Source organism: Pseudomonas sp. B414, assembly GCF_055408445.1.
This window is the reverse complement of the sequence record NZ_JBUZTQ010000001.1, coordinates 281387-392367: the sequence shown is the minus strand read 5'-3', so window position 1 is coordinate 392367 and position 110981 is coordinate 281387. Positions and strand designations below refer to the sequence as shown.

Sequence of the window (110981 nt, the reverse complement as noted above, 5' to 3'; positions counted from 1 at the left end):
AGATCGAATGCGCTTTCCGGCACGTTTCCAGCTGGTCGCGGCGATGAATCCCTGCCCCTGTGGTTATTTAGGCGAACCTACGGGGCGCTGCCGCTGCACACCGGAGCAAATTCAGCGCTACCGCAACAAACTGTCAGGCCCGTTGCTCGATCGCATTGACCTGCACCTGACCGTGGCCCGGGAAACCACTACCCTTAACCCGCCAATGGCCTCAGACGACACCACGGCCAAGGCCGCCATCCTGGTAGCTGCGGCGCGAGAACGGCAGTTGCAGCGTCAGGGTTGCGCCAACGCCTTTCTCGATCTGCCGGGGGTGCGTGCCCAGTGTCGCTTGAGCGATGTGGATAACAGCTGGCTGGAGGCCGCCTGCGAGCGCATGACCCTGTCACTGCGGGCAGCGCATCGGTTGTTGAAAGTGGCAAGAACCCTGGCGGATCTGGAGCAGGTGCACAACATAGAGCGCAAGCATCTGGCGGAGGCGTTGCAGTATCGGCCGCTCAGTGGCTGAGCAAACCGGTTAGCGCAACTGCTCGACATCTGGCAGCACCATCGCGGCGACTTCGTGCTGCAAAAAGTCGCTAAGGCGGCGCAAGCGTTCGCCGCCGGGACGGGTCTTGGGCCAAACCAGATAGTAATTGTCGCCGCTGGCCACCGCAGCCGGGAACGGCAGGCTCAGACGTCCTTGGGCAACGTCTTCGGCCACCATCAGCAAGTCGCCCATGGAAATGCCATAACCCCGGGCAGCGGCAATCATGCCCAGCTCCAGGGTGTCGAAAACTTGCCCGCCCTTGAGTGAAACTTGCCCGCTCAGGCCCATGCAGTCGAGCCAGCGGCGCCAGTCGCGGCGGTCGGGCGTGGGGTGCAGCAGCTCGGTGGCAGCCAGGCGTTTGGCGTCCCAAGGCTGATCGTCTTGCACATTGGGGGCTCCAACCGGGATCAGCATTTCCGGGAACAGCAACGTGGCCTCCCAATCGGGGGGGAAGTGACCATTGCTCAGTAACACAGCACAGTCGAACGGTTCCTGATTGAAGTCGACATTGTCGATGTCCATCCAGGCGCTGGTCAGTTGCACTTCGTTGCCCGCCTGCAAGTGGCGAAAACGGCTCAGGCGGGCCAATAACCAGCGCATGGTCAGGGTGGAGGGGGCTTTCATGCGCAAGATGTCATCTTCGGCGCGCAAAGTGGTGCAGGCGCGCTCCAAGGCGGCAAACCCTTCGCGAACACCCGGCAGCAACAGGCGGGCGGCTTCGGTGAGTTGCAGGCTGCGGCCACTGCGCTGGAATAACCGGCAGGCGAAATGCGCCTCCAGGGTTTTGATATGGCGGCTGACAGCGCTCTGGGTGATCGACAGCTCTTCGCCCGCCCGGGTGAATGAGCTGTGGCGAGCGGCTGCCTCAAAGGCGCGCAAGGCATAAAGCGGAGGAAGGCTACGAGCCATTACGAATATTCCTATAGCGCAACAGGGGGTGGCACAAAAGATACAGGCTAGCATGAGTATAAATCATGCCAATGATCGTTTTTATCCCTTTGCTTAAAACGCTCAAGGCGCCGAGAATCAGGGCTTTCAACGCACCTATAGAAATTTTACCGATGACCAAACAGCATCCTGTACGTATCGAGCTCGGGGCCATTATGCGGTTGGCCGGGCCGCTGATCGCCTCGCAGTTGGCGCATATGTTGATGGTGCTGACCGATACGCTGATGATGGCGCGCCTGAGCCCGGAGGCTCTGGCAGGCGGCAGTCTGGGTGCGGCCAGCTATTCGTTTGTGTCGATTTTCTGCATTGGCGTAATCGCTGCCGTGGGCACGCTAGTATCGATTCGCCAAGGTGCTGGCGACATTGAAGGCGCAACCCGCCTGACCCAGGCCGGGATATGGCTGGCGTGGGCGCTGGCGTTGGGCGGCGCGGTCATGCTGTGGAATATCAAGCCACTGTTGCTGCTATTTGGTCAGACGCCCACCAACGTTGAAGCCGCAGGCCAGTTTCTGATGCTGCTGCCGTTTGCCCTGCCCGGCTATATGACCTTTATGGCCCTGCGCGGCTTTACCAGTGCGATGGGCCGGGCAACGCCGGTGATGGTGATCAGTCTGATCGGTACCGTGGCCAACTTCTTGCTCAATTACGCACTGATTACCGGTATGTTCGGCCTGCCCAAACTGGGTTTGATGGGCATCGGCTTGGTCACGGCGATAGTCGCTACCTGCATGGCGCTGGGCCTGGCCTGGCATATTCATCGGCATCCGGCCTACGACGCGTATCCGATCAGTAAAGGCCTGTCGCGGATCAATCTGACGTATCTGCGGGAACTGTGGCGTCTTGGTCTGCCGATTGGTGGTACCTACGCGGTGGAAGTCGGGCTGTTTGCCTTCGCGGCGCTGTGCATGGGCACTATGGGCAGCACGCCACTGGCGGCGCACCAGATCGCTTTGCAGATCGTTTCGACGGCGTTCATGGTGCCCGCAGGCATGTCGTATGCGATCACCATGCGTATTGGCCAGCATTATGGTGGTGGTGACTTGCAGCGGGCGCGGCTGGCGGGCCGGGTCGGTATTGGCTTTGGTGCCTTTGTAATGCTCGGGTTTTCCGTGGTGTTCTGGTTCTGGCCCAAGGAACTGGTGGGTTTGTTCCTGGATTACAACGACCCGGCATTCCGCCCGGTGTTCGAACTGGCGGTCAGCCTGCTGGCGGTAGCGGCATGGTTTGAGTTGTTTGATGGCGCGCAAACCATCGCCATGGGCGCGATTCGCGGGCTCAAGGATGCCAAGACCACCTTCCTGGTGGGGCTGTTCTGCTACTGGGTGATCGGCGCGCCGATGGCCTGGATGCTGGCCTTTACCTTCGGTTGGGGGCCAGCCGGTGTCTGGTGGGGCCTGGCAATGGGCCTGGCCTGTGCGGCGATCAGCCTGACCCTGGCGTTCGAGTGGAAGGTACGGCGCATGCTCAAGCAGGAGCGCAAGGCGCAGAGAGTGGCGGGCTTGGGCGCGGTGTAACTGTCGGGACAGATGGCTGGTTCTGACTTGGCTTTAGTGGGAGCGGGCTTGCTCGCGATGCAGGCGCCGCGATCTGTCAGGCGAACCTCAGCGATTCCATCGCGAGCAAGCCCGCTCCCACAGATCCAATCGAGGCCTAAATAGCCTGTGGCACCTGCTGCTGCGCGCCAAACGTCAAATACTCAACCAGCTCTGCCAGCGGTAGCGGTTTGCTGATGAAGTAGCCCTGCACCTGATCACAGCCAAAACCCCGCAACAGGTCGAGCTGCTCCGGGGTTTCGACACCTTCGGCCACCACTTCCAGTTTCAGGTTGTGCGCCAGGTTGATCATGGCGTGCACCAGTTTGCGGTTCTCTTCGCGGCTTTCCATGCCGCCCACGAAACTTTTGTCGATCTTGAGCAGCGCAATCGGCAGGCTGTTGAGGTGCACAAAGGATGAGAATCCGGTGCCGAAATCATCCAGCGAAAAGCGCACGCCGAGACGCCCCAGGGCGTCCATGGTCTGTTTCACCAGGTCACTGCGGCGCATTACGGCGGTTTCGGTCAGTTCAAACTCCAGCCATTGCGCTTCAACCCCACGTTCGATGATCAAACGGCTGAGGGTCGAGAGCAGCTGGCTGTCCTGGAACTGGCGAAACGACAGGTTGACCGCCATATGCAACGGTTCCAGCCCGCGTTCTCGCAGCGCCTGCATATCGCGCAGGGCCCGGGAAATTACCCAGTAGCCCAACGGCACGATCAGCCCGCTTTGCTCGGCCAGTGGCACGAACTCACTGGGCGCCAGCAGGCCGCGCTCGGCGTGGCGCCAGCGCACCAGCGCCTCAAGGCCGACTATCTGCCCCGTGCCAAGGTCCAGGCGCGGCTGGTAATGCAGCTCCAGCTCGTCACGGCGCAAGGCACGGCGCAGCTCACTTTCGAGGTCGGCCAGGCTGCGGGCATTGCGGTTGATACGTTCGTTAAATACGTGAAAGGTGCAGCCCTGGGTGCTCTTGGCCTGTTGCATGGCGATATGCGCGTGCCACATCAATGGGTCGGCCCCGGCGTTGGCGCGGGCATGGGCGATGCCCAGGCTGCAGCCGATCAGCAGGCTTTCGCCGTCGACCCAGTAGGGCTCGGCCATCACTTCGGTAATGCGCTCGGCCATCCATTCGGCCCGCTCAGGCGCGCGATGGGTATTGATCAACAGGGCGAATTCATCGCTGCCAAGGCGTGCCAGCTGGTCGCCGGCTTCAAGCTGGCTTTTAAGGCGCGCCACCACTTGCAGGATCAGGCGGTCGCCAGCCTGATGGCCCAATGCATCGTTGGCGTGCCGAAAGTTGTCGAGGTCCAGATGGCCCAGGGCTATGCCGCGGCCGTCGCTTTCAGCCAGGCGCACGGCCAGCAGGGTCTGAAAGCCCTGGCGGTTGGCAATACCGGTCAACGGGTCTTCTTCGGCCAGGCGTTGCAGGGTGTGCTCCAGCAGTCCGCGCTCACGCACATGGCGCAGGCAGCGACGCAGGACATCGGGCGTCAGGCTGCTGCCAACCAGCCAGTCGCTGACACCCTGGGGCGTGGTCGCAGGTTCGCTGTCGAGCAACAAAACCGTGGGCAAGCGGCAGCGGCCCGCTGAAGGCTGCAGGGCCGGGGTGGTCAGGAGCAGCGCATTGCGATCGTTCTCGAACAGATGGCTGACCGATTCCCAACTCGGCGCGCTCATCATCACGGCCGCATTTCCCATTGGCGCCAGACACTCGCGCAACAGCGCTGCCCAAGATGGCTCTTCGGCCAGTAGCAGCAAACGCAAGGGTTCGACAGGCGTAGACAAGCTAGCTCCCTAGACTCTGCATAAATTCGGGCGGTGGGCATTATGACGTGCCAGCAACCAATGGCAATGACACTGGTTATCAAATACGCGTTTGCTGCATTAACCCTACAGTAGCTGCAAATGCACCCGATATCCTGCGTGAAAGTAACAAAAGCGGCAAATTTAGATGCTGTGGCATGTCACACCGTCGCACAGAGGCAGCAATATTCGCCCAGCCTGTTAAAATGCCCGCCCTTTTTACACACGACCCCTGATCTCGTTATGTCCCGACTCAATCCCCGGCAGCAAGAAGCCGTGAGCTACGTCGGCGGCCCTCTATTGGTGCTCGCCGGTGCGGGCTCGGGCAAAACCAGCGTGATTACCCGTAAAATCGCGCACCTGATCCAGAACTGTGGCATCCGTGCCCAGTACATTGTCGCCATGACCTTTACCAACAAAGCCGCCCGCGAGATGAAAGAGCGTGTCGGTACCCTGCTCAAAAAGGGTGAAGGCCGCGGCTTGACGGTGTGCACGTTCCACAACCTGGGGCTGAACATCATCCGCAAGGAACATGCGCGGTTGGGTTATAAGCCGGGGTTCTCGATCTTTGACGAGGCAGACGTCAAGGCGCTGATGACCGACATCATGCAAAAGGAATACTCGGGCGATGACGGGGTCGACGAGATCAAGAATATGATCGGCTCGTGGAAAAACGACCTGATCCTGCCGCCCCAGGCGCTGGAAAACGCGCGCAACCCCAAGGAACAGACGGCAGCCATCGTCTACACCCACTATCAGCGCACGCTCAAAGCCTACAACGCGGTAGATTTTGACGACCTGATCCTGCTCCCGGTGAAGCTGTTCGAAGAACACGCCGACATTCTGGAAAAGTGGCAGAACAAGGTGCGTTACCTACTGGTGGATGAGTATCAGGACACCAACGCCAGCCAGTACTTGCTGGTCAAATACCTGATCGGCAAGCGCAATCAGTTCACCGTGGTCGGCGACGACGACCAGTCGATCTATGCCTGGCGCGGTGCCCGCCCGGAAAACCTGATGCTGCTCAAGGACGATTACCCGTCCCTGAAAGTGGTGATGCTGGAGCAAAACTATCGCTCCACCAGCCGCATCCTGCGCTGCGCCAACGTGCTGATTGCCAACAACCCCCACGAGTTCGAGAAGCAACTGTGGAGCGAGATGGGCCACGGTGATGAAGTCCGGGTGATCCGCTGTCGCAACGAAGACGCCGAAGCCGAGCGCGTTGCTGTCGAAATCCTCACCCTGCACTTGCGCACTGATCGACCGTACAGCGACTTTGCGATTCTGTATCGCGGGAACTATCAGGCCAAACTGATCGAATTGAAGCTGCAACATCATCAGATTCCATACCGCTTGTCGGGCGGTAACAGCTTCTTCGGACGTCAGGAAGTGAAAGACCTGATGGCCTACTTCCGCCTGATCGTGAATCCGGATGACGACAACGCCTTCTTGCGGGTGATCAACGTCCCACGGCGCGAGATCGGTTCGACCACCCTGGAAAAACTTGGTAACTACGCCACCGAGCGCAAGATATCGATGTACGCCGCCACCGATGAAATCGGCCTGGGCGAGCATCTGGATGCCCGCTTTACCGATCGTCTGGTGCGCTTCAAGCGCTTTATGGATCGCGTGCGCGAGCATTGCTCGGGTGAAGACCCGATCGCCGCGCTGCGCAGCATGATCATGGACATCGATTACGAGAACTGGCTGCGCACCAACAGCTCCAGTGACAAGGCCGCGGACTACCGCATGTCCAACGTCTGGTTTCTGGTCGAGGCGTTGAAAAACACCCTTGAGAAAGACGAAGACGGCGCCATGACCATCGAGGAAGCCATCGGCAAGCTGGTGCTTCGCGACATGCTTGAGCGTCAGCAGGAAGAGGAAGACGGCGCCGAAGGCGTGCAGATGATGACTTTGCACGCCTCCAAAGGCCTGGAATTTCCCTACGTGTTCATCATGGGCATGGAAGAAGAAATCCTGCCGCACCGCTCCAGTATTGAAGCGGACACCATTGAAGAAGAACGGCGTCTGGCCTACGTGGGCATTACCCGTGCCCGTGAGACCCTGGCGTTTACCTTCGCGGCCAAGCGCAAGCAGTACGGCGAAATCATCGATTGTGCGCCTAGCCGCTTCCTTGATGAGTTGCCGCCGGACGATCTGGCCTGGGAAGGCAACGACGACACCCCTACTGAAGTCAAAGCGGTTCGCGGCAATACAGCATTGGCCGATATACGCGCGATGCTAAAACGCTAGAATTGACTATTTTTTACTCTACCTTCAGCGCATAAGCGCTATTTGAGGACGTTACGTTGGAAGCACTGCACAAGAAAATTCGCGAAGAAGGCATCGTGCTTTCCGATCAGGTTTTGAAGGTTGATGCCTTTTTGAACCATCAGATCGACCCTGCGCTGATGAAAGAAATCGGCGACGAGTTTGCGCGTCTGTTCAAGGATTCGGGCATCACCAAGATCGTCACTATCGAAGCGTCGGGCATTGCCCCTGCGGTGATGACGGGCTTGAACCTGGGCGTGCCGGTGATTTTTGCGCGTAAGCACCAGTCCCTGACCCTGACTGAAAACCTGCTGTCGGCCACGGTGTATTCGTTCACCAAGCAGACTGAAAGCACCGTTGCCATCTCTCCGCGCCACCTGCAAAGCAGTGACCGTGTACTGGTGATCGACGACTTCCTGGCCAACGGCAAGGCTTCGCAGGCGTTGATTTCGATCATCAAGCAAGCGGGCGCTACCGTTGCCGGTCTGGGCATCGTGATCGAGAAGTCGTTCCAGGGCGGCCGTGCCGAGCTGGACGCACAGGGCTACCGCGTAGAATCCCTGGCCCGGGTCAAATCCCTGGCGGGCGGTAAAGTGACCTTTATCGAGTAACACCTGCCGCCGGGTGATGCGTCACCCGCGTAGCAGCTGCTACGAAAGCTTCGTGGCCTGCAACCCCGCCAGCAGCAGGCGCTGGTACAGTTCTTCGCGCAAGCCGTCAGGTTGTGCGAGCTGCATGCGCGCCAGGTGCTCGGGGAATGCCTGCGGCGAAGGTGCGTCCAGCGTGGCCTTGCCCAGCTGGTAAATCTGCGTGAGCTTGAATTTGCTCTTGAGCCAGTTCAACGCTCGCAGCAGGTCTTGTTCTTGCGCGCTGAAATCGCTGCCCAGCGGGTATTCCGGGAACAGACGCGGGTGCCTGGCGGCAATCTCCTGCAAGCGTTCCGGGCTGTTGTCGGCAAACCGTGGGTCGAGGCTAAAGTCTTTGGGCAGTTTGCCGATTTGTTGCGCCTGGGCGATCAATTCCGTCTGAAAACGCGAGTCGGTGATATTAAGCAACGCTTCGATCACCTTGCGGTCAGTTTTGCCGCGTAAATCGGCGATGCCATATTCGGTGACCACTATGTCGCGCAAATGCCGCGGGATGGTGCAGTGGCCGTACTCCCAGACAATGTTGGAACTCACATCGCCGCCCGACTCGCGCCAGCTGCGCAACATGATTACCGAGCGCGCATCATGCAGGGCGTGGCCCTGAGCAACGAAGTTATATTGCCCTCCCACTCCGCTAAGCACCCGACCATCTTCGAGTTGATCAGCTACGGCAGCGCCGAGCAAAGTGGCAGTGAAGGCGCTATTCACAAAGCGTGCATCGCGCCTTTGCAGGCGCTTCAAGTCCTCCTGGCCATACAGCTCGTTGATAAAGCTGATGGCGGTCATATTGAATTCGCGGCGTTTGCTGTGGGGCAATTCCCTTAGTCGCTGGTAAAAGTCGCGAGGGCCGAGAATAAAACCGCCATGGATGCTCACGCCGTCACTTTCCAGGCTTTCATCCAGGGTGCCAGCATTAGCCTGGGCTTGGCGCTCAACATCCGGATAGACCTTGCGCCGCACAATCCCGGCATCGGCCAGCACCATCAGGCCGTGGACAAACATCTCGCTGCAACCATACAAGCCGCGGGTAAATGGCTCGACGCCGCCCTGCTGCTCGATCAGCGTGCTCCACGGGGTGATATCAATATCGTCGAGCAGGGCGCGATAGCCATCGTTATCACCCTGGCGTGCGAGCAAGGCTGCGCTCAGCGCATCGCCCATCGAGCCAATGCCAATCTGCAGGGTGCCGCCGTCGCGTATCAGGGTACTGGCGTGCAAGCCGATCATATGGTCCTGCAAGTTGACCGGCATATTGGGGGTAGAAAACAGCGTAGTGCGCTCATCTTCGTCGATTAACAGGTCAAAATCATCGATGCTCAGTTCCGAATCGCCGAGCATATAGGGCATGTCACTGTGCACCTGACCCAGCATCAAAATGGTCTCGCCCGCCGCTCGCCGTTTGGCAATCATGGGCAATAAATCGAGGGTAATGTCGGGGTTGCAGCTCAGGCTCAGGCGCCCTGCATCTTCAGGGTGGCGGGCCACCAGCTGAGCCACCAGGTTAAGGCCGCTGGCATTGATATCCCGGGCCGCGTGGCTGTAATTGCTGCTCACGTAGTCCTGCTGGGCAGCAGGGCTGTTGAGCAGGCTGCCCGGCTGCATAAAGAACTGCTCGACGATGATATTGGCGGGCAGGCTGTTGCGGTGCAGATCCGCGAGGTAATCGAGCTCGATGTAATCACCAAAAACCCGCTCGATAAAAGGCTCCAGAAACCGCCGCTGCAAACCATCGCCAAGTGGCGGGCGGCCGAGGCTCAGGGCGGTGTAGATCGTCAACTGGCGCTCGGGCAATAGCTTGATCCGCTGATACAGCGCGTTGACGAACCGGTTGGCCTTGCCCAGCCCCAGCGGCAGGCCCAAGTGAATATGCACGGGTAGACGCGCCAGCACATCATCGACTGCGCGCTCGATCGAACAGGACTGCACCATCTGACTCTCCTTATCTATCTTTGAATATAGACGCGATAGCGAGCGGATGGTGCGGTATGGCTCAAATCCCGGGCACAAAAAAGCCGCCCATCAGCGGCTTTTTCAGGGACGTTCGGCTTATTTCAGCCCGGACATCTTCTCGATGGCGCCTTTGAGCTCGTCATCGGTACAGGTCATGCACGTGCCTTTTGGCGGCATGGCGTTGATACCGGTGATGGCCTTGGCCAGGATGCCATCAAGGCCGCCCTGGTGATCGGCACGTTCTTTCCAGGCTGCGGTGTCACCGATTTTCGGTGCGCCCAGCAGGCCGGTGCCGTGGCAGGCGCTGCAGTGCTTGGCAATGATGTCATCGGCTGTCATGCCACCGCCGCCCACAGAGGCAGTCACTTCCATCCCTTTGCATTCTTGCCCTTGAACACAGACTTTACCGACTGGCTCAAGACGTTTTGCGATGTCATCGTTCGTTGCGGCCTGAGCGTTGACTGCCCATAGGGCCACTACTGCTGCTGGTACGGCCAGCATTTTCATAATTAGGTTCACGCGTTCACCCTCAATGGTGGCTATTCACGCCCACAACCACGGTTTCGCGGGCGGCGAAAGTATAACGGTTAGCCCGCCTCTCTGAAACAACCCTAAAGACAAAGGGGGAATAGAGCTGGCGAAATGCATCATCGGGTGCCTCTGCAAACAGGCAGGGCGCCTCTGTTTTAGAAATTCGCCGGGGTGGCTGCGCTGATTAGTCGCGCCGCAACGTCGAACGGATTACGAAAGCGGTGGGGCTTTGAGCTTTCAAAATAGTAGCTGTCACCCGCTTCAAGCACGAAGGTTTCCAGGCCCACGGTTAACTCTAGGCGACCTTCCAGCAAAATCCCGGTTTCTTCGCCTTCATGGGTCAGCATTTCGTCCCCGGTATCAGCACCCGGCGGGTAAATTTCGTTGAGAAAGGCGATGGCCCGGCTCGGATGCGCCCTACCGACCAGTTTCATGGTCACGGCGCCATCGGAAATGTCGATCAGCTCATTGGCTTTGTAGACAATCTGAGTCGGATTCTCTTGAAGGATCTCTTCGGAAAAAAATTCGACCATGGACATGGGGATGCCACTCAGCACTTTTCTCAGGGAGCTTATTGAAGGGCTCACGCTGTTCTTTTCGATCATCGAAATGGTGCTGTTGGTGACGCCCGCACGTTTGGCGAGTTCACGCTGTGACAGGCCTTTGAGTTTGCGGATGGATTGCAGTCGTTCACCGACGTCCAATGCGGGAGCCTCCTGGGGCAGATTCAAGTCGAGAAGTCGCCATGATGGCGATAGCGTTCAGTATTTACAACACTTCGACTTCAAACCCGGGTGCCCATTTGCCCCCGCACATTGGATACAACCCATCAGCTCCCGGAATAGAGGCGTGGCGCTCGTTTGAGGTTGCAGAAGATCTGGTAAGGAATGGTGTCTGCCTTGGCGGCCACTTCACTGGCGAGGATGTTTTTACCCCACAGTTCAACCGTGGAACCTAGCCCGGCTTGCGGTACATCGGTGAGGTCGATGCACAGCATGTCCATCGATACCCGGCCCAGCAACTGGCTGCGTACACCGGCCACCAGCACCGGCGTGCCGGTGGGTGCCTGGCGTGGGTAGCCGTCGGCATAACCCATGGCCACTACGCCAATACGCATTGGCTTTGGGGTAATGAATTTGGCGCCGTAGCCCACCGGTTCGCCAGCAGGCAGTTCGCGTACGCAAATCACCTTGGACTCCAGCGTCATCACCGGCTGCAGGCGTGATGCAGTGGCCTGGGGCTCTTCAAATGGCGAGGTGCCATATAGCATCAACCCCGGGCGTACCCAGTCACTTGGCACGCGTGGCCAGCCAAGTACCGCCGGCGAGTTGCGCAAGCTGATTTCTGCCGTCAAGTCGGCGCGAGCCCCCAGGAACACAGCGACTTGCTCTACGCTGCGGGTGCAATCGAGCTCATCGGCGCGGGCAAAGTGACTCATCAGCACAATTTTGGCCACGTTGGCGCTGGCCTGCAGGCGCTGGTAAGCGGCCTTGTAGTCGTTGGGGTGCAAACCGACGCGGTGCATGCCGCTGTCGAGTTTCAGCCACACGTGGATCGGTTTGGCGAGGCTGGCCTGCTCGATTGCATCCAGTTGCCACAGCGAATGCACCACACACCAGAAGTCATGTTCGACGATCAGTGGCAGTTCATCGGCTTCAAAAAAACCTTCAAGCAGCAGGATGGGCGCGCGGATACCGGCGGCGCGCAGTTCCAGTGCTTCTTCAATACAGGCCACGGCAAAGCCATCGGCTTGTGCTTCCAGGGCCTGGGCGCAGCGCACGGCACCGTGGCCGTAGGCATCGGCCTTGATCACAGCGAGGGCTTTGGCCCCCGTGACTTCACGGGCCAGTTGGTAATTGTGGCGCAGGGCTTGGAGGTCGATCAGGGCACGGGCTGGGCGCATGGCGGCGGGCTTCTAACGGGCAAAAGAATAAAAAAGCGGTGCAAACCCGCAGCGTGAACCGCGTGCTGCACCGCAAGAGGGACTGTTACTGGAGCAAAAAGCTTATGGCAGAGCCGCCACAACAGACAGCTCGACCAGAATTTCCGGTTCGCACAGCTTGGCTTCAACAGTGGCACGGGCCGGGGCGACGCCTTTAGGCAGCCACTCATCCCAGACGCTGTTCATGCCGGCAAAGTCGGCATCGATGTCCTTGAGGTAGATGGTGACCGACAGGATGCGGCTTTTGTCGGTGCCCGCCAGGTCCAGCAAGTGCTCAATATTGGCCAGCGTTTCACGGGTTTGCTGTGCAACCCCGGCGTTCATGTCGTCGCCGACCTGGCCCGACAGGTAAACCGTGCCGTTATGGGAAACGATCTGGCTCATGCGTTCATTGGTGAGCTGGCGCTGGATTGCCATGTTTTGCAGCCTCCTGGTGGTTACCGTAGCGGGAAATATCAAGGCCTTCGGCGCTGATTTGCGGGGTCTTTTTGGCCATTACATCAGCCAGGAAACGACCGGAGCCGCAGGCCATGGTCCAACCGAGTGTGCCATGACCGGTGTTCAGGAACAGGTTCTTGAACGGGGTGGCGCCCACAATCGGCGTACCGTCCGGCGTGGTCGGGCGCAGGCCGGTCCAGAAGCTGGCCTGGCTCAGATCGCCGCCCTGAGGATAAAGGTCGTTAACGATCATCTCCAGGGTTTCGCGTCGACGCGGGTTCAGCGACAGGTCAAAACCGGCGATTTCAGCCATACCGCCAACGCGAATGCGGTTGTCGAAACGGGTGATCGCGACTTTGTAGGTCTCGTCGAGAATGGTCGAGGTCGGGGCCATGTCCGGGTTGGTGATCGGAATGGTCAGCGAGTAGCCCTTGAGCGGGTACACCGGGGCCTTGATGCCCAGTGGTTTGAGCATCTGCGGCGAGTAGCTGCCCAATGCCAGAACGTAGCGGTCGGCGGTTTCGAGCTTGCCGTCGATCATCACGCCATTGATACGGTCGCCTGCGTAGTCCAGGTGCTGGATATCCTGGCCGAAGCGGAATTCCACACCCAGGTTCTTGGCCATTTCAGCCAGGCGGGTGGTAAACATCTGACAGTCGCCAGTCTGGTCGTTTGGCAGGCGCAGGGCGCCGGCCAGAATGTCGGTGACGCTGGCCAGTGCGGGCTCAACCCGGGCAATGCCGGCGCGGTCAAGCAGCTCGAACGGCACGCCGGATTCCTTGAGAACCGCGATGTCCTTGGCTGCGCCATCCAGTTGCGCCTGGGTGCGGAACAGCTGGGTAGTACCCAGGTTACGAGCCTCGTAGGCAATGCCGGTTTCAGCGCGCAGTTCGTCGAGGCAGTCACGGCTGTACTCGGACAGGCGGACCATGCGCTCTTTGTTCACGGCATAGCGGCTGGCAGTGCAGTTGCGCAGCATCTGCGCCATCCACAGGTACTGGTCGATATTGGCAGTGGCCTTGATTGCCAGGGGCGCGTGGCGCTCCAGCAGCCATTTGATTGCCTTGAGCGGCACGCCCGGTGCGGCCCACGGCGAAGCATAGCCCGGGGACACCTGGCCGGCGTTGGCAAAGCTGGTTTCCATTGCAACGGCGGGTTGACGGTCCACGACGACCACATCGAAACCGGCTCGGGCCAGATAATAGGCGCTGGCAGTACCAATAACGCCGCCACCCAATACCATAACTCGCATATTTATATCCCTCATCGCGGCCAGCCGCAGACGTTTATTGTTCAGAGCGAAGATGAGCGCAGTATATGAAGCATTGGCTAGTGGAATTCACTGTATAAGCAGCTATATTTGGCGACAATTCTCGGGCTAATCGCTTTTCACGGAGGAGAATCTCCTATGCGCACAAATCATCAAACAAAGCGTGAACTGGACAAGATAGATCGCAACATTTTGCGCATCCTCCAGGTCGACGGTCGCATCTCGTTTACCGAGCTGGGAGAGAAGGTCGGGCTGTCGACCACGCCCTGTACAGAACGGGTGCGCAGGCTGGAGCGCGAAGGGATCATCATGGGCTACAACGCCCGGCTCAACCCGCAGCACTTGCAGGGCAGCCTGCTGGTATTTGTGGAAATCAGCCTGGACTACAAATCAGGCGATACCTTTGATGAGTTTCGACGCGCCGTGTTGAAGTTGCCGCACGTGCTGGAGTGCCATTTGGTGTCGGGGGATTTCGACTACCTGGTGAAAGCGCGCATCAGCGAGATGGCCTCGTACCGCAAGCTGCTGGGCGATATCTTGCTTAAGCTGCCCCATGTGCGGGAGTCCAAGAGCTATATCGTGATGGAAGAAGTGAAAGAGAGCCTGAATCTGCCGATTGCGGATTAACAGCGGCCCTCACCCCAGCCCCGAAGGGTGAGGGGCTTTTGATCTGCAACCTAGACCAGCACCTGCCGCGTACTGGCGATGTATTCATGCACCAGCTTCTCTGCGCTGGGGTGAATCATCTCCACCGGGCGTCGGCCATTGGGGCATGGCAGGGTCGGCGTAGTACCGAACAGACGACAGATCAACGGCCGCTCTTCATACACCGTGCAGCCATTGGGCCCCAGATGCACACAGTTCAGCTCGTCCATGGCCGCTTCCTGCTCGGCGGCCGTCTTGCGCGGCAGGCGGGCCATTTCTTCGGATGAAGTGGTCACAGGCCCGCAGCAGTCATGGCAACCCGGCACGCATTCAAACGAGGGGATTTGCTGCCGAAGAAAGCGGATCTTGTGACTGTTGCAGCTCATCCAGGACTTACCGATTTTGAAAAGGCCACAGAGTCTGCCTGAAAACCCCCTGCCTAGACAGCGCCGTCCAGCTGTTCTTGCCCCACGGGAAGGGCGCGGCTTATGCTCCGTCAAATTTTCCAGACATCAATAATCAGGATTACGCACATGAGCGCCCAGGATCAGCGCAGCCAGCACACTGCCTCTTATTACGCCGCCAGCAGCCTGCCCCAACCCGATCATCCGGTGCTGCAGGGCGAACTGATGGCCGATGTGTGCGTGGTGGGCGGTGGTTTCTCCGGGCTGAACACGGCGCTGGAGCTGGCCGAACGCGGCATGAGCGTGGTCTTGCTTGAGGCTCACAAGATCGGCTGGGGCGCCAGCGGGCGCAATGGTGGGCAACTGATTCGCGGGGTCGGCCATGGCCTTGAGCAATTTGAAGGCATTATCGGCAAGGACGGTGTACGGCAAATGAAGCTGATGGGGCTGGAGGCGGTGGAAATCGTTCGCCAGCGCGTCGAACGCTTCGATATTGCCTGCGACCTGACCTGGGGTTATTGCGACCTGGCCAACAAGCCCCGCGACCTTCAAGGCTTTGCCGAAGAAGCCCAGGAGTTGCGCGATCTGGGCTATCGCCACGAAACCCGCCTACTGCAAGCCAACGAAGTACATAGCGTAGTGGGTTCGGATCGCTATGTCGGCGGCTTTGTCGATATGGGATCGGGGCATTTGCATCCGCTCAACCTGGCACTGGGTGAAGCCGCAGCGGCGGCGCAACTGGGTGTTAAGCTTTTTGAACACTGCGCCGTGACCCGTATCGATTACGGCCCCGAAGTGCGGGTACACACGGCCCAGGGTTCGGTGCGGGCCAAAAGCCTGGTGCTGGGCTGCAATGCGTATCTCAAGGATCTCAACCCACAGCTCAGTGGCAAAGTGCTGCCTGCGGGCAGCTATATCATCGCCACCGAGCCGTTGAGCGAAGCCCAGGCTCACGCCTTGCTGCCGCAAAATATGGCGGTATGCGATCAGCGTGTGGCGCTGGACTACTACCGGTTGTCAGCGGATCGGCGTTTGCTGTTTGGCGGTGCCTGTCATTATTCGGGGCGCGATCCGCAGGATATTGCCGCGTATATGCGTCCGAAAATGCTCGACGTGTTCCCACATCTGAAAGACGTGAAAATCGATTACCAATGGGGCGGCATGATTGGCATTGGTGCCAACCGCTTGCCACAAATTGGCCGCCTGCCAGCCCAGCCCAATGTGTATTACGCCCAGGCGTATTCAGGGCACGGCCTGAATGCTACTCACCTGGCGGGCAGGTTGCTGGCCGAAGCTATCAGTGGTCAGCACAGTGACGGTTTTGACCTGTTCGCCAAAGTCCCGCATATCACCTTCCCCGGCGGCAAGTACCTGCGCTCGCCGCTGTTGGCACTGGGGATGCTGTGGCATCGGTTGAAAGAACTGCGTTAGCAGCACTGGTGCAAAACCTGTGGGAGCGGGCTTGCTCGCGATAGGGGCGCCGCCGTGTGCCTGATACACCGCGGCGCCTGAATCGCGAGCAAGCCCGCTCCCACAAATAAATAGCCGAACCCGCAATCTCCTATAATCAAGGCCGCCAAAACGGCTTGCAGCCTTCGCGCTGGGCCATTTCCCGGCTCAGGCCCACATCGCGCAGTTGTTGCTCATCCAGGTTCAGCAACACGCGACGGCTACGGGCGCGGTGCCAGAACAGGCCCCAGCGACCCAGGCCGGCCGGGGCACTGGCGGTGATTTGACTGGCCTCATGCTCGGCCAGTAACTGTGGGCTGTGCAGCGTCAGGCGCACATCGCTCAAACCATTCATCAGACAGCTCCTTTTGACTCGATTGCCATGAGTCAGCATGATGGCCCTGCGCGTAAAACCATGACAGATTCAGCAAAGTCCTTTTAAATGCATACAGATTAGGCATTTCGAACGCTGAATCCTCGGTTTTAACCCCATCTGTACCGGTCAACCCTGCGGGAGCCCTGCCCATGACCCTTTACGTCAACCTTGCCGACCTGCTTGGCACGCGCATCGAACAGGGCTTTTATCGCCCTGGCGACCGCTTGCCTTCTGTACGGGCGTTAAGTGCCGAGCATGGCGTGAGCCTGAGCACGGTGCAGCAGGCGTACCGGTTGCTGGAGGACAATGGCCTGGCCTCACCGCGACCCAAGTCCGGGTACTTTGTGCCGATGGAGCGTGAGCTGCCCGCCTTGCCGGGCATGGGCAAACCGGCGCAGCGCCCGGTGGAAATTTCGCAGTGGGAGCAGGTACTGGAACTGGTGCGCTCGGTGCCGCAAAAGGACGTGATCCAGCTGGGACGAGGCATGCCCGATGTCACCACACCGACCATCAAGCCGCTGCTGCGCAGTTTGGCGCAGATCAGCCGGCGTCTGGACTTGCCCGGTCTGTATTACGACAATGTCTACGGGGTACTGGGCCTGCGCGAGCAGTTGGCGCGGCTGTTACTCGATTCGGGCTGCCAACTGAGCGCTGAAGATCTGGTAATCACCACCGGCTGCCACGAGGCGCTGTCGTGCAGCATACGTGCGGTGTGCGAGCCGGGGGATATCGTGGCGGTCGACTCGCCGAGCTTTCATGGCGCCATGCAAACCCTCAAGGGGCTGGGTATGAAGGCGCTGGAGATCCCCACCGATCCGCTGACCGGCATCAGCCTCGACGCACTGGAGCTGGCCCTGGAGCAGTGGCCGATCAAGGCAATCCAGATCACGCCCAGCTGCAACAATCCCCTGGGCTATATCATGCCCGAGGCCCGCAAGCGGGCACTGGTGACCTTGGCCCAGCGTTTTGATGTGGCAATTATCGAAGACGATGTCTACGGCGAACTGGCCTACACCTACCCTCGCCCGCGCACGATCAAATCCTTCGACGACGATGGCCGGGTCCTGCTGTGCAGTTCGTTCTCGAAAACCCTGGCCCCCGGTTTGCGCGTTGGCTGGGTCGCGCCGGGGCGCTACCTGGAGCGCGTGCTGCACATGAAGTACATCAGCACCGGCTCGACAGCGCCGCAGCCGCAACTGGCGATTGCCGATTTTCTGAAAAACGGCCATTTCGAACCGCACTTGCGCAAAATGCGCAGCCAATATCAGCGCAATCGCGACCTGATGCTGGGCTGGATCAGCCGTTACTTTCCGCCCGGCACCCGCGCCAGTCGGCCCCAGGGCAGCTTTATGCTGTGGCTTGAGCTGCCTGACGGCTTCGACAGCCTGCGCCTCAACCGCCTGTTGCTGGATCAGGGGGTGCAGATCGCCGTGGGCAGTATATTTTCCGCGTCGGGCAAGTACCGTAATTGCTTGCGCATGAACTACGCTGCAAAGCCAACGCCGCAGATTGAAGAAGCGGTGCGCAAAGTGGGTATGGCAGCCAGTAAACTGCTGGCAGATACCGTTTAACTCCAGTGACGTCTGGCCCGAGGCTTTACCCGTTGAAATCACTTTGCGCATTGTTTTTGGTTGTCTTGCTGGGAGGCTGTGCCACGTTGGACGTACCCCGTGAACCCACCCAGGCCTTGCCCGCCGCAGACTCAGCCTTTGGCCGCTCGATCCAGGCCCAGGCCGCGCCGTATCAGGGCCGTTCGGGGTTCAGGCTGCTACCCAACAGCGGCGAAGCGTTCAGGGCCAGGGCCGAGCTGATTCGTAACGCGCAAACCAGCCTTGACCTGCAGTACTACATCGTCCACGACGGCTTGAGTACACGCATGCTGATTGACGAACTGCTCAAGGCGGCAGATCGCGGTGTGCGTGTGCGCATCCTGCTCGATGACACCGCCAGTGATGGCCTGGACGATATTCTGGCCACCCTCGCGGCCCATCCCAATATCCAGATTCGCCTGTTCAACCCGCTGCAACTGGGGCGTGGCACCGGCGTGACCCGGGCAATGGGGCGGCTGTTCAACCTTTCGCGCCAGCACCGGCGCATGCATAACAAACTCTGGCTGGCCGATAACAGCGCGGCGATCGTGGGCGGGCGCAATCTGGGCGATGAGTATTTCGATGCCAAGCCTGAGCTGAATTTTACCGATATCGACCTGCTTGGCGTCGGCCCGGTGGCCGAGCAACTGGGCCACAGCTTCGATCAATACTGGAACAGTGCCCTGAGCCAGCCGATTGGTGATTTTGCCTCCTCAAGCCTGACTGAACATGAGCTGGGCAAAGCGCGCAAACACCTGGAGGCCTCACTCAGGCGCGCCCAGCAACGCAACCCGGCGCTGTATCAGGAGCTGGCCGCGTACGAAACCAGACCGCAGCTCGATGTGTGGCGCAAAGAGCTGGTCTGGGCCTGGAATCAGGCGCTGTGGGATGCGCCGAGCAAGGTACTGGCCCGGGACGAGCCGGACCCGCATTTACTGCTGACCACACAACTGGCGCCGGAGCTGGCGGGGGTTAATCAGGAGCTGATTTTGGTTTCAGCCTACTTTGTGCCGGGTGAAACCGGGTTGGTGTACCTGACGGGTCGTGCCGATTCGGGGGTTGATGTACGTTTATTGACCAACTCCCTGGAGGCCACAGACGTACCCGTAGTGCATGGCGGCTATGCACCTTATCGCAAGGCGTTGCTGGAGCATGGGGTCAAGCTCTTCGAATTGCGCCGCCAGCCGGGCAGCAGCGGTGGCAGTGGCCCCCATTGGTTCAAGCCCGGGATGAGTTCGGATTCGAGCCTGCACAGCAAGGCAATGATTTTCGACCAACAAAAGTCTTTTATTGGCTCGTTCAATTTCGACCCGCGCTCAGGCTTGTGGAATACCGAGGTCGGCGTGCTGGTGGACAGCCCGGAGCTGGCCGCCGAGGCCCGCAAACTGGCCCTGCAGGGCATGGCCCCGGCTTTGAGTTATGAGCCGAAGCTGGAGCAGGGCAAGATTGTCTGGGTGACCGAAGACAATGGCCAGTTGCACACCTTGCGCCATGAGCCGGGCAACTGGTGGCGCCGGTTCAATGCCTGGTTCAGCAAGAGTGTGGGGCTGGAAAAGATGCTGTGACAGACGGCTGCCCGCTTTTCAGGCACATACAGACCTTTCGCGCACTTGTGTGGGATCGGGCTTTAGCGCGTTTGACCCCATTGTCGTGCCTTGAGCGGTCTGCCTATAGTCCGCCCTGTCGCTGAATAATCAGCGATCAGGCGTGCAAGCCTGATTATTGGATTTCAACTTATCATAGCGCTTGGTAGGCTCTGCGCCTGCAACTGGCGTTATGGCGGTTGTGCGCGGGAGATCTTCGGGTCTGCCGGGTCCCAATAACCGGTCTTGCACGCCCGCGCACAGCTGCCACCTTCTTTCTGCGTGCAAGCTGATCGGAGTGGCTCCACAAATTATTGGAGTTAAACCATGACGCATTACATCCCTCAAACCGACAACCCTGTCGGCTCAAACGTCTTGTTAATCGATACCCGCGCCTCTGTTGCTGACCTGCTGGCCTGTGCCGAGCAGCGTTTTCAGGCGGCCAAGAACCTGCTGCGCTGCCTGTCGTTGATGAGCGGCCACAGCCATGACCCCCATGATATGAACGCGGTATGCGAAGCGTCGTCGCTACTGTTGCAGCAAGGCTGCGATGTGTTGGGGGTGCTGGCGCTGCGTGAGGGGTAAGTCAGGGATATTGCTGCCTGGCGTGAAGCACGGTCAGTATTTCGATCCGATCTGTGACTCGATAAACCACCAGGTAGTTGGGATGTACAACAATTTCCCGAGTACCTGGGACTCGGCCAAATCGGTACAGGTAAGGGGCCGCCACTCAACCAGCATCGCGCTCTTTGCGTTTTGATTCGATCAGGGCCTGCATATCCGCCATCACCTGATCGTGTGGGATGCCGGGCCTCGGGTCATCGAGTGATGCCTGTACCTTGGCCCGGAACCAGCGGTCATAGCTCGCAGCCTGCTCTTCGGTTTCGAACTCAGAAACGATTGGGGAAAGGTGGGCGCTCATGGAGACCTCCGGTGTAGATGCCTATGAGTTTAATCCGCCCATCGCTTGCTGTCCTTGCAACCTCGACGAAGGGCATTTCAAGTAACAATTTTCACCCACAAAAAAACCGAAGGGCTTACACCGCTTAGGGTGAGGGCGCTACTTGCTCCACCCCGAATGCCCCCTGACGCAACACCAGAATCACCAGCACCAGAGCGCCCGCCGCCATAAACAGCGGCAAGGCGTGCCCGCTGATCCATTGGCTGCCCGCGCCTGCGGCCAATGGCCCGATCAGGCAGCCGATGCCCCACAATTGCGCAACGTGGGCATTGGCACGCACCAAGGCATCGTCACGGTAGCGTTCGCCGATCAGGATCAGCGACAAGGTGAACAAGCCCCCGGCACTGGCGCCGAAAATTACCCACAGCGGCCAGATCAGCAGGGTATCGAGCAGGAACGGCACCGCCAGACTCGACAGCATCAGCAGTACTGCGCAGCCGGTAAACAGCGAGCGGCGGGACAGGCGGTCCGCCAGCGCACCAATCGGCAGTTGCAGCAAGGCATCGCCCACCACCACGGTGCTGACCATCGCCAGCGCAATATCAGCGGTAAACCCCTGGCGCAGGCAGTAGATGGGCAGCAGCGTCAGAATCATCGCCTCAAAGGCGGCAAACAACGCCACGGCCCACGCAATGGCGGGCAAGCTCCGACAGAAGCCCAGCAAATCACTGAAAGTCACACTGCAAGATTCGGTGCTGGGTGCGCCGTCCCGGCCCATCAGGAGCAAGGGGGCGAGGGTTAGCAGGACAACACCGATCCAGAACCCGTAATCCCCTTCAGAGCCCACCAGCCCCAGCAGCAGCGGCCCGGACAGCTGGCTCAAGGCATACGCGGAACCATACAGCGCCACCAGACGGCCACGCCATTGCTCGACCACCAGTTGGTTGATCCAGCTTTCACCGAGAATAAAAATGATCGTCAGTACGACGCCGATCAGCAGACGCAGCACCAGCCACACAGGGTAACTGGGCAGCAGCGCCAGCAAACCGATGGAAAGCGCGCCACACCACAAACACAGGCGCATCAGGCCGGGCGTGCCGAAGCGCGCGGCCAGCTTGCTGGCCAGGCTGGCGCCGACCAGCACGCCAATCGCCGGCATGGCCGCCATGACGCCAATCGCAAACGCGCCATAGCCCCAGCTTTCGAGGCGGAACGACACCAGCGGCATGCTCACGCCCAGTGCCAGGCCGACACTGAGGACCGAGGCCAGCACGGCGAAATAAGTCGCCCAACGCATGTCTGTGCTCCTGTGGATAACTGAATTCTGTTGTGTAAAACCAATTGTGGGAGCGAGCCTGCTCGCGAAGAAAGCACTGCGGTCTGTCAGTCAGACCCCGGTGCAGCCATCGCGAGCAAGCCCGCTCCCACAGGGTGTTGCGTTTACGCTGTTACAGCTTGATCCAGGTGGACTTCAGCTCGGTGTACTTGTCGAACGCGTGCAGCGACTTGTCACGGCCGTTGCCCGACTGTTTGAAACCACCAAACGGTGCAGTCATATCGCCGCCATCGTACTGGTTGACCCACACGCTACCAGCGCGCAGGGCTTTGGCAGTCAGGTGAGCCTTGGAAATATCCGCAGTCCACACCGCTGCCGCCAGGCCGTATGGCGTGTCGTTGGCGATCTTGATCGCTTCTTCTGCACTGTCGAAGGTGATCACCGACAGTACCGGCCCGAAGATTTCTTCCTGAGCGATTTTCATCGCGTTGCTAACGCCGTCGAAAATGGTCGGCTCAACGTAGGTGCCGCCAGTTTCTTGCAGGATTTGATTACCACCCGCTACCAGTTTTGCGCCTTCGCTGTGGCCGGATTTGATGTACGACAGCACGGTGTTCATTTGCTGGGTATCGACCAGAGCACCCACGGTGGTCGCCGGGTCCAGCGGGTTGCCGGGCTTCCAGCCTTTGAGGGCTTCGATCACCAGCGGCAGGAACTTGTCCTTGATGGAGCGCTCCACCAGCAGGCGCGAACCGGCGGTGCACACTTCGCCCTGGTTGAAGGCAATGGCGCTGGCCGCAGATTCGGCGGCTGCTTGCAGGTCCGGAGCATCGGCAAAGACGATGTTCGGGCTCTTGCCACCGGCTTCGAGCCAGATGCGCTTCATGTTGGATTCGCCCGCATAGATCATCAGTTGCTTGGCGATTTTGGTCGAGCCGGTGAACACCAGGGTATCGACGTCCATATGCAGGGCCAGCGCCTTGCCGACGGTGTGGCCGTAGCCTGGCAGCACGTTGAACACGCCCGCAGGAATACCGGCTTCAACCGCCAGGGCTGCGATACGAATGGCCGTCAGCGGGGATTTTTCGGACGGTTTGAGGATGACCGAGTTACCGGTCGACAGGGCCGGGCCCAGTTTCCAGCAAGCCATCATCAGCGGGAAGTTCCACGGCACGATTGCGGCGACAACGCCCACCGGCTCGCGGGTTACCAGGCCCAGTTGATCGTGCGGGGTGGCTGCAACTTCGTCGTAAATCTTGTCGATGGCTTCGCCGCTCCAGCTCAGCGCACCGGCTGCACCGGGTACGTCGATATGCAGGGAGTCGTTGATCGGCTTGCCCATGTCCAGGGTTTCAAGCAGGGCCAGTTCTTCGGCGTTTTGCTTGAGCAGGCCGGCAAAGCGGATCATCGCGGCCTTGCGCTTGGCCGGGGCCAGGCGCGACCACACGCCAGACTCGAAGGTCTTGCGGGCAACCTCTACGGCCCGCTGGGCGTCAGCGCTATCGCAGCTGGCAACCTTGCCCAGCAAACGGCCATCGACCGGGCTCAGACACTCGAACGTTTCATTGGAGACCGCGGCGGTGTACTCACCGTTGATATAGGCGCGACCTTCGATTTTCAGCTGTTGGGCCCGTTGTTCCCAGTCAGCACGCGTCAGGGTGGTCATTCGAGTGTCCTCCTCTTATTGAAATGGAAGCGCCACCCTAAACCAGTGGCCATTGAACTTTCAATATATTTGACACAAGTGACGCATATGGCATGGCTTGTTCGTTTTAATAAACATAGACTTTGGTTTTTCTGACCACATACGCCGCAATTTCGGGGGGATAACAAAGATGAGCATCGCAAGCGTAGTCGACTTCAACACTGCCAATACCCAGGCTGAGCGTTTTAGCCCGGCACCGGAAAAGGTGCTCAAAGGCAGCCCCGAACAAGTTATCCACAACCACTACAACAGCCCTTGTGGGCAGATGAGTGCAGGTGTGTGGGAAGGCGCTGTGGGCCAGTGGACAGTTAATTATACCGAGCACGAATACTGTGAAATCGTGCAGGGCGTTTCCGTTTTACGTGACCATGAAGGTAACGCCAAGACCCTGCGTGCCGGAGATCGCTTTGTCATCCCGGCGGGCTTCAAAGGGACGTGGGAAGTGCTTGAGCCATGTCGGAAAATTTACGTGGTGTTTGAGCAAAAGGTCTGAGACTGCTGATTCAGAGCCTTCAAGACGCCCTGCCATTGTTTGATGGCGGGGCTTTTTTATTGCTGTTTTTAACGGTAGCGGGTACAAATTCAGAAACACGTCGCCAGAGCTTTTAGCGCCAATCTGGGCCAGTCTTTGGAGAGCGCCGGGCACTCAAGGAGTGAGCAGACCCGCAGCGTTACTTCACTTATCTGAAAGCAAGGAAGATCCATGTCCAGTCTGAATGTTTTGAAAAGTCTGTTACTGGCGACCAGCGTCGTGCTGGGTGTTTGCTCCATGCCTGCGATGGCTGAGGAGGGCGGCAAGTGCAAAACGGTTACGATCAATTTTCTGGTTGCGCCTGAGGCGACGCCTGCCCTGCTGGAAATGCTGCGCCGGGAATCCGGTGCAACCGAGTTGCGCGTCGAGAGGCCGGGGGTAGGCTACACCAAAGAGTACAACGCAGATCGTCTGCGCGTGATGGTCGACGAAAACAACCTTATGCAGCGCTATATGTGCGGCTAAGGCCGAAAATCGCCCACAAAAAAGGCCCGTATCGCGAGATATGGGCCTTTTTCGTAAGAAGAAAAACCAATTACTTGATTTTGGCTTCTTTGTAGATCACGTGCTTGCGAACCCGCGGATCGAATTTTTTGATTTCGATTTTGTCCGGAGTGGTGCGCTTGTTCTTATCAGTGGTGTAGAAATGGCCTGTACCAGCGCTCGACACCAAACGGATCAATTCACGCATGATTAGCTCCCTTAGATCTTGCCAGCACGGCGGATTTCGGCCAGCACGACAGTGATGCCACGCTTGTCGATGATACGCATGCCTTTAGCAGATACGCGCAGACGTACGAAACGTTTCTCTTCTTCAACCCAGAAGCGGTGATGCTGCAGGTTCGGCAGGAAACGACGACGGGTTTTGTTATTTGCGTGGGAAATGTTATTCCCAGTCACCGGACCCTTACCGGTAACTTGACAGACTCTCGACATGCCTCAGCCCTCTAAAACCACATGCCCAACCCGGCATGGGTTGGCCGCTTAATCTCTCAGTCATGGCGCCAGGCGCCGCGTTTCTTTAAGGGTCTTACCGGCTACACCTACAAACGCAGGAACCGGGCCCCTAGAAAAGAGCGCTGCTTTATACCAGAAAGACTAAAGAGCAACAACAAGCAGTGTGATTTGATGCAATTAATGAAGCTGCCATTTTAACGCCAATCCACGCCACGTCTATGCCTTGTGGTGTTTTACCGCTCGTCGCGGGGTGAAAGATTTCAGGTGAAGTTTACATTTGTAGTTGCTGCCGAAGGCTGCGAAAGGGCCCGTATTGACTCGGGAAAACGGGTTGCTACGCACCCCTTCGCAGCCTGCGGCAGCGACTACAGGATGTCGAATGCCATTAAAAAGTAGTCATTTGGTTATCGGAACACTAGGGTAGGACTTTTCCAGACTGCACTTGCAGATGGGTCTCATCGACTTGTAAAGGAAACAGATCATGCGCCTCGCTGCCGTCCCCTTTTTGCTCACCTTTTGCCTGAGTCCGCTGGCCCAGGCGGCCACCTTGAGCGTTTGTACCGAGGCCAGCCCTGAAGGGTTCGACGTTGTGCAGTACAACTCGCTCAGCACCACCAATGCCTCGGCAGACGTGCTGATGAACCGCCTGGTGGACTTTGACGCCAAGGCAGCCCGGTTGGTGCCGAGCCTGGCGCAAAGCTGGTCAGTGTCCCCTGACGGGCTTGTGTATGACTTCAAGCTACGCCCCGGGGTCAAATTCCACACCACACCGTATTTCACCCCGAGCCGCGAGCTGAATGCCGATGACGTTCGCTTCAGCTTTGAGCGCATGCTCGACCCGGCCAACCCGTGGCACAAGGTGGCGCAAAGCGGTTTCCCCCATGCACAGTCCTTGCAGTTGCCTGAGCTGATCAAAAAAATCGAAACGCCGGACCCGCTCACCGTACGCTTCACCCTTAGCCGCCCTGATTCGACCTTCCTGCCAGCACTGAGCATGGGCTTTGCGTCGATCTACCCGGCCGAGTACGCCGACCAACTGATGAAGGCCGGTACGCCGGAGCTGATGAACAGCCAGCCGATCGGCACCGGGCCTTTTGTGTTCAGCCGTTTCCAGAAAGACGCCGTGGTGCGTTACAAGGCCAACCCGGACTACTTTGCCGGCAAGCCTGCAGTGGATGGGCTGATTTTTGCCATCACCCCGGACGCCAACGTGCGGCTGCAAAAACTGCGTCGCAATGAGTGTCAGATTGCCCTCTCGCCCAAGCCACTGGATGTGGCTGCCGCCGCCAAAGACCCGGCGCTGGCCGTCACGCAAACCCCGGCCTTTATGACCGCGTTTGTGGCGATAAACAGCCAGCACCCACCACTGGACAAGCCTGAAGTGCGTCAGGCCATCAACCTGGCCTTTGACAAGGATACTTACCTCAAGGCCGTGTTCGAAAATGGTGCCCAGGCGGCCAACGGAATTTTCCCGGCCACAACCTGGAGTTTCGCCAAAGACTTGCCGGGTTATGCCCATGACCCGCAAAAAGCCCGGGACTTGCTGGCCAAGGCAGGCTTCAAGGAGGGTTTTAGTACGACCATCTGGACGCGCCCCACAGGCAGCGTGCTCAACCCTAACCCGAGCCTGGGCGCGCAGTTGCTACAGGCAGACCTGGCCAAAGTCGGGATCAAGGCCGATATTCGGGTGATCGAGTGGGGTGAACTGATTCGCCGCGCCAAAGCGGGTGAGCATGACCTGCTATTTATGGGTTGGGCCGGTGACAACGGTGACCCGGACAACTTCCTGACCCCGCAGTTTTCCTGCGCGGCGGTGAAATCCGGGACCAACTTTGCGCGCTATTGCGACAAGACCCTGGACGGTTTGATCAGCCAGGGCAAAACCCTCAGCGATCAGGACAAGCGCAGCGCCTTATATCAAAAGGCCCAGGCACAGATCCAGCAGCAGGCACTGTGGCTGCCGCTGGCCCATCCAACGGCCTACGCACTCACCCGTAAAGACGTACAGGGTTATCAGGTGAGTCCATTTGGGCGTCAGGACTTTTCGACGGTCAGCATCAAGCCTTGAGCCTTACATCCAGCCGTGCTCGACCATTGAAAGCGGTTGGCCGTCGCCGACAATAAAGTGATCGAGCACCCGCACTTCGATCAAACCCAGCGCCTCGATGAGGCGTTTGGTGAGGGTGCGGTCGGCTTGGCTGGGCTCGGTGATGCCGGAGGGGTGGTTGTGGCAAAAAATCACCGCTGCCGCATTGTGCGCCAGGGCGCGTTTGACCACCTGGCGCGGGTAAACGCTGGCGCTGTCGATGGAACCCCTGAACAGCACTTCAAAGGCCAGCATGCGGTGTTTGGAGTCCAGAAACAGGCAGCCAAAGACTTCATGTGGTTCATGGCGCAGTAATGACTTGAGATAGTCGCGAACCGCTTGCGGGCTCTCTAGCGCACTGTCTCGGCGCAAGCGTTCGGCCAGGTGGCGACGGCTCATTTCCAGTACTGCCTGCAACTGGCTGAACTTGGCCGGGCCCAGCCCGAGCTGGCCGCAGAAGGCGCGCAAGTCGGCTTCCAGCAAGGCCCGCAGGCTGCCGAATTCGCTGAGCAAATGACGCGCCAGATCGACTGCGCTTTTGCCCGAAACCCCGGTGCGCAGGAAAATTGCCAGCAGTTCGGCATCGGAAAGACTGCCGGATCCGTGTTGCAAAAGCTTCTCCCGCGGACGCTCCGCCGCAGGCCAATCTCGAATGCTCATAACACCTCCTTGTGAGTGGGCGCCGCTGTTCCCTGGCAGGCGCTGTGTTATCTTAGCCCATCATTTTTGCGCAGCATTTGGCCATTTTCTGCGCAGTCATCATCGAACTAAAAGGCAGGCCTATGCAGCGGCTGTATCGAAAACGCATTGTTTTGGGCGTCGGCGGCGGCATCGCGGCTTACAAGAGTGCAGAGCTGGTTCGTCGCCTGCTGGATCAAGGCGCGGAAGTACGGGTTGTCATGACCCGCGGCGGCAGTGAATTCATCACGCCCCTGACCATGCAGGCCCTGTCCGGGCACCCCGTTCATCTGGATTTGCTCGACCCTGCGGCTGAAGCGGCCATGGGCCATATCGAGCTGGCCAAGTGGGCCGATCTGGTGCTGATCGCCCCTGCGACTGCTGACCTGATCGCCCGTCTGGCCCAGGGCCTGGCCAATGACCTGCTGACCACATTGGTGCTGGCCACCGATGCAACGGTCGCCATCGCGCCTGCGATGAACCAGGCCATGTGGCGTGACCCGGCCACCCAGGCCAATACCCGACTGCTCGAAAGCCGCGGCCTGCGTGTGTTTGGCCCGGCCTCCGGGAGCCAGGCCTGCGGCGACGTGGGCTTTGGCCGCATGCTCGAAGCCGATGATCTGGTGCATTGCGCTGCCGAGTGCTTCCAGCGTCAGTTGCTGACTGGCAAGCATGTGCTGATCACCGCTGGCCCGACCCAGGAAAACATCGACCCGGTGCGCTACATCACCAACCATAGCTCCGGAAAAATGGGCTTTGCCCTGGCTGAAGCTGCAGTTGAAGCCGGTGCCCGGGTGACCCTGATTACCGGTCCGGTACACTTGCCGACCCCGGACCGGGTCAGCCGCATCGACGTGGTCAGTGCCCGTGACATGCTCGCGGCCTGTGAGGCGGCTATTCCCTGCGATGTGTTTATTGCGTCCGCTGCGGTTGCAGACTACCGCCCGGAAGTCGTTGCCCCGCAAAAACTCAAGAAAGACCCTACCAAGGGTGACGGCCTGTTGCTGCAGATGGTGCGCAACCCAGACATTCTGGCCACGATTGCGTCGCGCCCTGACCGCCCTTTTAGTGTCGGTTTTGCCGCAGAAACCGAGCACTTGCTCGATTACGCTGCGCGCAAGCTCAAAGACAAAAACCTCGACCTGATTGTTGCCAACGATGTAGCCAACCCCAGCATCGGCTTCAACAGTGAGGAGAACGCCTGCAGCGTGATTGATCGCGAACTGCACGCCACCGTATTTGCCCAGACCAGCAAGGGCAAGATTGCCCGCCAGCTGGTCACTTTTATCGCCGAACGTCTGAACCAGGTTTAACTCGTATGCACGCTTTGCAAGCCAAAATCCTTGATCCACGCATTGGTAACGAATTCCCGCTGCCGCAGTACGCTACACCGGGCTCCGCCGGCCTTGACCTGCGTGCCATGCTTAAAGAAGACACCCTTCTGCAGCCGGGCCAGACCCTGCTGATCCCTACCGGCCTGTCGGTGTACATCGGTGATCCGGGCCTTGCTGCGCTGATCCTGCCGCGCTCCGGCCTGGGCCACAAACACGGTATCGTGCTGGGGAACCTTGTTGGCCTGATCGACTCCGATTACCAGGGCGAACTGATGGTGTCGTGCTGGAACCGTGGCCAGAGCGCATTCAACATCACCATCGGCGAGCGTATCGCTCAGTTGGTACTGGTGCCGGTAGTGCAGGCGCACTTTGAGCTGGTCGAAGAGTTCGACGAAAGCCAGCGTGGCGCTGGCGGTTTTGGCCACTCCGGCAAGCTCTGATTTTGTAGTACAGGCCAGGCGTTCTGCCTGGCCTTCGTGCATCCCCGAACCCCTCTGAACATGGAGTCCCCCCTACAATGAGTAGCCCAGCTGCGGTCGCACCGAAATTCCCTGACAGCATTTTTCGCGCCTACGATATTCGTGGTGTAGTGCCGCAAACCCTGACGGCTGAAACCGCGTACTGGATAGGCCGTGCCATCGGTGCCGAGAGTCTGGCCAAAGGTGAGCCTCATGTGTCGGTAGGTCGGGACGGGCGTTTGTCGGGCCCTGAACTGGTCGAGCGCCTGATCCAGGGAGTGGCGGACAGTGGCTGCCAGGTCAGTGATGTAGGGCTGGTGCCGACACCGGCGCTGTATTACGCCGCTAACGTGTTGGCGGGCAAATCGGGGGTGATGCTCACCGGCAGCCATAACCCGTCGAACTACAACGGTTTTAAAATCGTGATCGCGGGCGATACGCTGGCCAACGAGCAAATTCAGGCATTGCATACGCGCCTGAAAACCAACGATCTGACCTGGGGCGAAGGCAGCATTGAGCGTGTGGACATCCTGTCTCGCTACGCCGATGTGATTACACAGGACATCAAGCTGGCCAAGCCGTTAAAGGTCGTGGTGGACTGTGGCAACGGCGCTGCAGGCGTGATTGCACCGCAACTGATTGAAGCACTGGGTTGTGAAGTAATCCCGTTGTTCTGCGAGGTGGATGGCAACTTCCCCAACCATCACCCGGACCCGGGCAAGCCGGAAAACCTTGTGGACTTGATTGCCAAGGTCAAGGAAACCAATGCCGATGTAGGGCTGGCCTTCGATGGTGATGGCGATCGCGTGGGCGTGGTGACCAACACCGGTACCATGGTGTTCCCGGACCGCTTGCTGATGCTGTTTGCCCAGGACGTACTGGAGCGCAACCCGGCAGCCGAGGTGATTTTCGATGTGAAGTGCACACGTCGCCTGGCGCCCTGGATCGAAGAGTGTGGCGGCCGCCCACTGATGTGGAAAACCGGTCATTCCCTGATCAAAAAGAAAATGAAAGAAACTGGTGCCCTGCTGGCCGGGGAAATGAGCGGGCATATCTTTTTCAAAGAGCGCTGGTTCGGTTTTGACGACGGCATCTACAGCGCTGCGCGCCTGCTGGAGATCCTCAGCAAGCGTCAGGCAACCGCTGAAGAGCTGTTTGAGACCTTCCCGAATGATATTTCTACGCCTGAAATCAATATCGATGTGACGGATGAGAGCAAATTCAGCATCATTGAGGCTCTGCACGATGCCCAATGGGGTGAGACTGCCGAGCTGACGTCCATTGATGGTGTGCGGGTGGACTACCCGCATGGCTGGGGTCTGGTTCGCGCATCTAACACCACACCGGTGCTGGTGCTGCGTTTTGAAGCCGAAACCGAAGCCGAACTGCAACGCATCAAGGATGTCTTTCACGCTCAATTGAAGCGTGTGGCGCCTGATCTCCAACTACCGTTTTGATCGACTTGTTCTACCGGAGCCCTGAATGACCCTCGAACGTGATGCCGCCTCCAACGTCGCCAAGGTTTTGTCCGAAGCGCTGCCCTACATTCGCCGCTATGTCGGCAAGACGCTGGTGATCAAGTACGGCGGCAACGCTATGGAGAACGATGAGCTGAAAACCGGCTTTGCCCGTGACATCGTGTTGATGAAAGCCGTGGGGATCAACCCGGTCGTAGTGCACGGTGGCGGGCCGCAAATCGGTGATCTGCTCAAGCGCTTGTCCATCGAGAGCCATTTTATCGACGGGATGCGCGTGACCGACTCGCAAACCATGGATGTGGTGGAAATGGTGCTGGGCGGCCACGTGAACAAGGAAATCGTCAACCTGATCAACCGCCATGGCGGCAGCGCCATCGGCCTGACAGGTAAGGATGCCACGCTGATCCGCGCGAAAAAAATGGTCGTGACCCGCCAGACGCCGGAAATGACCAAGCCGGAAATCATCGACTTCGGTCATGTAGGTGAGGTCATCGACATCAATACCGATTTGCTGCACATGCTGACCAAGGGTGATTTTATCCCGGTCATCGCGCCAATCGGTGTGGGCGCCAATGGTGAGTCCTACAACATCAACGCGGATTTGGTAGCTGGCAAGGTTGCCGAAGCGCTGAAAGCCGAGAAGCTGATGTTGCTGACCAACATTGCCGGCCTGATGGACAAGGAAGGCAAGGTGCTAACCGGCCTGACCACCGCTCAGGTGGATGATCTGATTGCCGACGGCACCATTTATGGCGGCATGCTGCCAAAAATCCGCTGCGCACTGGAAGCCGTGCAAGGTGGCGTGACCACCGCGCATATCGTTGACGGTCGTGTACCGAACGCCGTGCTGCTGGAAATCTTCACCGATACCGGTGTGGGTACGCTGATTACCAACAGCAAACCGGCTTAAGCAGAACCAAAAAAGCCCCGCCCGGAGTGATCCGGGCGGGGCTTTTGTTCACTTGATCAATTGTGGGAGCGAGCCTGCTCGCGAATATCATTAAGAGTCACGGTGCTCTGGAAACCTTCGCGAGCAGGCTCGCTCCCACATTTCAAGGTTAAATCCCGTACTGCGCCCGGTACGCTTCAACGGCGGGCAGGTATTGCTTGAGCGTTTCGTCTTCAGCCAGGAACTGCAAAACCTGGTTCAACGACACGATGCTGATGACCGGGATACCGAAGTCGCGTTCGACTTCCTGGATCGCCGACAGCTCACCATTGCCGCGTTCCTGGCGGTTCAGGGCAATCATCACGCCAGCCGCCTTGGCGCCCTGGGCCTGGATGATCTGCATGACTTCACGGATGGCGGTGCCAGCCGTGATCACGTCGTCGATGATCAGGATATCGCCTTCGAGCGGCGAGCCCACCAGGCTGCCGCCTTCGCCGTGGGCCTTGGCTTCCTTGCGGTTGAAGCACCAGGGCAGGTCGCGGTCGTGGTGCTCCGCCAGGGCGACGGCAGTGGTTGCAGCCAGGGGGATACCCTTGTAGGCCGGGCCAAAGAGCACGTCGAAGGAAATGCCGCTGTCAACGATGGCGGCAGCATAGAAGCGGCCCAGCTGAGCCAGCGCAGAACCTGTGTTGAACAGGCCGGCATTGAAGAAGTAAGGACTGGTGCGCCCCGACTTCAGGATGAACTCACCGAAGCGCAGTACGCCGCGATCGATGGCAAAACGGATGAAGTCGCGCTGATACGCCTGCATGAAAAAAGCCTCAGATACCACGGATTTAGCTAATTAGTAAGACCGCGTGTATCATACACGCACGTGATTTTTGGGGCCATTTATGCGGATCATCAGTGTGAACGTCAATGGTATTCAGACGGCAGTCGAGCGCGGTTTGCTCAGTTGGCTGCAAGCTCAGAATGCCGACGTTATCTGCCTGCAGGACACCCGTGCCTCCGCCTTTGAACTGGACGATCCAGCCTACCAGCTCGATGGCTACTTTCTTTATGCCTGTGACGCCGAAGTCCCCGCCCAAGGTGGTGTGGCTTTGTACTCGCGGTTGCAGCCGAAAGCAGTCATCACCGGGCTTGGCTTCGAGACGGCCGATCGCTACGGGCGCTACCTGCAAGCCGATTTCGATAAGGTCAGCATCGCGACCTTGCTGCTCCCTTCGGGGCAGAACGGCGATGAAGACTTGAATCAAAAATTCAAGCTAATGGATGACTTTGCCCGCTACCTTGATAAGCAGCGTCGCAAGCGTCGTGAGTACATCTACTGCGGCTCGCTGTATGTGGCGCAGCAGAAACTCGACATTAAAAACTGGCGTGACAGCCAGCAATCGCCTGGTTTCCTGGCGCCTGAACGGGCCTGGATGGATGAGATTGTCGGCAACATGGGCTATGTCGATGCCCTGCGTGAAGTCAGTCGTGAAGGCGACCAGTACAGCTGGTGGCCGGACAACGAACAGGCCGAGATGCTGAATCTGGGCTGGCGTTTCGACTACCAGTTGCTGACCCCGGGTCTGCGTCGCTTTGTACGAAGCGCTCGCTTGCCGCGTCAGCCACGCTTCTCGCAACATGCGCCACTGATCGTGGACTACGACTGGACACTGACAATCTAAGTGTCTTTTCGCGGTTAAAAAAAGGCCCGTATCGGAAGATACGGGCCTTTTTTGTGCACAAACCATTGTGGTTGCAGGCTATGTGGGAGCCAGCATCAAGAGGGAGTGAGGTGTGTTACTTGAGAGGGCGCCAGGTGAAGGGGTAGCGGTACACCACCCCGTCATTGGCCTTGACCCCTGCAATCACCACCAGTACCAGGGCACCAATCAGCACCAGGCCCAGCAAGGCGAAGCCAATCAGGACAAACATCAGCACGTAGCAAACCGCCGAAGCAATGGCCACGGTGATCTGAAAGTTCAGGGCTTCCTTGCCCTGGTCATCGATAAAGGGGTCGCTTTCGCGCTTTAGCTGCCACAGGATCAACGGGCCGATCAGGCTGCCAAACGGAAACCACATCCCGAGGAACGCCGAGAAATGACAGAACATGGCCCATTTACGAGCGTCGCGGCTCGGTTCAGGTTTTGAAAGATCCAGCTCGCTCATGACGTTCTCCGGGTAATCGTTAAAGACTTGGACAATCAGTCAGCCAAAGCAGCTTGCTGCAGGGCGAAAATTTCGTTCATGCCTTTTTGTGCCAGTGCGAGCATGGCGTTCAGCTCTTCAGGCTGGAACGGTGCGCCTTCGGCAGTGCCCTGTACTTCAATAAAGCCGCCGCTGCTGGTCATGACCACGTTGAGGTCGGTTTCTGCTGCCGAGTCTTCAGGGTAGTCCAGGTCCAGCACCGGTACACCCTGGTACATGCCTACGGAGACGGCTGCAATCATCTGCTTGATCGGGTCGCCGCCCTTGAGGCCGCCACGCTTCTTGATGATTTTCAGGGCGTCGACCAGCGCAACCATGGCGCCGGTGATGGACGCGGTGCGGGTGCCGCCGTCAGCCTGGATCACGTCGCAGTCGACGTACAGGGTGATATCACCGAGCTTGGACATGTCCAGCGCAGCGCGCAGGGAGCGGCCGATCAAGCGCTGGATTTCCAGGGTGCGCCCGCCTTGCTTGCCGCGGCTGGCTTCACGCTGGTTACGGTCGCCGGTGGCGCGCGGCAGCATGCCGTATTCGGCAGTCAGCCAGCCCTGGCCCTGGCCTTTAAGGAAGCGCGGTACGCCGTTCTCGACGCTGACGGTACAGATGACTTTGGTGTCACCGAACTCGACCAGTACAGAACCCTCTGCGTGTTTGGTGTAGTTGCGGGTGATGCGGATCGGGCGGAGCTGATCGGCAACGCGACCACTTGGACGTTTCATGCGGGATACCTGTACGGGACGGAAAACTGCCGAACATTATAAAGGAAAGGTCACAGCCGCGCAGGGCGCGATCGGGCAACGCCCGGCTTGCCTTGATACTGAATGTATTTACGACCGACGTCATTTGGGGCAGTTGGCTGCACTGCGTTACAATCCTGAGTCTAACTTGCCGTCAGGCTTAATCCATCAAATCGCGAGGTACCGTCCATGGTGCATAGCATGACCGCCTTTGCCCGCGTCGAAAGCGCCGGCACTCAGGGCACCCTGAGTTGGGAGCTGCGCTCGGTCAACAGCCGCTACCTGGAGCCGCACCTGCGTCTGCCTGAGTCTTTCCGAGACCTTGAAGCTGCGGTGCGTGAAGCGCTGCGCCAGGGGATTTCGCGGGGCAAGCTGGAATGCACCCTGCGTTTCACCGAAGAAACTACCGGCAAGCCGCTGCAGGTTGACCGTGAGCGCGCTGCGCAACTGGTCGCTGCCGCCGAAACCATCGCCAGCCTGATCAAGCAGCCGGCCCCGCTCAACCCACTGGAAGTGCTGGCCTGGCCCGGTGTTCTGGTGGCCGATGCCAGCGACCCGCAAGCCTTGAACAGCCAGGCCCTGGTGTTGTTCAAGCAAGGCCTGCAAGAACTGAAAAACGGCCGCGAGCGCGAAGGCGCGGAGCTGGCACGCTTGATCAGCGATCGTTTGACCGCCATAGAAGGCGATGTCGACACCCTGCGCGAACTGGTACCGCAGATGCTCGCCACCCAGCGCCAAAAGGTGCTCGATCGCTTTGCCGACATGAAGGCCGAGCTTGATCCGCAGCGTCTTGAGCAGGAAATGGTCATGCTCGCGCAAAAAAGCGACGTGGCCGAAGAGCTGGACCGCCTGAGCACGCATATTCTTGAAGTGCGCCGCGTGCTCAAGTCCGGTGGTGCTGCCGGTCGTCGCCTCGACTTCCTGATGCAAGAACTTAACCGCGAGGCCAATACCCTGGGCTCCAAGGCATTCGATCCACGCAGCACGCAAGCGGCGGTCAACCTCAAGGTGTTGATCGAGCAGATGCGTGAACAAGTACAGAATATTGAGTAAGGCACCCCCTGAGATGAACCACAGCACTGGCACCCTTTATATCGTTTCTGCCCCGTCGGGCGCAGGCAAGACCAGCCTGGTAAAAGCGTTGATCGACGTTGAGCCGCAGATCCGAGTATCGGTTTCGCACACCACCCGCGCCATGCGCCCGGGCGAAGTGAACGGCGTGAACTATCATTTTGTCGAGCGCGAAGAGTTCGTCAAAATGATCGAGCACGGTGATTTCCTCGAGCGCGCCGAGGTGTTCGGCAACCTGTATGGCACGTCCCAGAGCCATTTGCAGCAGACTCTGGATGAAGGTCATGACCTGATTCTGGAAATCGACTGGCAAGGCGCCGAGCAGGTTCGCAAGCTGATGCCCCAAGCGCGTTCGATCTTTATCCTGCCGCCAAGCCAGGAAGCACTGCGTCAGCGTCTGGACAACCGTGGCCAGGACAGCGACGAAATCATTGACGGTCGCATGCGCGAAGCCGTGAGTGAAATGAGCCACTATGTGGACTACGACTACCTGATCATCAATGACGATTTTGCCCTCGCACTTGAGGACTTGAAGGCCATTTTCCGCGCCAATCGCCTCCAGCAAAAACGCCAACAGCAGCGTTTTGGCAAATTGCTGGCCGAACTGCTCGGATAATGAGCACTTCCCAAAACCCCTGTAAGGGCTTTACATTGGCGCTTACAGGGGTTTTAGAGCAGTGCCGGAAAAATCAGCGCTTCCCTAATGGCTGGTGATTTTTTAAACTGTTGAGTCCGCTCGCCCATCCGGGCAGCGCGCATATTGCATTTGCTACGAGGAAGACCATGGCCCGCGTAACCGTTGAAGACTGTCTAGAACACGTGGATAACCGCTTTGAGCTGGTCATGCTCTCTACCAAGCGTGCCCGTCAACTGGCCACCGGCGGTAAAGAGCCTCTGGTGCAGTGGGAAAACGACAAGCCTACCGTTGTTGCCCTGCGTGAAATCGCAGAAGGCCTGATGAGCTACGAGTTTATCGCCAACGCTGAAATCGTCGAAGACGAACCGCTGTTCGCAGCGTTCGAGGACGAGTCCAACGAGGCGAACTAAGCCTATGCCCGGTCGACGTAGCACGGCGAAGGGTAAAAAGTTTTGGCAGGAGGTTTCCTCATGCCGAGCATAGACGCCCTCGCCGATCGCTTGTCGGCGTACCTCGGCCCGGACCAGGTCAATCTGGTCCGCCGGGCGTACTTCTACGCAGAACAAGCCCACGACGGCCAACGCCGACGTAGCGGCGAGCCTTATGTCACGCACCCGCTGGCAGTGGCTAATATCCTTGCCGACATGCATATGGACCATCAAAGCCTGATGGCAGCCATGCTGCATGACGTGATTGAAGACACCGGTATTGCCAAGGAAGCGCTGGTAGCGCAGTTCGGTGAAACCGTGGCCGATCTGGTCGATGGCGTCAGCAAGCTGACGCAGATGAACTTCGAAACCAAGGCCGAAGCCCAGGCGGAAAACTTCCAGAAGATGGCCATGGCCATGGCACGCGATATTCGCGTGATCCTGGTGAAGCTGGCCGACCGTCTGCACAACATGCGCACCCTCGAAGTGCTGTCCGGCGAAAAACGCCGGCGGATTGCCAAGGAAACCCTGGAAATCTACGCACCCATCGCCAATCGGCTGGGCATGCACAGCATTCGTATCGAATTCGAAGACCTCGGTTTCAAGGCGATGTACCCGATGCGCTCCGCGCGCATTTACCAGGCGGTCAAACGCGCCCGGGGCAATCGCAAGGAAATCGTCAACAAAATTGAAGAATCGCTCAGCCACTGCCTGGCCATAGACGGCATTCAGGGCGAAGTCAGCGGTCGTCAAAAGCATATCTACGGCATCTACAAAAAGATGCGCGGCAAGCGCCGGGCCTTCAACGAGATCATGGACGTTTACGCGTTCCGCATCATCGTCGACAAGGTAGACACCTGCTATCGCGTACTGGGGGCTGTACATAATTTGTACAAACCCCTGCCGGGTCGTTTCAAGGACTACATCGCCATTCCCAAGGCCAACGGCTATCAGTCGTTGCACACCACGCTGTTTGGCATGCATGGCGTACCGATCGAAATTCAGATCCGTACCCGTGAAATGGAAGAAATGGCCAACAACGGCATCGCTGCCCACTGGCTGTACAAATCCAGTGGCGACGAGCAGCACACCGGCACCCACGCCCGGGCGCGGCAATGGGTCAAGGGCGTGCTGGAGATGCAGCAGCGCGCAGGCAACTCCCTGGAATTTATCGAAAGCGTGAAGATCGACCTGTTCCCGGACGAGGTCTACGTGTTCACGCCCAAAGGCCGGATCATGGAGCTGCCCAAAGGCTCCACGGCGGTCGACTTTGCTTATGCGGTACACACCGATGTGGGCAACAGCTGTATTGCGTGCCGGATCAATCGTCGTCTCGCGCCGCTGTCCGAGCCGCTGCAAAGTGGCTCCACGGTCGAGATCGTCAGCGCCCCCGGCGCCCGCCCCAACCCGGCCTGGCTCAATTTTGTGGTCACCGGCAAGGCGCGTACCCATATTCGCCATGCCCTCAAGCTGCAACGTCGCTCCGAGTCGGTCAATCTGGGCGAACGCCTGCTGAACAAGGTACTCAACGGCTTCAACAGCGCGCTGGACAAGATCCCCGCCGAGCGGGTGCAGGCCATGCTTCAGGAATACCGCCTGGAGCAGATCGAAGACCTGCTCGAAGATATCGGCCTGGGCAATCGCATGGCCTATGTAGTAGCCCGACGCCTGCTGGGCGAAGGCGAGGCATTGCCTAGCCCTGAGGGCCCGCTGGCGATTCGTGGTACGGAAGGCTTGGTACTCAGCTACGCCAAATGCTGTACGCCGATCCCGGGTGACCCGATTGTTGGTCATCTGTCTGCGGGCAAAGGCATGGTCGTGCACCTGGACAACTGCCGCAATATCAGTGAAATCCGCCATAACCCCGAAAAATGCATTCAGCTTTCGTGGGCCAAGGATGTTACCGGCGAATTCAACGTCGAATTGCGCGTCGAACTGGAACACCAGCGCGGCCTGATTGCGCTGCTGGCCAGCAGCGTCAACGCTGCCGACGGCAATATCGAAAAGATCAGCATGGACGAACGCGATGGTCGCATCAGCGTGGTCCAACTGGTGGTCAGCGTGCACGACCGCGTGCACCTGGCTCGCGTGATCAAAAAACTGCGCGCCCTTACCGGGGTCATCCGCATCACTCGTATGCGTGCGTAGCCATCTAAATACAAGGAGTCACCCATGTCCAAGACTGTTATCACCAGCGACAAGGCACCTGCGGCAATCGGTACTTATTCCCAGGCGATCAAGGCTGGCAATACTGTCTACATGTCCGGTCAAATCCCGCTGGACCCAAAAACCATGGAGCTGGTTGAAGGCTTTGAAGCCCAGACCATCCAGGTTTTCGAAAACCTGAAGTCGGTCGCTGAAGCAGCGGGTGGTTCGTTCAAGGACATCGTCAAACTGAACATCTTCCTGACTGACCTGAGCCACTTCGCCAAGGTCAACGAGATCATGGGCAAGTACTTCGAACAGCCGTACCCGGCCCGCGCCGCCATCGGCGTTGCAGCCCTGCCTAAGGGTTCGCAGGTAGAGATGGACGCTATTCTGGTACTTGAGTAACACCCTCGGCGCAGCGTCTTCATGCTGCGCCAACCCCGCTCTTCCCGGCTTCAAAAGGATTCCAGCATGCGCAAAGCGCTTGTGTTGTCACTGCTCACCATCGTGTTGGGTGGTTGTGCCAGCGAACCCGCCCGCCGCGACATCAGTGGTGTCTGGATCAATCAGGCCGCAATCGACGCCGCTGCCAATGGCGGTAACTTGCGCGAAGCCCTGTTGGCCTATGGGCCGAACCTGGAATGGGACATCGACAGCAAAAACGCCACCGCCCACTACACCAACGGTTTTGAGTCGGTTGAAGGCAAGCTGCTGCCTGCAAATGACGGTGGCTGGCAGGTCAGCTTTTATGGTGACAGCGCCACAGGTTTGAGCCTGAACGGTGAAGAGTTGATACAGGCCGAGACCGAAGCGGAACCGCGCCAGTCTTTCGTGCGTTCGCCGGTTAATGTGGCAGACGATGCACCGCTGGGTACGAGCTTTGAAACGTCACTCAATAGCGCTTATCTGGGCGGTCAGTGGCGTGTACTCAGTGGCGCCGGGCAAGGCGGGCTGGTGACATTTTTGCCGGACGGCCGGGTAAAAGGTCTGGCCAATACCCAGAACTACGTTCTGTGCCTGGCTGGCGATTGCGCTTCGATGAGTGGCGAGTACGACAGCTTCTGGCTGCAGCAGGGCGAAGCGGGCGCTGCGCACATTTTTGTTCGTGAGGGCCGCAAGCTGGAAATCTTCCAGGCGCTGGACGCTTCAGCCCCGGACGACATGCCCCAGTTTTACCCAGGTCAGCGTGAGTGGGTGTTGGAGAAGCAGTTGCCGTAATAGGGATACCCTGTGGGAGCGGGTTGCTCGCGATGGAATCGCCGCGTACTGACTGATACAACGAGTTGCCTGCATCACGAGCAAGCCCGCTCCCACAAGGCATGTATTAAGCCTTGCCTCCCAGAATCTGCTCATACCCCTCGCGATAACTGGTATAGCGCGGCTCCCAGCCCAGCGCCTTGGCCCGTGCGTTGCTGCAGCGTTTGCTGCCAGCCCGGCGGGTGCTGGTTTCAGCGGCCCATTCAGTAATACCCAGACGCTCACGTAGCCAGCCAACGACCTCGGCCAGAGGCACCGGCGCGTTATCCACACCTATATAGCAATCATCCAGCGCTTTGCCCTGGCGATCTGCCTCAAGCAAAAAGGCCAAAAGCCCGGCAGCGTCATCGGCATGGATCCGGTTGCCATACAGCGGTGGTTCGACGGCCACGCGATAGCCCTTGCGCACCTGCCCCAGCATCCATTCACGGCCCGGCCCGTAGATCCCGGTCAGGCGTACCACGCTGGCCGCAATGCCACTGTTCAGTGCCACCTGCTCGGCATCCAGCATGATCCGGCCCGAGTAGCTTGTTGCCTCGGCCGGGGATGTCTCATCGACCCATTCCCCGCCCTTCTGGGCGAACACACCGCTGCTGGACACAAACAGCAGGCGCCTGGGTCGCTGGCCATTTTGCTCAAGCCAGCTCAGGGTGTTTTTCAACCCGTCTACATAAGCCGCCTGATAGCCGGCTTCGTCATGCTCGGTGGCCGCCGCGCTGTACACCAGATAATCGATCTGGCCACTTGGCCATTGCACCGGGCATTGCTCACTGAACAAATCCCCCGCCACCCCGGTCACGCCCGCAGGCAGCCGGTCGATGGAGCGTCGCAAGCCATACACCTGCCAGTCATTGCCAAGCAGTTGAGTAGCCAGGCGGCTGCCAATATCACCGCACCCGGCGATCAAAACAGAGGCTTTGGGCATCGCAAAATTCCTAATCAAAAGTTACAAAACGACGTGTTTAGACACGACCTAAGTCGTGACTTTCGAAAAAAACAGATGCTATTGCTTTTGTTAACAAGAATTACTTGCAATAATAACGCATCATTTTGCCCTTGGTCTTACACCGCGTTGTAGGGCATTACCACATTACTTTCCTCAGGTCCGGCTAGCATGACACGCAATCATCCCACCGCTTCGCCAACCCAGCCTTTGAGCCCAACACGCGTCTGGCGTGGGGTTGCGGCGCTGATGTTCAGCTTGATGTTGGCACCTGTCGCGGCATTTGCCGACGAACCTGCTACCCCGGCAACGCAGGCTGCCACTGAGGCCGCTGCTCCGGCACCTGTTGCTGCACCAGGTGCGACTGATCCTACACTGGTTGAGGGTGCTGCTGCCCCGGCCGATGACGCACCGCAAATCATTGCCGAAGAAGACAACAGCCTGGGCATGGCCCACGACCTGTCGCCCTGGGGCATGTACAAAAACGCGGACATCATCGTCAAGATCGTGATGATCGGCCTGGCAATCGCCTCGATCATCACCTGGACCATCTGGATCGCCAAAGGCTTCGAAGTCCTGGGTGCCAAGCGTCGTCTGCGGGTTGAAATAGCCCAGCTGAAAAAAGCCCGTACCTTGAAAGAAGCCAGCGAAACCGCCGGTAAAGAAGGCACCCTGGCCCAACTGCTGGTGCAGGACGCCCTTGAAGAGATGCGCCTGTCGGCCAATAGCCGCGAAAAGGAAGGCATCAAGGAGCGTGTGAGCTTCCGTCTTGAGCGTCTGGTTGCCGCTTGCGGCCGCAACATGAGCAGCGGCACGGGCGTGCTGGCCACCATCGGTTCCACTGCACCGTTCGTCGGTCTGTTCGGTACCGTATGGGGCATCATGAACAGCTTTATCGGTATCGCCAAAACCCAGACCACCAACCTGGCCGTTGTTGCGCCGGGTATTGCCGAAGCCCTGCTGGCCACGGCGCTGGGTCTGGTTGCAGCGATCCCGGCGGTAGTGATTTACAACGTCTTCGCCCGCTCCATCACCGGCTACAAGGCCCAGGTGGCGGATGCCTCTGCTGAAGTGTTGCTGTTGGTTAGCCGTGACCTCGATCACCTGCCGCCTGAGCGTAGCTCGCAACCGCACATGGTGAAAGTGGGGTAATCGGCCATGGGCCTGCATTTAAAAGAAGGCGATGACGATCTCGCCGAGAACCATGAAATCAACGTCACCCCCTTTATTGACGTGATGCTGGTACTGCTGATCATCTTTATGGTGGCAGCACCGCTGGCCACTGTGGATATCAAGGTTGACCTGCCCGCTTCCAGTGCCAAACCGGCGCCGCGGCCTGAGAAACCGGTGTTCCTCAGCGTCAAGGCGGACCAGCGTCTGTATCTGGGCGAAGAACCGGTTACGGTTGAAGCCCTGGGCCCGACCCTGGATGCCAGGACCCACAACAACAAAGACACGACGATCTTCTTCCAGGCCGACAAAGGCGTGGATTACGGTGACCTGATGAGCGTGATGGATGCTTTGCGCGCAGCCGGTTACTTGAAGGTGGGTCTGGTCGGACTTGAGACGGCAGCCAAGAAATGACCATAGCGCGCCAAAAGATGACGCGTTACGCAACCAGCCTGGCCGTGGTATTGGGTGTCCATGCAGTGGCAGTGATTCTTGCCCTGCAATGGTCCAACCCGCGTGCGATCGAACTTCCGCCGCAAGCGATGATGGTCGATCTGGCGCCACTGCCGGCACCGCCTCCTCCTGCGCCGCCTAAAGTGGTGACACCGCCACAACCACCGGCGCCGGTGGAAGAGTTGCCGATACCCAAGCTGGCTGAAGCGCCCAAGCCGAAGATTTCTGTACCCAAGCCGGTCAAACCCAAGCAAAAGCCTCAACCGCCCAAGCCTGTGGAAAAACCCGACCCGGTTAAAGAGAAGCCTTCAGAAGAGAAACCAAGCGACGCGACGCCGACCAAGAACACCAGCGAGAAATCCGCTGCACCGGCCCTGGGGCCGTCAGCGCAACAACTGGCCGCCAAGGCCAGTTGGGAAGGTACTTTGCTGAGCCACTTGGGCAAGTACAAAAAGTACCCGCCTGCTGCGCAATCCCGTGGCAAGGAAGGCCTGAACCGTCTGCGCTTCGTGGTAGACGCTGAAGGCAAGGTACTGTCCTACGAGCTGGTAGGGCGTTCCGGCAATGCTGATCTGGACCGGGCCACCCTGGAAATGATCCGCCGGGCACAACCGTTGCCCAAGCCGCCGCCTGAGATGCTGACCAATGGCAGCATCGAGATCGTGGCACCCTTCGTTTATTCCATCGATAAACGTCGGCGTTAACACCATAAAGGGCACCTCAGGGTGCCCTTTGTGCATCTGCGGTATGGATAAAAAACCAGTAATACCTTGATTGGCTACTGTAGCTCTGAGGGTAATGTCTGATAACGTGCGTCTATCGATTGCAGCCGCTATGCTTGGCCCGCAACCACAGGGACGCCCGCTATGACGCTTACAGAATTACGCTACATCGTTACCCTCGCCCAAGAGCAGCACTTCGGCCATGCCGCTGAGCGTTGCCACGTCAGCCAGCCGACCCTGTCGGTGGGTGTGAAAAAACTGGAAGACGAACTCGGTGTGCTGATTTTCGAGCGCAGCAAAAGTGCCGTGCGTGTGACCCCTGTAGGTGAAGCCATCGTGGCTCAGGCGCAAAAAGTGCTGGAGCAGGCCCAGGGCATTCGCGAATTGGCCCAGGCCGGTAAAAACCAGCTGACCGCCCCTCTCAAAGTAGGCGCGATCTACACCGTGGGTCCTTACCTGTTCCCGCACCTGATTCCACAACTGCACCGGGTTGCCCCGCAGATGCCGTTGTATATCGAAGAAAACTTCACCCACGTGCTGCGCGACAAACTGCGCAACGGCGAGCTGGACGCGATCATCATCGCCCTGCCGTTCCAGGAAGCCGACGTGCTGACCCTGCCGCTGTACGACGAGCCGTTTTACGTGCTGATGCCCAGCGAGCACCCGTGGACCAAAAAAGAAACCATCGACGCCAGCTTGCTCAACGACAAGAGCCTGCTCTTGCTGGGCGAAGGCCACTGCTTCCGCGATCAGGTGCTTGAAGCCTGCCCGACCGTGGCCAAAGGCAATGATGGCGCCATGCACACCACGGTGGAATCCAGCTCGCTGGAAACCATCCGTCATATGGTGGCTTCAGGCCTGGGTATCTCGATTCTGCCGTTGTCGGCTGTCGACAGTCACCACTATGCCCCCGGCATCCTGGCCGTACGCCCGCTGACCCCGCCCGTGCCGTTTCGCACGGTGGCCATCGCCTGGCGCGCCAGCTTCCCGCGGCCCAAGGCGATTGAAATCCTCGCCGACTCTATCCGCCTGTGTTCGGTGGCCAAGCCGCCCGTTGCGAAGTAAGCCTGCCGATGACCGAGTTGTCGAAAGTGTCGGTCACCGCGCTCAAGGGCGTGGGCGAGGCCATGGCCGAGAAATTGGCCAAGGTCGGGCTGGAAAACGTCCAGGACGTGCTGTTTCATTTGCCATTGCGCTATCAGGACCGGACCCGGGTGGTGCCGATTGGCGCCTTGCGCCCCGGTCAGGATGCAGTGGTTGAAGGTCGGGTTATCGGCGCTGATGTGGTCATGGGCAAGCGTCGCAGCTTGCTGGTGCGTATCAACGATGGCACCGGCGGCCTGAGCCTGCGCTTCTATCACTTCAGCAATGCGCAAAAGGAAAGCCTCAAGCGCGGCACTGAAGTGCGCTGCTATGGCGAGGCTCGGCCTGGTGCCTCGGGGCTGGAGATCTATCACCCCGAATACCGTGCCATCACTGGCGATGAGCCGCCGCCGGTCGACACCACTCTGACCCCGATCTACCCCACGACCGAAGGCCTGACTCAGCAGCGCTTGCGCCAGCTCAGCCAGCAAAGTCTGGCCATGCTTGGCCCGCGCAGCCTGCCCGACTGGTTGCCGCCGGAACTGGCCAAGGACTACCAACTGGCCCCGCTGGATGAAGCCATTCGCTATTTGCACCAGCCCCCCGCTGATGCCGATGTCGAGGAGCTCGCCCTGGGCCATCACTGGGCACAACACCGTCTGGCCTTTGAGGAACTGCTGACCCACCAACTGTCTCAGCAGCGCTTGCGCGAGAGCCTTCGTTCCCAGCAGGCCCCGGCCTTGCCCAAGGCCACGAAGCTGCCGGGGCAATACCTCGCCAATCTGGGCTTCCCCCCGACTGGCGCGCAGACCCGGGTCGGCAACGAAATAGCCTACGATCTGAGCCAGCCTGAGCCCATGCTGCGTCTGATTCAGGGTGATGTGGGTTCTGGCAAGACAGTGGTTGCGGCAATGGCTGCGCTGCAGGCGCTTGAGGCGGGTTATCAGGTGGCCTTGATGGCACCCACGGAAATCCTCGCCGAACAGCATTTCATCAACTTCAAGCGCTGGCTGGAGCCTTTGGGGCTTGAAGTGGCATGGCTGGCGGGCAAGCTCAAGGGCAAGGCGCGCGTGACAGCGCTGGAACAAATCGCCAGTGGCGTGCCCATGGTGGTCGGCACTCATGCCCTGTTTCAGGAGCATGTGCAGTTCAAGAACCTGGCGCTGGTGATCATCGACGAACAGCACCGCTTCGGCGTGCAGCAGCGTCTGGCCTTGCGTAACAAGGGCGTGGGCGGGGTGATGTGCCCGCACCAGTTGATCATGACGGCCACCCCGATCCCGCGCACCCTGGCCATGAGTGCCTACGCCGACCTTGATACCTCGATCCTCGACGAATTGCCGCCCGGCCGGACCCCGGTCAACACCGTGCTGGTGGTCGATACGCGGCGTGTTGAAGTGATCGAGCGGGTACGCGCCGCTTGTGCCGAAGGGCGGCAGGCCTATTGGGTGTGTACCCTGATCGAAGAATCGGAAGAGATGACCTGCCAGGCCGCCGAAACCACGTTCGAAGATCTCTCCAGCGCCTTGGGTGAGCTGCGCGTGGGCCTGATCCACGGGCGCATGAAAGCCGCCGAGAAAGCCGAAGTCATGGCTCGCTTCAAGGCTGGTGAGCTGCAACTGCTGGTGGCCACCACGGTGATTGAAGTGGGTGTGGACGTGCCCAACTCAAGCCTGATGATCATTGAAAACCCCGAACGTCTGGGCCTGTCCCAGCTTCACCAGCTACGCGGGCGAGTGGGCCGGGGCAGCGCGGTGAGCCATTGCGTACTGCTGTATCACCCGCCGCTGTCACAAATCGGCCGTCAGCGCCTGGGCATCATGCGCGAGACCAACGACGGCTTTGTGATTGCCGAAAAAGACCTCGAACTGCGCGGTCCCGGCGAAATGCTCGGGACCCGTCAGACGGGTCTTCTGCAATTTAAAGTTGCCGACCTGATGCGCGATGCCGACCTGCTGCCCGCCGTACGCGAGGCGGCCCAGGCCCTGATCGAGCGTTGGCCAAGCCATGTCAGTCCGTTGCTCGATCGCTGGCTGCGTCACGGCCAACAATACGGGCAGGTGTAAAAGAACATTCAGTAAATGGCCGATCGGCCGATCAAGTGACGGCTTATCAAATTTGAGTTGTACAGAACGGATGCAGACCATGACTGAAGTTGCCAGCGCCCCTGCCGTTGCGAGCACGCCGTCTGTTGTCGGGCGCATGCTCGGTGACTTGGCCATCGCCTATCGCGAAGTCCCGGAGCACTCGGGGCTCGACCCTGCGCACAAGGTGCAGGCCGTGCTGCTCGATGATTCGATCGGCACCCTGATGGTGCTGTTTGCGCAGAGCCATCTGCTGGATCTGAACCGGCTGGCTGATTTGACCGGGCGGCGTATGACGGCGGTTGCGCCGGATCGCCTGCAACTGCTGTTCGACAAGCATGGCCTGAGCCTGCTGCCAGGCTTGCCAGCGCTGATCAATACACCGTGCCTGTATGAAGAGCAATTACTGCTGCAACCCTCGTTGCTGATCAGTGCCGGGCAGCCGGGCCAGTGGCTGGAGATTGCCCGGGAAGACTTCAAGCGCCTGCTGAAAAGCGCCAGCGCCGGTTGTTTTGGCGAGCCTTTGAGTGAGATCAGGCTTGATCTCGGCGGGGACGATGGTGATGCCATCACCCGGGCCGTCCAGGCCTTTACGGCGCGGCGAATCCAGCAGCGTCTGGAAGCCACCATCGAGCTGCCGCCGCTGTCAGAGAGTGTTCGGCGCATCATGCGCTTACGTTCCGACCCTGACGTCACTATTGATGAAATTACCAGCGTAGTGGAAACCGATCCGGCGCTGGCGGCGCAGGTCATGAGCTGGGCGTCATCCTCGTACTACGCATCACAGAGCAAGATTCGTTCGGTTGAAGACGCGATTGTGCGGGTACTGGGGGTCGATCTGGTGATCAACCTGGCGCTAAGCCTCTCGCTGGGCAAAAGCCTGAGTTTGCCCAAGGATCATCCGCAATCGAGTACGCCTTACTGGCAACAGTCGATCTACACCGCGGCGGTCATTGAAGGACTGACCCGCGCCATGCCCCGGGAACAACGCCCGGAAGTGGGCATGACCTACCTGGGCGGGTTGCTGCACAACTTTGGCTACTTGCTGCTGGCTCATGTATTCCCGCCGCACTTTTCGCTTATTTGCCGTCATCTGGAGGTCAACCCCCATGTCAGCCATAGCCTGATCGAACAGCATTTGCTGGGCATCAGCCGTGAGCAGATGGGCGCCTGGCTGATGCGCTTTTGGGAAATGCCGGACGAGTTGGCGATAGCTGTGCGTTTTCAGCACGACCCGGACTATGTCGGGGCGGATGCCCATTATCCGAACCTGGTGTGTGTCGCGCTGGGGTTGCTGCGTAGTCGCGGAATCGGGCATGGGGCTTGCGAGCCGTTGCCGGATACGTTGTTCGAGCGTTTGGGCGTGCCTCGCGAGAAAGCTGAGGCTGTGGTGGGTAAAGTGCTGGAAGCTGAGGTGCTGCTGCGGGAGATGGCGGCGCAGTTTGGTCAGGCTTGAATCGTGAAAAGCCAAAGCCCCTCACAGTGAGGGGCTTTTGACCTTAAGCCTTGGCTTTTTTACGCGGCTTGAGGTACTTGGTCAGGCCCTGGAACCAGATCACCAGCGCCGGGTTGCCCTTGATCTGAATCGACTTGTCCTGAATCCCGGTCATAAACGCCAGCTGCTTGTTCTTCGCTTGCAGCGTGGCGAAGCCGTAGGCGGCATCTTTAAAGGCGATGGCAAACGCAGGCTCGGGGTACAGGCCGCCGTGGCTGGTAATGCGCTGGTTTTTTACCTTGAAGTGACGGGCCACTTTGCCGTCGAGGGTTTGCAGTTGGAACACCAGATCCTTGTCACCCAGTTGTTGCTGGAAAGCAGGATTCTTGCGGCTGGCTTTGCCCATCAAAAAGCCCAGCATCCAGAGCAGAAAACGAAATTTCATGTACGCGGCCTCGGGGGAATAAAAAAATGGCCGGCGCAGTGTAACGATTTGAGCGAAGAACGCCATATATCTGCATAGATAGGCGTAGATGGGATGGGTTTTGCCACTTATGGCCGCACAATCGGCCCTTGTTTTATCAAGAATGGGCCGCCGGCAGCGCCAGCTTGCCCATTCTTCAGGACGCCAGTGCCTTAAGGATTGACGCTGTCCTTGAGGAACTTGCCCGGCTTGAACGCGACCGTGTTGCTGGCCTTGATGGTGACCGGCTGGCCGGTTTGCGGGTTCTGGCCTGTACGGGCACCACGGTGACGCTGAATAAAGGTGCCAAAGCCGACCAGCGTGACGCTGTCTTTGCGATGCAGGGCCTGGGTGATTTCTTCAAGCACTGCATTGAGAACGCGGTTGGCTTGCTCTTTGGTTAGGTCAGCCTTTTCAGCGATAGCTGCGGCGAGATCGGGTTTACGCATGATGAAGCCTCATTGACGGTTTTTTGTTGTTATGTCCGTGCTGCTCTCTACGGAGCAGCGCCTAAGGCGCCGCAGGCTCTAAACTGCGGCAGACCGGTGTGAGAATGGCACGCGGCCAAGGTCGACGCCAGTCTCGGCACAGGCTTTGTTGAGCCAAGGCAATGCTATATGTGACAGAGTGCGCCGTGTTTACGCCAAAAGTGCAGGCAGCTCTTTGTTTAGCGCAAGTTTTTCGCGAACGGCTTCGCCAGTCAGGGCGTAACCGAGCAGTTTGCCGTCTGCGTCGCGGCACAGCGCTTTGATATCGGCGCCCTGGCCTTCCACAGTCCAGGTGCCCTCGCAACCACGGGGTACGGGAGACACCACCAACGGGCAAACCGGGGTTTTTACGGTAATGGGCATGGCCCCGTAGCTCACCGCAGTCGGGTTGCCTGCCAGGGTTTGCGCCAGGGCGCGGGCGCAGCTCATCAGCGGCATCACGTACAACAGGTTCAAGCCATCGACTTCGGCACAGTCGCCCAGCGCGTAGATATTGGCGTGGGAGGTTTTAAGCAAGCGATCGACCTCGATCCCGCGATTGACCTTGATCCCGGCAGCCGCCGCCATATCAATACGCGGGCGCAGGCCAATGGCCGATACCACCACATCGCACGGCACCAGGCTGCCATCCGACAAGTGCGCCTCCAGCCCGGCATCCGTACGTTGTAAACGAGTCAGCAGCGGGCCCAGATGAAAACGTGCGCCCAGGCTTTCAAGGCCGGACTGGACCGCCGCTGCGGCGGCAGGATGCAGCAAGGTGGGCATCACCTGCTCGCAGGGGGCCACCAGGTCAACCTCGTAGCCGCCCGCGATCAGGTCATTGGCAAATTCGCAGCCGATCAAGCCGGCACCCAGGATCAACACGCGGCGCTTGCCTGCTGCTGCGGTGCGAAAGCGGGCGTAATCTTCAAGATCATTGATCGGGAAGATCGCGCCCTGCGCATCGCCTTCCACCGGTACCTGCACGGTTTGCGCGCCCCAGGCCAGAATCAGGTCGCGATAGGGTACGGCCTCTTCGCCGATCCACAATTGCTTGTGGCCAGGGTCGATCCCGCTGATACGGGTGTGGGTGCGTACCTGGGCATTGAGCTGTGTGGCCATGGCCTCGGGTGTTGCCATGCTCAGGCCGTCGGCTTCCTTGTTTTTGCCAAAGCCGGTGGAGAGCATCGGTTTGGAGTAGGAGCGCCCGTCATCGGCGGTGATCAGCAGCAGCGGGGTTTCGCTGTCCAGCTTGCGAAACTCCCGGGCCAGGTTATAGCCAGCCAGGCCGGTGCCTACGATCACTACAGGTGCGTTCATTCCAATCTCCAAGGGGTGAATCTGGTTTTAAAAGGTCGATCAGTTGATTTCAATCATCTCGAAATCCATTTTGCCGACGCCGCAGTCCGGGCACAGCCAGTCTTCCGGCACGTCCTGCCACAGGGTGCCAGGGGCGATACCATCATCAGGCCAACCGTCGGCTTCGTTATAAATCAGACCACATACAATGCATTGCCACTTTTTCATCGGGGTACTTCCTAGGGATTCAGGCCGGGACGAAACCACGGACTTGTTGATATGCGCCGTGTTGCTCGTCAAATTCAGGGCGTTTTGTACTGATGACCACCGGCAGATGCAAGTACCAATGGTGCCAACAGGCTCTGAGCCGCTCATTCAAGGACCGGCATGATAAGCTCGCCGACCTCACTGGTTGCCAATTATGACCCACCGTGCCGCACATAACGTATCCGCTGATCTCCCCCGTCTGGCTTGAGCAAGGCCTGCTTTCTGACCTGCCCGACGCACAGACGCTCGACTGGCTGTTTGACGAAGGTTCCCTGACTCGGCGTCTCACTGCAATTTCAGATAATTCCTTCAGCGTGCTTCCGCTTTTTGAGGGCTGGCAAGTATTGCGCCCGGACGAGTGTGCGGCGCTTGAGTTGCCCCTGGGGGTTCAGGGCTGGGTACGTGAAGTGTATTTGCGCGGGCACGGCCAGCCCTGGGTGTTTGCCCGCAGCGTGGCGGCTCAAGGTTCGCTGGAAGCGGGCGGCCTGAATATGGACGAGTTGGGCACCCGCTCATTGGGCGAACTGCTGTTTAGCGATCAGGCGTTTGAGCGCGGTGCGCTGCAGGTGTGTCGCTACCCGCGCAACTGGTTACCGCTGGTCGACCAGGCCGATGACCTGTGGGCCCGCCGCTCGCGCTTTGTGCGCGGAGGATTGAGCGTGCTGGTGGCCGAAGTGTTTTTACCCAAACTGTGGACCGCCCTCAGTACCCGGTCGGAGAACAACTGATGTACACGCGACTGCTCAAATCACTTAACCGCCTCAACCCGCGTGCCTGGGACTTTATCCAGCTGACCCGCATGGACAAGCCCATCGGCATCTATCTGCTGCTGTGGCCGACCCTGTGGGCGCTGTGGATCGCCGCCAAGGGCGTGCCTTCGCTGAGCAACCTGCTGATCTTTGTATTCGGCGTGATCCTGACCCGGGCTGGCGGTTGCGTGATCAACGACTTTGCCGATCGCAAGGTGGATGGCCACGTCAAACGCACTGAACAACGGCCGATGGCCAGCGGAAAAATCAGCAGCAAAGAGGCTCTGGTGTTTTTTGCGCTGCTGATGGGCGTCAGTTTCCTGCTGGTGTTGTGCACCAATGCGCCGACCATCTGGCTGTCATTCGGCGGGCTGGCGCTGGCTGCGACTTATCCGTTTATGAAGCGCTACACCTACTACCCACAAGTGGTACTGGGGGCCGCGTTCTCCTGGGGCATACCGATGGCGTTTACCGCCGAAACCGGCAGCCTGCCAGCTGCGGCCTGGTTGCTGTATATCGGCAATCTGCTGTGGACCGTGGGTTACGACACCTACTACGCGATGACTGACCGCGAGGACGACCTCAAGATCGGCGTCAAATCCACCGCCATCCTGTTTGGCGATGCTGATCGCGTGATTATCCTCAGTTTGCAGGGCCTGGCCTTGGGTTGCCTGCTGCTGGCGGGTTCACATTTTGAGCTGGGTGGCTGGTTCCACCTTGGTCTGCTGGGGGCTGCGGGGTGTTTTGTGTGGGAATACTGGTACACCCGCAACCGCGAACCTCAGCGCTGCTTCAAGGCCTTCTTGCATAACCACTGGGCGGGGTTGGCGATTTTTGTGGGGATCGTGCTGGATTATGCGCTGCGCTAGCACAGAGGTATTTGTAGAGACTTTGTAGATACCGAGGAACGAAGGCTGCGTTCGGCTGCGCAGCAGTCGTAAACAGGGGTATGCGCGATGTATCTGAAGCACAGAGGCCGAATGGTTTTACGACTGCTACGCAGCCGGACGTAGCCTCGTTCTACTCGTCAACGGCTACAGAGGGTTCGCCATATTTGTAGCCCTGAGGAGCGCAGCAGCCGCAAAACCATGCAGCCAGGTTGCTCAGATACACCGCCATTGCAGGGTTTACTGGTCTGGCTCCCACATTAAGTTTGCAGTAGTTCACCTCACCGGCACCAACCGCAACGTACTGCGGGTATTGAGCTGGATCTCGTTTTCTTCCATATGCGGTTTGTCGTAGTCGCCCTCGATGTAGGACTCGGCCTGGTCGCGGTAGTGTTTGTCGAAAGGCACGCCGCTTTGCCCCACAGGATTTATGGTCAGGCTGTGGGTCGGGTTGGCGAAGTCGATCAGGCGCCGGGTCGACGGGCCATAGGTCACCGGCCACGGGGCGTTGCCGAGTTTAGCGCTGAGGTTGTTGGGCACTTCGTGGCTGCCGGGGGCGGCGAAGGGGCCTACGTTGAACAGCCAGTCCAGCGGTTTTTGCCGCCCCAGCGGATGGTCGTGGGTCAGGGTATGGGCACGGCCCCAGCGCCATTGCCCGGGGTCGTTACCCAGGGTCGCCTTCAAATGCGCAATGCTGGCCCGCCAGGCCACTTTGACCGTGTCGGCGCGGCTATCTTTTTGCGCGGTAGTGCGGTTGTCCCACCACGGCGAATCCGGGCTTGCGGCCAGGCGCGGCAAAGCTGCATCGATCACGCGGGTGGTCAGCATAGTGTCAAAAAAGGCATCGCCCAATTTATCGCGCATGGTCGCTTCGGTGAGGTTGAACAGGAACTGGTTGAACAGCGTGGCCGCGGTTGAGTCCAGCGGGTAATCGCCTTTCCATTGCCCCAGTTGCTCCACCAGTTTGCGTTCGGCCGGGTCGCTGACCACTTCGCGCAGCACCGGTAACAAGGGCTTGAGCACACGCTGGCCGTAGTCAGTCGCGGTACCCAGTTGCAGCGCCTGGCTGTTTTTCAGGTTCCACTTCACGCTGGCATCGCTGAGTTGGCGATTGAGCTGTTGGCCGCGATCCGCGAGGTTGTAATAACCGGGTATCTGGATGCCAGCAGGGGACACGGGCTGGAAGTTGGCCGACACGATATAGCCCCGCGCCGGATTTTCTTCCTGAGGGTTGGCGCTGAACGGGTAAAAACCGTCTTTATCGGCCTGGTTTGTGCTGCCGTCGAGGATAAACGCCGGGTTGACCCCCGCCGGGCGCTTGGGCAATTGCGCCGCCGCCCACCAGCCGATATCACCCTTGGCGTTGGCCCACAGCAGATTGAGCCCCGGCGCCTGAATAAAGGTAGCCGCCTTACGGGCCTTACTCAGGCTGTCAGCACGGTTGAGCTGGTAGAAGCCTTCGAGGATCGGGTTTTTCGTCTCCAGAAACCCCCACCACATGGCAATCGGTGTGTTGCCCGCCGTGGCACCCAGTACGTCGTTGATGATCGGGCCGTGGGGCGACTGACGCAGCGTAAGCGTGACCGGCGGCTCGCCCTTGACCGCAATCTGCTGTTCGCTGCTGGTCATGTCGACCCACTGGCCGTGGTACCACACCTGATTGGGGTTGTCGGGGTTGGTCTTCTCGGCAATCAGGTCCAGATCATCGTTCTGGAACATGGTCAGGCTCCAGCCAAAGTCGCGGTTGTTACCCAGGAAGGCGAACGGCACCAGCGCCTGATGGTAGCCGTACAGGTCAAAATCCGGGGCGGAGAGCTGCGCTTCATACCAGACTGATGGCGCCGAAAAGCGAATATGCGGGTCGCCCGCCAGCAATGGTTTGCCACTTTGCGTGCGCTTGCCCGACACCACCCATGCATTGCTGCCTTCGAACTGCGGCAAGCCCGCCTGGCTCAAGGCCTGATCGCTTAGTTGGGCCAGGGCGCCGAGGGCTTTCCAGTCGCTGGCCGCCAGTGCCGGGGCCAACACACCTTGAGGCTGCCAATCGAGGTCAAAGATTTGCAGGTAATCGCTGCCCAGTTGATCGCGCACATAGGTCAGCAGCGGCTCTGTACGAAAGGCAGCGGCAAAGCTATAGGCCATGTACCCGGCGACGCTGATGGTGTCTTCGGCGGTGAAGGGCCGAGGCTTGATACCCAGCAGGTCGAACTCCACCGGTTTGGCGTGGCTGGCCTGGTACTGGTTGATCCCGTCCAGATACGCCTGCAAGGCCAGAAAGGCCGGGGACTGCGGGTCCAGTTCCGTCAGGTAGCTGGCGGCCCGCTCACGGATGCGCAGGCTGCGAAACAGCTTGTCGGTATCCACGAGCTTGGGGCCCAGCACCTCGGCCAACTCGCCCCTGGCCAGGCGACGCATGATTTCCATCTGAAACAAGCGGTCCTGCGCCTGTACATAGCCCAAGGCACGGTACAGATCAGCTTGATTGCCCGCGCGAATATGCGGCACCCCGCGCTCGTCATAACGCACCGTGACCTGTCCTTGCAGTGCCGCAAGCTCGACTTGCCCCTGACGGGAAGGCAACTTGCTTTGCACGTACCAAAACCCGCCACCGGCAAGGGCGGCGACGACAACGGCGATAATGGTCAGGCTGCGTTTCATGAAGCGTCCTTGGGAAAAATCTACCGCGAGTGTAGGGGCTTGGACTTGATTGAGAAAGTCAGCGAGTAAGCAACGTCAGAGAGTTTTGGCTTATATGTAGGCTGTTTCGTACGTAATTCAGGCCAACGTCTTACATGGTAATACGTTGTGCAGATTAGGATGCCTGACTATAAATAGATAACGTGTTTTATAAATACTATATTGCCTGCCCGTTCTGTTAATTGAATATTTCATCAAATGCATGACCACGCTGCCTTCAGTCAGTATGTTGACGAGGAGTCTGTATGTCGTTTGATTTGAATAATAATTTGCCGCAGCCTGCGGCCTGTGTCATCGGCGCTCGATCATTTAGATATAAAGCCAAGATAGCCTCGGTATCCCCCCTCGAAAAACGTAACGGATTTGAATTGTCAGAAAGTTGCTTTCTGGGAATAAGCCTTGAAAACAGTCACTTTTATCCACAAAAGCTGGCGGGAATCCTGGAATGGATTGCCCGGCGATTTACCCGCTGTACCGTGCTGGTTGGCGACAGCATTCATCGGTTGACCCTGCAATCAGTGCATCAGGTGCAGCCTTCAGTGGCGCTGGCGGCAGCGCTGGAGTTGGGTGAGCGTTTCCTGCAGGAAAACCGGCCGGTGTTTGAATGTTTCAGCTCGGCAACGCGCTTTAACTTTCTCACCTGTCACCGGGTTCAGGAGCAGGTGGGCTATGGTTATTTTCACCGCGAGCTTGTGCAGCTGTATCGCACCGATGCCCGCTTTAATCAGTCGATCAAAGGCTTCGCGGAGCATTATTTACGCAAAAAAATCGATGTGCTGGAGCCGGCAGAGCGGGCTCGGCAAGTCGGTTTTTCGGCAGATTATTTTCTCGAAGAGTTTGCAATTTTTGCCTGCCTGCAACAACAGGGGCACTCGGTCATGGTTTACCCGGGCTCGTTCAGCACCCTGTCGGAAATCGCCCAGGGCTTGCATCCCCGTGCGCCGGACGAGCTCAAGGCGCTGACCATCGTTTCACTGTGTGTGAAGGGGCGCTGATGATGCCCGTTCCTCGTGTGCCAGCCCCTTCAAACGCTCTCTACAGCGCTGTTTACCACAAGCGTGTGGATGCCCGGCCCGTGAACCAGGCTGCCGATCTGGTGAGCGCCGGCATTGAGGGCGGCCAATTGAGTTTTGCCACTGATCAGGCGCGGCGCCAGGCGTTTGCCGACGGTGTGTTTCTGCTCACCATTCCTGCGACTATTGATGTAGGTGCAGCCGACCGGTTTGCCAATCAGTTCTACCGCGGCGATGCCAGTGAATATGGGCATTTCCGTGCCATTACCGCCTGTCAGCTTGGCGATGGCTTGCTGGGTTTTCATCAGCGGGTCGACCAGATTGAGCAGTTTTTGCTCGAACGCAGGTTTTGGGCCAGCCATTACCCGGCCGAGATTGCAGACACAGGCGAGAAAATGACCGCCCTGGCCCGGCAAATCCTGTGTGCGGCACTCGATTACGCAGGCATACCGGCACCGGCCTGGACCCGGGCCACGGGCAATTGTGCCCATGGTGGTGGCGCTTACCACCTGACATTCAATCATTACCGGGCGCAAATGGCTGAAGTGGGGTTGAGCTCCCACAAAGATGATGGCTTTTTGACAATTTTGCGCACCACCCAACCCGGGCTTGAGGTTAACCGCTTTGACCGTTGGGAAAAGGTCGTCAGCGGGCCGGATACATTTGTCATCAATTTTGGCCTGTCGATGGAGTGGTTAACGGCCCGCTGCAAGTCTCCGGTGGCCGCCATCCTGCACCGTGTGACGCGGCAAACTGAAGACCGCACCAGCTTTGGTCATTTCAGCTCCAGTAACTTTATATCCCGTGACAGGGGTATTTTTAGTTATTGCCCGATACGAGGTTTGCAGCGCGTGTGCGATGCGCGGGCATTAATTGAACACAACGATAGGGAAATCTACCAAGGCACTTTTTGTTCGGGAGATTTGTCTGATGAACTGCCCTGATGCCCATCTGTATTGCGCCAGCCTTGTTAAGGGAAAACTTGTATTTGAAAAAGAGGGGAGTTTGCGCAGCGCCATTCAACAGGGAGTGTTCTTATTAAAAGTTCCTGAAGGTTTTGACTTTGAACCGGGGATAAAACTGTGTCGCGAATTTTACCTGCCCGAGACTGATCAAACGGACTATCGGGGCTACCGAGCGCAACCGGATATCTACTTCGATCGCGAACACTTCCAGACCGAACATATTCTGGTCGACAGGCTGCGCTGGGCTGCCCGCTTGCCCGCTGCCGTGGTCCATATGGCGCTGATAATGGATGCACTGGGCCAGGTCATTTTTCAGGCAGCATTACGCGAAATGGGTGTCGCGGAGCATCTGTGGCAGCAGCTCAGTGGTGGTGCCGTGACAGGTCAGGGGGCTCATTGGTTTGCCGCCAGTCATTACCGCCCCGAGTTGCGTTTGCCAGGTTGCGCCGAGCATCGGGACACTGGGTTTGTGACGCTGCTCTACACTCGCCAGCCTGGCCTGGAAGCATTTGTCGAGGGGCGCTGGCAGTCCATTGCGCCCCGGTCCGGTTGTTTTATCGTTAACTTCGGGGCATGCCTGGAAACGCTCAGCGGCCGCTTGCCGCTGCCTGCCCGGGCCATTGAGCATAGGGTGCGCAAGGGCCCGGCGCTGCCCAAGGGTGAAGACCGTTTTTCCTTTGCAACCTTTATCAACCCGCCAGCCAGTGGTGAACTGTATGAGTTGCAACCCCACGGCGAGCTGCTGCGGATAATGAGTGTTGAAGCCTTTCTGCGCCATTTCAATGAGTTTACCTGGCAAGACCGGCACACCACCTTCGGCATCGAGCCGGCCCATGAGTAATCTTGAGTCCCCCTTTGGCGGCATGATTGCCCATCACCCGGGACCCTGCCCGCTGCAGGGGCATGGCGCGGCATTTCATCAGGCGACGGTGGAGCAAGGCTTGCCTGCCACCGAGTACTTTCGCCTTAGCGGCATTCGTAACTGCGCCCAGCAGGCGGGCGGGCTGTGCAGTTTCTGGATGGGTGAGCGCCTGGCGCTGTACCAGAGCAACAACCGGCCGCTGCTGGATGACGCGTTTCTTGCGGCTTCAACCGAGGCCAATCATGAACTGTTTGGCGGCTTTTTAGGGTCGCTGCATATCAGCGATCCGCTACGCGCCCACAAGCGTCGGGTGGTGGAGCAGGCGTTGGGTAGCCAGCGTTTTTTTGACGGGCTCAAACCCCATATCAGCCATTTGGCCAGGGCCTATTTGCGCCCGCTGCAACATCTGCCGCTGTGCATGGAGCAGTTGGCTTTGCAGTGGGTCAGCCATGTGGACAGCCATTTGCCAGGGGTGCTGGATTGCAGGGTGAAAACCCTGGCCCAATATCTTGAGGATAATCGCTTCAAGGCTGTCGTCAGCGGGTTTTTCGAGCAGGCGTCCAAGGTGATCAGCCATGATGCTGCGCCAGTGCCGGGGCAGCATGAGGCGCTGATGCCTTTCGTCAAAGACCTGTTGCTCAGCAACTTTGAATCCATCGCCGCAGCGCCTTCGTGCAATCTGATCCTGGGCCATTTCGTCCTCTGGGGGCTGCCCTTTAGCCGTCAAACCATTGAGGCCTTGAGCCTGGATCAGGCCCTGGAAATCGGCACCATCATTATCGCCACCTACGACACTACCGCGCTGAGCTTGCTGTGGTCGATGGCCTATATCGAGACCTCGCCGCAGATAAAACGCGAGATTATTCTCGCGGCCTCCAATGACAGCGATCAAGCCCCCCATGTGATTGATCTGGCGGTGCTGGAGGCGCTGCGTTTGGGCGGCTCCAACCCCACGGCGCTATGGCGGCGCACGATCAAGGCGTGTGAGATCGAACATGCCGGGCAGCGCCTGGTGATCCCGGCGGACACCTTGATATGGCTTGATCGCTGGCAGGCCAATCGCGACCCGCAGGTGTTCCCGCGCCCTGAGGTTTTCGACCCAGGCAATATTCTGGTTCTGCAAAAAAATGGCGATCAGCCCCACGCCTTCTGCACATCGCTGCTGGCGCGCAATCGCTATGACATCAACTCGTTCAGCATGCTCAATACCCGGCGTAACCCGCGCAAATGCCCGGGCCGCCTGTTTTCTACGCAGATGCAGGGCCTGTTGTTGCGGGAGCTGTATGGGCAATACGCAGTGAGCAGCACGGATATTGACCTGAGCCTGAGGCGTTATTGCGCCATGCCCAAACCTGCCCGTCCCGGGGTGATGACCCTGCGCCCAAAAGAAGGAGGCCGCGCCGATGACCAGCATCCGTAGCGCCACTTACCGTGACAGCCTGACTCTGCCTTCGCCACTGCATCAGGCCCACGCCCAGGCCATGTATCCGCCACTGACGCTGGAGCGTGCGCGGTTCTCGGGCAGCCGGCTGGTATTCGATTCAGCCGATGGTTTCGCCCGCGGTATCGAACAGGGGTTTTTCCTGCTGAAAATGCCCCAGGGTACCGTCTGTGAGGCGGCAGACCAGTTTGCCCGGCAGTTTTACCTGCCCGATGAAGGCTATCGCGAGTTGGAGGTGCCAGGGCTTTATCAGGGCTACTTCGATCGACCCCACGATCAATGGGAAAACTTCTATATCGAGCGCGACAACTGGCGCCTGCTACCGCGTGCGGTGGCCATGCTGGGGACGCAAATGGCGTCGCTCGGCTTGAGTGTGCTGCGCAATACCTTCGCTTATCTGCAGCTGCCCGCGCTCGATTGGCCCCGTATATCGGCAGGTCTGACTGATAACCGTGGCCATCAGATGCTGGCGTTCAACCATTTCCGCTCCGCGAAAAATGCCCGGGGCTGCAAGTTCCACCGTGACTCGGGCTGGGTCACGGTGCTGCGTTCCACTGAGCCGGGCCTGTATGCCTGGATCGATGGGCAAGTACGTGCCATCAACCCCTTGCCAGGCTATTTCATTATCAATTTCGGCAGTTCGTTCGAGGTGCTGACCGAACGCCTGGCAACCCCGGTCAGGGCCAATATCCACGGGGTGGCGCAACTGCAGCCTCGGCCACCTGAGAGTGAGCGAACGTCCTACACGCTGTTTCTGGATTCGGCCCTCGACGCCAACCTCTACCAGTACCGCAACGGCCGCGCTGTAGTTGTGCAGAGCGTTGCGCAGTTCGCCGAACAGGAAGTGGCGCGTACTTACGATCAAACGCCCAGGTTGTAGCAACGGGCGAAGTTATCCACAGGAAGATTGAGGTGCAGGCAGCATGAGCAGCCAATCGATTTCGTTGTCGTTACCCCGTGCAAGGCTTACCGGGCACGGTCTTGAGTTCAGTGACAGCACCCTTGAGCAGGCGCTGGTGCTGGGAGCGTTCTTGCTGCAAATCCCGCCTTCGCTGGATCTGAGCCCGGGGTTTGAGATATGCCGTAATTTCTACCGGCCCAGACGTGATGCGCAGGATATTTTGCGCGGTCATCGCGAAAATCCCCACGAGCGTTCAAAGCTGGGCTATGAAGACCGGCCCAATCAGGTCGAGCAATTGCAGATCGAGAGCCACCTGTGGCGCGAATACTTCCCGCTGCCGACTTCCCGGTTGCTGGGAGCGATCAAGGTCATAACCCTGCAGGCCCTGCGCGATTTGTTTGCAGCCAGCGGGGTGCGCCAGGAGCATTGGGCAACCATCACCGGAAGTACGCGGGACCAAACCAGCTTGTGTTACACCACCCTCAATCACTACCGCTCCGGCGTCAGAGGCACCCTGGGGATTGTCGAGCACACTGACAGTGGCTTTATTACCGTGATTGCCGCCGACCAGCCGGGGTTTGAAATCTGTCACCAAGGGCTGTGGCGGGCAGTTCCCCTTGAACCGGACTGTTTTATCGTCAATCTGGGTGACGCCTATCAGATCCTGACGGCCCACCTGCCTTTGCCGGGGCGTGCCGTGCTGCATCGGGTGATTGAAACCGAGCCTGCTCCGGGTTCAGCGGATCGCTCGTCGTTCACGGTGTATATGGGCCCCAATTTTGACATGGACCTTTTTCAGTACAGCGAAACAGGTGCACTAGAGGTGTATCAGTCGTTCCGGGCATTTTCGCAGCGCAAGGCAAAAGGAATGGGTTATGACTTCCACACCAGGGTCTGAATACCCATGGCAGCGGGCGGTGCTGGCTGGCCACAGGCTGCATTTTGATCAGGTCGACGGGTTGCAGCGGGCATTGCGCGACGGGTTTTTCTTTGTGCAGCCACTGCAGGCCTTTGACCTGGCGCCGGGTGATCGTTTTGCCCGCCAGTTCTATTTGCCGGGGCACGGCGCTTATCAAGGTTTTTGCAGGCAAACCGAAACGGAACTGGGCAGGCATCAGGGTTATTTTTGCCGGGACGCCGACCAGACCGAGCAATTCTTTTTGCGCAGTACCCACTGGCACAGGTTATTCCCCGAAGCATTGCGGATTCAGGCGCAATGCATGAAAGCCATGGCCATCGAGGTGCTGCTGGCGGTGCTGGCCTCTGTGGATATTCCCGCAGTGCTTTGGCGTAAGGCTACCGGCCATTGCATGGCTAGCAAGGGCACGCACACCCTGACCTTCAATCACTTTCGCCCGCAGGTGAATGCCCGGGGTTTGAATATTCATAAAGACTCGGGCTGGGTCACCGTGCTGCGCTCGTTGGAGCCGGGGCTTGAGGTGTTGCGCGAGGGGCTTTGGTGTCCAATTGAGCCACGCCCTGGCTGTTTTATCGTCAATTTTGGCTGTGCGATGGAGATTCTGACCCGGCATATGGCCACGCCGGTGGCGGCCGTTGCCCACCGGGTGGTGCAACAGCCACGGGCACCGGGCAAGGAGGATCGTTTTTCATACGCGCTGTTTCTCGACAGCAGTCTCGACAAAGGCTTGTGTGAGGGCCTTTACACCTACCGGCCGCAGCAGGGGCTTGAGCTTGAAGCTGACTTTGAGCAGTTCTTGAAAAGCATTCTTGAACACACCTACGAGCCCCATTCGGTTGGGTTGTATCAGGTGGGGAAACCATGACTATGGGGTCTGAGCAATCACGGTTTTTAGCGATGCTGGCGTTTTCAGCCGGGATCTTTTGCATTCAACTCGATGCCTTTGCCTTGAATCTGGCGCTGCTGGCGATCGCACAGGATTTTGCCATCCCGATTGAACGGCTCAAGTGGGTGGTCAGTGGTTATTTGCTGTCGGTGGGTATCTTTATGCTGGCCGCCGGGCGCCTGAGTGACGGTTTTGGCCATGGGCGTTTGTTGCGTCTGGGGCTGGCGCTGTTTGGCGGCGCGTCGTTGCTCTGCGCTGTAGCCCCGTCACTGCTCTGGCTGGTGGCTGCGCGGGTGCTTCAAGGCCTCGGTGCGGCGTGCTTGATGCCCGCCGGGCTGGCGTTGTTGGGCCTGCTGTACCCCAGTGAGCAACGGGGACGGGCGATTGGCCTTGCTTTGGGGCTAGGGGCCATTGCCACGGTGATTGGCCCCTTGCTTGGCGGGGTGCTGACCCAGTGGTTGGGCTGGCGGTTTATTTTCTGGGTCAATCTGCCCGTGGTGCTGATTGCACTCGCGTGTTGCTGGAGAATCGCCGAGCCCCGTACTTTTGGGGAGCGTGCAGCGATCAACGGGCCAGGCTTGCTGCTGGTGAGTCTGGGCCTGGCAGCCTTGGGCCTGCTGCTGGATGAGTTGGGCAGCCCGGAACGGGCAATGCCCCGGGCAGGGCTGACGCTGGGGCTATTGGTGCTGTGTGCCAGCCTGTTTGTCTGGGGTGAAAAGCGCGCCGCCACGCCTTTGATCGACACCAGCCTGCTGCGCAATGCCCCGTACTGGCTGCTGACCCTGGCCGGTGCCGTGGTGAATACCGCTACGGTAGTGCATCTGTTTGTGGTGCCGCTGTCCTTGCAGGGCGTATGGGGCCTGAGCCCCTTGCAGGCGGGTGTGGCCTTTCTGGCGCCAGCGGCGTTGCTGGCGTGTGGCGGGCCGATTGCCGGGCGTATCCCCGCTACTGAGGCAGTGTGGGCAATGGCGATATGCCTGGGGGTCAGCGCCATGTTGCTGGCGAGTGCTGCCCTGGCTCACGGCTGGCTACTTTATCTGCTGCTGGTGACCTTGTGCGGCGCCTCGTTGGGGATTGCCAATGCCCTGACCCTGATTGCGACGCAGGCGGTTGTCGCTGAGCAAGTCGCGGGGCTGGCCAGCGGCCTGACCAAAACCATTACCACCCTGGCTGCCGGCTTTGGCGTGATCCTCGCCGGGCGTAGCAGCGGGCCGCTGTTGGATGTGCAAAGCGTGTTTGGCAGTCTGGCCGCCTGTTGCCTTTTGACCTGCTTCGCGCTGTTGCTGGGGCAACGCTACTGGGCAGACAAGCAGACGGTAGACAAGTTGACTGGCCGGTAGCTCAGTGGCTAGAGCACGCCCTTGATAAGGGTGAGGTGGGAGGTTCGAGCCCTTCCCGGCCAACCATTCAGGGCTGACTTTGCGCCGCAGGCTGCCACGGGCAGTAGCAGCCCACTGCCATGGTATGCGTGGCCTTGACCGGGCGCCCTTCGCTCAGGGCTTGCAGGATCGGCTCGATAAAGCTGTTGCTGGCGTTACAGGTGGCGCCTTCACTGTAGGGGCCGAAGTAGGCCAGTTGGCCGCTGCGATCCCAGATGGCGACTGCCGGGCTGGCACTCAGGTGCTCGGCACCGGGCAGGCTGGCCAGGGGTTTGATTGCACCCAGGGTGGCAGGCAACTGGCCCTGGGTGCCAGGCTTTTGCAGCGAATAGAATTCGACGCCTTGCGGCACATAATGGGCCAGCAGCTCGCTCAGATGCTGCTGGTTGCCGACGTTACACGGGCAGGCCGGGTCCCAGAAGTGCACCACACGAATGGCGCCGGGGCCGGACAGTTCGGCGGGCAGGCTCAGCACATCCCCGGCAAACAGCGCGGTCTGGTCGCTGAAAGCGCGTATATAGCGGCCCTGAAACCAGTCATACGCGGCCCACAGCCCCACCGCGCAGATCAGCGTCAGCAGGCAGGCCAGCAGCGTTTTGAAGGTGGGCACCGGCATGCAAAAGCTCCTTTAAAGGTCGCGTAGCTTGCCATGCCTGACCTGACAGATGAATATCGATGGTCTATAAAGCCTGTTTTGCGCGCCCGCGCCCTGTCTGGAAGCCCTTATGCCTGCCCCGTTTTCTCCCGATTCCTTGCGTGCCAGCCTGCAACCGTTGGCCGCAGGGCAGCCGTTATCGAGCGAGGGGCTGGCGTATCAGCGTTTTTACGGGCTGGATTTCCCTCACCGCCCGGCGCCGGTCAAGCGTCAGCTGGGGCGTTTCAGTGCAGGGGGCTATGATCTGGTCAGCCAGGTCTGGTGGCCCGATGCTGCGCCTGTGGCCACGCTGTTTTTAATTCACGGCTTTTACGACCATATGGGGCTGTATCGGCATGTGGTGGAGTGGGGCTTGAACCACGGTTTTGTGGTGATTGCCTGCGACTTGCCGGGGCATGGGCTATCGAGTGGCGAGCGGGCCAGCATCGACGATTTTGCGCAGTATCAGGCGACGTTGCAGGGGCTGTTTATCGAGGCGCAATCACTGCAATTACCGCAGCCCTGGCATCTGTGCGGGCAAAGCACGGGGGGCGCTATTGTGCTCGATCACCTGTTGCACTACGGCGAGCAAAGCCCGGCCCAGGGCCAGGCGATCTTGCTCTCGCCACTGGTTCGGCCGCGAGACTGGGGCTGGTCAAAATTCAGCTATTACCTGCTGAGGCCTTTCGTCAAAGGCATTGCCCGGCGTTTTAGCGAGAACTCCAACGACCCGGATTTTTTACCGTTTCTGCAAGCTGACCCGCTGCAGCCGGTACGCCTGCCGACTGCTTGGGTAGGGGCACTGGCACGCTGGATACCGCGTATTGAAGGGGCATCACCAAGTACCCGTCTGCCGTTGGTGATTCAGGGCCAGGACGATAAAACGGTGGATTGGCAGCATAACCTTGAGGTGCTCAAGGCCAAGTTCAATCAGCCGCAGGTGCTGTTATTGCCTGGGGCGCGACATCATCTGGCCAATGAAACCGCCGAGATCCGCGAGCAGTACCTGGCGTTTCTGGACAGGCACTTTTGACGCTAATACTGAACCTGTGGGAGCGGGCTTGCTCGCGACAGGATCAGTGCGGTCTAACTGACAGACCGAGTTGCCTGAATCGCGAGCAAGCCCGCTCCCACACGTAATCAGTCACCTTACGGAGTGCTCTGACCTACCGCCAAACCGGCGCGAACCGCAGCCAGAGCAGCCTGGTAATAGGTTTTGCCATCGGAGGATTCGGCAAAGGTTACGAACTCTTCCAGTTCCGGATCAGACAGGTCGCGATACACGTAGAGCAAAGTGTTATCCAGCTCACCGGCAATCTGCTCCATCAAGCGCTGGCGTTGGCCGTTCAACATGCTCTGTGCCTGCCCGCCGCCCAGCAGGCCCGGGATCATCGAACTCAAGCTGTCTGCGGCAACCCCGGCAATCGCCAGGCTGACTTCGGCCCCGGCTTCACGGGCAGGCAGTGCGCGGGACAAATGATTGATCAGTAGCTGGCGAGTGGCGTCGGCTTCCATGCGCGGCAGGCCCTGGGCATGTTTGGCCAGTTGATCGCGGCGCGTGGCCAGCAGTTCGGCGGCGACAATCTTGCTGCCCAGTGGCGAGCGGAAAAACACCAACGCCGGTTTCGGGTCAGGCAAGGTGTTGCGCATCTGGTCCCTGGCGCGCTTGTCCATCGCAGCCGCAGCAAAACGCTGGTTGCTGTTGTTGACCAGCGCCTGATAGACCGCAGGCGGCAAATTGTTGCGATAGCGTTCCTGGGCCGCGCTCAGTGCGTCATTGAAGTGCGCACGTTGTTGCGGCCAGCCGGCCACCGTAAACAGATCATCGAGGTTATCTGCCCATGCGGGTAACGCACAAAACATCATTAACAGTAAAAACAAGCGGCGCATGAGGGGCTCCTGTCTGCAGGGCGCTATTGTCCGGGTGTGGCGTAGGACTTGTCGAGAATTCCTCTCGCTCTTGTAGGCTTAAAATGCCCAAGTGATTTTTTTCGACGTTGCCAGCCAGACGGAGCTGTCAGATTTTCAGGCGGCTCGATACTATGCGCGCCATGCAAATACCCTCTGATCACCCGCTGTTGCTACGCATCGTCGACGACCTGTACACGCAGGGATGGTCACAGCAAAATATTTTCCTGCCCGAGGCTTTGACCCTCGAGCTGGCGGCTGAGTGCCATAAACGTTCTGCCGAAGGCGAACTGACCCCGGCAGCGGTCGGGCGCGGGGTGACGCAGGAAGTCCGCGAGGGTATCCGCGGGGACCATATCCAATGGTTGGAGCCGGGTGAGGCGCTGGCCTGTGACAGTTATCTGGGGTTAATGGAAAGCCTGCGAATCGCCATGAATCGCAGGCTTTTTTTGGGTCTGGAGGACTTTGAAAGCCACTTTGCCCTGTACCCGCCCGGTGCGTTCTACCTCAAGCATCTGGACCGTTTTCGCGACGATGACCGGCGCATGGTTTCGGCCGTGGTGTACCTCAATCAGGGCTGGCTGCCCGAGCACGGCGGGCATTTGCGCATGTACCTGGACGGTAATGTCGATTATGACGTGCTGCCGACCGGCGGTTGCCTGGTGGTATTCCTCTCGGGCGAAATCCCTCACGAAGTCATGCCTGCGACGCGTGACCGTCTGTCGTTGACCGGCTGGTTTCGTCGTCGTGCCACCGAGGTGTTTGTATGAGTGACAAAATTTTGGTCAGTCGCTGCCTGTTGGGCCATCGCGTGCGCTACGACGGCGGCGCCAGCGGGCCCTATGACCAACTGGCGCAATGGCAGGCCGAAGGCCGGGTGATAGCCCTGTGCCCGGAAGTGGCTGGCGGCTTGCCCACCCCCCGTGCGGCAGCGGAGATTCCCGGTGGCCAAGGGGTCGAAGTGCTTGCAGGCCGGGCGCCGGTCATGACCACCGAAGGCGAGGACGTGACCGCAGCGTTTGTATCCGGGGCTCATCAGGCGCTGGAACTGGTCGAGCGCCACGGCATCCGCATTGCTATTCTCAAGGCCAACAGCCCGTCCTGCGGTAATCGGCAGACCTATGACGGCAGCTTTAGCGGGGTAAAGGTCGAGGGGCAGGGCGTGACAGCGGCCTTGCTGAGCCGTGCCGGGGTGCAGGTATTCAATGAGTTGGAGCTGGAAGAAGCGGCCAAAGCGCTGGGTGTTTTGACGCAGAAATGAGTTCAGGTAATATCCGCCAACATTTTGCCCAGGGATAAATCGATGACTGACAAGCCTAAATCGCAGCCCTCGGCCGCAGCGGAAAGTGCTGATTCAGCACTGCACCATATCGTTGATGGTTTTTTGCACTTTCATCACGAAATCTTCCCTGAACAAGAAGCTTTTTTCAAAAAGCTCGCCACAGCGCAAAACCCCCGGGCGATGTTTATTGCCTGCGCCGATTCGCGCATCGTGCCGGAGCTGATCACCCAAAGTGCGCCGGGTGATCTGTTTGTGACCCGTAACGTAGGCAACGTTGTACCGCCTTACGGTCAGATGAACGGTGGCGTTTCGACAGCGATCGAGTACGCGGTACTGGCACTGGGCGTGCAGCACATCATCATTTGCGGGCATTCCGATTGTGGCGCGATGCGTGCGGTGCTAAACCCCGCCAGCCTGAAAAAAATGCCGACGGTAAAAGCCTGGTTGCACCACGTGGAAGTGGCCAAGACTATGGTGCAGGACAACTGCAACTGCGCCAATGAGTCTGAAAGCATGCATGTGCTGACGGAAGAGAACGTGATTGCCCAGTTGCAGCACTTGCGCACGCATCCATCGGTGGCGTCACGCATGGCCAACGGGCATCTGTTTATTCATGGTTGGGTGTACGACATCGAAACCAGTGCAATCAAGGCCTACGATGCCGACAAGGGCGAATTCCTGCCGCTGGACGGCACCACCCCGATCCCGAGCGCGACGCCCAAAGCGCGGTTTTAAACCCACTGTAGTCGCTGCCGAGGAACGAAAGCTGCGATCGGCGGCGTAGCCGTCGTAGTGCCTGAATGCATGGACTGCCTGACACACCATGCAATCTGACTTTGCGACGGCTACGCCGCCGATCGCCGCCGATCGCTGCCTTCGTTCCTCGTCAGCGACTACAGTCGCGTTGTTACAACGCCAGGCCAACGCCCAATTGCTTGGACAGGCACGGCCAGCGCTTCCAGGCAGCGCCTGTCTCAGGGCTGGTCAGGCGCTCGCGATAAGCTTCGACCGACTCAAGCGCAAAACTCTCTTCGTTGAGCATCAGGTCAACTGCGTGATGCACGGCGGCGTCGAGCTGGTTGGCAAAATCTTCGCCAATCAACTGGTGGGCAATCAGGTTGGCCACGGTCATGTCCAGCGGGATCAGCGGCTGCTGGAAGTGCTTGATATAGAGATCGTTGACCTCTTCTACCAGGCGGTGCGCCAGGTAAGCCTCGTCCAGCAAACTCTCCAGGCCTTCATGGCCATCAAGCAGCGGCAGCGGCTGAGCAAAAAACTGCTCGGCGATTTTCAGGATCGGCTTGATCTGCGATTCGATACCGGCCTCGCGAGCGACTTCATTGGCCGCGTCGAGCAAGTCTGGCACCTGGTCGATATAGGCGCTGACGAAACGTGTCATCACCACATTACGGTCGACTTCAGGCAGCTGGATGGCGGTGTGAAGGTGTGGCAATTGAGCGGCCAGGTGCTTGGCGAGCAGGCCCGTTTCAGCCTCATGGACTTGGGCACGCGTGATCTGCACGCGGATGGCGGCGGTGTTCATGGGAACTCCAGGGGGGGTGCTAGGCAGGGAAGTACTTTTAAAAATAGCCCTCTCAGTTAAGCAGAGGGTTTTTTCAGGGGGAGTATTGTTATTCATTTTGTGACCGGGCAGTGAGTGCCATTTGTCGATGGCCCCTTATTTCATTGTTTTGCCCCCTCGCGTTGCGGGGTTCGGCCCGGTGTCTATACTCGTTTTTGTAACCGTTATTCGATGACGCCCGACTGCTTGAGCAGACGAGGCTCGGCGGTAAGAGATAGCTGGTTTGAACACCGCCCCCTTGTAGCGCTGCCCGTGTACAGATGCAGACCGGCGCAATAACAAGAAAAATAAAGGGGAACACCGCGATGCGACATCCACACCTATGGATGGGCCTGCTGTTGTGGTCAGTGTTCGGCCAGGCACAAGCGGCCTGGACCGTGAATATGGCGCCGGGGGCAACCGAAGTCAGTCATGCGGTCTTCGACCTGCACATGACCATCTTCTGGATCTGTGTAGTGATCGGCATCATCGTCTTCGGCGCCATGTTCTGGTCGATGATCGTTCACCGTCGCTCCACCGGCCAGCAACCGGCCAAGTTCCATGAAAGCACCACGGTCGAAATTCTCTGGACGGTTATCCCCCTGGTCATCCTGATTGCGATGGCCGTGCCTGCGACCAAAACCCTGATCAATATCTACGACAGCAGTGAATCGGATGTGGATATCCAGGTCACCGGCTATCAATGGAAATGGCATTACAAATACCTGGGCCAGGATGTCGAGTTCTTCAGCAATCTGGCCACCCCTGCCGACCAGATCCATAACCAGGCCCCCAAGGGCGAGCATTACCTGCTCGAAGTCGATGAACCGCTGGTTTTACCCATTGGCGCCAAGGTACGGTTTTTGGTGACCTCGGCAGACGTGATCCACTCCTGGTGGGTGCCCGCCTTTGCGGTCAAGCGTGACGCCATCCCGGGCTTTATCAATGAAGCCTGGACCCGCGTCGAGAAGCCCGGCCTCTATCGCGGCCAATGCGCCGAGCTGTGCGGCAAGGACCACGGCTTTATGCCAATTGTGGTCGATGTCAAAACCCGGGCCGATTACGACACCTGGCTGAGCGAACGCAAGGCCCAGGCCGCGCAACTCAAGGAGTTGACCAGCAAGGAGTGGACGCTTGAGGAACTGGTGGCCCGTGGTGACAAGGTCTACCAAACCGCCTGCGTGGCCTGCCACCAGGCCCAGGGCCAGGGCTTGCCGCCGATGTTCCCGGCGCTCAAGGGCTCGCCGATTGCTACGGGCCCTGCTGCCGATCACCTGCACCGCGTGTTCTTCGGCAAACCGGGCACCGCCATGGCCGCTTTCGGCAAACAACTGTCGGAAGTCGATATCGCTGCGGTCGTGACCTACGAACGCAACGCCTGGGGCAACAACAAGGGCGATATGGTGACGCCAAAAGACGTGCTGGCGCTGAAACAGGCGCAAGGCAAATGAACCGCGCCGGGATGTGCGCACGCAATGGTCGGGGGCAATCTGCCACTGGCTTCTTGGTCCAGCTTTTTGCAGGAGTCAGGACATGAGTGCTGTTATCGATGACCACGGGCATGCAGACGGTCAGGCCCATGGCCCGGCCAAAGGCCTGATGCGCTGGGTGCTGACTACCAACCACAAGGACATCGGCACCTTGTACCTGTGGTTCAGCTTCTGCATGTTCCTGCTCGGCGGCTCGTTCGCCATGGTGATTCGCGCCGAGCTGTTCCAGCCCGGCCTGCAGATTGTGGCTCCGGCCTTTTTCAACCAGATGACCACCATGCACGGGCTGATCATGGTGTTTGGCGCGGTAATGCCGGCGTTTGTCGGCCTGGCCAACTGGATGATCCCGCTGATGATCGGCGCGCCGGACATGGCCCTGCCACGGATGAACAACTTCAGTTTCTGGCTGTTGCCCGCCGCATTTTTGCTGCTGGTTTCAACGCTGTTCACCGCTGGCGGCGGGCCCAATTTCGGTTGGACGTTCTACGCGCCGCTGTCCACGACCTATGCACCCGAAAGCGTGACTTACTTCATTTTTGCCATTCATTTGATGGGCATCAGTTCGATCATGGGTGCGATCAACGTGATCGCCACCATCCTCAACCTGCGCGCTCCCGGCATGACCCTGATGAAAATGCCGCTGTTTGTCTGGACCTGGCTGATCACCGCCTTTCTGTTGATTGCGGTGATGCCGGTACTGGCCGGGGTGGTGACGATGATGCTGATGGACATTCACTTTGGCACCAGTTTTTTCAGCGCCGCAGGTGGCGGTGACCCAGTGCTGTTCCAGCATGTGTTCTGGTTTTTCGGCCACCCCGAGGTGTACATCATGATCCTGCCGGCCTTCGGCGCCGTCAGCGCGATCATTCCGACCTTTGCGCGCAAGCCGCTGTTTGGCTACACCTCGATGGTCTACGCCACGGCCAGCATCGCCTTCCTGTCGTTTATCGTCTGGGCACACCACATGTTTGTGGTCGGCATTCCCCTGGTAGGCGAGCTGTTCTTTATGTACGCCACGCTGCTGATCGCGGTACCGACCGGGGTCAAGGTGTTCAACTGGGCCAGCACCATGTGGCAAGGCTCGCTGACCTTCGAAACACCGATGCTGTTCGCCGTGGCCTTTGTAATCCTGTTCACCATTGGCGGGTTTTCCGGGTTGATGCTGGCCATTGCCCCGGCGGACTTCCAGTATCACGACACCTATTTTGTGGTGGCGCATTTCCACTATGTGCTGGTGCCTGGGGCGATTTTCGGGATCTTCGCTTCGACCTATTACTGGCTGCCGAAATGGACCGGCCACATGTACGACGAAACCCTCGGCAAGTTGCATTTCTGGCTGTCATTCGTGGGCATGAACCTGACCTTTTTCCCGATGCACTTTGTCGGGCTGGCGGGCATGCCACGGCGGATTCCTGACTACAACCTGCAATTTGCCGATTTCAACATGGTGTCGTCGATTGGCGGATTCATGTTTGGTGCTACGCAGTTTTTGTTCCTGTTTATTGTCATCAAATGCATTCGCGGTGGGCCGAAAGCGCCGGCCAAACCGTGGGAAGGTGCCGAAGGTCTGGAATGGAGTGTGCCTTCGCCCGCGCCGTATCACACCTTTACAACACCGCCTGAAATCAAATGAAAGGTCAATCGTGAACAACTCAACACCCATTAAACACCTGGTGCTGCGCCTGTCGCTGCTGGTGGTGGTGATGTTTGCCTTTGGCTTTGCTCTGGTGCCGATCTACGACGTGATGTGCAAAGCCTTTGGCATCAACGGCAAAACCGCCGGGCAGTACGAAGGGGAGCAAGTGGTGGACCCCAATCGTCAGGTGCGGGTGCAGTTCCTATCCACCAATGCCATCGACATGGTCTGGGAGTTTTACCCCAGGGGCGATCAACTGGTGGTCAACCCCGGCGCGGTCAACGAGATGGTCTTTGTGGCCTACAACCCCACTGACAAACCGATGTCGGCGCAGGCAGTACCGAGCATTTCTCCCGCAGAAGCGGCCCAGTACTTCCACAAGACCGAATGCTTTTGCTTTACCCAACAGGTGCTGCAACCGGGTGAACGGATCGAAATGCCAATGCGCTTTATCGTCGATCGGGCCATGCCCAAGGATGTGAAACACCTGACGCTGGCTTACACGCTGTTCGATATCACCGCTCGCCATCCGCCTGTCGCCGCCATTGCCGGCAAGGCCGCTGACCAGCCTTCCCGGTAAGGAGAAAGCCCCATGGCAACTCACGATCAGTACTACGTCCCGGCGCAAAGCAAGTGGCCGATCATTGCCACGGTGGGCTTGCTGGTCACGGTGTATGGCCTGGCGACCTGGTTCAATGACCTGAAGGCGGCCCGGCCTGAGTCCAATGGTCCGCTGATCTTTTTTGTCGGTGGTCTGATCGTGGCGTACATGATGTTTGGCTGGTTCGGCGCGGTCATCAAAGAGAGCCGTGCCGGGCTCTACAGCTCGCAACTGGACCGCTCATTTCGCTGGGGCATGACCTGGTTTATTTTTTCCGAGGTGATGTTCTTTCTCGCGTTTTTTGGCGCGCTGTTTTATGTGCGCCACTTTGCCGGCCCGTGGCTGGGAGGTGAAGGCAGCAAGGCAGTAGCGCATATGCTATGGCCCGACTTTCAGTTCACCTGGCCACTGCTGCACACCCCCGACCCTGCTCTGTACCCGCCGCCCAAAGGCACCATCAGCCCATGGGGCTTGCCGCTGCTCAACACCGTATTGCTGGTCAGTTCCAGCGTCACCCTGACCATTGCCCACCATGCGCTGAACAAGGGCCATCGTGGTGCGCTGAAGTTCTGGCTGGGGCTGACGGTGTTGCTGGGCGCAGGCTTTCTGGGGTTCCAGGCCGAGGAATATGTCCACGCTTACAAAGAACTGGGGCTGACTCTGGGCTCAGGTATCTACGGTGCGACGTTCTTTATGCTCACCGGTTTTCACGGTGCTCACGTCACCATCGGCGCGCTGATTCTGCTGATCATGCTGATCCGTATCGTGCGCGGCCACTTCAATGCCGAGCATCAGTTCGGGTTCCAGGCCGCTACCTGGTACTGGCACTTTGTGGATGTGGTGTGGCTCGGCCTGTTCTTGTTTGTTTACGTGCTATGACACGCTTTCGCCCCGGTATCGCACCCACACTGGTGGTGTTGGCATTGCTGCCACTGCTGGTGTTTCTGGGGTTCTGGCAGCTTGGCCGGGGCGAGCAAAAACGTGTGTTGCTCAACAGCTACGCCGAACGTCAGGTGGCCGCGCCGGTGACAGCGGGGCAATTGCTTGGCGTCGACGATCCGGCCTTTCGCCGCGTGCAGTTGCGTGGGCACTTGGACGGGCAATACAGCCTGCTGCTGGACAACCGCGTGCGCGACGGCAAGGTCGGCGTCGAGTTGCTGCAACCCTTTCAGGACCAGGCCAGCGGCCAGTGGCTGTTGCTTAATCGCGGCTGGTTACCGTGGCCGAGCCGACTCACGCCCCCCGAGTTCAGCACCCCGGAGCAGATACTGGATATTCAGGCCTGGGTCTATGAGTCGCCGGGCACGCCGTTCCAGCTGCACGCCGACCCGCTGAACGCACCCTGGCCGCGGCTGGTGACGGCAGTCATGCCCGCCAGATTGTGGGCCGAACTGGGTCGTGAAGGCTTTGCTGATGAGCTGCGTATCGCCCCCGGCCCAGCTGCGTATGTGGCCGACTGGCCACTGATCTCCCCGGGCATGGGCCCGGAAAAACACACCGCCTATGCCGTGCAATGGTTCGCCATGGCGCTGGCTCTGCTCGGTCTTTATATGTACCTCGGTTGGCACACGGCTCAGGAGAAACGCCATGGGAACGGCCATCAATCCGCTTGAAAGCGCACGCCCCCCGGCTTCACGAGGGCGCGGGCGGTTGCAACTGATCCTTATCCTGCTGCTTACCATCGGCCCGATGGTGCTGGCCACGGGCATGTACAAACTCAAGTTCTGGGTGCCCGACAGTCGCAGCTATCACGGCGAACTGATCGGTAACGGGCAAAGCCGCGCCGCTCTTGGGGTGGTGGCCGATGAACAGCGCTGGCAACTGCTGGTGACCGCACCACAGGGCTGTGCGGCCGATTGCCAACAACTGGTGTATCTGGCCCGTCAGCTGCAAATCGGCCTGGGCCGCGACGCTTCCCGCGCCACCCACGGCCTGGCGGTTGCACAACCGGTAGACGCGGCCTACGCCGCCAGATTGCAGCTCGAATACCCGCAGTTGCAGCGCTACGGCCTGGACCTGGCAACTTATACACAGGGCGCCGAAGGCAACGGTGCAGCGCAACTGTGGATCGTCGACCCCCACGGCAACCTGGTGCTGCGCTACGGCCCCGGGGTGATCGGCAAGGACGTGCTCAACGACCTTCGCCTGCTGCTGAAGCTGTCCAATATCGGATAGAGGGCTCTGTCATGGCCAAAGCCGGATTTCGCCTCGCGTTGCTTGCCACCTTGCTGGCGCTGGTGGTGGTGCTGCTCGGTGCCTACACGCGCCTGACCCACGCCGGTTTGGGCTGCCCGGACTGGCCCGGCTGCTATGGCTTTATCAGTGTGCCCAAGACCGAGGCGCAACTGGCCCATGCCGAGCTGCACTTTCCCGATACCCCGGTGGAGGCCGACAAGGGCTGGAGCGAGATGACCCATCGTTACTTTGCCGGCAGCCTGGGGTTGTTGATTGTGCTGCTGGCGGCACGGGCCTGGCGCCAGCGGCACTTGCCGGATCAGCCGCTCAAGCTGCCGCTGTTTATCTTGCTGGTGGTGATCGCCCAGGCGGCCTTTGGCATGTGGACAGTGACGCTCAAGCTGTGGCCGCAGGTGGTCACCGGGCATTTGCTCGGTGGTTTCGCGACCTTGAGCCTGCTGTTTTTGCTGACCCTGCGCCTGTCCGGCGTATTGCCCGCGCTGGCCGTGCCACGTCGCCTGCAGCGCTGGGCCACGGCCGGGCTGGTGCTGGCAATCATGCAAATTGCGCTGGGTGGCTGGGTCAGTTCCAACTATGCCGCCGTGGCCTGTATCGATGTGCCGACCTGCCACGGGCAATGGTGGCCCGAGGCCGATTTCGCCAATGGCTTTCACCTGACCCAGCATATCGGCCCCAACTACCTGGGCGGGCAACTGGACAGTGAAGCCCGCACGGCGATCCACCTTACCCACCGCCTCGGCGCGTTGCTGCTCACTGCGGTATTGCTGGGCCTGGCCTGGCAGTTGCGCAAAGTCGGTATGACCCGGCTCGCAGGGTTGCTGCTGGTGGCGCTGGCAGTACAAATCAGCCTGGGCCTGAGCAATGTACTGTTTGGTTTGCCGCTGGCGGTAGCGGTGGCCCACAACGCCGGGGGCGCGGCTTTACTGCTGACCCTGGTGCTGGTCAATTACCACGCCCGTACCGCGCTCGTTCGGATACGCGGGCCGCGCTTTGCCCGCTGGACTTACAGCCTTAAAGGAGAACAGCCGTGGCGACCTTGACTGGCGAACGCCCGCAGCAGGCGCTGTGGCGAGATTATCTGGAGCTGACCAAACCCAAAGTGCTGGTGTTGATGCTGATTACCTCGCTGGTGGGCATGTTTCTGGCCACCCGCGCCGGGGTGCCCTGGACCGTGCTGGTCTTCGGCAACCTGGGTATCAGTCTGTGTGCCGGCGGCGCGGCGGCGGTCAATCATGTGGTCGACCGGCGTATTGACGCAGTCATGGCCCGCACCCATAAACGCCCGCTGGCGCAAGGGCGGGTGTCGCCCCTGGCGGCGTTGGCTTTCGCCATGCTGCTGGCCCTGGCAGGCATGGGCGTGTTGCTGGCGTTTACCAACCCGTTGACGGCCTGGCTGACCCTCGCCTCCTTGCTCGGTTATGCGGTGATCTATACCGGGTTTTTAAAGCGCGCCACGCCGCAAAATATCGTGATCGGCGGGCTCGCTGGGGCCGCTCCACCTTTGCTGGGCTGGGTGGCGGTTACCGGGCAGGTCACTGCCGAACCCTTGCTGCTGGTGTTGATCATCTTCGCCTGGACCCCGCCGCATTTCTGGGCGCTGGCCATTCATCGCAAGGAGGAATACGCCAAGGCGGATATCCCGATGTTGCCGGTCACCCACGGCGAGCACTACACCAAGGTGCATATCCTGCTGTACACCTTCGTGCTGCTGGCGGTCAGCCTGCTGCCGTTTGTGATCCATATGAGCGGCTTGCTCTATCTGGCCTGTGCGCTAGGGTTGGGCGCACGCTTTCTGCATTGGGCGTGGGTGCTGTACCGTGGCACCCAGCCGCACGCGGCGATCAACACGTTCAAGTACTCTATCTACTACCTGTTCTTGCTGTTTATCGCGCTGCTTGTCGACCATTACTTGATGTTGAACCTATGACTAAAACTCAAAAAACCGTCTTTATCCTCGTTGCGCTGGTGGCTTTGGTCATGGGCCTGACGTTTAACAAAATGATGTCGGGCAAAACCCAGAGTGATAACACCACCCTGATCGATGCCGGGATCATCCTGCTGCCGCAGAGCCGCCAGTTGCCGGACGTGAAAATGACCAATCAGGATGGTCAGCCAGTGGTGATGAACGAGCTGAAAGACAAATGGAGCATGCTGTTTTTCGGTTATACCTTCTGCCCGGATATCTGCCCGACTACCCTGGCCCAACTGCGCCAGATTAAAAGTGAACTGCCCAAAGAGGTGCAGGACAAACTGCAGATCGTACTGGTCAGCGTCGACCCCAATCGCGACACGCCGCAACAGCTCAAGCAATACCTGGGCTACTTCGATCCGCAGTTTGTGGGGCTGACGCCGGGTTCGATCGATGAGCTGCAAACACTGGCCAACGCGGTGAGCATTCCGTTTATTCCAGCGGACACCAGCAAGCCGAACTACACGGTGGATCACAGCGGCAATCTGGCGCTGATCGGCCCTGACGGCACTCAGCGAGGTTTTATCCGCGCACCGTTCAACAACCAGAAGATGGTTGCCCAGTTGCCGGGGTTGGTTGAGAGGAAGTAAGGTGAGAGGGGCAGATCAAACTGTGGGGGCTGGCTTGTCTGCGATGCAGGCGACGCGGTCTGTCAGGTAAACCACAGTGATGCCATCGCGAGCAAGCCCGCTCCCACATAATGATCCCGGCAAGGTCCGAATTTTGTGAGCGACGCAACACCTGTGGGAGCTGGCTTGCCTGCGATGCAGGCGTTGTGGTCTGTCAGGCGAACCGCTGTGATGCCATCGCGGGCAAGCCCGCTCCCACATAATGATCCCGGCAAGGGCCGAATTTTGTGAGCGACGCAAAACCTGTGGGAGCAGGCTTGCCTGCGATGCAGGCGCTGCGGTCTGTCAGGCGAACCGCAGTGATGCCATCGCGAGCAAGCCCGCTCCCACATAATGATCCCGGCAAGGTCCGAATTTTGTGAGCAGCGCAACACCTGTGGGAGCTGGCTTGCCTGCGATGCAGGCGCTGCGGTCTGTCAGGCGAACCGCAGTGATGCCTTCGCGAGCAGGCTCGCTCCCACATAATGATCCCGGCAAGGTCCGGATTTTGTGAGCGACGCAACACCTGTGGGAGCTGGCTTGCCTGCGATGCAAGCGCTGCGGTCTGTCAGGCGAACCGCAGTGATGCCATCGCGAGCAAGCCCGCTCCCACAGGGGGGGGGCGGGTTTGCTCCGATAATCAGGCTTAGAACGCCGGAACGATGGCGCCTTTGTACTTCTCAAGAATGAACGCTTTCACTTCCGGGCTGTGCAGGGCTGCAACCAGCTTTTGCATGTCCGCCGAATCTTTATCATCCGGGCGAGCAACCAGAATGTTCACGTAAGGCGAGTCGCTGCCTTCGATGACCAGTGCGTCCGTTTCCGGGTTCAGCTTGGCTTCCAGCGCATAGTTGGTGTTGATCAGCGCCAGATCAACCTGGGTCAGCACGCGTGGAATGGTGGCAGCCTCCAGCTCACGGAACTTCAGGTTCTTGGGGTTGGCGGTAATATCTTTTGGCGTCGACAGGATGTTGGTCTTGTCCTTGAGCGTAATCAGCCCGGCCTTGTCCAGCAGCAACAGTGCACGGCCGCCGTTGGTGGCGTCATTGGGGATTACCACGGTAGAACCGTCTTTGATTTCATCGAGCTTTTTGTATTTGCTCGAGTAAGCCCCCAGCGGCTCCAGGTGAACAGCGGCAACGCTGACCAGATGGGTACCTTTGGCCTTGTTGAACTCATCCAGGTACGGCTGGTGCTGGAAGAAGTTGGCGTCCAGGCGCTTTTCGGCCACTTGTACGTTTGGCTGGATATAGTCGGTGAATACCTTGACCTTGAGGTTGACGCCCTCTTTGGCCAGCGCAGGTTTCACGAACTCCAGGATCTCGGCGTGAGGCACCGGGGTGGCCGCAACCGACAGATCGCCCGCGTGGGCCGAGAACGCCGCAACAGCGGCCACAGCAGCAAATAACTTCTTCATGCAGCAACTCCTTGTGAATACCTGAGGTCAGGTATCTGCCAGCCATGGGCTGGCGGTTACGTTTATTAACTCGGGTCGCGTTTACTTGCGCGAAAAGTGCACCACCAGCCGGTCGCCAACGGTTTGCAGAATCTGCACCAGAATCAGTAGCAGCACCACCGTGACGATCATCACGTCGGTCTGGAAGCGCTGGTAACCGAAGCGGATTGCCAGGTCACCCAGGCCACCAGCACCGACCACACCGGCCATCGCGGTGTAGCTCACCAGGGTAATGGCGGTCACGGTGATGGCGGCGAAGATGCCGGGGCGCGCTTCAGGCAGCAGGGCGCTGGTAATGATCTGCCGGGTGCTGGCACCCATGGCCTGGGTCGCTTCGATAATGCCGCGATCCACTTCACGCAGGGCGGTTTCCACCAGACGGGCGAAGAACGGCGTAGCGCCGACCACCAGTGGTGGAATCGCACCGGCCACGCCCAGCGAGGTGCCGGTAATCAGTACCGTGAAGGGAATCATCACAATCAACAGGATGATAAATGGCAGCGAACGCAGGATGTTCACCATCAGTGACAGGCAGGCGTACACGGCCTTTTGTTCGAACAGTTGGCGTGGGCTGCACAGAAACAGCAGCACGCCCAGCGGCAGGCCCAGCACGATGGTGAACAGCAGCGAACCGCCGAGCATCATCAGCGTGTCGCCGGTGGCCAGCCAGATTTCAAACCAGTCGATATTGGCGAAAAAACTCAAGAAAGCTTCCATTAGCGCAGCACCTCCATATGAACGTCAGCAGCAACGAAGCGGGCGAAAGCCGCCTCCATATCGCCACCAGTGATGGCAAGGGTCAGCTGCCCATAGGGGGTGTCTTTGATGCGGTCAATACGACCGGCCAGGATGCTGTAGTCCACACCCGTTTCGCGGGCAATGGTGCCCAGCAACGGTGCGTAGGTCGCTTCGCCCTGGAAGGTCAGGCGCACGATGCGGCCAGGGACATGGGCGAAATCGTCGCGCTGCTCGCTTTCGTCGATCTGCTCATCCTCCTGCACAAAGCGCTTGGTGGTCGGGTGCTTGGGGTGCAGGAACACCTCGGCCACCGGCCCTTGCTCGACGATAACGCCAGCATCCATGACGGCCACTTCGTCGCACACGCGACGAATCACATCCATCTCGTGGGTGATCAGCACGATGGTCAGCTTCAGCTCACGGTTGATCTCGGCCAGCAATTGCAGCACCGAGGCCGTGGTTTGCGGGTCGAGGGCGCTGGTGGCTTCGTCACACAGCAATACTTTGGGTTTGGTGGCCAGGGCACGGGCAATGCCCACGCGCTGTTTCTGGCCGCCCGAAAGCTGCGCCGGGTACTTTTTGGCGTGATCGGACAAGCCCACGCGCTCAAGCAATTCGGCAACGCGCTGGTCGATGGCACTGCGGGACAATTCACCGGCCAGTGTCAGCGGCATCGCAACGTTATCAGCGACAGTCTTGGAGGCCAGCAGGTTGAAGTGCTGGAAAATCATGCCGACCTGCTGACGGAAACGGCGCAGGCCGTTGGAGTCCATCGCGGTGACGTCTTCGTTGTCGACAATGATCTGGCCGCCGCTCGGGGTTTCAAGGCGGTTGATCAGGCGCAGCAATGTACTTTTACCCGCACCGGAGTGACCAATCAGGCCGAACACCTGGCCGCTCTCGACACGCAAACTGGTGGAGTGCAACGCGGGGATGTCCTTACCGGCAACCCGGTAAGTTTTATGAACGTTATGAAACTCAATCACGTAGCGAACCTTGTGGGCGCGTAAATAGAAGTTCAGCGGTAAGCCGGGCGCGCATTTTAGCCTGTCCGTATAGAGGTTCTTAGCATTTATTTGCGCTGGAACCTTCGATTTGGCAATAAGACGACTAAAGGTTAAAAAAAGGAACGACGGTAAAGGTAAAGCGTCAGTACTTAAGCAACTCGCATCCCGTCTCGGGATATTTGTCTACAAGGCCCAATCCATAGGGCTGTGCAAACAAGGAGTTTAGTCTGATGAGTAGCAAAAAACCGTCTTCCGGCAAGAGCCAGATGGCTGGCACCGACACCATGGATCGTGGCAACAGTAACGTCAAACTGGAAAGCCTCGAAGCCTTCCGTGACGACGCTACGGGCCAGGCGCTGCGCACCAATCAGGGGGTGAAGATTGCGGACAATCAAAACACCCTGAAGGCCGGTGCGCGTGGCCCGTCGTTGTTGGAAGACTTCATCATGCGGGAAAAAATCACGCATTTTGACCATGAGCGTATTCCAGAGCGCATCGTGCATGCCCGAGGCAGCGGTGCCCATGGTTACTTTCAGGCCTATAAATCCCACAGCGCCTTGACCAAGGCCGGTTTCCTCCAGGATCCAGACAAGAAAACCCCGGTATTTGTGCGCTTTTCCACCGTGCAAGGCCCACGCGGCTCCGGTGATACGGTGCGCGACGTGCGCGGTTTTGCCGTCAAATTTTTCACCGACGAAGGTAACTTCGATCTGGTCGGCAACAATATGCCGGTGTTCTTCATACAGGATGCGGTCAAATTTCCAGACTTTGTCCATGCAGTCAAACCCGAACCCCATAACGAAATGCCTACCGGCGGCTCGGCGCATGACACTTTCTGGGACTTTGTTTCGCTGGTTCCGGAATCGGCGCATATGGTCATTTGGGCCATGTCCGACCGGGCCATCCCGAAAAGCCTGAGAAGCATGCAGGGCTTTGGGGTGCATACTTTTCGCCTGATCAACGCCGAAGGGAAGTCGAACTTCGTCAAGTTCCACTGGCGGCCGAGCGTGGGTACCTGCTCTCTGGTGTGGGACGAAGCACAAAAGCTGGCAGGCAAAGACACTGACTTTCATCGCCGCGACCTGTGGGACGCCATTGAAACCGGCGATTACCCGGAATGGGAGCTCGGCGTGCAGATCATCCCGGAGGAGGATGAACACGCATTCGACTTCGATATTCTTGATCCGACCAAACTGATTCCTGAAGAGCTGATCCCGATTACACCGCTGGGCAAAATGGTGCTCAACCGCAACCCGGATAACTTCTTTGCCGAAACCGAGCAGGTTGCCTTTTGCCCGGGACATATTGTGCCGGGGATCGACTTCTCCAATGATCCCTTGCTTCAGGGCCGGCTGTTTTCCTACACCGATACGCAGATCAGCCGTCTTGGTGGACCGAACTTTCATGAAATCCCGATCAATCGTCCGGTAGCTCCTTTTCACAATAATCAGCGCGATGCCCAGCACCGCAGCACCATCCACAAGGGGCGTGCGTCCTACGAACCCAATTCCATCGATGGTGGCTGGCCGAAGGAAACCCCGCCTGCCGCCAGGGATGGCGGTTTTGAGAGTTACCCCGAGCGCATTGACGCCAACAAGATTCGTCAACGCAGCGAGTCATTCAGCGATCATTTCTCCCAGGCACGGCTGTTTTTCAACAGCATGAGCAAGCACGAGCAAGAGCACATCATTGCGGCCTACAGCTTTGAACTGGGCAAGGTGGAGCGCGAGAATATCCGTGCGCGTCAGGTCAATGAGATTCTGGCCAATATTGATCTGCAGCTGGCAGCGCGTGTGGCCGAAAACCTCGGGTTGCCGGCACCCAAGGCCGGGACTGTGGCGCAACGCAAGGTCAGCGTCACGCAATCCCCGGCCTTGAGTCAGGCCAACTTGCTGGCGGGCAATATCAAAACCCGCAAGGTAGCTATTCTCGCCGCCAACGGGGTGGATGCTCAGGCAATTGATGCATTGAAGCAGGCGCTGGCGGCCGAAGGGGCGCATGCCAAGCTACTGGGGCCGACGAGCGCGCCGGTCAAAGCCGCTGATGGCACTTTATTGGCAGTCGATGGGTCAATGGAAGGCCTGTCCTCGGTGGCGTTCGACGCGGTATTCGTACCGGGCGGGGCGGCGTCGATCAAGGCCTTGAGCGGTGACGGCGTGGCGTTGCACTACCTGCTGGAAGCCTACAAGCATCTCAAGGCGATTGCCCTGCATGGCGAAGCCAAAGAGCTGCTGGATGTGCTGCATTTGCAAGCGGATGAGGGATTGTTGGCGCTCAAGGATGCCAAGGGCTTGAAGGCATTTTTTGCGGCGATTGCGCAACATCGGGTGTGGGCACGGGAGGCCAGAGCCAAGGCAATTCCTGCCTGAGTTGCAACAGGTCAGTAGAGGATGTTGAAGGCTGCGATCCTTTGCTTCTCGTAAAGGATCGCAGTCAACGGCAGATCGGTTATTGCGGCTTGCTTGGGATCAGTACCATTTGTGCAGGCACATGGCGAATGATCTGACGCTCAAGCTTGAGGTCAAAGTCAGGGTCGAGCTTTTTGACCCGCTTGCCGATCAGTGTGGCCAGCCACGGGTAGTCCGCGGTACGCGGAACCTGCAAGCTGACGGCGCACTGGTAATTGACGATATCTTGCGCGATCAGATCCAGTTGATGGCGAAGTTTCGCAATATCGTTGATGTTCAGGGCAACGGTGGTACTTTCGGCAGCCGGGTCGATCACCTTGGCCGGTGGGCGGGCCTCGGCAGCCTTGAGTGCAGCTTCGGCCATGTCCAGCTCGACTTTGCGTGCCTGGGTAATGGCGCTGTTGACGCCACCGGTCAGTGCTGGCGCCTTGGGCATCAGGGCACGGGCACGGCTCAGGGCCGTGGCTGCGGCGTTGACATCACCTTTTTGCAGAACGATCTGGCTGCGTTGCAGGTAGGCCTCAGCCAGTTGGCGCTGGTACTGCACCAATTGCGGATCATCCGGGGTCTGGGCCTGCAAGGCGCTCAGTTTGTCTTCGGCGGTCGCGAGTTCGCTGCTGGCCAGGTTTTGCTCCAGCTGCGCGATGGCCGCAGCGCGGGCGTCAGCGGCAGTAGTGTCGACCGACGGCGTGCTTTGGCAGGCGCCCAGCAGCAAGGTAAATGCGGCCAGGAGCAAATAACGGGAGTTGAACAGCTTCATTCCTGCGGCTCTCTAAGTGCGCAAAAAACAAGCAAGTCTACACCCCTCGACGGGGCAGAACAAAACTCAACAGAAACAGGGCGGCGGCACACACCACAATCGATGGCCCCGCGGGTGTGTCCTTGAACCATGACAAGGCCAGGCCACCACACACTGCCACTATTCCCAGGGCGCTGGCGCCCAATGCCATTTGCTCCGGAGAACGGGCATGGCGCTGGGCTGCTGCTGCCGGAATAATCAGCAAGGAAGTGATCAGCAACACACCGACGATTTTCATCGCCACGGCAATCACCACCGCGATCAACAGCATCAGGGTCAAGCGTAACGCCGCCACGGGCAAGCCTTCAACCATGGCCAGTTCTTCGTGCACGGTAATCGCCAGCAACGGCCGCCACAGTACCACCAGCAGCGCCAGTACCGCTGCACTGCCACCCAGAATCCACATCAGGTCGGTAGGGCTGATGGCCAACAGGTCACCAAATAAATACGCCATCAGATCGATCCGAACTTCATGCATGAAGCTTAGTACGACCAGCCCGAGGGACAAGGTGCTGGGGGCGAGAATTCCGAGCAGCGTGTCGGACGCCAGCGACTGGCGCTGTTGCAACGTAACCAGCAGCACGGCCAGCAACAGGCAGCCAACGGTCACCGCAATGGTCGGGCTGACATCCAGCAAAAAGCCCATGGCCACGCCCAGCAGGGCCGCGTGCGACAAGGTGTCGCCAAAGTAGGCCATGCGCCGCCACACCACAAACGAACCCAGAGGGCCCGCAACTATTGCCAAAGCCAGACCTGCCAGCAGGGCGTAAAGCAGAAAATCAGCCATGCTTGCAGCCTTCTCCATGAACGTGGGCGGATGCCGCCGGGGTGCCGTCGCTGACCACTGAACCATGCAAGTCATGGGCGTGGTCGTGGTGGTGGTGATAAATCGCCAGGCTTTGTGCGTTTTTGCCAAACAGCTCGACAAAGGCCGGGTCGCCGCTGACCTGCTCCGGGTGGCCCGAGCAGCAGACGTGGCGGTTGAGGCACACCACCTGGTCGGTGGTGCTCATTACCAGATGCAAATCATGGGAAACCATCAGCACGCCACAGCCGTGGCGGTCGCGCAGGCGGGTGATCAGGGCGTACAGCTCTGACTGGCCGGCCACGTCCACCCCCTGTACCGGCTCGTCGAGCACCAGCAGTTCGGGTTTGCGCAGCAGGGCGCGAGCCAGCAGCACGCGCTGCATCTCGCCGCCGGAAACGCTTTGCACCGGGCTGTCGATCACTTTTTCGGCGCCCACTTCCTTCAGCGCGTCCAGGGCCTGGGCACGGTCGACACCGGGCACCAGGCGCAAAAAACGCAGCACAGACAGTGGCAGCGTCGGATCGACGTGCAGCTTTTGCGGCATATAACCGACCCGCAGTTTCGGCTTGCGCCAGACAGTGCCGCGGGTAGGCTTGAGCAGGCCGAGCACGGCCTTGACCAGCGTGGTCTTGCCGGCGCCATTGGGGCCGATCAGGGTCACGATCTGGCCCGGCTCAACGCTCAACTCAATAGTGTCGAGTACGTTTTGCCCGTCATAGGTCACGGTGACGTCTTGCAGGCGAATCAGTGCAGCGCTCATCAGGCCTCCCGGCAACCCGAACACAGGCCGACCACTTCGACGGTCTGGCCTTCGACAGTAAAGCCGACATCGCGGGCACTCTGGATAATCGCGTCGCTGATGGTTTTTTGCTCAAGCTCGATGGCTGCATGGCAGTTGCGGCAAATAAGGAACTGGCCCTGGTGCGGATGCTCGGGGTGGCTGCAGCCGACAAAGGCATTGAGCGACGAAATGCGATGCACCAGACCGTTGTCGAGGAGGAAGTCCAGCGCCCGATAAACGGTCGGTGGCGCTGCGCGGCGGCCGTCCTGTTCGCTGAGCACCGCCAGAATATCGTAGGCGCCCAGCGGCTTGTGGCTCTGCCACACCAGCTCCAGCACCCGACGACGCAATGCGGTCAGGCGCAGACCCTTTTGCGCGCACAGGGTATCGGCCTCAGTCAGCGCACTGTGGACACAATGAGAGTGGTCATGGGGACGGCTGGCAAGCGGTGTAATAGGCATGGGCGGCGACGATTTTTGAGAGAGACGTTATTATGTTACCTGTTTCAGCCACCATGAGTGCTCATCGTGCCCCGTTTTTTGTCTCTTTTTCTTGCTCTAAGTGCCAGTTTGCTTGTGATCAACCCGGCTCAGGCCGAGGTCAACGTGCTGACCAGCATCAAACCCTTGCAACTGATTGCAGCTGCCGTGCAGGACGGTGTGGGGCATCCGGAGGTGCTTTTGCCGCCCAATGCCTCGCCGCATAACTATGCCTTGCGTCCATCCGACGTACGGCGCGTGCAGTCGGCCGATCTTTTGTACTGGATTGGTCCGGACATGGAAGGTTTTCTGCCACGGGTGATCAAGGGTCGTACTCTGCCATCAGTGACCGTGCAGACCCTGCCGGGTTTGAAATTGCGTCATTTCGCCGAAGATAGCCATTCGCACGCAGAAGATGCCGCCGAACATGATCACGATCATCGCCCCGGCACTCTGGATGCGCACTTGTGGCTGGCCCCGGACAACGCACGGGTGATTGCGGCCAAAATGGCCGCGGACCTGAGCGCAAAAGACCCGGCCAATGCGGCGAAATACCAGAGTAACCTCAAGGCTTTCAATGAGCGACTGGATGCGTTGAATACACGCCTTCAAGCACGTATGAGCGCAATTGCCGACAAGCCGTTCTTCGTTTTCCATGAAGGCTACGACTACTTTGAAAGCGCGTACGGCCTCAAGCACGCGGGCACATTCAGTGTGGCCTCGGAAGTGCAGCCCGGCGCCCAGCACGTAGCCGCCATGCGCAAGCGTTTGCAGGAAGTGGGCAAGACCTGTGTATTCAGCGACCCGCCGCTGCGTCCGCGCCTGGCGGACACGCTGACAGCCGGCTTGCCGGTCAAGCTGGCGGAGCTGGATGCCTTGGGCGGTTATACCCCGGCGACAGCACAGGGGTATGAGCAGTTGCTGGAAAAACTCGGCAACGACCTGGCGGGTTGCCTGGAGAGTTTGTAAACCAGCTCCGCTGATATTGTGCTGAGCTGCTTGCCAGAGCCTCTGTGGGAGCGGGCTTGCTCGCGATTGGATCGACGCAGTTGTTCAGATACACCGCGTCGCTACCATCGCGAGCAAGCCCGCTCCCACCGTTGATTGCAGTGTTTGTTACAACGCAAACGGCAGTTGCACAGTTACCGTCTGGCGCAATGCCAGGCGCTTTTCGAACTCGCCCGGATCGTGAATCAGCACGTCCTGACCGGCAAAGGTCTGGGCTGCTATCAGGCGCGACAGCCAGAACCGCACGCAGGCAATGCGCAGCATGGTCGGCCACAACTCGGCTTCAGCCGCAGTGAACGGGCGCAGCGCAGCATAAGCGCCCAGCAGCGCTCGGGCACGGGGAGCGTCGATGTGGCCTTCTTCGTCGGCGCACCAGTCATTCAGGGCAATGGCCACGTCGTACAGCATCGGGCCTGAGCACGCGTTGTAAAAGTCGATCAGCCCTGTCAGATGGGTGCCTTCAAACATCGCGTTATCGCGAAACAGGTCACCGTGCAGGTTGGCCTGAGGCAGCGCCATGATCTGCGCTTTGCGCTCAGTGATTTCCAACAGCGCCTTTTGCAGCAGTTCGGCCGAATCAGGCGACAAACCGGCCATCAATGCCGGGCCTTCCGCCAGCATCCAGTCCAGACCGCGATCGGTCTTGCGCTCCAGCACGTTGTTGCGGGTGGCGTTATGCAAGTGGCCAAGCAATTCGCCAACCTGGGCGCAATGCTGGGCGTTGGCTTCACGAATATGCTTGCCCGCCAGGCGCGGCTGCAACAACGCCGGCTTGCCCTTGAGCTCGCGCAGGGCCTGACCGTCAACGGTGCGCAGGGCAAAAGGCACTGGCAGGTCGGCGTCATGCAGCACGTCCAGCAGCTCGATAAAGAACGGCATCTCTTTGACCGGGCCGCGCTCAACCAGGGTCAGGACAAACTCACCCTGCTCCAGGCTGATGAAGTAGTTGGTATTTTCGCTACCCGCGGCAATCCCCTGGAAATCGAGCAAACGGCCGAGTTCATAAGGCGCAAGGAAGGTTTCCAACTCGCTGCGAGTCAGTGGGGTGAATACAGACATGATTTAAATTGCCAGTACGGGCGCCGTGCGAGGCGGCGCCAATTAAAGTTAAGACGCTACTTCCATTCGAAGATTTTCCACGAAGGAATCAGCATATCCGGCTGGTCGGAACGGATGTAATTGGCATCAGTACCATCAGCGCGTACCAGGAAGTACGGTTTGCCCCCTTTTGGGGTGACCTTGATGGCGTACAGAAAACCGTTTTGACGGTATTCCTGAATGGTTTTATCGCCTTCCGTGCGAATGGTTACATCTGGATCGGCGGTGACTGCCTCATCTGCTGCGAAGGTTACCAGCGGAGTGAGTGCAAACAAACCGGTCAGCAACAGGCGATTGAGTGTGCGCATGATAACCTTGTCCCTTTGTCGTCATTGGTCCGGACATTCTAGCGCCGGACTCGCCGAAAAGGTTGATCCTGCTCATGAGCCAAGCTCCCCTCGTCCTGGTGGACGGTTCTTCATATCTGTACCGCGCCTTCCATGCTCTGCCGCCGCTGACTACGTCCAAGGGCCTGCCGACCGGCGCGGTCAAGGGCGTGTTGAACATGCTCAAAAGCCTGCGCAAGCAGTACCCGGACAGCCCGTTCGCGGTGGTGTTCGATGCCAAGGGCGGGACATTTCGCGATGACATGTACGCCGAGTACAAGGCCAATCGTCCGAGCATGCCCGATGACATGCGGGTACAAATCGAGCCTTTGCATGCCAGCGTGATCGCGCTGGGCTTCCCTTTGTTGTGCGTGGAAGGCGTGGAGGCGGACGATGTAATCGGCACGCTGGCCCGCAGCAGCGCCGCAGCAGACCGACCAGTGGTCATCTCCACCGGCGACAAGGACATGGCGCAACTGGTCGATGGTCATATCACCCTGGTCAACACCATGACCGGCAGCGTGATGGATATCGAGGGTGTGAAAGAGAAATTCGGCGTTTCCCCCGAGCAGATCATTGACTACCTCGCTCTGATGGGGGATTCGTCCGACAACATCCCCGGTGTTCCGGGCATTGGCCCCAAGACCGCATCCGGCTTGTTGGTGGGCGTAGGCGGAGGCCTGGCCGACCTGTACGAAAAGCTCGATATCGTGCCGACCCTGCCCATACGTGGCGCAAAAAACCTGCCCGCCAAACTCGAAGAACACCGTGAAATGGCGTTCCTGTCGTACCAACTGGCCACCATCAAGGTCGATGTACCGCTGGATATCGGCCTGGAAGACTTGCATCTCAAGGCTCCGGACTGCGAAAAACTGATCGAGCTGTACACCGAACTGGAATTCAAAAGCTGGATTGCCGAGGTTGAGCGCGAGGCCAAGCGTGCCGGCCAGGTCATTGTGCATGAGGCCCCTGAGGCTCCCGCCGCCGAGGAGCAGCGGTACGAAACCATCCTTGATCAGGCACGTTTCGACGTCTGGCTGAAAAAGCTCAACGACGCCAAGTTGATTGCCTTTGATACCGAAACTACCGGCCTTGACGCGCAGCAAGCGCAGTTGGTGGGCCTGTCGTTCGCGGTCAAGCCCGGCGAAGCAGCCTATATTCCGTTGACCCACTCCTATATGGGCGTGCCCGAGCAACTGGACCGCGACACCGTATTGCGTGCCCTCAAGCCGCTGCTGGAAGACCCGAGCAAAACCAAGGTCGGACAAAACGCCAAATACGACATGAATATTCTGGCCAACTGCGCCATCGGTGGCGATCAGGCGTGCGGGATCACGGTGCAGGGCGTTGCTTTTGACACCATGCTTGAGTCCTACGTGCTCGACTCCACAGGCAGCCGTCATGATATGGACAGCCTGGCCCTCAAGTACCTGGGGCATACCACCACCAGCTTCCAGGACATTGCTGGCAAAGGCGTCAAGCAACTGACCTTTGACCAGATCTCCCTGGAACAGGCCGGGCCATACGCCGCTGAAGATGCTGACGTGACCCTGCGTTTACACCATGTGCTGCACGAAAAGCTGGCTGCGATCCCGAGTCTGAACACAGTATTGACCGATATCGAGATGCCACTGGTGCCTGTATTGGCACGCATCGAGCGTCAGGGTGCGTTGGTGGATGCCAATTTGCTGGGCATTCAGAGTGTGGAACTGGGTGACAAGCTGGTCGCTCTTGAGCGCGAGGCTTTCGCCATTGCGGGCGAGGAATTCAACCTGAGCTCACCCAAGCAGCTGGGTGTGATTCTGTACGAAAAACTCGGCCTGCCGATTATCAGCAAAACCGCCAAGGGCCAGCCATCGACCGCCGAAGCCGTGCTGGCCGAACTGGCCGAGCAGGACTTCCCCCTGCCCAAGGTGCTGATGCAATACCGTTCCATGAGCAAGCTGAAAAGCACCTACACCGATCGCCTGCCGGAGCAGATCAACCCGCGTACGGGCCGTATTCACACGTCCTACCACCAGGCGGTCACGGCGACCGGGCGTTTGTCCTCCAGCGATCCGAACTTGCAGAACATTCCGATCCGTACCGCTGAAGGTCGACGGATTCGTCAGGCGTTTGTCGCACCCAAAGGCTACAAGTTGCTGGCGGCGGACTACTCGCAAATCGAACTGCGGATCATGGCCCACCTGGCCAAGGATGAAGGCTTGCTGCACGCCTTCCGCAACAATCTGGACGTGCACAGCGCCACGGCGGCCGAAGTGTTCGGGGTGGAGCTGGCGGACGTCACCACTGACCAGCGCCGCAGTGCCAAGGCGATCAACTTCGGTTTGATCTACGGCATGAGCGCATTTGGCCTGGCCAAGCAGATTGGCGTCGACCGCAAGCAGTCCCAGGCCTATATAGACCGTTATTTCGCACGTTACCCGGGCGTACTGGACTACATGGAGCGCACGCGTACCCAGGCGGCCGAGCAGGGTTATGTCGAGACCATTTTCGGTCGTCGCCTGTACCTGCCGGAAATCAACGCGAAAAACCCGGCGCTGCGCAAAGGTGCCGAGCGCACGGCGATCAACGCGCCGATGCAGGGCACGGCGGCCGATATCATCAAAAAAGCCATGGTGGCTGTGGATAACTGGTTGAGCGCCTCTGGCCTCGATGCCCGCGTCATCCTGCAAGTACACGATGAATTGGTGCTCGAAGTGCGCGAGGACCTGGTGGACCAGGTGCGCGATGAAGTGCGCGTACATATGAGCGAAGCGGCGAAGCTGGATGTACCGCTGGTGGTCGAAGTGGGCGTGGGCAACAACTGGGATGAGGCGCACTAAAGGGGGAGGCTGCGCGCGGTTTCTTCCTGTGGGAGCGGGCTTGCTCGCGATGGTATCGCCTCGGTTTATCATATACACCGCGTCGTTTACATCGCGAGCAAGCCGGCTCCCACAGGAGACTTATCAAGCATGGAAAAACCGGGCTTATTCCAAAGAGTTTTTAAGCCTTCGGAACTAAATCTGCCAAACAGCAATCATATTTATTGAATGGGTGGTGAAGCCCTTCAATGCTCCTAATGTTGTGTTAAGTGTTGGCAGATATCTGGACCCCGCCCTAGCGGTCCAGTACTTGAACCCCGGACCTCCTTCCCCCCATGCGAAGTCCGGGGTTTTTTTTGCCTGCGATTTTTACTCGCCAGCCTCTACCAGCTCTTCGCCTTTGTTCGGCAGTTCCATCCAGCGTGCCAAAACGGTGTAAGCCTCTTCCAGGCCCATGCGTTTGGGCGTGGAGAACAACTGGATGGTGACGGCATCGCCCCACTGCTTGCGAATATCCGACTGAATTTTGAGCAGGGTATTTTTCGCAGCGCCGTACGTCAGTTTGTCGGCTTTGGTCAGCAAAATATGCATCGGCATACCGCTGGAAACAGTCCAGTCGAGCATCAACAGGTCGAAATCGGTCATTGGATGACGGATATCCATCATCAAAATCACGCCCTTGAGGCTTTCGCGGCTACCGAAATAGGCTTCAAGGTGACGCTGCCAGTGCAGCTTCAACGGGATTGGCACCTTGGCGTAGCCGTAACCCGGCAGGTCGACTAGGCGACGTTCTTCGTCCAGCTGGAAGAAGTTCAGCAGTTGCGTACGGCCAGGAGTTTTCGACGTACGCGCCAGGCTGGCGTGGGTCAAAGTGTTGAGGGCACTGGACTTGCCGGCGTTGGAGCGCCCGGCAAACGCGACTTCGTAGCCTTCGTCGTCGGGGCATTGCTCGACTTTGGCAGCGCTGAGCATGAAGGTTGCCTGTTGGCACAGACCGAGAATGGGGTTCTTGAGTTGCATGGGATTTCCGATGTGAGCGGCGTCAGGAATGGACGCGGCGAGCGTGTCGTTTCCGTTTCAGTGGCGCCAGTATATAATGCCGCAGATTTTGTGTGCGCTTTGTCCCAGCGTAGGATGAAGAACACGGGAGCAAAAAACCAAGGTTGCGCATTAGAACGCAGCAGGCTCCCAACCCTGAAAAGGTCGTTTTATGACGAAATGGCTGCTAGTTGCCGGTTTCTTGATAGCCGCGTTATAGCACTCAGGCTACACAGGATCCGGAAGCCGTGTACAACCGCGTTTGTATTGTCTGCCATGCTGGTCAGCTTAAGGCCAAGGTTTGAGCAAGGTATGGAGGCGCTGGTGCAACACGTGACCCAGGGTTTCAAGGCGATGCCGCCGCGTGGTTTGTGCATGGACTGCAGTGTCGAGGATCACCGAACTGTCCTACAGTGGATAAGCGAGTGAGCCCGGCCCATAACTCTTTAACCCTTAGCCGTAGTTGGATTAGCTGATGAACAAATTACTCGTGAGTCTGCTGTTGACCTTGGGCGTCACCGGTATTGCCCAGGCTGCAGGCACCGCTTTGGTAGGTGATGCTGCTGCAGGTCAGGCAAAAACCGCTGTATGTGGCGCTTGTCACGGTCCAGACGGCAATAGCATGGCGCCAAACTTCCCCAAGCTGGCCGGGCAAGGTGATCGCTACCTGCTCAAGCAGTTGCATGAAATCAAGGACGGCAAGCGCCAGGTGCTGGAAATGACCGGCCTGCTGGCGAACCTGAACGATCAGGACCTTGCCGACATTGCGGCCTACTACTCAAGCCAGAAAAGTTCGGTTGGCGCTGCTGACCCGGCACTGGTGGCCCAGGGTGAAGCACTGTTCCGTGGCGGCAACCTTGAGAAAGGCATGCCAGCCTGCACCGGTTGCCACTCGCCAGATGGCCAGGGCAACGCTCCTGCCGGTTTCCCGCATCTGGGTGGCCAGCACGCCAGCTACATTGAGAAGCAGCTCACAGACTTCCGCGAAGGCGATCGCACCAATGATGGTGACTCGATGATCATGCGCGGCATTGCGGCCAAGATGAGCAACAAGGACATCAAGGCACTGGCCAGCTATATTCAAGGTCTGCACTAAGGTCTGTGCGATCGTCGGGGCCGGGTTTGTAACCAATGGTCACGTTAATGATCGTTTAATCCTTGAATGTGAACCTCAAAGGGCAGCTTCGGCTGCCCTTTTTCGTAGCGTCTACCGTTACACTAGCGAACTCAAGCCAGCATGGACCTGTCTGAATACAGGTCACGTTGAAACGACCTTATCCGCCCAGGAGTAAAGCATGCGTAATCTGATCCTCAGCGCCGCTCTCGTCAGTGCCAGCCTGTTTGGCATGACCGCTCAAGCCGCCGAGCCGCTTGAAGCGGGCAAACAATATGTAGAGCTGAGCAGCGCCGTTCCGGTTGCCGTGCCTGGCAAGATCGAAGTGGTTGAACTGTTCTGGTATGGCTGCCCGCATTGCTTTGCATTCGAGCCAACCATCAACCCGTGGGCTGAAAAGCTGCCGGCTGATGTGAATTTTGTCCGTATCCCGGCCATGTTTGGCGGGATCTGGAATGTTCACGGCCAGTTGTTCATTACCCTGGAAGCCATGGGTGTTGAAAACAAGGTCCACAAAGCCGTATTCCAGGCCATCCATGACGGCAAAAAGCTGGCAACGCCTGAAGAAATGGCTGAGTTCCTGGCCGGTGAAGGCATCGACAAGGACAAGTTCCTGAGCACCTACAACTCGTTCGCCGTCAAAGGCAAGGTTGAAGACGCCAAGAAGAAGGCTCAGGCCTACCAGATCTCCGGCGTACCGACCATGGTCGTCAACGGCAAGTATCGCTTCGACCTGGGCACTGCCGGTGGCCCTGAAGGCGCATTGAGCGTGGCCGATCAGCTGATCGCCAAAGAACGTGCCGCAGGCGCCAAAAACTAAGCCGCGCCCTCTCCCATGCTCCGCTGGAAAGGCGAGCGAAGTGTTGGTCTGCATGAGCCGCAGATCAACGAGGATCATCTGGCATCCAACTCGATGCCGGATGACCGGCGTTTGCGACTGCTCAGTTTCAATATTCAGGTCGGTAACAGCACTCAGGGTTACCGCCACTACCTGACCCGCAGCTGGCAGCATGTGCTGCCACACAAGGGGCGGGCAGGTAACCTGGACCGCATTGGTGACTTGCTGGGTGACTTCGATCTGGTCGCCCTGCAAGAGGCCGACGGTGGCAGCCACCGCTCCGGCTACATCAATCAGGTCAAGTACCTGGCCCAACAGGGCGAATTCCCCTACTGGTATCAACAACTCAATCGCAATCTCGGGCGTCTGGCCCAGCACAGCAATGGCGTGCTCAGCCGGCTGCGTCCTGCCGCGATTGAAGATCACCCTTTGCCAGGCCCTGCGGGGCGTGGCGCGATTCTGGTGCGCTTTGGTGAAGGTGCCGATGCACTGGTGGTCGTGGTCATGCACCTGGCGCTGGGAACCAAAACCCGCACCCGGCAGTTGGCCTATATTCGCGAGCTGATTGGCGGCTATCAGCATCAGGTGCTGATGGGGGACATGAATACCCATGCCAATGATCTGCTGCAAACCTCGCCCCTGCGCGACCTCGGGCTACTGGCGCCGCAAATGGAGGCCACCTTCCCCAGTTGGCGTCCGCAACGTTGTCTTGATCATATTTTGCTCAGCCCAAGTCTGACCCTTGAGCGCGTGCAAGTACTCGATCAGCCTATTTCCGACCATTTGCCGGTAGCGGTGGATATCCGTTTGCCGGGTTCTGTGGGGGTGAATTCACAGCTCGCATTGCGACCCGATAGCGATGGGCCCAAGGCATGACAAGCGAAGCTGAACGCTGGAAAGAGAAATACCTTAAAGGCGTTGAGCAGCAAGACACGCTTGAGCGTCGCTGGAATGCCCGTCTCGACTTGCTGCGCCGTGGTCTGGTGCGCAGCACCCTGGCTGCCGAAGGCACGGATCGTACGGTCGACCAGTGCATGAAAGAGATGCGCGAAGCGGTGCGCACCAATGATATGGACGCGGCCCTGGCCGCCTTGCTGCCACGCCTGGAAAAAGCCGTGCTCGACTCCGAGCAGCGTCGCGAAACCCGGGTAGAGCAGGTCAGCGTGGCGCTCAACACCCTGGTGACGCAGCTGCAAGCGCTGCCGTTGCCCCGTGAGGTCAGCAAGCCGCTCAAGGCTTTCGCCAAGCAACTCGACAACCGGGTGACCCACGCCCGCGAGATTCCGCTGCTGCTCGACGAGCTAAGCCATTTACAGGGGCAGGCCCTGGCGCCGCAGCTCAATGGTGCCGAACTGCCCAAGCCGGGTTTGTTGCAGCGTCTGTTCGGGACTCAAGAGAGCGATAACCCTTCCATTGAAGCAGCCCCGGCGCCTCAGCCCGTTGCCCCGAGAGCTGTGGCCCCGCCGGTTATGCTCAAGCCATTGGCAGTGACCCCGGCTGAGGCTGAGCCGGTCATTGCAGAGGTTGAGCCTGAGCAACTGACCCCGGCGGCCTTGCCCGATGAAGACGTTCAAGTGTTTGCCGAACCAGAGGTTGCGGCCATTGAAGTGCCTGATGAGCATGCATCCAGCGGGGCGCTGGAATCCGTGGTGGCGCTGGTAGAGGCAGAGAACAGCCAGGCACAGGCCGCTGAAAGCCCCGAACCCGAACTTGAGCTTGAGCCAGACGAGATCGATGCCGTCTATGCCCTGCCTGATGCCCCTGAGCCCACTTACAGCAGTGTTGCGGAGCATATTGAATCCACATTGCTCGGCCTGCTGAACGACCTGTCGCTGCCCGAACACCACCGGCCCCAGGCCGAGGCCATGCGCAAGCGTCTCGAAAAAGGCTTGAACTGGTACGAATTGCTACCGATTCTCGACGATCTTGCCGTATTGATGCTGGCCATTACCGACAGCGGTCAGCATGAGTTTGAAGCTTATCTCAAGCAGCTTAATGAGCGTCTTGAGTCCTTCCAGAACAACCTTCAGGCAGCCAGCGAAGGCCATGCTGAAGGTCGAAGCGCAGCCGACGACCTGCACAGCCAACTGCGTGAGCACGTCGACGGGTTGCAAAACAGCATGCAGGACGCTGTCGACCTCAACAGCCTCAAGCACCTTCTGGAAAATCGCCTTGAAGGTCTGCTGGGCACCATGGACCAGCACCAGCAGCAGCGAAACGCCCGCGAGCAGGAAGTGGCTGCTCACCTGCAAGGGCTGGCCGAGCGTATAGCGCAGATGGAGCAGCAGGCCCAGGGCTATCGCGAACATCTCGAAGAACAGCGCCAGAAAGCCCTGATCGACCCCTTGACCGGCTTGCCCAACCGGGCGGCCTGGGGCGAACGTCTGCAATATGAAGTCGAACAGTGGCAAATTCACGGCAACCCTTTGCTGATTGCCATGCTCGACCTTGACCACTTCAAGCGTATCAATGATGGCTACGGGCATCTTGCGGGCGACAAGGTACTCAAGATCATTGCTGCCCAGTTGCGCAGGCACCTGCGCCCGGTCGATTTTATCGCCCGGTTTGGCGGCGAAGAATTTGTCCTGCTGATGGCCGACACTCCACTGCCGACGGGTTTGCAGTTGGTCGACAAGCTGCGCACGGCGATTGAAGCCTGCCCGTTTCACTTCAAGGGTGAACCCGTGACCATCACCCTGTCCATTGGCGTGTCGGCGTTCAGGGCTGGTGATCGCAGTGATCAGGTGCTCAAGCGCGCGGATGAAGCGCTGTACCGGGCCAAGCACCGTGGGCGCAACTGCGTGGATGCAGAGCAGCTGTCAGGGCTGATCCTGTAGCCGCAGCCTCGTTCCTTCGGCAGCTGCATACCTGAGAGTTTTTGCTCTTAGAACTTGTGATCAACTGGATATTTCAGGGCGCCAACTATCTTTCGGTCCCCTCGGTCAGTCCCCTCTCCCTCCGGGAGAGGGTGTATGGACCGGGGGGCTTTTGATCTAGTCCCCCCACCGGCGCAAAGATCTACACGCCCTACGGGGCGGGGTGTGAACCATACAGCTGCGCGACAAGGCTCGTGAGGTATGCTTGCCTATTAATCTTTAAGTCGTGTTGTGCTTGCCCATGAAATTTTCCGCCCTGATCTTGTCCCTCGCCCTGCTGGCTGGCTGCAGTAATGGCCTGCGTATGGACACCAGCCATCCTTCGGTCAACTACGACAGCCGCGTGCAATTTGTGGTGCTGCACTACACCTCGACCTCGCTGGAACGCTCTCTGGAGCTGTTGACTCGCGGGCCAGTTAGCAGCCATTACCTGGTAGGCGATACCCCGCCCACCGTTTACAAGCTGGTGGATGAAAACCAGCGCGCCTGGCACGCCGGAGAAAGCCAATGGAAGGGCCGCACCTGGCTGAACTCCAGCTCCATCGGCATTGAGATCGTCAACAAGGGCTTTCGTGATACCCCACAAGGGCGCGTCTGGTACCCCTACACCGAAGGTCAGGTCCAGTCGGTTATCGCACTGCTCAAAGATATCTCGACCCGCTACAAGATCGACCCGCGCAATATCATCGGCCACAGCGACATAGCCCCCCTGCGCAAGCTCGACCCGGGCCCCTTGTTCCCCTGGAAGCGCCTGGCCGATGCAGGCTTCGGGATCTGGCCAAATGCCCAGGCAGTGGCCCGGGAGCAAGCCCTGTTCAACAGCACCGCGTTGCCGAGCATCACCTGGTTCCAGCAGCAACTGGCGCTATTGGGCTATGAAACGCCGCAAACCGGCGAGCTGGATGTAGCCACCCGCCATGTGCTGGCAGCCTTCCAGATGCACTTTCGGCCAGCGCGGTTCGATGGCACGCCCGATGCTGAGAGTGCGGCCATCCTTAAAGTGCTGAACACGCAAAAACACTGAAGGGCCAGCTACACCAACGGCAGGGCCATATAAAACTGCGTGCCTTGCCCGGGCCGTGAGTACACCCCGATGCGCCCGCCGTGCAGTTGCACGATCTCCTTGCACAGTGCCAACCCAAGACCGGCACCGCCCTTTTTGCGCCCCACTTGCACAAAGGGCTCAAATATCCGCCCCTGCTGGCTATAGGCGATGCCTTCGCCATTGTCTTCGACACTGATAATTACCCGCTCGCCATGACGACGGGCCTGCAGGCGGATTTGCCCGCCGCTGGCGGTATGGCGCAAGGCGTTATCCAGCAGGTTGTCCAGCACTCGCTCCAGCTGGACCTGGTCGGCATTCAAAACCGGCAACGGCGGTTGCAGCTCTACCAGCAGCTCTATATTTCTGCTCTGCGCACGCTCGGCGAAGCGGGCGCGAGCGTCTTCGAGCATTTGCTGAACATTGCAGGGCGCCAGGGTCAGCTTTTGCATGCCGTTCTGGTAGCGGGAGAAGTTCAACAGGTCATTGATCAACTGCATCAGGCGCTGCATTTCTTCGTTGACGGTGTTGAGCAAGTCGGTTTCACGGGACAGCGGGTCAAATTTCGCACGTTCCAGAAACAAGCCAAACGCCATATGCATGCCTGTGACCGGGGTGCGCAACTCATGGGAGGCACGCAGTACGAATTCGCTGCGTACACGCTCAAAGGCCCGTTGTTCGGTCACGTCATGCAGCACCATCACCGCACCGAGAATCGGCCCTTTAGGCTGGCTGACCGGAGTCAGACTGTAGGTCAGCAGGCGAGTTTCGCCTTCTATATCGACGCTCAAGTCCTCCGGCAACCGCTCAAGGTTGCCACCGCGCAGCACCGTCAGCAGTTGCTGGTCGAGCTCAGGGCGTTGCAAGGCTTCGCCCAAAGGCTGCCCCAGACGGCTCTCGTCCGAGCCCAGTTGGCGCTGTGCCACCGGGTTCAAATGCTCAAGACGGCCTTGCTGGTCGATCATCAACAAGCCGTCATCGATACTGTCGAGTACCGCCTGGAGACGCTGCTGGCCCGCCAGCAGCTCGTCAATATTGGTTGCCTGATGCTGACGCAAAGCCTCGGCCATGATGCCGAAGCGCCGGGTCAGCAGGTTCATTTCTGTGGCCGATGAAAGGGGTAACACCACCTCGAAGTTGCCCTTGCCTATATTGTCGGCCGCTTTAGCCAGCGCCTCGATCGGCGCGCCAAAACGCCGGGCAATGCCGTGGGCAGTAATAAAGCCGATGATCAGCACCGCAAGGCCGACCAGGCCCAACAAGGCCGCGATAATCAGGGCACGATCGCGGGCCGCAGACTGTGCCGCATAGATGGTGTCCAGTGCTCGGCGGTGCTCGGTGATCAGGCCGTTGCGCAGCTGGTTGAAACGGCTCGAAAGCTCGTTGTCATTACTCAGGTTCAGTGCTGCGCTATTGGCTTTGTGGAAGGCCTGCAAAAACTTGTCGTAGTCTTCCCGCGCCTGGGCAAAGCCGCTGTGCAGCTCGTTTTTGCGCTCATGCGCAATGCCTTCATCCAGCAGTGCCATGTACTCCCGGGCCGATGCCTGCAGTGCCTGCGGATCGGGCTCGTTGCGCAACATCAGGATCAACTGGTCACCCAGGGACTGACGCAGCTTCAGGCCCAGATCGAGGCTGATGAAGTTGTTGCGGATCAGCGCCTCCTGGCTCTTGGCCATTTGCATCACGCTGACGACACCAAGCAACAGACCCAACAGCGCCACCGTAATCAGCGCCGAAATGCTCAGGAATAGACGGGTACGCAGCTTGATCGCAAGTTTCATCGGATGCTCACAGGTTGTACTGCTTACGTTTGCGGTACAGCGTCGAGGCATCGATGCCCAAGGTTTTTGCTGCCTGATCCAGGGTTTCGCTGGTGGCCAGAACAGCGCCGATATGAGCTTTTTCCAACTGGTCGAGGCTCAGTGCAGCGCCAATGCGCGGGGCATTGGGAGTGGTTTGCTCGGCCATGCCCAGATGGCTGACTTCGACCACTTCCTGGGGGCAAATAATGCTCGCGCGCTCAACCACGTTGCGCAGTTCACGGATATTGCCCGGCCAGCGGTAATTGGCCAGGGCCAGGCGGGCCTCTTCGCTGAAGCCTCGGGCAGGGCGGGCGTACTCCTTGACGAAGCGGGCCAGAAAACGATCGGCCAGGGTCAGGATATCCTCACTGCGCTCGCGCAGCGGCGGCAGGTGCAGGGTGATTACATTCAGGCGGTAGAGCAGGTCCTCACGGAAACGGCCATCGCGCACCATATCTTCGAGGTTGAGGTTGGTGGCCGCCAGAATCCGCACATCGGCACGACGGGTCACGGGGTCGCCGACGCGCTCGTATTCCTTGTCCTGAATAAAGCGCAGCAGTTTTGGCTGCAATGCCAGCGGGAAATCGCCGATTTCATCCAGGAACAATGTACCGCCGTCGGCCTGATTGACTCGGCCCAGGGTGCTTTCGCTGGCCCCGGTAAAGGCGCCGCGGGTATGGCCAAACAGCTCGCTTTCCATCAACTCGGCGGTCAAGGACGGGCAGTTGATCGTTACGCAGGACTTTTTCGCACGTTTGCTCCAGCCGTGAATGGCCCGGGCCAGCTCGCCTTTACCGGTACCCGACTCGCCGAGAATGAGGATATTGGCATCGGTGCCAGCAACCTGGCGGGCGGTCTCCAGCACCGCCATCATGGCCGGGCTGTGGGAATCCAGCCCGTCCTTGGGTTTGCGCACTTCACCTTCCAGGGCTTCAAGGCGGGCAGACAGCTGACGGACTTCCAGTTGCTTGGCCGTGGCCAGGCGCAACTGGTCCGGGCTGCAGGGTTTGACCAGATAGTCGGCGGCACCGGCCTGGATCGCATCAACCGCGGTGTCCACAGCCGAGTGGGCGGTGACAATCACCACGCGCATCCACGGCGCTTGAATACGCATCTGGGCCAGCACATCCAGGCCGTTGTCCTCGCCAAGGCGCAGGTCGAGGAAACACAGGTCGAACACCTGGCGTTGCAGCAGCGCGTCAGCCTGGGCCGCGCTGTTGGCGGTGGCGACGGTGTAACCCTCGTCTTCGAGGCAGTAGCGGAATGTACGCAGGATGGCGGACTCATCGTCGACCAGCAGAATGCGGCCCTGTTGCTCTTTGGCTGACTCCATTTCCTACGTTCCTTTATATGGGTTCTTGGTTAGTGTCGGAATAATCGGGCAAGTTGCATGATTTTTCGGATTGATTGCGAGGCTAGCACCGAAGGCGTTGGGCTGCATGGAGTAACTGGCTGATTTTGAAGATGTTTGGGTTGAATTCGGCAGGAGTATCTATTTGCGTTGTAGTCGCTGCCGAAGGCTGCGAGGGGGTAGTGCCCCACTTCGACGTAGTCACTCTGTATGAGGTCGAGCCTTATGTTGCCTGCGAGGTCTATCGCAGCCTGCGGCAGCGACTACAGGTTTTGCCCACAGGATCGTGCAGAACGCACGACCCGCTGGCCGGGCATCGTGCAGGATGCGCGTAAAATCTATCTTAATAAATACATAACATATTGATTTATATGTATTTTTTGTTGATTTAAAAACTGGCACGGCCCCTGCAATTACCCTTGTACAGATACCTCACATTGACCACCGGGTGGCAGGAGTTTGAACATGAATCGTCAACAATTCTCCAACATGCGCGTTACGTCATTGCATCTGCAACAGGGCCTGTTTGCCAGCCTGGCGTTGTCGGTGACCTTGATCGGTGGTCAGCAGTGGGCACGTTGGGAGTCGACCTCGCAGCCCGTAACCACGGCTCTGCACTCCGCCGCCCCACAACAGCATTTCAAGTCATTCGGATCAGTCGCTGAAGGCTCTGGCCAGTATGCGCTGGCAGCCTCGGACGAAACCCAGATAGCCAACACCCAGCCTCTGCCGGAACGCTGGGTGTTTTGAGTGTTCACAACCTTGAGGCCCTGATCGGGCTTCGAGACTCACCCTTGTCAGCACCCTGTTTCCCACAGTAATAAGGAGAATCACCATGTTAAGTTGGGCTATTACCTTCCTGATTATCGCCATCATCGCTGCAGTACTGGGTTTTGGTGGTATTGCGGGCACCGCGACCGGTATCGCCAAGATCCTCTTTGTCGTGTTCCTGGTGATGTTTGTGGTTTCCTTTATCTTCGGTCGCCGCGGTCGAGGCTAGAGATGCTCACCCCCTCCTTTAAGGCAACGGTTGCTGCTCCGTTATCGGGCGGCGACCGTGGGGGATGAAACCGGTTACAGAGAGTGGCGCTGCCAAGGTTTTACCTTGGTTTTTTTGTGCCTGAAGAACATTCCCTGCATGCGTAATGCCTTATCAGGGTTCATTTTTTTAAAAACAAATGTGGCCTGAACGGTGCTTCGAAACGTCGACCGTATATCGCCAAAGAGAAAAATAGCCCGTACTTATATCTGATTTGTGTTGTCGGATATTTCTTGGATATAAGCGGCTTTATGCCACCCCCTCCCTGGCCAAAATGACCTTGAAACAGCCGGTCTACGGCACTTATGTCGTCTATTCTGTGGAATCGCAGTAGGGGCGATTTAAGGTCTTGTCGGACAAAACCCATGCCGATTCGGCATAGGGTAGGCGTTTACGGCATTAGACGGCCACCTCCTGCATGGGAATAGTTGCGCCTTTTTTCGCCTGCCAAAGAGCCTTTCTGGCTCGGTTTGGGCGACCTTCTACGGGGGTACAGGTTTTTGGTTTTTGCGCTTTCGAGCGCTCTAGTCCGAGCCTGTGCCCGAGTCCACTTGAAGTAAGGGTAATGACATGAAGAAGGCAAAACTTAGCCTCGCCTGGCAGATCCTGATTGGTCTGGTCCTCGGGATTGCAATCGGCGCGCTGCTCAACCATTTCAGTGCTGAAAAGGCCTGGTGGATCAGTAACGTTCTGCAACCTGCCGGCGATATCTTTATCCGTCTGATCAAGATGATCGTAATCCCAATCGTGATTTCTTCACTGGTTGTCGGGATTGCAGGCGTGGGGGATGCGAAGAAACTCGGTCGTATCGGTTTTAAAACCATCATTTACTTCGAGGTGGTCACCACCATCGCGATTCTGGTCGGCCTGGTGCTGGCCAACGTGTTCCAACCCGGTGCCGGGATTGACATGAGCACCCTGGGCACGGTGGATATCTCCAAATACGCAGCCACTGCTGCTGAAGTAACGCACGAACATGCGTTTATCGAGACCATCCTCAACCTGATTCCATCGAACATCTTCGCGGCCATGGCTCGCGGTGAGATGCTGCCGATCATCTTCTTCTCGGTATTGTTCGGTCTCGGTCTGTCGAGCCTGAACGCCGAACTGCGCGACCCGCTGGTGAAAACCTTCCAGGGCGTGTCCGAGTCGATGTTCAAAGTCACTCACATGATCATGAACTACGCGCCAATCGGTGTGTTTGCCCTGATCGCCGTGACCGTCGCCAACTTCGGTTTCGCCTCCCTGGTGCCATTGGCCAAGCTGGTTGTACTGGTTTACGGCGCGATCCTGTTCTTCGCCGTTGCAGTGCTGGGCCTGATTGCCAAGCTGTTTGGCTTCTCCGTGTTCAAGCTGATCCGCATCTTCAAGGATGAGTTGGTACTGGCTTACTCCACCGCCAGCTCTGAAACCGTGCTGCCGCGCGTGATCGAGAAGATGGAAGCCTACGGTTGCCCGAAAGCGATCTGCAGTTTCGTAGTACCGACCGGCTACTCGTTCAACCTTGATGGTTCGACCCTGTACCAGAGCATCGCGGCGATCTTTATTGCCCAGCTGTATGGCATCGACCTGTCGATCAGCCAGCAATTGCTGCTGGTACTGACCCTGATGGTGACCTCTAAAGGCATCGCCGGTGTGCCGGGCGTGTCCTTCGTGGTACTGCTGGCTACCCTGGGCAGCGTCGGCATTCCGCTGGAAGGCCTGGCCTTTATCGCCGGTGTTGACCGCGTGATGGACATGGCCCGTACTGCCCTGAACGTTATCGGTAACGCCCTGGCGGTACTGGTAATCTCGCGTTGGGAAGGCATGTACGACAACGCCAAGGGCGAGCGCTACTGGAACTCGCTGCCGCACTGGCGCAGCAAGGAAGCCCTGCCAAAAGGCGAGTAATCGCCCCGGCAACTTCACTCCCACAAACCCCGGCCTGGTCCGGGGTTTGTTGTTTCCGGGCCTTGGCCGCTATCATTCGCCCCATCTTCCAGGAGTCTTCTCGATGCTCAACGGCCTATGGCTCAGCTTTTTCGTCGTCGCAATGGTGTCGGCGCTCGCCCAATGGCTGGTGGGGGGCAATGCCGGGATCTTCTCCGCGATCGTGGAAAGCATCTTCGCCATGGCCAAGTTGTCGGTCGAAGTGATGGTCCTGCTGTTTGGCACCCTGACCCTGTGGCTGGGTTTTCTGCGCATTGCCGAAAAAGCCGGGATTGTCGACTGGCTGGGCAAGGCGCTGGGGCCACTGTTCAAGCGCCTGATGCCGGAAGTCCCGCCCGGTCACCCGGCGCTGGGCTTTATCACCCTGAACTTCGCCGCCAACGGCCTGGGTCTGGATAACGCTGCCACGCCGATTGGCTTGAAGGCCATGCGCGCGCTGCAGGAACTCAACCCGAGCCCGACCAGTGCGAGCAATGCACAGATCCTGTTTCTGGTGCTCAACGCCTCATCCCTGACCTTGCTGCCGGTGACGATCTTTATGTACCGCGCCCAGCAAGGGGCTCCTGACCCGACGCTGGTGTTCCTGCCGATCCTGCTGGCGACCAGCGCCTCGACCCTGGTCGGGCTGCTCTCGGTGGCCATTGTGCAGCGCTTGCGCCTGTGGGACCCGGTGGTACTGGCGTATCTGGTGCCGGGTGCGTTGATCCTCGGTGGGTTTATGGCGCTGCTGGCGACCCTGTCGGCCACAGCGTTGGCCAGCCTGTCGTCGATCCTTGGCAACCTGACGCTGTTCGGGCTGATCATGCTGTTTTTGGTGATTGGCGCGCTGCGCAAGGTCAAGGTTTATGAGGCGTTTGTCGAAGGGGCCAAAGAAGGCTTCGATGTGGCGAAAAACCTGCTGCCGTATCTGGTGGCGATGCTTTGCGCGGTGGGCGTGCTGCGTGCTTCCGGGGCGCTGGACTTTGGCCTGGACGGCATTCGTCATGTGGTCGAGTGGCTGGGCTGGGACACCCGTTTTGTTGACGCGCTGCCAACGGCGATGGTCAAACCCTTCTCGGGCAGTGCGGCGCGGGCGCTGTTGATCGAAACCATGCAGACCCAGGGTGTGGACAGCTTTCCGGCGCTGGTAGCGGCAACGGTGCAGGGCAGTACTGAAACTACTTTCTATGTGCTGGCAGTGTACTTTGGCGCCGTAGGCATCCAGCGTGCCCGGCATGCGGTGGGCTGCGCCTTGCTGGCCGAGTTTGCTGGCGTGGTGGCGGCAATTGCGGTGTGCTACTGGTTCTTTGGTTAACCCCACTGGAACACACCCCACCCCCTTCTGTGGGAGCGGGCTTGCTCGCGATTGGATCGACGCGGTTTGTCTGTATGTCCGCAGTGCTGCCATCGCGAGCAAGCCCGCTCCCACAAAGTCAGGTGGTGCTACCGGGTTTGCGCCACACACTCACCAGCCACGGCTGCTGATCGCGGGGCAGACCTGCCGGGCGATAGTAATGCTCCAGCTCGACAAAACCGGCAGCCGTCAGCATCATCCGCCAGTTCTCAAGATCGTGATAGGCCCCATACCGCTCACCGTTCCAGCCTTCGCGGTTGTCGCCACGGGGGTTGGAGCTGAGCAGTACTCCACCGGGCTTGAGGCTGGCGTGCAGCTTGCCCAGTACTTGCCCCAGCTCCTGGGTCGGCACATGGAACAGCGAGGCATTGGCGAAAATACCGTCGAAGCGTTCCGCGGGCAGGTCGAGCTTGAGAAAGTCCTGGTGCCACACCTCGCAGCCGCTGTCTTCGCGAGCCATCTGGGTAAAGCGCTCAGTACCGTCCAGCCCGATTGCCACATGCCCCAGGCGGGTAAAGGTTTGCAAGTCACGACCCGGCCCGCAGCCAAAATCCAGAATGGTAAACGGTGCCGTGCACTGAATATGGCGCAACAGGGCGTCGATATTCTGGCTGACATCATGGTCACGGGTGCCCTCACGAAAGCCTTCGGCGCTCTGTTGATAGTGGCCAAGGGTGGTGGCAGCAATCTGTTCGAGGGTTTTTGGATCGAGGGTCATCGCAGGCTCAGTCGGCGGCAGTAAGACCGCCGACTATACCTCAGCGCTTGTTCAGTGCCAGAGCCAGGCGATCACCGCCCAGTTGAATCACGGCCACCAGAATCACCAGCAAGACGATCACCGTAAGCATTACCTGCGAATCGAAGCGCTGATAGCCGTAGCGGTAGGCAATGTCGCCCAGGCCGCCGGCGCCAATGGCCCCGGCCATGGCCGATGAGTTGATCATCGTCACCAGGGTGATGGTAAACCCGCCGACTATGCCCGGTAAGGCTTCGGGTAACAGCACATGCCAGATGATGTGATGACGCTTGCAGCCCATGGCTTGGGCGGCTTCGATCAATCCGTGATCAACCTCGCGCAGGCTGACTTCGGCAATTCGTGCAAAAAACGGGGTAGCCGCGATGGTCAACGGTACGACGGCAGCCCATACGCCGTAGGTAGTGCCGACAATCAGGCGAGTAAACGGGATCAGGGCCACCATCAAAATCAGAAAGGGGATTGAGCGAAACAGGTTTACGAAAGCGCCCAATGCCTTGTTAAGGGTCGGGGCTTCATAAATCCCGCCCTTGCCGCTGGTGACCAGGATCACCGCCAGCGGAATCCCCAGGATCAAGGCGATCAGCGAAGAAACACCTACCATCAGGAAGGTGTCGATCACCCCCTGCCACAAACGATCAAATCCCATAGCCCACCACCTCGACCTGCTGTGCCCATTGTCCGGCGCGTTTGCGCAGCTCGTCCGCACCCAGCGAGGTGCTGGTCACGCTGAGCAGCAATTGGCCCAGGGCATGGCCCTGGATCTGTTCAACACCGCCATGCAGCAGTCGCACCTGACCGCCCAGGGCACTGAATAGCGCACCCAGATCGGGCTCTTGCGCCTGGCCACCGGTAAAGCGCAGGCGCAGGATCACGCTTGATTGCGATGAGACTGGTTGTGCCGTGATACGGCCCTGCAAGGCTTCGGGCAATGCATCCTGCAAGGGCGCGAGCAGGGTTTTGCTGACCTCGTGCTGCGGGTCACCGAACACCTGCCACACCGGCCCTTGCTCGACCACCCGGCCTTGCTCCAGTACCACCACGCGGTGACAAATATCGCGGATCACTGCCATTTCATGGGTGATCAGGATGATGGTCAGGCCCAGGCGCTGATTGATCTCACGCAGCAAACCGAGAATCGACTGCGTGGTTTCCGGGTCCAGCGCCGAGGTGGCTTCGTCACAGAGTAAAATCGCCGGGTCATGAACCAGCGCCCGGGCAATGCCCACACGCTGCTTTTGCCCACCCGAGAGTTGCGCCGGGTAGGCCGTGTGCTTGCCCTGCAGGCCAACCAGATCCAGCAGTTCACGGACTTTCTGCTCGCGTTGCAGCTTGGGTACGCCAGCCACTTTGAGCGGCAGTTCGACGTTCTGCCACACAGTCTTGGCCGACATCAGGTTGAAGTGCTGGAAGATCATGCCGATCTTGCGCCGCAACGCGACCAGTTTGTCTTCATCAAAACCGGCGATATCCACCTGATCAATCAGGATCCGCCCGTTGCTGGGCTGCTCCAGGCGGTTGATGGTGCGAATCAGCGACGATTTTCCGGCGCCGCTGCGGCCAATAATGCCGAAGATTTCCCCGCGCTGAATCGCCAGGTCGATGCCCTTGAGGGCTTCCACCGGGCCCTGGCGGCCGTCATAGGTTTTACCGATCCCGATAAAACGCACATGGGCGTGGCTCAGTTCCGGGTGCAGCTCGGTGTGGTTCGCGCCGGGCTGCGGCTGATCGAGCCGCTCGCGAGCAATGGCCACATTCATGATCAGCCTCCCCAGCCTGGCTGGTACAGGTTGCCGTAGGTTTTATCCAGCGAGGCTTTGACGACAGGCGAGTGCTGATAGATATCGATGAACTTGGCCAGGCGCGGGTCGTCCTTGTTCTTGGGCTGGATCACGAACTGGATCACGTACTCCGGGTGATCTATGCCGTCGAACAGCAAGGCCGACTCGGCATCGAAGGTCTTGGACAGGCGGATATAGGCCGGGTAGCCCTGCACCAGGTCGGCATCGTCGTAGGCGCGTACCAGTTGCACGGCCTCGACTTGCAGGATCTTGATGTTTTTCGGGTTGGCGATGATGTCTTCTTCCGTCGCCTTGTAGCCGACGCCCGGCTTGAGGGTAATCAACCCGGCCTTGGCCAGCAGTTGCAAGCCACGGCCGCTGTTGATCGGGTCATTGGCGATGGCGACGGTGGCGCCTTCAGGCAGGGCGTCGAGGCTTTTGTATTTTTTCGAGTACAGGCCCACGTTATTGATGATGCCCTTGGCGTAGGGCGCCAGATCAAACCCGGCGGCGGCCTTGGCGTTTTCCAGAAACGGGATGTGCTGGAAGTAGTTCACATCGATATCGCCACTGGCCAGGCTGACATTGGGCGCGATCCAGTCGGTGAACTCCACCAGTTCGACTTTCAGCCCTTGCTTGTCGGCCTCGGCCACCGCGGTTTCCAGCGGGATAGCGAAGGCTGCGGTGGTGCCAACCTTGAGTGGTTTATCGGCTGCGTGGGCAATACCGCTGAGCAGCCCGAGGGCCAGAATCAGTGCGTGCTTTTTGTTCATGAGCAGTGTCCTGTCAAAGAGTCTGAGTTCGAGCAATGTGGGAGCGGGCTTGCTCGCGATTCAGGCGACGCAGTGCCTCAGGTAAACTGCAGTGATGCCATCGCGAGCAAGCCCGCTCCCACAAAAAAGAAAAGTCACGCAGTGTGTCTGTAAGCAGCGCCGGTATGGCGTGCTGGCAAGTGCGCACCGCCGTCCGCAAACAGTTTTTGCCGCAGGCTGCCGGTGTCATAAGCGGTTTTGTAGGAGCCCCGACGCTGCAACTCGGGCACCACCAGGTCGATAAAGTCGACGTAGCTTTCCGGGGTGACGATGCGGGTCAGGTTGAAGCCGTCCAGGCCGGTTTCTGCGATCCACGACTCCAGTTCATCAGCCACTTGCTCAGGTGAGCCCACCAACGTGATGTAACGCCCGCCCAGCGCGTGCTGCTCCAGCAATTTGCGACGAGTCCAGTCGTTGTTTTGCAGCACCTTGGTTGCCGACTGGATGGCGTTGTTCTTCACGTACTGGATGGGTTCGTCCAGTTCGTAATCGGCAAAATCAATGCCCGTGGAGCTGGAGAAATGCGCCACCCCGGCTTCCGGGCTGGCGTAGCTCAGGTACTCATCACGCTTGGCCCGGGCCTGGGCCTCGGTTGGTGCCACGATCACATTGAGGCCCATAAACAGCTTGATATCGTCCGGGTTGCGCCCCGCAGCCACGGCGCTGGCGCGTACCTTGTCCACCTGGGCTTTGGTCGCCGCCTTGGTCTGGCCGCTGATAAACACGCACTCGGCGTGGCGCCCGGCAAACACCAGGCCGCGATCCGAACTGCCTGCCTGAAACAGCACCGGGGTGCGTTGCGGTGACGGCTCGCAGAGGTGATAACCCTCCACCTGATAGAACTCGCCAGCGTGTTTGACCTTGTGCACTTTGTCGGGCCGGGCATAGACGCGCTGCACCGGGTCGTTGAGCACGGCGCCGTTTTCCCAGCTGCCTTCCCAGAGTTTGTACAGCACCTGCAGGTACTCATCGGCCTGGTCGTAGCGGCGGTCGTGTTCGACTTGCTCGGTCAGGCCCATGGCCTTGGCGGCGCTGTCGAGGTAGCCGGTGACGATGTTCCAGCCCACGCGGCCCCGTGTCAGGTGGTCAAGGGTCGACATGCGCCGTGCGAACAAATACGGCGTTTCGTAGGTCAGGTTGGCGGTCAGGCCAAAACCGAGGTTTTTGGTGACGGCGGCCATGGCCGAAACCAGTAGCAACGGGTCGTTGACCGGCAACTGGATGGCTTCTTTGAGCGGCACATCAACCGACTGTTGATACACGTCGTACACGCCCACGATGTCGGCGATAAACAGCCCGTCAAAAAGACCGCGCTCCAGCAATTGCGCCAGTTCTGTCCAGTACTCCAGGGTGTTGAAGGTGGTCGAGTTGTCCCGTGGGTGCGTCCACAACCCATGGTTGATATGGCCAATGCAGTTCATGTTGAAGGCATTGATGAGGATTTTCTTTTTACTCATCAGAGTGTCCCCCGCAGTGGCGGGTTGGCATCGTTGAGGTAGTAATTGCCCACCGCGTGGTACTTCCAGCGCACCGGGTCGTGCAGGGTGTGGACCCGGGCATTGCGCCAGTGGCGGTCGAGGCCGTGCTCGGCCAGGGTCGCCTGGCTGCCCGCCAGTTCAAACAGGGTGCTGCCAGCAGCCAGGGAAATCTCGGTGCTGAGGGCGCGCGCTTCGGCCACGGCAATCGAAGCAGCGGCCACGGTGCTTGCCGTGGGGTTGGTCTGGGCGCTGTCGAGCAATTCCCCGGCGCGCTCAAGCAGGGCTTCGGCGGCATGCAAACGCACACTCAGGTGGCCGAAGCTTTTCAGGGTCAGCGGGTCTTCGCTGGCGATAGCGCTGGGGGCGTCGATCCAGGGCCGGGTTTTGCTGCGCACAAAATTCAGCGCATCTTCAAAGGCGGCGCGGGCGATCCCGG

At 59.1% G+C, this 110981-nt stretch carries 109 protein-coding genes, 1 tRNA gene and 3 pseudogenes (2 of these 113 running past the window's edge); 66 read left to right on the top strand and 47 right to left on the bottom strand.

What is annotated here, in order from left to right; translation table 11 throughout:
- Window positions 1-508 carry the 3' portion of a YifB family Mg chelatase-like AAA ATPase gene (locus tag ACZRMH_RS01855; protein WP_464011896.1) on the top strand. Its footprint begins 986 nt before the window's first position, so the window shows 508 of its 1494 coding nt (coding positions 987-1494); its start codon lies beyond the left edge, outside the window; its stop codon occupies window positions 506-508.
- Window positions 509-517: 9 nt separating this feature from the next.
- Here the strand turns inward: ACZRMH_RS01855 and ACZRMH_RS01850 are convergent, their stop codons facing one another.
- On the bottom strand, window positions 518-1438 hold the full coding sequence (locus ACZRMH_RS01850; RefSeq protein ID WP_464011895.1) for a LysR substrate-binding domain-containing protein: 921 nt from the start codon (window positions 1436-1438) through the stop codon (window positions 518-520).
- Window positions 1439-1590: 152 nt separating this feature from the next.
- Between ACZRMH_RS01850 and ACZRMH_RS01845 the strand changes: the two genes are divergently transcribed.
- Window positions 1591-2991: a NorM family multidrug efflux MATE transporter gene (locus ACZRMH_RS01845; RefSeq protein WP_464011894.1), complete on the top strand. Its 1401-nt coding sequence runs from the start codon at window positions 1591-1593 to the stop codon at window positions 2989-2991.
- 136 nt (window positions 2992-3127) lie between these two features.
- Here ACZRMH_RS01845 and ACZRMH_RS01840 read toward each other — a convergent pair whose 3' ends face one another.
- A complete protein-coding gene (locus tag ACZRMH_RS01840; RefSeq protein WP_464011893.1) occupies window positions 3128-4795 on the bottom strand; it encodes a putative bifunctional diguanylate cyclase/phosphodiesterase in 1668 nt (555 codons plus the stop codon).
- A gap of 261 nt (window positions 4796-5056) precedes the next feature.
- On the opposite strand from ACZRMH_RS01840, the gene rep reads away from it, so the two are divergent.
- Entirely contained in the window at window positions 5057-7066 is a 2010-nt protein-coding gene (gene rep / locus ACZRMH_RS01835; protein ID WP_464011892.1) for a DNA helicase Rep, read from the top strand.
- Window positions 7067-7122: 56 nt separating this feature from the next.
- Window positions 7123-7695, top strand: a complete 573-nt coding sequence (locus ACZRMH_RS01830; protein WP_464011891.1) for a xanthine phosphoribosyltransferase — start codon at window positions 7123-7125, stop codon at window positions 7693-7695.
- Between the two features lie 39 nt (window positions 7696-7734).
- Here the strand turns inward: ACZRMH_RS01830 and ACZRMH_RS01825 are convergent, their stop codons facing one another.
- From ACZRMH_RS01825 to dadA, 6 genes are all read right to left on the bottom strand, one after another.
- Window positions 7735-9660, bottom strand: coding sequence for an acetyl-CoA hydrolase/transferase C-terminal domain-containing protein (locus tag ACZRMH_RS01825; protein WP_464011890.1), 1926 nt, complete (start codon window positions 9658-9660; stop codon window positions 7735-7737).
- A gap of 117 nt (window positions 9661-9777) precedes the next feature.
- Complete coding sequence (locus ACZRMH_RS01820) at window positions 9778-10188, bottom strand: c-type cytochrome (protein ID WP_464011954.1); 411 nt, start codon at window positions 10186-10188, stop codon at window positions 9778-9780.
- A 179-nt stretch (window positions 10189-10367) separates the two neighbouring features.
- Window positions 10368-10916, bottom strand: a complete 549-nt coding sequence (locus tag ACZRMH_RS01815) for a cupin domain-containing protein (protein WP_464011889.1) — start codon at window positions 10914-10916, stop codon at window positions 10368-10370.
- A gap of 125 nt (window positions 10917-11041) precedes the next feature.
- Window positions 11042-12115: an alanine racemase gene (gene alr / locus ACZRMH_RS01810; protein ID WP_464011888.1), complete on the bottom strand. Its 1074-nt coding sequence runs from the start codon at window positions 12113-12115 to the stop codon at window positions 11042-11044.
- 102 nt (window positions 12116-12217) lie between these two features.
- A complete protein-coding gene (locus ACZRMH_RS01805) occupies window positions 12218-12571 on the bottom strand; it encodes a RidA family protein (protein ID WP_464011887.1) in 354 nt (117 codons plus the stop codon).
- Window positions 12543-13844, bottom strand: a complete 1302-nt coding sequence (dadA, locus tag ACZRMH_RS01800) for a D-amino acid dehydrogenase (RefSeq protein WP_464011886.1) — start codon at window positions 13842-13844, stop codon at window positions 12543-12545. Before dadA ends, ACZRMH_RS01805 begins: the two co-directional genes overlap by 29 nt.
- 156 nt (window positions 13845-14000) lie before the next feature.
- On the opposite strand from dadA, the gene ACZRMH_RS01795 reads away from it, so the two are divergent.
- Complete coding sequence (locus ACZRMH_RS01795) at window positions 14001-14489, top strand: Lrp/AsnC ligand binding domain-containing protein (protein WP_016782681.1); 489 nt, start codon at window positions 14001-14003, stop codon at window positions 14487-14489.
- A 50-nt stretch (window positions 14490-14539) separates the two neighbouring features.
- Here ACZRMH_RS01795 and ACZRMH_RS01790 read toward each other — a convergent pair whose 3' ends face one another.
- On the bottom strand, window positions 14540-14893 hold the full coding sequence (locus ACZRMH_RS01790) for a YkgJ family cysteine cluster protein (RefSeq protein WP_003437837.1): 354 nt from the start codon (window positions 14891-14893) through the stop codon (window positions 14540-14542).
- 147 nt (window positions 14894-15040) lie between these two features.
- Here ACZRMH_RS01790 and ACZRMH_RS01785 point away from each other — a divergent pair, with 147 nt between their 5' ends.
- A complete protein-coding gene (locus ACZRMH_RS01785; RefSeq protein ID WP_464011885.1) occupies window positions 15041-16342 on the top strand; it encodes an NAD(P)/FAD-dependent oxidoreductase in 1302 nt (433 codons plus the stop codon).
- 136 nt (window positions 16343-16478) lie between these two features.
- On the opposite strand, the gene ACZRMH_RS01780 is transcribed toward ACZRMH_RS01785, so the two are convergent.
- Window positions 16479-16715, bottom strand: coding sequence for a DUF1127 domain-containing protein (locus tag ACZRMH_RS01780; RefSeq protein ID WP_464011884.1), 237 nt, complete (start codon window positions 16713-16715; stop codon window positions 16479-16481).
- Window positions 16716-16885: 170 nt separating this feature from the next.
- On the opposite strand from ACZRMH_RS01780, the gene ACZRMH_RS01775 reads away from it, so the two are divergent.
- The 3 genes from ACZRMH_RS01775 (at window position 16886) to ACZRMH_RS01765 (ending at window position 20493) form a co-directional block, all read left to right on the top strand.
- Window positions 16886-18307 (top strand): aminotransferase-like domain-containing protein, encoded by a 1422-nt coding sequence (locus tag ACZRMH_RS01775; protein WP_464011883.1) that lies wholly within the window; start codon window positions 16886-16888, stop codon window positions 18305-18307.
- A 32-nt stretch (window positions 18308-18339) separates the two neighbouring features.
- Window positions 18340-19890: a phospholipase D family protein gene (locus ACZRMH_RS01770; protein ID WP_464011882.1), complete on the top strand. Its 1551-nt coding sequence runs from the start codon at window positions 18340-18342 to the stop codon at window positions 19888-19890.
- Window positions 19891-20235: 345 nt separating this feature from the next.
- Window positions 20236-20493 carry a hypothetical protein gene (locus tag ACZRMH_RS01765; protein ID WP_464011881.1) on the top strand — a complete coding sequence of 86 codons (258 nt, stop codon included), beginning with the start codon at window positions 20236-20238 and terminating at the stop codon, window positions 20491-20493.
- Between the two features lies 1 nt (window position 20494).
- Here the strand turns inward: ACZRMH_RS01765 and ACZRMH_RS01760 are convergent.
- The 4 genes and pseudogenes from ACZRMH_RS01760 to ACZRMH_RS01745 all read right to left on the bottom strand — a co-directional run.
- Window positions 20495-20629, bottom strand: a pseudogene (locus ACZRMH_RS01760) (type II toxin-antitoxin system RelE/ParE family toxin); the annotation flags it as partial.
- Between the two features lie 9 nt (window positions 20630-20638).
- Window positions 20639-20830 carry a type II toxin-antitoxin system RelB family antitoxin gene (relB, locus tag ACZRMH_RS01755; protein ID WP_464011880.1) on the bottom strand — a complete coding sequence of 64 codons (192 nt, stop codon included), beginning with the start codon at window positions 20828-20830 and terminating at the stop codon, window positions 20639-20641.
- Window positions 20831-20954: 124 nt separating this feature from the next.
- On the bottom strand, window positions 20955-22106 hold the full coding sequence (locus ACZRMH_RS01750; protein WP_464011879.1) for an MFS transporter: 1152 nt from the start codon (window positions 22104-22106) through the stop codon (window positions 20955-20957).
- 151 nt (window positions 22107-22257) lie between these two features.
- Window positions 22258-23751: an aldehyde dehydrogenase gene (locus ACZRMH_RS01745; RefSeq protein WP_464011878.1), complete on the bottom strand. Its 1494-nt coding sequence runs from the start codon at window positions 23749-23751 to the stop codon at window positions 22258-22260.
- A gap of 169 nt (window positions 23752-23920) precedes the next feature.
- Between ACZRMH_RS01745 and ACZRMH_RS01740 the strand changes: the two genes are divergently transcribed.
- Window positions 23921-24283 carry a cupin domain-containing protein gene (locus ACZRMH_RS01740; RefSeq protein ID WP_464011877.1) on the top strand — a complete coding sequence of 121 codons (363 nt, stop codon included), beginning with the start codon at window positions 23921-23923 and terminating at the stop codon, window positions 24281-24283.
- Window positions 24284-24493: 210 nt separating this feature from the next.
- The gene (locus ACZRMH_RS01735) at window positions 24494-24787 is read left to right on the top strand and encodes an I78 family peptidase inhibitor (protein WP_464011876.1); all 294 of its coding nucleotides are present in this window, start codon (window positions 24494-24496) and stop codon (window positions 24785-24787) included.
- A gap of 70 nt (window positions 24788-24857) precedes the next feature.
- On the opposite strand, the gene rpmG is transcribed toward ACZRMH_RS01735, so the two are convergent.
- Together rpmG and rpmB are read right to left on the bottom strand one after the other, a co-directional pair.
- Window positions 24858-25013, bottom strand: a complete 156-nt coding sequence (gene rpmG / locus ACZRMH_RS01730; RefSeq protein ID WP_003437824.1) for a 50S ribosomal protein L33 — start codon at window positions 25011-25013, stop codon at window positions 24858-24860.
- A gap of 11 nt (window positions 25014-25024) precedes the next feature.
- Window positions 25025-25258, bottom strand: a complete 234-nt coding sequence (gene rpmB, locus ACZRMH_RS01725; RefSeq protein WP_019410280.1) for a 50S ribosomal protein L28 — start codon at window positions 25256-25258, stop codon at window positions 25025-25027.
- Window positions 25259-25760: 502 nt separating this feature from the next.
- Here rpmB and ACZRMH_RS01720 point away from each other — a divergent pair.
- Window positions 25761-27347, top strand: coding sequence for an ABC transporter substrate-binding protein (locus ACZRMH_RS01720; RefSeq protein WP_464011875.1), 1587 nt, complete (start codon window positions 25761-25763; stop codon window positions 27345-27347).
- Window positions 27348-27350: 3 nt separating this feature from the next.
- On the opposite strand, the gene radC is transcribed toward ACZRMH_RS01720, so the two are convergent.
- Window positions 27351-28025, bottom strand: a complete 675-nt coding sequence (gene radC, locus ACZRMH_RS01715) for a RadC family protein (RefSeq protein ID WP_464011874.1) — start codon at window positions 28023-28025, stop codon at window positions 27351-27353.
- A 122-nt stretch (window positions 28026-28147) separates the two neighbouring features.
- Here radC and coaBC point away from each other — a divergent pair, with 122 nt between their 5' ends.
- The 4 genes and pseudogenes from coaBC (at window position 28148) to argB (ending at window position 32223) form a co-directional block, all read left to right on the top strand.
- Complete coding sequence (gene coaBC / locus ACZRMH_RS01710; protein WP_464011873.1) at window positions 28148-29356, top strand: bifunctional phosphopantothenoylcysteine decarboxylase/phosphopantothenate--cysteine ligase CoaBC; 1209 nt, start codon at window positions 28148-28150, stop codon at window positions 29354-29356.
- 5 nt (window positions 29357-29361) lie between these two features.
- The gene (gene dut, locus ACZRMH_RS01705; protein WP_464011872.1) at window positions 29362-29817 is read left to right on the top strand and encodes a dUTP diphosphatase; all 456 of its coding nucleotides are present in this window, start codon (window positions 29362-29364) and stop codon (window positions 29815-29817) included.
- A 92-nt stretch (window positions 29818-29909) separates the two neighbouring features.
- Window positions 29910-31292: pseudogene (locus ACZRMH_RS01700) on the top strand (phosphomannomutase/phosphoglucomutase); the annotation flags it as partial.
- A 25-nt stretch (window positions 31293-31317) separates the two neighbouring features.
- Window positions 31318-32223 (top strand): acetylglutamate kinase, encoded by a 906-nt coding sequence (argB, locus tag ACZRMH_RS01695; protein WP_464011871.1) that lies wholly within the window; start codon window positions 31318-31320, stop codon window positions 32221-32223.
- A gap of 148 nt (window positions 32224-32371) precedes the next feature.
- Here the strand turns inward: argB and pyrE are convergent, their stop codons facing one another.
- Window positions 32372-33013, bottom strand: coding sequence for an orotate phosphoribosyltransferase (gene pyrE / locus ACZRMH_RS01690; protein ID WP_464011870.1), 642 nt, complete (start codon window positions 33011-33013; stop codon window positions 32372-32374).
- 82 nt (window positions 33014-33095) lie between these two features.
- On the opposite strand from pyrE, the gene ACZRMH_RS01685 reads away from it, so the two are divergent.
- On the top strand, window positions 33096-33875 hold the full coding sequence (locus tag ACZRMH_RS01685; protein ID WP_262201981.1) for an exodeoxyribonuclease III: 780 nt from the start codon (window positions 33096-33098) through the stop codon (window positions 33873-33875).
- 115 nt (window positions 33876-33990) lie between these two features.
- On the opposite strand, the gene ACZRMH_RS01680 is transcribed toward ACZRMH_RS01685, so the two are convergent.
- Window positions 33991-34359, bottom strand: coding sequence for a DUF4870 domain-containing protein (locus ACZRMH_RS01680; RefSeq protein ID WP_464011869.1), 369 nt, complete (start codon window positions 34357-34359; stop codon window positions 33991-33993).
- Between the two features lie 35 nt (window positions 34360-34394).
- Entirely contained in the window at window positions 34395-35117 is a 723-nt protein-coding gene (gene rph / locus ACZRMH_RS01675; protein ID WP_016782701.1) for a ribonuclease PH, read from the bottom strand.
- Window positions 35118-35324: 207 nt separating this feature from the next.
- On the opposite strand from rph, the gene ACZRMH_RS01670 reads away from it, so the two are divergent.
- From ACZRMH_RS01670 to ACZRMH_RS01645, 6 genes are all read left to right on the top strand, one after another.
- Window positions 35325-36188 (top strand): YicC/YloC family endoribonuclease, encoded by an 864-nt coding sequence (locus tag ACZRMH_RS01670; RefSeq protein WP_464011868.1) that lies wholly within the window; start codon window positions 35325-35327, stop codon window positions 36186-36188.
- 13 nt (window positions 36189-36201) lie between these two features.
- The gene (gene gmk / locus ACZRMH_RS01665; protein ID WP_019828193.1) at window positions 36202-36822 is read left to right on the top strand and encodes a guanylate kinase; all 621 of its coding nucleotides are present in this window, start codon (window positions 36202-36204) and stop codon (window positions 36820-36822) included.
- A gap of 167 nt (window positions 36823-36989) precedes the next feature.
- Window positions 36990-37253, top strand: a complete 264-nt coding sequence (rpoZ, locus tag ACZRMH_RS01660; RefSeq protein ID WP_016782707.1) for a DNA-directed RNA polymerase subunit omega — start codon at window positions 36990-36992, stop codon at window positions 37251-37253.
- Between the two features lie 60 nt (window positions 37254-37313).
- Entirely contained in the window at window positions 37314-39419 is a 2106-nt protein-coding gene (gene spoT / locus ACZRMH_RS01655) for a bifunctional GTP diphosphokinase/guanosine-3',5'-bis pyrophosphate 3'-pyrophosphohydrolase (RefSeq protein ID WP_016782708.1), read from the top strand.
- Between the two features lie 24 nt (window positions 39420-39443).
- Window positions 39444-39824, top strand: coding sequence for a RidA family protein (locus tag ACZRMH_RS01650; protein ID WP_153432836.1), 381 nt, complete (start codon window positions 39444-39446; stop codon window positions 39822-39824).
- 66 nt (window positions 39825-39890) lie between these two features.
- Window positions 39891-40637 (top strand): hypothetical protein, encoded by a 747-nt coding sequence (locus tag ACZRMH_RS01645; RefSeq protein ID WP_464011867.1) that lies wholly within the window; start codon window positions 39891-39893, stop codon window positions 40635-40637.
- A 106-nt stretch (window positions 40638-40743) separates the two neighbouring features.
- Here the strand turns inward: ACZRMH_RS01645 and ACZRMH_RS01640 are convergent, their stop codons facing one another.
- Entirely contained in the window at window positions 40744-41601 is an 858-nt protein-coding gene (locus ACZRMH_RS01640) for an SDR family oxidoreductase (protein ID WP_464011866.1), read from the bottom strand.
- Between the two features lie 189 nt (window positions 41602-41790).
- On the opposite strand from ACZRMH_RS01640, the gene exbB reads away from it, so the two are divergent.
- The 6 genes from exbB (at window position 41791) to ACZRMH_RS01610 (ending at window position 48587) form a co-directional block, all read left to right on the top strand.
- The gene (exbB, locus tag ACZRMH_RS01635) at window positions 41791-42771 is read left to right on the top strand and encodes a tonB-system energizer ExbB (protein ID WP_464011865.1); all 981 of its coding nucleotides are present in this window, start codon (window positions 41791-41793) and stop codon (window positions 42769-42771) included.
- A 6-nt stretch (window positions 42772-42777) separates the two neighbouring features.
- Complete coding sequence (exbD, locus tag ACZRMH_RS01630) at window positions 42778-43203, top strand: TonB system transport protein ExbD (protein WP_016782713.1); 426 nt, start codon at window positions 42778-42780, stop codon at window positions 43201-43203.
- Window positions 43200-43946 (top strand): TonB family protein, encoded by a 747-nt coding sequence (locus ACZRMH_RS01625; RefSeq protein WP_464011864.1) that lies wholly within the window; start codon window positions 43200-43202, stop codon window positions 43944-43946. Before exbD ends, ACZRMH_RS01625 begins: the two co-directional genes overlap by 4 nt.
- A gap of 162 nt (window positions 43947-44108) precedes the next feature.
- Window positions 44109-45029 (top strand): LysR substrate-binding domain-containing protein, encoded by a 921-nt coding sequence (locus ACZRMH_RS01620; protein ID WP_464011863.1) that lies wholly within the window; start codon window positions 44109-44111, stop codon window positions 45027-45029.
- Between the two features lie 8 nt (window positions 45030-45037).
- The gene (recG, locus tag ACZRMH_RS01615) at window positions 45038-47113 is read left to right on the top strand and encodes an ATP-dependent DNA helicase RecG (protein ID WP_464011862.1); all 2076 of its coding nucleotides are present in this window, start codon (window positions 45038-45040) and stop codon (window positions 47111-47113) included.
- A gap of 79 nt (window positions 47114-47192) precedes the next feature.
- Window positions 47193-48587, top strand: coding sequence for an HDOD domain-containing protein (locus ACZRMH_RS01610; RefSeq protein ID WP_464011861.1), 1395 nt, complete (start codon window positions 47193-47195; stop codon window positions 48585-48587).
- Between the two features lie 43 nt (window positions 48588-48630).
- Here ACZRMH_RS01610 and ACZRMH_RS01605 read toward each other — a convergent pair whose 3' ends face one another.
- The 4 genes from ACZRMH_RS01605 to ACZRMH_RS01590 all read right to left on the bottom strand — a co-directional run bounded on the left by ACZRMH_RS01605 (window position 48631) and on the right by ACZRMH_RS01590 (window position 51023).
- The gene (locus ACZRMH_RS01605; RefSeq protein ID WP_464011860.1) at window positions 48631-49011 is read right to left on the bottom strand and encodes a helicase; all 381 of its coding nucleotides are present in this window, start codon (window positions 49009-49011) and stop codon (window positions 48631-48633) included.
- 191 nt (window positions 49012-49202) lie between these two features.
- Window positions 49203-49478 carry an HU family DNA-binding protein gene (locus tag ACZRMH_RS01600; RefSeq protein WP_016782719.1) on the bottom strand — a complete coding sequence of 92 codons (276 nt, stop codon included), beginning with the start codon at window positions 49476-49478 and terminating at the stop codon, window positions 49203-49205.
- Between the two features lie 189 nt (window positions 49479-49667).
- Window positions 49668-50816, bottom strand: a complete 1149-nt coding sequence (locus ACZRMH_RS01595; RefSeq protein ID WP_464011859.1) for an NAD(P)/FAD-dependent oxidoreductase — start codon at window positions 50814-50816, stop codon at window positions 49668-49670.
- A 39-nt stretch (window positions 50817-50855) separates the two neighbouring features.
- Entirely contained in the window at window positions 50856-51023 is a 168-nt protein-coding gene (locus tag ACZRMH_RS01590) for a rubredoxin (RefSeq protein ID WP_003437744.1), read from the bottom strand.
- Window positions 51024-51226: 203 nt separating this feature from the next.
- Between ACZRMH_RS01590 and ACZRMH_RS01585 the strand changes: the two genes are divergently transcribed.
- Complete coding sequence (locus ACZRMH_RS01585; RefSeq protein ID WP_464011858.1) at window positions 51227-51790, top strand: chorismate--pyruvate lyase family protein; 564 nt, start codon at window positions 51227-51229, stop codon at window positions 51788-51790.
- Window positions 51790-52680 (top strand): 4-hydroxybenzoate octaprenyltransferase, encoded by an 891-nt coding sequence (ubiA, locus tag ACZRMH_RS01580; protein WP_464011857.1) that lies wholly within the window; start codon window positions 51790-51792, stop codon window positions 52678-52680. Before ACZRMH_RS01585 ends, ubiA begins: the two co-directional genes overlap by 1 nt.
- Before the next feature lie 294 nt (window positions 52681-52974).
- On the opposite strand, the gene ACZRMH_RS01575 is transcribed toward ubiA, so the two are convergent.
- Window positions 52975-55356 carry a penicillin acylase family protein gene (locus ACZRMH_RS01575; RefSeq protein ID WP_464011856.1) on the bottom strand — a complete coding sequence of 794 codons (2382 nt, stop codon included), beginning with the start codon at window positions 55354-55356 and terminating at the stop codon, window positions 52975-52977.
- Window positions 55357-55763: 407 nt separating this feature from the next.
- Here ACZRMH_RS01575 and ACZRMH_RS01570 point away from each other — a divergent pair, with 407 nt between their 5' ends.
- The 9 genes from ACZRMH_RS01570 to ACZRMH_RS01530 all read left to right on the top strand — a co-directional run bounded on the left by ACZRMH_RS01570 (window position 55764) and on the right by ACZRMH_RS01530 (window position 63788).
- On the top strand, window positions 55764-56390 hold the full coding sequence (locus ACZRMH_RS01570) for a tRNA-dependent cyclodipeptide synthase (protein ID WP_464011855.1): 627 nt from the start codon (window positions 55764-55766) through the stop codon (window positions 56388-56390).
- Between the two features lie 2 nt (window positions 56391-56392).
- Window positions 56393-57352, top strand: a complete 960-nt coding sequence (locus ACZRMH_RS01565) for a 2OG-Fe(II) oxygenase family protein (protein ID WP_464011854.1) — start codon at window positions 56393-56395, stop codon at window positions 57350-57352.
- A gap of 61 nt (window positions 57353-57413) precedes the next feature.
- Window positions 57414-58214, top strand: a complete 801-nt coding sequence (locus ACZRMH_RS01560) for a 2OG-Fe(II) oxygenase family protein (protein ID WP_464011853.1) — start codon at window positions 57414-57416, stop codon at window positions 58212-58214.
- Window positions 58207-59655 (top strand): cytochrome P450, encoded by a 1449-nt coding sequence (locus tag ACZRMH_RS01555; protein WP_464011852.1) that lies wholly within the window; start codon window positions 58207-58209, stop codon window positions 59653-59655. The genes ACZRMH_RS01560 and ACZRMH_RS01555 overlap by 8 nt, the downstream gene beginning before the upstream one ends.
- Window positions 59639-60556, top strand: a complete 918-nt coding sequence (locus ACZRMH_RS01550; protein ID WP_464011851.1) for a 2OG-Fe(II) oxygenase family protein — start codon at window positions 59639-59641, stop codon at window positions 60554-60556. Before ACZRMH_RS01555 ends, ACZRMH_RS01550 begins: the two co-directional genes overlap by 17 nt.
- A 43-nt stretch (window positions 60557-60599) precedes the next feature.
- Window positions 60600-61475 carry a 2OG-Fe(II) oxygenase family protein gene (locus ACZRMH_RS01545; protein WP_464011850.1) on the top strand — a complete coding sequence of 292 codons (876 nt, stop codon included), beginning with the start codon at window positions 60600-60602 and terminating at the stop codon, window positions 61473-61475.
- On the top strand, window positions 61453-62361 hold the full coding sequence (locus ACZRMH_RS01540) for a 2OG-Fe(II) oxygenase family protein (protein ID WP_464011849.1): 909 nt from the start codon (window positions 61453-61455) through the stop codon (window positions 62359-62361). Before ACZRMH_RS01545 ends, ACZRMH_RS01540 begins: the two co-directional genes overlap by 23 nt.
- On the top strand, window positions 62358-63722 hold the full coding sequence (locus ACZRMH_RS01535) for an MFS transporter (protein ID WP_464011848.1): 1365 nt from the start codon (window positions 62358-62360) through the stop codon (window positions 63720-63722). Before ACZRMH_RS01540 ends, ACZRMH_RS01535 begins: the two co-directional genes overlap by 4 nt.
- Window positions 63713-63788: transfer RNA gene (locus ACZRMH_RS01530), tRNA-Ile, on the top strand. The genes ACZRMH_RS01535 and ACZRMH_RS01530 overlap by 10 nt, the downstream gene beginning before the upstream one ends.
- A gap of 1 nt (window position 63789) precedes the next feature.
- Here ACZRMH_RS01530 and ACZRMH_RS01525 read toward each other — a convergent pair.
- The gene (locus tag ACZRMH_RS01525) at window positions 63790-64377 is read right to left on the bottom strand and encodes a DUF6436 domain-containing protein (RefSeq protein ID WP_464011847.1); all 588 of its coding nucleotides are present in this window, start codon (window positions 64375-64377) and stop codon (window positions 63790-63792) included.
- A gap of 109 nt (window positions 64378-64486) precedes the next feature.
- On the opposite strand from ACZRMH_RS01525, the gene bipL reads away from it, so the two are divergent.
- Window positions 64487-65428, top strand: a complete 942-nt coding sequence (gene bipL / locus ACZRMH_RS01520) for a phospholipase BipL (protein WP_464011846.1) — start codon at window positions 64487-64489, stop codon at window positions 65426-65428.
- Between the two features lie 116 nt (window positions 65429-65544).
- Here the strand turns inward: bipL and ACZRMH_RS01515 are convergent, their stop codons facing one another.
- Window positions 65545-66285 (bottom strand): hypothetical protein, encoded by a 741-nt coding sequence (locus ACZRMH_RS01515; protein ID WP_464011845.1) that lies wholly within the window; start codon window positions 66283-66285, stop codon window positions 65545-65547.
- Between the two features lie 152 nt (window positions 66286-66437).
- Between ACZRMH_RS01515 and ACZRMH_RS01510 the strand changes: the two genes are divergently transcribed.
- From ACZRMH_RS01510 to ACZRMH_RS01500, 3 genes are read left to right on the top strand one after another with little or no spacing between them, the layout of a single operon-like run.
- The gene (locus ACZRMH_RS01510; RefSeq protein ID WP_095027662.1) at window positions 66438-67073 is read left to right on the top strand and encodes a 2OG-Fe(II) oxygenase; all 636 of its coding nucleotides are present in this window, start codon (window positions 66438-66440) and stop codon (window positions 67071-67073) included.
- Complete coding sequence (locus ACZRMH_RS01505) at window positions 67070-67564, top strand: 2-thiouracil desulfurase family protein (RefSeq protein ID WP_464011844.1); 495 nt, start codon at window positions 67070-67072, stop codon at window positions 67562-67564. Before ACZRMH_RS01510 ends, ACZRMH_RS01505 begins: the two co-directional genes overlap by 4 nt.
- 42 nt (window positions 67565-67606) lie before the next feature.
- Window positions 67607-68320, top strand: coding sequence for a carbonic anhydrase (locus ACZRMH_RS01500; RefSeq protein WP_464011843.1), 714 nt, complete (start codon window positions 67607-67609; stop codon window positions 68318-68320).
- Window positions 68321-68492: 172 nt separating this feature from the next.
- Here ACZRMH_RS01500 and ACZRMH_RS01495 read toward each other — a convergent pair whose 3' ends face one another.
- Window positions 68493-69128 carry a hypothetical protein gene (locus ACZRMH_RS01495; RefSeq protein ID WP_464011842.1) on the bottom strand — a complete coding sequence of 212 codons (636 nt, stop codon included), beginning with the start codon at window positions 69126-69128 and terminating at the stop codon, window positions 68493-68495.
- A gap of 344 nt (window positions 69129-69472) precedes the next feature.
- Between ACZRMH_RS01495 and coxB the strand changes: the two genes are divergently transcribed.
- From coxB to ACZRMH_RS01450, 9 genes are all read left to right on the top strand, one after another.
- Window positions 69473-70597, top strand: a complete 1125-nt coding sequence (gene coxB / locus ACZRMH_RS01490) for a cytochrome c oxidase subunit II (protein ID WP_464011841.1) — start codon at window positions 69473-69475, stop codon at window positions 70595-70597.
- Between the two features lie 82 nt (window positions 70598-70679).
- On the top strand, window positions 70680-72269 hold the full coding sequence (gene ctaD / locus ACZRMH_RS01485) for a cytochrome c oxidase subunit I (RefSeq protein ID WP_464011840.1): 1590 nt from the start codon (window positions 70680-70682) through the stop codon (window positions 72267-72269).
- Between the two features lie 10 nt (window positions 72270-72279).
- The gene (locus ACZRMH_RS01480; RefSeq protein ID WP_464011839.1) at window positions 72280-72852 is read left to right on the top strand and encodes a cytochrome c oxidase assembly protein; all 573 of its coding nucleotides are present in this window, start codon (window positions 72280-72282) and stop codon (window positions 72850-72852) included.
- Window positions 72853-72864: 12 nt separating this feature from the next.
- Complete coding sequence (locus ACZRMH_RS01475) at window positions 72865-73752, top strand: cytochrome c oxidase subunit 3 (RefSeq protein WP_464011838.1); 888 nt, start codon at window positions 72865-72867, stop codon at window positions 73750-73752.
- Window positions 73749-74486, top strand: coding sequence for an SURF1 family protein (locus ACZRMH_RS01470; RefSeq protein ID WP_464011837.1), 738 nt, complete (start codon window positions 73749-73751; stop codon window positions 74484-74486). The genes ACZRMH_RS01475 and ACZRMH_RS01470 overlap by 4 nt, the downstream gene beginning before the upstream one ends.
- Window positions 74461-75048: a hypothetical protein gene (locus tag ACZRMH_RS01465; RefSeq protein ID WP_464011836.1), complete on the top strand. Its 588-nt coding sequence runs from the start codon at window positions 74461-74463 to the stop codon at window positions 75046-75048. The genes ACZRMH_RS01470 and ACZRMH_RS01465 overlap by 26 nt, the downstream gene beginning before the upstream one ends.
- An 11-nt stretch (window positions 75049-75059) precedes the next feature.
- Window positions 75060-76109, top strand: a complete 1050-nt coding sequence (locus tag ACZRMH_RS01460; RefSeq protein WP_464011835.1) for a COX15/CtaA family protein — start codon at window positions 75060-75062, stop codon at window positions 76107-76109.
- The gene (gene cyoE, locus ACZRMH_RS01455) at window positions 76097-76996 is read left to right on the top strand and encodes a heme o synthase (protein ID WP_464011834.1); all 900 of its coding nucleotides are present in this window, start codon (window positions 76097-76099) and stop codon (window positions 76994-76996) included. The genes ACZRMH_RS01460 and cyoE overlap by 13 nt, the downstream gene beginning before the upstream one ends.
- Complete coding sequence (locus tag ACZRMH_RS01450; RefSeq protein WP_464011833.1) at window positions 76993-77628, top strand: SCO family protein; 636 nt, start codon at window positions 76993-76995, stop codon at window positions 77626-77628. Before cyoE ends, ACZRMH_RS01450 begins: the two co-directional genes overlap by 4 nt.
- Window positions 77629-78292: 664 nt before the next feature.
- On the opposite strand, the gene ACZRMH_RS01445 is transcribed toward ACZRMH_RS01450, so the two are convergent.
- The 3 genes from ACZRMH_RS01445 to ACZRMH_RS01435 form a co-directional block, all read right to left on the bottom strand.
- Window positions 78293-79063 carry a MetQ/NlpA family ABC transporter substrate-binding protein gene (locus tag ACZRMH_RS01445; protein ID WP_464011832.1) on the bottom strand — a complete coding sequence of 257 codons (771 nt, stop codon included), beginning with the start codon at window positions 79061-79063 and terminating at the stop codon, window positions 78293-78295.
- 81 nt (window positions 79064-79144) lie between these two features.
- On the bottom strand, window positions 79145-79819 hold the full coding sequence (locus tag ACZRMH_RS01440; RefSeq protein ID WP_464011831.1) for a methionine ABC transporter permease: 675 nt from the start codon (window positions 79817-79819) through the stop codon (window positions 79145-79147).
- Window positions 79819-80826: a methionine ABC transporter ATP-binding protein gene (locus ACZRMH_RS01435; RefSeq protein ID WP_464011830.1), complete on the bottom strand. Its 1008-nt coding sequence runs from the start codon at window positions 80824-80826 to the stop codon at window positions 79819-79821. Before ACZRMH_RS01435 ends, ACZRMH_RS01440 begins: the two co-directional genes overlap by 1 nt.
- A 251-nt stretch (window positions 80827-81077) precedes the next feature.
- On the opposite strand from ACZRMH_RS01435, the gene katE reads away from it, so the two are divergent.
- A complete protein-coding gene (gene katE / locus ACZRMH_RS01430) occupies window positions 81078-83216 on the top strand; it encodes a catalase HPII (protein WP_464011829.1) in 2139 nt (712 codons plus the stop codon).
- A gap of 79 nt (window positions 83217-83295) precedes the next feature.
- Here katE and ACZRMH_RS01425 read toward each other — a convergent pair whose 3' ends face one another.
- From ACZRMH_RS01425 to ACZRMH_RS01410, 4 genes are read right to left on the bottom strand one after another with little or no spacing between them, the layout of a single operon-like run.
- Window positions 83296-84015, bottom strand: a complete 720-nt coding sequence (locus tag ACZRMH_RS01425) for a PA5502 family lipoprotein (protein ID WP_464011828.1) — start codon at window positions 84013-84015, stop codon at window positions 83296-83298.
- A gap of 37 nt (window positions 84016-84052) precedes the next feature.
- Window positions 84053-84841 carry a zinc ABC transporter permease subunit ZnuB gene (gene znuB, locus ACZRMH_RS01420; RefSeq protein ID WP_464011827.1) on the bottom strand — a complete coding sequence of 263 codons (789 nt, stop codon included), beginning with the start codon at window positions 84839-84841 and terminating at the stop codon, window positions 84053-84055.
- Complete coding sequence (gene znuC / locus ACZRMH_RS01415) at window positions 84834-85622, bottom strand: zinc ABC transporter ATP-binding protein ZnuC (protein WP_464011826.1); 789 nt, start codon at window positions 85620-85622, stop codon at window positions 84834-84836. The genes znuB and znuC overlap by 8 nt, the downstream gene beginning before the upstream one ends.
- Entirely contained in the window at window positions 85622-86104 is a 483-nt protein-coding gene (locus ACZRMH_RS01410) for a Fur family transcriptional regulator (RefSeq protein ID WP_464011825.1), read from the bottom strand. Before ACZRMH_RS01410 ends, znuC begins: the two co-directional genes overlap by 1 nt.
- Before the next feature lie 57 nt (window positions 86105-86161).
- Here ACZRMH_RS01410 and ACZRMH_RS01405 point away from each other — a divergent pair, with 57 nt between their 5' ends.
- A complete protein-coding gene (locus tag ACZRMH_RS01405) occupies window positions 86162-87091 on the top strand; it encodes a zinc ABC transporter substrate-binding protein (RefSeq protein WP_464011824.1) in 930 nt (309 codons plus the stop codon).
- Between the two features lie 147 nt (window positions 87092-87238).
- Here the strand turns inward: ACZRMH_RS01405 and ACZRMH_RS01400 are convergent, their stop codons facing one another.
- Complete coding sequence (locus ACZRMH_RS01400; protein ID WP_464011823.1) at window positions 87239-88189, bottom strand: homoserine kinase; 951 nt, start codon at window positions 88187-88189, stop codon at window positions 87239-87241.
- A 56-nt stretch (window positions 88190-88245) separates the two neighbouring features.
- Window positions 88246-88536, bottom strand: a complete 291-nt coding sequence (locus ACZRMH_RS01395; RefSeq protein WP_016782750.1) for a DUF2782 domain-containing protein — start codon at window positions 88534-88536, stop codon at window positions 88246-88248.
- A gap of 74 nt (window positions 88537-88610) precedes the next feature.
- On the opposite strand from ACZRMH_RS01395, the gene polA reads away from it, so the two are divergent.
- Window positions 88611-91379 (top strand): DNA polymerase I, encoded by a 2769-nt coding sequence (gene polA, locus ACZRMH_RS01390; RefSeq protein WP_464011822.1) that lies wholly within the window; start codon window positions 88611-88613, stop codon window positions 91377-91379.
- A 348-nt stretch (window positions 91380-91727) separates the two neighbouring features.
- On the opposite strand, the gene yihA is transcribed toward polA, so the two are convergent.
- Window positions 91728-92378 carry a ribosome biogenesis GTP-binding protein YihA/YsxC gene (yihA, locus tag ACZRMH_RS01385; RefSeq protein WP_464011821.1) on the bottom strand — a complete coding sequence of 217 codons (651 nt, stop codon included), beginning with the start codon at window positions 92376-92378 and terminating at the stop codon, window positions 91728-91730.
- Window positions 92379-92568: 190 nt separating this feature from the next.
- Here yihA and ACZRMH_RS01380 point away from each other — a divergent pair.
- The 6 genes and pseudogenes from ACZRMH_RS01380 to ACZRMH_RS01355 all read left to right on the top strand — a co-directional run bounded on the left by ACZRMH_RS01380 (window position 92569) and on the right by ACZRMH_RS01355 (window position 98248).
- Window positions 92569-92825, top strand: a pseudogene (locus tag ACZRMH_RS01380) (c-type cytochrome).
- A 46-nt stretch (window positions 92826-92871) separates the two neighbouring features.
- Entirely contained in the window at window positions 92872-93492 is a 621-nt protein-coding gene (locus tag ACZRMH_RS01375) for a c-type cytochrome (protein WP_464011820.1), read from the top strand.
- Window positions 93493-93691: 199 nt separating this feature from the next.
- The gene (locus ACZRMH_RS01370) at window positions 93692-94330 is read left to right on the top strand and encodes a thiol:disulfide interchange protein DsbA/DsbL (RefSeq protein WP_464011819.1); all 639 of its coding nucleotides are present in this window, start codon (window positions 93692-93694) and stop codon (window positions 94328-94330) included.
- Between the two features lie 15 nt (window positions 94331-94345).
- Window positions 94346-95224, top strand: coding sequence for an endonuclease/exonuclease/phosphatase family protein (locus ACZRMH_RS01365; protein ID WP_464011818.1), 879 nt, complete (start codon window positions 94346-94348; stop codon window positions 95222-95224).
- A complete protein-coding gene (locus tag ACZRMH_RS01360; RefSeq protein ID WP_464011817.1) occupies window positions 95221-97185 on the top strand; it encodes a GGDEF domain-containing protein in 1965 nt (654 codons plus the stop codon). The genes ACZRMH_RS01365 and ACZRMH_RS01360 overlap by 4 nt, the downstream gene beginning before the upstream one ends.
- Window positions 97186-97465: 280 nt before the next feature.
- Window positions 97466-98248: an N-acetylmuramoyl-L-alanine amidase gene (locus ACZRMH_RS01355; RefSeq protein WP_464011816.1), complete on the top strand. Its 783-nt coding sequence runs from the start codon at window positions 97466-97468 to the stop codon at window positions 98246-98248.
- Window positions 98249-98256: 8 nt separating this feature from the next.
- On the opposite strand, the gene ACZRMH_RS01350 is transcribed toward ACZRMH_RS01355, so the two are convergent.
- Both ACZRMH_RS01350 and algB read right to left on the bottom strand, forming a co-directional pair.
- The gene (locus tag ACZRMH_RS01350) at window positions 98257-100047 is read right to left on the bottom strand and encodes a KinB sensor domain-containing domain (RefSeq protein WP_464011815.1); all 1791 of its coding nucleotides are present in this window, start codon (window positions 100045-100047) and stop codon (window positions 98257-98259) included.
- A gap of 7 nt (window positions 100048-100054) precedes the next feature.
- Window positions 100055-101401, bottom strand: coding sequence for a sigma-54-dependent response regulator transcription factor AlgB (gene algB / locus ACZRMH_RS01345; RefSeq protein WP_464011814.1), 1347 nt, complete (start codon window positions 101399-101401; stop codon window positions 100055-100057).
- Between the two features lie 483 nt (window positions 101402-101884).
- Here algB and ACZRMH_RS01340 point away from each other — a divergent pair, with 483 nt between their 5' ends.
- The 4 genes from ACZRMH_RS01340 (at window position 101885) to ACZRMH_RS01325 (ending at window position 105681) form a co-directional block, all read left to right on the top strand.
- Window positions 101885-102169: a hypothetical protein gene (locus tag ACZRMH_RS01340; RefSeq protein ID WP_464011813.1), complete on the top strand. Its 285-nt coding sequence runs from the start codon at window positions 101885-101887 to the stop codon at window positions 102167-102169.
- 85 nt (window positions 102170-102254) lie between these two features.
- The gene (locus ACZRMH_RS01335) at window positions 102255-102419 is read left to right on the top strand and encodes a DUF1328 domain-containing protein (protein ID WP_019828122.1); all 165 of its coding nucleotides are present in this window, start codon (window positions 102255-102257) and stop codon (window positions 102417-102419) included.
- A 609-nt stretch (window positions 102420-103028) separates the two neighbouring features.
- On the top strand, window positions 103029-104348 hold the full coding sequence (gltP, locus tag ACZRMH_RS01330) for a glutamate/aspartate:proton symporter GltP (protein ID WP_464011812.1): 1320 nt from the start codon (window positions 103029-103031) through the stop codon (window positions 104346-104348).
- Between the two features lie 103 nt (window positions 104349-104451).
- The gene (locus ACZRMH_RS01325) at window positions 104452-105681 is read left to right on the top strand and encodes a nucleoside recognition domain-containing protein (RefSeq protein ID WP_464011811.1); all 1230 of its coding nucleotides are present in this window, start codon (window positions 104452-104454) and stop codon (window positions 105679-105681) included.
- Window positions 105682-105799: 118 nt separating this feature from the next.
- Here the strand turns inward: ACZRMH_RS01325 and ACZRMH_RS01320 are convergent, their stop codons facing one another.
- The 6 genes from ACZRMH_RS01320 to ACZRMH_RS01295 all read right to left on the bottom strand — a co-directional run.
- A complete protein-coding gene (locus ACZRMH_RS01320; protein WP_464011810.1) occupies window positions 105800-106438 on the bottom strand; it encodes a class I SAM-dependent methyltransferase in 639 nt (212 codons plus the stop codon).
- A gap of 40 nt (window positions 106439-106478) precedes the next feature.
- Entirely contained in the window at window positions 106479-107123 is a 645-nt protein-coding gene (locus tag ACZRMH_RS01315) for a methionine ABC transporter permease (protein ID WP_261740514.1), read from the bottom strand.
- Window positions 107113-108234: a methionine ABC transporter ATP-binding protein gene (locus tag ACZRMH_RS01310; RefSeq protein WP_464011809.1), complete on the bottom strand. Its 1122-nt coding sequence runs from the start codon at window positions 108232-108234 to the stop codon at window positions 107113-107115. The genes ACZRMH_RS01315 and ACZRMH_RS01310 overlap by 11 nt, the downstream gene beginning before the upstream one ends.
- 2 nt (window positions 108235-108236) lie before the next feature.
- The gene (locus tag ACZRMH_RS01305) at window positions 108237-109028 is read right to left on the bottom strand and encodes a MetQ/NlpA family ABC transporter substrate-binding protein (RefSeq protein ID WP_464011808.1); all 792 of its coding nucleotides are present in this window, start codon (window positions 109026-109028) and stop codon (window positions 108237-108239) included.
- Between the two features lie 134 nt (window positions 109029-109162).
- Window positions 109163-110524, bottom strand: coding sequence for an LLM class flavin-dependent oxidoreductase (locus ACZRMH_RS01300; protein WP_464011807.1), 1362 nt, complete (start codon window positions 110522-110524; stop codon window positions 109163-109165).
- Window positions 110524-110981 carry the 3' portion of an SfnB family sulfur acquisition oxidoreductase gene (locus tag ACZRMH_RS01295; RefSeq protein WP_464011806.1) on the bottom strand. The gene runs 739 nt beyond the window's last position, so only the last 458 of its 1197 coding nucleotides appear in the window; its start codon lies off the right edge, out of view; its stop codon occupies window positions 110524-110526. The genes ACZRMH_RS01300 and ACZRMH_RS01295 overlap by 1 nt, the downstream gene beginning before the upstream one ends.

Bases quoted from the DNA above. Each gene is read 5' to 3' on its own strand.
- ACZRMH_RS01315 (WP_261740514.1), bottom strand. From the start codon at position 107,123: ATGGGATTTGATCGTTTGTGGCAGGGGGTGATCGACACCTTCCTGATG.
- ACZRMH_RS01310 (WP_464011809.1), bottom strand. From the start codon at position 108,234: ATGAATGTGGCCATTGCTCGCGAGCGGCTCGATCAGCCGCAGCCCGGC.
- ACZRMH_RS01790 (WP_003437837.1), bottom strand. From the start codon at position 14,893: ATGAGCTGCAACAGTCACAAGATCCGCTTTCTTCGGCAGCAAATCCCC.
- ACZRMH_RS01575 (WP_464011856.1), bottom strand. From the start codon at position 55,356: ATGAAACGCAGCCTGACCATTATCGCCGTTGTCGTCGCCGCCCTTGCC.
- ACZRMH_RS01535 (WP_464011848.1), top strand. From the start codon at position 62,358: ATGACTATGGGGTCTGAGCAATCACGGTTTTTAGCGATGCTGGCGTTT.
- ACZRMH_RS01680 (WP_464011869.1), bottom strand. From the start codon at position 34,359: ATGAGCGAGCTGGATCTTTCAAAACCTGAACCGAGCCGCGACGCTCGT.
- ACZRMH_RS01850 (WP_464011895.1), bottom strand. From the start codon at position 1,438: ATGGCTCGTAGCCTTCCTCCGCTTTATGCCTTGCGCGCCTTTGAGGCA.
- ACZRMH_RS01795 (WP_016782681.1), top strand. From the start codon at position 14,001: ATGCGCACAAATCATCAAACAAAGCGTGAACTGGACAAGATAGATCGC.
- ACZRMH_RS01640 (WP_464011866.1), bottom strand. From the start codon at position 41,601: ATGCCCAAAGCCTCTGTTTTGATCGCCGGGTGCGGTGATATTGGCAGC.
- ACZRMH_RS01395 (WP_016782750.1), bottom strand. From the start codon at position 88,536: ATGCGCACACTCAATCGCCTGTTGCTGACCGGTTTGTTTGCACTCACT.
- alr (WP_464011888.1), bottom strand. From the start codon at position 12,115: ATGCGCCCAGCCCGTGCCCTGATCGACCTCCAAGCCCTGCGCCACAAT.
- rph (WP_016782701.1), bottom strand. From the start codon at position 35,117: ATGAAACGTCCAAGTGGTCGCGTTGCCGATCAGCTCCGCCCGATCCGC.
- ACZRMH_RS01470 (WP_464011837.1), top strand. From the start codon at position 73,749: ATGACACGCTTTCGCCCCGGTATCGCACCCACACTGGTGGTGTTGGCA.
- recG (WP_464011862.1), top strand. From the start codon at position 45,038: ATGACCGAGTTGTCGAAAGTGTCGGTCACCGCGCTCAAGGGCGTGGGC.
- coxB (WP_464011841.1), top strand. From the start codon at position 69,473: ATGCGACATCCACACCTATGGATGGGCCTGCTGTTGTGGTCAGTGTTC.
- ACZRMH_RS01735 (WP_464011876.1), top strand. From the start codon at position 24,494: ATGTCCAGTCTGAATGTTTTGAAAAGTCTGTTACTGGCGACCAGCGTC.
- ACZRMH_RS01765 (WP_464011881.1), top strand. From the start codon at position 20,236: ATGACGCATTACATCCCTCAAACCGACAACCCTGTCGGCTCAAACGTC.
- dut (WP_464011872.1), top strand. From the start codon at position 29,362: ATGCACGCTTTGCAAGCCAAAATCCTTGATCCACGCATTGGTAACGAA.
- ACZRMH_RS01750 (WP_464011879.1), bottom strand. From the start codon at position 22,106: ATGCGTTGGGCGACTTATTTCGCCGTGCTGGCCTCGGTCCTCAGTGTC.
- ACZRMH_RS01805 (WP_464011887.1), bottom strand. From the start codon at position 12,571: ATGGCAATCCAGCGCCAGCTCACCAATGAACGCATGAGCCAGATCGTT.
- ACZRMH_RS01370 (WP_464011819.1), top strand. From the start codon at position 93,692: ATGCGTAATCTGATCCTCAGCGCCGCTCTCGTCAGTGCCAGCCTGTTT.
- ACZRMH_RS01350 (WP_464011815.1), bottom strand. From the start codon at position 100,047: ATGAAACTTGCGATCAAGCTGCGTACCCGTCTATTCCTGAGCATTTCG.
- coaBC (WP_464011873.1), top strand. From the start codon at position 28,148: ATGCAGCGGCTGTATCGAAAACGCATTGTTTTGGGCGTCGGCGGCGGC.
- ACZRMH_RS01670 (WP_464011868.1), top strand. From the start codon at position 35,325: ATGGTGCATAGCATGACCGCCTTTGCCCGCGTCGAAAGCGCCGGCACT.
- exbB (WP_464011865.1), top strand. From the start codon at position 41,791: ATGACACGCAATCATCCCACCGCTTCGCCAACCCAGCCTTTGAGCCCA.
- ACZRMH_RS01825 (WP_464011890.1), bottom strand. From the start codon at position 9,660: ATGGTGCAGTCCTGTTCGATCGAGCGCGCAGTCGATGATGTGCTGGCG.
- ACZRMH_RS01525 (WP_464011847.1), bottom strand. From the start codon at position 64,377: ATGCCGGTGCCCACCTTCAAAACGCTGCTGGCCTGCCTGCTGACGCTG.
- algB (WP_464011814.1), bottom strand. From the start codon at position 101,401: ATGGAGTCAGCCAAAGAGCAACAGGGCCGCATTCTGCTGGTCGACGAT.
- ACZRMH_RS01595 (WP_464011859.1), bottom strand. From the start codon at position 50,816: ATGAACGCACCTGTAGTGATCGTAGGCACCGGCCTGGCTGGCTATAAC.
- rep (WP_464011892.1), top strand. From the start codon at position 5,057: ATGTCCCGACTCAATCCCCGGCAGCAAGAAGCCGTGAGCTACGTCGGC.
- ACZRMH_RS01465 (WP_464011836.1), top strand. From the start codon at position 74,461: ATGGGAACGGCCATCAATCCGCTTGAAAGCGCACGCCCCCCGGCTTCA.
- ACZRMH_RS01510 (WP_095027662.1), top strand. From the start codon at position 66,438: ATGCGCGCCATGCAAATACCCTCTGATCACCCGCTGTTGCTACGCATC.
- ACZRMH_RS01820 (WP_464011954.1), bottom strand. From the start codon at position 10,188: ATGAAAATGCTGGCCGTACCAGCAGCAGTAGTGGCCCTATGGGCAGTC.
- ACZRMH_RS01745 (WP_464011878.1), bottom strand. From the start codon at position 23,751: ATGACCACCCTGACGCGTGCTGACTGGGAACAACGGGCCCAACAGCTG.
- relB (WP_464011880.1), bottom strand. From the start codon at position 20,830: ATGAGCGCCCACCTTTCCCCAATCGTTTCTGAGTTCGAAACCGAAGAG.
- gltP (WP_464011812.1), top strand. From the start codon at position 103,029: ATGAAGAAGGCAAAACTTAGCCTCGCCTGGCAGATCCTGATTGGTCTG.
- bipL (WP_464011846.1), top strand. From the start codon at position 64,487: ATGCCTGCCCCGTTTTCTCCCGATTCCTTGCGTGCCAGCCTGCAACCG.
- ACZRMH_RS01440 (WP_464011831.1), bottom strand. From the start codon at position 79,819: ATGGAAGCTTTCTTGAGTTTTTTCGCCAATATCGACTGGTTTGAAATC.
- polA (WP_464011822.1), top strand. From the start codon at position 88,611: ATGAGCCAAGCTCCCCTCGTCCTGGTGGACGGTTCTTCATATCTGTAC.
- ACZRMH_RS01355 (WP_464011816.1), top strand. From the start codon at position 97,466: ATGAAATTTTCCGCCCTGATCTTGTCCCTCGCCCTGCTGGCTGGCTGC.
- ACZRMH_RS01740 (WP_464011877.1), top strand. From the start codon at position 23,921: ATGAGCATCGCAAGCGTAGTCGACTTCAACACTGCCAATACCCAGGCT.
- ACZRMH_RS01600 (WP_016782719.1), bottom strand. From the start codon at position 49,478: ATGCGTAAACCCGATCTCGCCGCAGCTATCGCTGAAAAGGCTGACCTA.
- ACZRMH_RS01650 (WP_153432836.1), top strand. From the start codon at position 39,444: ATGTCCAAGACTGTTATCACCAGCGACAAGGCACCTGCGGCAATCGGT.
- ctaD (WP_464011840.1), top strand. From the start codon at position 70,680: ATGAGTGCTGTTATCGATGACCACGGGCATGCAGACGGTCAGGCCCAT.
- ACZRMH_RS01775 (WP_464011883.1), top strand. From the start codon at position 16,886: ATGACCCTTTACGTCAACCTTGCCGACCTGCTTGGCACGCGCATCGAA.
- ACZRMH_RS01605 (WP_464011860.1), bottom strand. From the start codon at position 49,011: ATGAAATTTCGTTTTCTGCTCTGGATGCTGGGCTTTTTGATGGGCAAA.
- ACZRMH_RS01565 (WP_464011854.1), top strand. From the start codon at position 56,393: ATGCCCGTTCCTCGTGTGCCAGCCCCTTCAAACGCTCTCTACAGCGCT.
- rpmG (WP_003437824.1), bottom strand. From the start codon at position 25,013: ATGCGTGAATTGATCCGTTTGGTGTCGAGCGCTGGTACAGGCCATTTC.
- ubiA (WP_464011857.1), top strand. From the start codon at position 51,790: ATGTACACGCGACTGCTCAAATCACTTAACCGCCTCAACCCGCGTGCC.
- ACZRMH_RS01540 (WP_464011849.1), top strand. From the start codon at position 61,453: ATGACTTCCACACCAGGGTCTGAATACCCATGGCAGCGGGCGGTGCTG.
- ACZRMH_RS01610 (WP_464011861.1), top strand. From the start codon at position 47,193: ATGACTGAAGTTGCCAGCGCCCCTGCCGTTGCGAGCACGCCGTCTGTT.
- ACZRMH_RS01590 (WP_003437744.1), bottom strand. From the start codon at position 51,023: ATGAAAAAGTGGCAATGCATTGTATGTGGTCTGATTTATAACGAAGCC.
- yihA (WP_464011821.1), bottom strand. From the start codon at position 92,378: ATGCAACTCAAGAACCCCATTCTCGGTCTGTGCCAACAGGCAACCTTC.
- dadA (WP_464011886.1), bottom strand. From the start codon at position 13,844: ATGCGAGTTATGGTATTGGGTGGCGGCGTTATTGGTACTGCCAGCGCC.
- ACZRMH_RS01425 (WP_464011828.1), bottom strand. From the start codon at position 84,015: ATGAAGCTGTTCAACTCCCGTTATTTGCTCCTGGCCGCATTTACCTTG.
- pyrE (WP_464011870.1), bottom strand. From the start codon at position 33,013: ATGCAGGCGTATCAGCGCGACTTCATCCGTTTTGCCATCGATCGCGGC.
- ACZRMH_RS01475 (WP_464011838.1), top strand. From the start codon at position 72,865: ATGGCAACTCACGATCAGTACTACGTCCCGGCGCAAAGCAAGTGGCCG.
- rpoZ (WP_016782707.1), top strand. From the start codon at position 36,990: ATGGCCCGCGTAACCGTTGAAGACTGTCTAGAACACGTGGATAACCGC.
- ACZRMH_RS01445 (WP_464011832.1), bottom strand. From the start codon at position 79,063: ATGAAGAAGTTATTTGCTGCTGTGGCCGCTGTTGCGGCGTTCTCGGCC.
- ACZRMH_RS01625 (WP_464011864.1), top strand. From the start codon at position 43,200: ATGACCATAGCGCGCCAAAAGATGACGCGTTACGCAACCAGCCTGGCC.
- ACZRMH_RS01645 (WP_464011867.1), top strand. From the start codon at position 39,891: ATGCGCAAAGCGCTTGTGTTGTCACTGCTCACCATCGTGTTGGGTGGT.
- gmk (WP_019828193.1), top strand. From the start codon at position 36,202: ATGAACCACAGCACTGGCACCCTTTATATCGTTTCTGCCCCGTCGGGC.
- ACZRMH_RS01460 (WP_464011835.1), top strand. From the start codon at position 75,060: ATGGCCAAAGCCGGATTTCGCCTCGCGTTGCTTGCCACCTTGCTGGCG.
- exbD (WP_016782713.1), top strand. From the start codon at position 42,778: ATGGGCCTGCATTTAAAAGAAGGCGATGACGATCTCGCCGAGAACCAT.
- ACZRMH_RS01780 (WP_464011884.1), bottom strand. From the start codon at position 16,715: ATGAATGGTTTGAGCGATGTGCGCCTGACGCTGCACAGCCCACAGTTA.
- ACZRMH_RS01845 (WP_464011894.1), top strand. From the start codon at position 1,591: ATGACCAAACAGCATCCTGTACGTATCGAGCTCGGGGCCATTATGCGG.
- ACZRMH_RS01340 (WP_464011813.1), top strand. From the start codon at position 101,885: ATGAATCGTCAACAATTCTCCAACATGCGCGTTACGTCATTGCATCTG.
- ACZRMH_RS01410 (WP_464011825.1), bottom strand. From the start codon at position 86,104: ATGCCTATTACACCGCTTGCCAGCCGTCCCCATGACCACTCTCATTGT.
- ACZRMH_RS01305 (WP_464011808.1), bottom strand. From the start codon at position 109,028: ATGAACAAAAAGCACGCACTGATTCTGGCCCTCGGGCTGCTCAGCGGT.
- ACZRMH_RS01505 (WP_464011844.1), top strand. From the start codon at position 67,070: ATGAGTGACAAAATTTTGGTCAGTCGCTGCCTGTTGGGCCATCGCGTG.
- ACZRMH_RS01720 (WP_464011875.1), top strand. From the start codon at position 25,761: ATGCGCCTCGCTGCCGTCCCCTTTTTGCTCACCTTTTGCCTGAGTCCG.
- ACZRMH_RS01550 (WP_464011851.1), top strand. From the start codon at position 59,639: ATGACCAGCATCCGTAGCGCCACTTACCGTGACAGCCTGACTCTGCCT.
- ACZRMH_RS01450 (WP_464011833.1), top strand. From the start codon at position 76,993: ATGACTAAAACTCAAAAAACCGTCTTTATCCTCGTTGCGCTGGTGGCT.
- ACZRMH_RS01300 (WP_464011807.1), bottom strand. From the start codon at position 110,524: ATGAGTAAAAAGAAAATCCTCATCAATGCCTTCAACATGAACTGCATT.
- ACZRMH_RS01500 (WP_464011843.1), top strand. From the start codon at position 67,607: ATGACTGACAAGCCTAAATCGCAGCCCTCGGCCGCAGCGGAAAGTGCT.
- rpmB (WP_019410280.1), bottom strand. From the start codon at position 25,258: ATGTCGAGAGTCTGTCAAGTTACCGGTAAGGGTCCGGTGACTGGGAAT.
- ACZRMH_RS01325 (WP_464011811.1), top strand. From the start codon at position 104,452: ATGCTCAACGGCCTATGGCTCAGCTTTTTCGTCGTCGCAATGGTGTCG.
- argB (WP_464011871.1), top strand. From the start codon at position 31,318: ATGACCCTCGAACGTGATGCCGCCTCCAACGTCGCCAAGGTTTTGTCC.
- radC (WP_464011874.1), bottom strand. From the start codon at position 28,025: ATGAGCATTCGAGATTGGCCTGCGGCGGAGCGTCCGCGGGAGAAGCTT.
- ACZRMH_RS01685 (WP_262201981.1), top strand. From the start codon at position 33,096: ATGCGGATCATCAGTGTGAACGTCAATGGTATTCAGACGGCAGTCGAG.
- znuB (WP_464011827.1), bottom strand. From the start codon at position 84,841: ATGGCTGATTTTCTGCTTTACGCCCTGCTGGCAGGTCTGGCTTTGGCA.
- ACZRMH_RS01555 (WP_464011852.1), top strand. From the start codon at position 58,207: ATGAGTAATCTTGAGTCCCCCTTTGGCGGCATGATTGCCCATCACCCG.
- ACZRMH_RS01785 (WP_464011885.1), top strand. From the start codon at position 15,041: ATGAGCGCCCAGGATCAGCGCAGCCAGCACACTGCCTCTTATTACGCC.
- katE (WP_464011829.1), top strand. From the start codon at position 81,078: ATGAGTAGCAAAAAACCGTCTTCCGGCAAGAGCCAGATGGCTGGCACC.
- ACZRMH_RS01545 (WP_464011850.1), top strand. From the start codon at position 60,600: ATGAGCAGCCAATCGATTTCGTTGTCGTTACCCCGTGCAAGGCTTACC.
- ACZRMH_RS01515 (WP_464011845.1), bottom strand. From the start codon at position 66,285: ATGCGCCGCTTGTTTTTACTGTTAATGATGTTTTGTGCGTTACCCGCA.
- ACZRMH_RS01400 (WP_464011823.1), bottom strand. From the start codon at position 88,189: ATGTCTGTATTCACCCCACTGACTCGCAGCGAGTTGGAAACCTTCCTT.
- ACZRMH_RS01495 (WP_464011842.1), bottom strand. From the start codon at position 69,128: ATGAACACCGCCGCCATCCGCGTGCAGATCACGCGTGCCCAAGTCCAT.
- ACZRMH_RS01375 (WP_464011820.1), top strand. From the start codon at position 92,872: ATGAACAAATTACTCGTGAGTCTGCTGTTGACCTTGGGCGTCACCGGT.
- ACZRMH_RS01620 (WP_464011863.1), top strand. From the start codon at position 44,109: ATGACGCTTACAGAATTACGCTACATCGTTACCCTCGCCCAAGAGCAG.
- ACZRMH_RS01360 (WP_464011817.1), top strand. From the start codon at position 95,221: ATGACAAGCGAAGCTGAACGCTGGAAAGAGAAATACCTTAAAGGCGTT.
- spoT (WP_016782708.1), top strand. From the start codon at position 37,314: ATGCCGAGCATAGACGCCCTCGCCGATCGCTTGTCGGCGTACCTCGGC.
- ACZRMH_RS01335 (WP_019828122.1), top strand. From the start codon at position 102,255: ATGTTAAGTTGGGCTATTACCTTCCTGATTATCGCCATCATCGCTGCA.
- ACZRMH_RS01365 (WP_464011818.1), top strand. From the start codon at position 94,346: ATGCTCCGCTGGAAAGGCGAGCGAAGTGTTGGTCTGCATGAGCCGCAG.
- ACZRMH_RS01320 (WP_464011810.1), bottom strand. From the start codon at position 106,438: ATGACCCTCGATCCAAAAACCCTCGAACAGATTGCTGCCACCACCCTT.
- znuC (WP_464011826.1), bottom strand. From the start codon at position 85,622: ATGAGCGCTGCACTGATTCGCCTGCAAGACGTCACCGTGACCTATGAC.